Genomic DNA, 102625 nt, shown 5'->3' on the forward strand with positions numbered 1-102625 from the left:
TACTTTGTAAAACCGGCATTTCTGGTCGAGTGTCTGCACCAGCGTCATCGCGCGTTGGGAATCCGGAAAATCAAGAGCGACGATTGGGATCGCGGTCATGACCGGCAAACTACCGTAAGTCTCACGTCGGCCATTGCAGCGCTCCGACAATTTCAGTCAGGCTGGAAACAGAGTTCGAGGCGCACCAGTCTCCGATTTCCCCAGCGATGCGCTCCGGTGCCCGGGGGTCGCGAAGCGCCGCGGTGCCCACCCCCACCAGGCTTGCTCCGGCGAGAATGTACTGAATTGCATCTGTGCCTTTCATCACTCCTCCAATTCCCAACAGCGGCAATCGCACTGCCCGACTGACCTTCCACACTGCCAGGACGCCCACCGGCAACAATCCCGCTCCGCTGACGCCCCCAGTTCCGAATCCCAGCGCGGGGCGACGAGTCGCAACGTCGACCACCAGCCCCGGTATGGTGTTGATGAGCGAAAGGCCGTCGGCGCCCGCATCGGCCGCAACGCGAGCCGCGTCCGCGATGTTCGACAGTGTGGGTGACAGCTTCACAAACAACGGGCGCCTTGTTTCGCGCCGCGCGCGCGCAATCAGCGCCGACAACGTCGCATTGTCGGCGCCAAATTCCAGACCGCCGGCCCTTACGTTCGGACAGCTCACGTTGAGCTCGTATGCGTCGATACGGGCGGCATCCTCGAGGCCAGCAACCACCGTGCTGAAATCCTCGACTGCACTCCCAACGACATTTACTATCACTCGCGCGTTTCGAATGTTTGCGGCGAGCCAGGGCATGTCGTCGCGACGCGCTGCGTCGAGTCCCGGATTTGCCAGACCCACGGCGTTGATCATCCCACCATCAAACTCGGCGACTCGCGGCGACGGCGCGCCATTCCGGGATTCCACGCTCACCGCCTTGGTGACAATTCCGCCAAGTGCGTCGAGATTCATCACTCCGGCGAGTTCACGGCCATACGCCGCCGTGCCCGCCGCAAGCACTACTGGATTCTGAAAGGAAAGTCCAGCCGCAGCTACGCCGAGCGAGTGCGGCCTGGAATTCACCGAGGGCCGCTTCCGACTCGCGCTTCGTAGCGCTCCAGATAGTCGAGAATCGCAAGCGCCACACTCGTCGCGATCTGACGCTGATTCACGCCGTCGCTCAGGTATTCCGCCTCCGCGGAATTGGTGCCAAAACCTATCTCTACCAACACTGCCGGCATGTACGAGCCGCGAAGAACCGCAAAGTTCGCCTGCTGGACGCCCCTGTCGCGGCCGGGATGGAAGCGCCGAAAACCCTCCTGGATTGTCTCGGCGAGATCATTTGATTCGCGAAGGTGCTCGTTCTGCGCCATGTCGTTGATGATGAAACTCAGCGGATCGCCCTTCGGCGCATTGGAGCCAGTCTCGAACTTTACGGCCTCGTTCTCCATCTGCTCGACGCGACGCGCGTCTTCGCTTTTCGCCTCGGCGAGAAAGTAAGTCTCGTAGCCACGCTCCCGCGCCGCGGCCGCCCCACGCCCGCCCGTAGCATTCACGTGAATCGACACAAACAGGTCTGCCTTGTTGCGGTTGGCAATGCGGCCCCGGTCAGACAATGCAATCAGAGTATCAGTGGTGCGCGTCATCAGCACGTCCACACCGGTGTTGCGCAGCTCCTGGGTGACAAGCCTCGAAACGGCAAGCGTGATCTGTTTTTCGACGATCCGCGGTCCGCCACCGATCGGTCCCGTCATCCCATTGTCCGGCCCTCCATGCCCGGCGTCAATAACGACCATCCGCCGCTGTCCGGTTCGGGGGGTGCGGGAACGGGGTGCCTCAACGGAAGAAGGCGGCGCGCTCTCAACCGGAGATGGGGACGGGGGTGTCTCAATTACACGCCGCGCGACACTGGAGAACATCATCAACTCGCGCGTGCTCACGTCGTAATTAAATCCTGTCGCAAAGCGCGGGATCACCGCAACCACCATCTGATACGGTACCAGAAAGGTTTTTCCCGACCGCAACGGTGGCAGCCCGATTGGCACGATCACCGAGTCAGCACGAATGAACGGCACACCCTCGGTAAGCTCGAGGCGGGTATCGCCAAGCCTGATCCGGTAATGAAAGTTGGGTGCGTCTGCGACCGTTCCCCCCAGAGCCACCGCGAGGAGGTCGGCTCGAACGTACGATCCGCTGACGGTGCCGATTACAGGCACGACCTTCACCGTCGCGCCCTGTCTGATTACCAGATTTTGAGGCGGCAGAACCGCTACCTGCAAGAAAAGAATGGTGGCGGCGATCATCGGACTCTCACCGCGCGCTGCATATCCCGCTCGTCATCGCGCTTTTTTTCGTCGGCTCGTTTGTCATAAAGTTTTTTGCCGCGCCCGAGGCCCAGCGCGACCTTTGCTTTGCCATTCCTGAAATAGATCTCCATCGCGACAAGCGTCAGTCCCTGCCTCTCGACGGCGCCGATCATCTTTCGAATCTCGCGCCGGTGCAGCAGGAGCTTCCGCGTCCGCGTGGGCTCGTGATTGAAGTAGCTCGCCTTTTCATACGGCGATATATGGAGGTTCAGCAGATGAACCTCGCCATCCTTCACGATGCCGTACGCATCGGAAATATTCGCTTTGCCTTCACGCAACGACTTCACCTCGCTACCGGTCAGCACAATCCCCGCTTCCCACGTGTCAAGTATCTGATAGTCATGTTTCGCGCGTCGGTTCCGTGCAATCGCCTCTCTCTCTGTCTTCTCTGCCGTATCAGCCATGGTTCATGCGGTCAAGTTAGAAGCAGGAAAGATTTTGAGAAAGGGTGCGCGACACGCGCGCGACGCAGAGTCGCGTTGACTTCACTTTGAGCGAAGTCTAGTTTGGATCATCATCGCCGAAGTGGTGGAATTGGTAGACGCGCTGGCTTCAGGAGCCAGTGGGTGCAAGCCCGTGGGGGTTCGAGTCCCCCCTTCGGCACTTTTTACAGAAACACGACAGTTATCCGCCGATCAGCAACGGAGCCGTGTCCGCCTAGGCGTGCTCCAGTATCGGCAAGCCAACCCGCGCTCTAACCGCGGGTTCGTCCTCCAGCAAGTCCGCCAGGCAAACGCTCTCCAGCACGTCGTCAATTCTCGTCTGAAGCAGCACCCATACCGGCCGTATGCTGCAACTGTGCGACGCGGAGCAGCGGTCGGATTCAACCGGATGGCTCACGCAATGAAGATCGAACGTCTCGAGCTCGGAGGCGTGAATCACTGCGCGAATGGAAATCTCCTGCGGGGGTCTCGCCAAGGCATACCCGCCACGCGCGCCACGGGTGCTGGTGATTACACCGGCGCGCCTCAGCCTCAGCAGAATCTGCTCCACGTAATCGGCGGGCAGGCGCTCCTGCGCCGCGATTTCCCTTCCAGTCACCGGGCCTATTGAAGCACGCCTCGCCAGGTGCAGCGCGCAGATAACGCCATACTCGGCCCACGTGGTTATGCGCATTGATGCACGATACGAGGATCGGCCGCGCTCGACAAGGCCATCTGGCGGTTCGCTCGAGTCAACCTGCTGACCCGCCTCCATGCTTTCCACCCGGAACGCCGATCTCGGTCATCTTTCTCAGGTCGAGCACCTTGTCGATTTCGGCATCAGGCAAGACACGCTCCCGTTTGACGAGTTCGCGGATGAGAACATTTTCTTTCACCGACTGCTTGCTGATCTCGGCAGCCCTTGCATATCCAATCTGCGGCGCGAGGGCAGTCGCCAGCGCTGCCGAACGCTCCAGCCAGTAGCTGCACTGTTCCGCATTTGCCTCGATTCCCTTCACGCAACGGTCAGCGAGGGTCGTAGCTGTCGAAGTCAGGATTTGCATTGACATAAGCACATTGTGCGCGATTACCGGCATCATCACGTTCAGCTCCAGCTGCCCATGCTCCGCCGATGCCGATACGCACGCGTCATTGCCAATCACCTGGAAACAGACCTGGTTCACCATCTCGGGAATCGAAGGATTGACCTTGCCCGGCATGATTGATGAGCCCGGCTGCACAGCGGGCAGCCTGATCTCGTCGAAGCCGGTTCGCGGACCGCTCGCCAGAATTCGCAAATCGCTGGCGATTTTGCTCAGGTCAAGCGCAAGCACCTTGAGCTGAGCGCTGAATGCCGCTGCATCCCCCATGCTTTGCATGAGCTGAATGCGGTCGTCTCCTTCGCGCAGCTCGACACCAGTCATCTCCCTGAGCGCGCTCACCATCAACGCCGGGTATTCGGGCTCCACGGTGACGCCAGTGCCAACTGCGCTGCCGCCGATGCCGAGGTCGCGCAGGTATTCAGCAGCTTCCTCGACTCTCCGGATGCATCGTCGAAGAGATCCCGCGTAGGCGGAGAACTCCTGACCGAGCCGGATAGGCATCGCGTCCTGCAAATGAGTGCGACCCGATTTGAGGACACCGTCGAATTCCCGCCCTTTCTCCTCGAGCGCCACAATCAGCGATTCGTACGCCGCAAGCAGTTTTGGAAGCTCAGTGACGCACGCAACCCGGATAGCAGTGGGAATCACGTCGTTCGTCGACTGGGCCATGTTGACGTGATCGTTTGGGTGCACAGGCTTGTAATTGCCCCGCGCGCCGCCGAGGATCTCGTTGGCGCGGTTCGCCAGAACTTCGTTGGCATTCATGTTGTGCGATGTACCGGCTCCTGCCTGGTACACATCGACAACGAACTGATCCCGGTACTGGCCCGCCAGAATCTCGTCGGCGGCGGCAACGATCGCATCCGCGAGCCGTGCCTCGAGCCGACCCGTCTTTTTGTGGGTGATCGCCGCCGCCCGCTTGATGCGAATAGTCGCATCGACGAAAGGCGTCAGCGCCCTGAGGCCGCTGATGGGAAAGTTGCGAACGGCCCGCAGGGTCTGGATTCCGTAAAGGGCCGCAGCAGGGACTTCCAGTTCGCCGAGCGGATCCTTCTCGGTTCTCGTTGAATCGGTCATGAAGTGTTTGACAGGTTACCGGGCCCGGACGATTCGTGCTGACCCGTTCAGGAAGGGGTTGCTGATGCGCTCGATCCCGATTGTCGTCGCTTCGCCGTGCCCTGGGTGCACTACAGTTTCCTCAGGCAGCGCCGCAATTCGCTGGAGCGAAGTTTCGAGGTGGGATGCGTTGGCAAACGGCAGATCGGTGCGGCCGATCGAGCCGGCGAACAGGCAGTCGCCGACGATTGCGCTACCGTGTCCATGGATCACCACGTGACCGGGTGCGTGCCCCGGAGTGTGCATGACTGACAGTATCATGCCGCCAAGGGTTAGCGCGTCTCCCTCCGCGAACTCGCGGTCGGGAGGGGGCGGCTCTTCGTATGGGACCCCATACACTTCTGCCTGGCGGCCGCCGACCCGGTAAAGCGGTTTGTCGAGCGGATGAAGATAGATGGGCACGTTCCAACGACGCTTGATGGCCGCAACCGCGCCAAGATGGTCGACGTGGGCGTGGGTGATCCAGATTGCCTCCGGCGTCCTTCCCGATCCTTCGACCTCGGCGATTATTCTGTCGCCTTCACTACCGGGATCGACGATTGCCGTCGCCGGGCCGTCCGGATCGGATACGATGTAACAGTTCTCCTGAAACGCCCCAACTGTGATCGGCGTGACCAGCAACATCGGCATCGTCACCGGATAAGACTTTCAGATTGGAAGGCAGGCATTACGTCAGATTTGCCTGGGAACTTCCAATGAGCGACGGCGCCTCGGCCGTTTCGAGCACCGGCGATTGCGCGCCGGGAACGTGATGGTGGGCCAGCCACCGTTCGGCCTCGAGCGCCGCCATGCATCCCGAGCCCGCAGCGGTGATTGCCTGACGATAATAACTATCCATCACGTCGCCCGCGGCGAAGACTCCGGACACGCTCGTGACTGTGCGCCACGCCTCGGGAGTGCTGACGTATCCTGTTGGCTCCATCGCGATATGCCCGCGGAGAAAATCAGTATTCGGAGTGTGACCGATCGCAACGAAGAACCCGCTGCACTCGATAATGTTTTGAGCACCAGACTGCGTGTCCTCGACCAGAAGGCCAGTGATTTCCGTGTCACCAAGCACGTCCACGACCTTTGTATTCCAGGCGACGCGGATCTTCGGGTTCGCCAACACCCGGTCGGACATTACCTTCGACGCACGGAACTTATCGCGACGGTGCACGATGACGACTTCACTGCCGAACTTGGTGAGATAAGTTGCCTCTTCCATTGCGCTATCTCCGCCGCCAGCCACACAGAGCACCTTGTTCCTGTATGCCGGAAGTGCTCCGTCGCAAACAGCGCAAGCCGAGACGCCTCCGTTCGACCGGGCGAGGCGCAACTCGTTCGGGAGGCCGAGCCAGTTCGCGCGCGCCCCGGTGGCCAGGATGACGCTCATCGCCTGAACGCCTTCTCCCGTGTTGGTGGTAAGAAGGTGCGGGTGCCCGGAAAAATCGACAGCGCTGATGTCTTCGCCGACAATTCGCACGCCGTAGCGCAGCGCCTGTTCACGCATCCTCGCCATCAGTTCCTGTCCGTTGACCGGCTCGGGGAAACCAGGAAAATTTTCGATATCCGTGGTCCACATCAGTTGGCCGCCCGGTATCATGTTGGCGGAGGCCTCTCCTTCGTAAACCACGGGATCGAGGTTAGCGCGGGCAGCATAGATGGCCGCGGTCCAGGCCGCGGGACCGCTGCCAATGATGACGACCTTTTCGTGCTGGCGCATGACGCTCATGCTATCGGACACTTCGTGCTCGTGACTGGGTTGATCGGGCTGTTGCTCTGAATCCTAACGACTGACGGAAGCGCTGTCAGCGAATCGCCAGACTGCTGCGCTCATTTCCTGATTCTGCGGCCGCCGTCGACTACCAGCGTCTCGCCGGTGACATAATCCGCCCGGAGCAGATACAACATCGCTTCAACAACGTCAGCAGGGTCACCCAGCCGCGCGAGCGGTGTAGTGGCCGCGAAACGTCCGCCCGCATCGGCGTCCCACTCTTCGGGCAGAAGTACCGCACCTGGCGCAATGCAGTTGACTCTTATATCTGGTGCAAGGGCCCGAGCCAGTGATTCCGTCATTTTGACGACTGCCGCCTTGGAAATCGCGTGCGGTATGTAGGCAGGCCACGTTTCGTAGGCGGCAAGATCGGAGATGTTAATAATCGCGCTTCCCGCCGGCATGGACTGCGCCGCTGCCTGCGAGATAAAAAATGGTGCGCGCAGGTTGAGCGCGAACATGCTGTCCCACTCGTCTGTGGTCACTTCTCCCACAGGCGTTCGTTGCATGACCGCCGCCGAATTGACGACCACGTCGATCCCGCCCAATTCGGAGACCACCGCGCTGACCAGTTGAGCGGGTGCGCCGCTATCGGTGAGATCACTCTGAAACACGGCTCCGGAACCTCCAGCGCTTTCGATCATTGCGACGGTTTGAGCAGCTTCAGCCGGCGACGCGTGATGATGGACAGCGACTCGCATTCCCTCCCCACCGAGCGCAACGGCAAGAGCACGGCCGATTCTGCGCCCGCCACCGGTCACCATTGCGATCTTTCCCGCGAGTATCACAGCACGACGCCCGACTCTCGGATCGATGCCACAGGGGGCAGATCGCGACCGCGCGCGACCCCGGTTTCTGCTCCGCCGCTACGTCGGGCAACAAGCTGATCCTGAATAGAAAGCCATGCTCCGGGAATGTGCATGCAGCCGATGGACCGATAGCCGCCGGTGGCTCCGTGCCAATCCGACCCGCCGCTGGCAACCAGGCCGAGAAAATCTGCAAGTGCGCCGAGTCGCTTTATGTCCTCGACCTTGTGGCTTGGGTGAAGAACCTCCAGCCCATCAAGCCCAAGCGCCGCGAGCGGCTCGACGCGGGACCGCCGTCCCTCGCTTCCGGGATGAGCCCATATTGCCAGTCCTCCCGCGGCATGGGCGAGCTCGATCGCCTCGCGGATCTCGAGACGCTCCTTCTCCACGAATCCGGGCCGGCCAGCGGCGAGATACTGGTCGAATGCTTCCCGCTGATCGCTGACGATGCCGGTTCGCACCATTGCCCGCGCAATGTGCGGCCGTCCCACCGCGCCGCCCGCTGCCTCTTCCATGACCATCTCAAGCGGTATAGGAATCTGCATTTGCCCTAGCCGCTGGACGATGAGGGCGGCGCGTGTTTCTCTCGCCTGACGGAAACCCAACAGCCGCGATTCGATGAGTGCGTGGTTCGATATGTGAAGTGCGAGAATATGGATCTCGCGGTTCCCGTCGTGAGCGCTGAGCTCAACGGCGGGCACGACGCGAACGCCGAGTGCACCACCCTCAGCGGTTGCTTCTTCGAGCCCGGCAAGCGTGTCGTGATCGGTGAGCGCGATGGCAGCGAGACCGGCAGCGTGGGCCGCCCGGACGACCTGCGACGGCGGGAGCGATCCGTCGGAGGCTGTCGAATGCATATGAAGATCGACTTCGCCCGGCGAAACGGTCGCCGAAACGCTACTGCTCACCGCGCGTAGCCGGCCTCCGGCGACGTGAAACTGGGTTGCGATTGTTCAAATAGCGTCACGAGCCGTTCATCGCTGAGCTCGGCGAACGACTGTTCGCGCGACCGGGACCCCTGAGGGGAGTAGCGCGTAACGCGAATCTCGCGATCCTCGCCCCACCCGCGGGCAAAGAACAATCCAAATTCGTCCTGATCGTATTGCGTGATGAATCCTGATGGATACACGCTCCACTCAGCCCCGGCGATCGAGATGCTCCTAGCCGGCATTACTTCCAATCTCCGTTTCGCGGTAAATACGCGCGGGGTCCAGCACGCTGAAGGGTGAATTGGCGTGGGCAACTGTCAAGACGGTCTCGTCATCAGCCTCGGTGAATTCGATGAAAGCGCCCATCAGCGAGCTTTCCTCGAACACCCAGAATCGGCAATTCGCGGCAGTGTAGTGCGCTTTGCAGGCTTTAAGCCGTTCGAAGTATTTTGACCGCTCCGATGCCGGGACAGTGCTGCGCTGGATAGTGAGTGAGCGTGGCATGCTAAACTCCGCTTTCGGGAAATTCCTCTATTGTCGCCTTGACGAACGCAAGGAACTGATCGGCAATTGCGCCGTCGACGATACGATGATCGAAAGAAATTGAAAAATACGCACAGGTGCGAATGGCGATGGTGTCTTCACCATCGGCGCCTGTGATGACCTTTGGCCGCTTCTCGATTGTGCCGACGCCCATAATCGCGACCTGCGGCTGGTTGATTATCGGCGTGCCCATCAGCGATCCGAAGACGCCCGGATTTGTGATAGTGAATGTTCCGTCCTGCACCTCTTCCGGCGACAGTTTTTTGGCGCGCGCTCGACCTGCGAGGTCGTTCAGCGCTCGCGTGATTCCGCCGAGCGAAAGATTTTCGGCGTTCCTGATGACGGGAACGATGAGGCCCCAGTCCAGCGCGACTGCGACACCGATATTGACGGGCTTGCGATAGATAACATTTTTCCCCGCGACCGACGAATTCATTATCGGAAAGGCCTGAATTGCTTTCACGACACTGGAAATGATGAACGGCATGAAGGTGAGCTTTTGACCGTTGGCAGCCTCGAATTCGGCGCGTTTGCGTGCGCGGATGCGGGCGACACGGGTGAAGTCGACCTCCATGAACGATGTCACGTGCGCGGAAGTGCGGCGCGAGGCCACCATATGGTCGCTGATGAGACCGCGCATTTTTGACATGGCTTCGACGCGGTCGCCGGGCCACGGCTGCGGCACAGGACCGTGGGTGTCGGCGCCGCCAGGAGCGTGCATCGATGTTGCCGGTGCGACTTGAGCGGCGCCGGACTCGATGAATCCGAGGATGTCCTTGCGGGTCACCCGCCCGGAGACGCCCGTCCCCTGGAGCGCGGCGACATCGAGGCCGTGCTCGGCGGCAATTCTTCGCACGAGTGGTGACGAGCGAGTGCGAATTCGTTCTTCGAAGGAGTTTCCGTTGCCTGATGGGGCTGTTGGGGCTGCTGGCGGAACGGACGGGCGTGCGTCCGCGGACGGGCCGGCGGTAAACTCCCCCTTGGGGGGGGCGAGCGTCGGAGTTGAGGCGGCACTTGCTACGCTGGCGGATTTCGCAGTCTCACCTGCCACGCCGGCAGCCACTATTGTAGCCCCCTTCTCCGTCTCGACACGCCCAACCACCGTCTGAACGGCAACCGTCTCGCCTTCCTTCACCAGAATCTCGGCAAGCGTTCCCGCCGAAGCCGCCGGTATCTCCGCGTCCACTTTATCCGTGGAGATCTCGAAGATCGGCTCGTCGCGCTTGATCTCGTCACCGACCTTCTTTAGCCACTTCGAAAGAGTCCCCTCAGCAATAGACTCTCCCATCTGCGGCATGATTATGTCTACAAGCGCCAACGCTGTTTCCTCACTCTGTTTTGGGCGACGCGGGGGACCCGCCGCGCCGCAGCCTGCTCAACACCAGGACCGGCAATGTCAGAACACCCAGCAACATACCGACACCCGCATACAGGTGCCAATCACATGCCGGAAGCTCGGGTCCGGGATTGCAGCCCCGAACACTGCCCGCAACCTTGGCAACGAACACACCGATCATCCCGCCGCTGAAAAACCCAGCCACCGCCGTGACGCATCCAACTCCGATGTTCCGGGCTGCATTTGACCGCGGCTCGCCTTCCTGCTGCATCAGTACGCCGCCAGCCGACGCACAGCCTTCACGATGTCGGCCGTCTGAGGCAGAACGTAGTCCTCGAGCGGAGGCGAATACGGCAGAGGAACGTCAGCGGCTGTAACGCGCAGGATCGGCGCATCAAGCCATTCAAAAGCAAGCTCGTTGATGCGGGCAGTGATCTCTCCGGCCACGCCGCCCGTTCGCGTATCCTCGTGTACGATCAGAACGCGGTTTGTTTTCTTCACCGTCGCCACGATGGCGTCATCATCCATTGGCGCCAACGACCGAAGATCCAGCACCTCCACCGACAGGCCGTCTTCACGCTCGAGCTGCTCAGCAGCCTCGAGAGACTTCCATACGGTTGCTGCATAAGTCACGATCGATACGTCGGTCCCATCACGCGCCATTCTCGCCTTGCCTATTGGCACGACGTGATCTCCAGCGGGCATCTCTTCCTTGATCCGCCGGTAGAGATACTTGTGCTCGAAAAACAGGACGCAATCCTCGTCGCGAATCGCCGCCTTCATGAGGCCCTTGGCGTCACTCGCGGTCGCCGGATAGACCATCTTGAGGCCCGGCGTGTGCAGAAATGCGGCTTCAGGATTCTGCGAATGAAACGGCCCGCCGCGCACATATCCGCCGCTTGGTCCGCGAACGACCATCGGGCACGGCAACATTGCACGGTACCGTGCAGTCGCCACGTAATTCGTCAACATGTCATAGCCGCACGAAATGAAGTCGATGAACTGCATCTCGCAGACCGGGCGCATCCCCATATGCGCTGCACCGGCGGCCGCTCCGATAATCGCGATCTCTGATATCGGCGTGTCGATCACCCGCGCTTCTCCGAATTTCGCCTGGAGGCCCTCCGTCACCTTGAACGCTCCCCCGTACGCGCCGATGTCTTCTCCGAGACAGAATACATTCGGATCGCGCTCCATCTCTTCGAACAGCGCCTCCCGAATCGCGTCGAGGTACGTAATCTCAGCCATCGTGAGTACCCCAGCTCGACGGCCGCTCATTCACATCGACAGCAGCGCGAACCCCCTCGCGGTACCACAGCGGCTTCTCCTCGGGAGGATCTGCATAAATCCCGACAAGCGCATCAGTGGGCTCGGGCATCGGTGACGCATCGGCTTCATCGGTTGCCGCGTCGATCTCGGCGGATATCCGAGTGTCTATTTCCTGAAGTTCCGACACTGTCACCCCTTCGGCTCTCAGCACAGCGACGAACCGGTCGATCGGGTCATTCGATGATGCCCACCGGTCAATTTCGCCGGGGGGCACGTACGATTGATTGTCGTGCTCTGCGTGCCCTTTCCGGCGGTATGTGACGAGCTCGACGAGGGTCACACCGCCGCCGCCGCGTGCGCGGTCAACAGCTCGTTTCGTTGCCTCGTAGGTGGCGATTACGTCGTTGCCGTCAGCGTATTCCGCGGCGACCCCATACCCTGCTGCCTTGTCGCGCAACTCCTTCGCCGCTGTCTGCTTCGACAGCGGCGTGGAATAGGCATAGCCGTTGTTTTCCACGACGACTACCAGCGGGCATCGCTGCACCGCCGCGAAGTTGATGCCTTCGTGAAATGCACCGGTCGATGTTGCCCCATCGCCAACGTACACAAGTCCGACCCGGTCCTCGCCCCGCATCTTGAACGACAACGTGACGCCCGCCATGACTGGTACCATGTCGCCAAGCTGCGAGATCTGCCCCACGAAACCCCGGATGAGGTCGCCATAGTGGATGTTGAGCTCGCGCCCGCGAGTGGGAGAATCGCCCTTCGCCATGTACTGCCGTAAGATCTCGAGCGGCAGGGCACCCTGAACGAGCATCGAGCCGAGGTTTCGGATCAGCGGTGACAGGATATCGCCCCTGGTGCGGTCGAGGGCATACGCGCTGCCAACCGCATCAGCCTCCTGGCCGAGCGAGCGAAAAAGCCCACCGACGACTTTGGTCTGCCGGTAGAGATTTACCAGCCGCTCCTCGAGCGCCCTTGTGAGCCGCATGTAGTAATACAGCTCGAGTTTCTGAACGCGGCCGAGCGATACTGCCCCGCCGCCAGCACCGTTGCTGGCTTTCGTTACGGGTTGCGTGAGTTTCGTCTTCATTGCACGCGGGACTAGTACGCCGCTTCGAGCTTATGCGCGGGATCCGCGTTGCGGTGCAGCTCGACGAAAAAACGTTTCGCATTACGATCGAGCCTGCTCTCTCCCATCTGGTCCGTATGCACTTCGACGAATGTGTAGTGACCTCCCTCCTTCTTCACCATGAGCTGTAACGACCCCAGCAGACCGCTGAATGTCCTGGTGCGCGAGGTGTGAGCCGAACGTTCGAGAGGCAAGGAGGGGAAAAAAGCATCGGCGACCTTGAGTACTTCGACCGGCGTGAGCTGGGTCCTGAAAAAATGCTTCATCGTCTCAGCCGGGTCCCGAAGCGTTTTCTACCGACTGTATCCAGTTAACGCGCTCCAGCGGCTGCGTCGAGCTTCGCCTGAACTGAATCGCTATGGCCCAGTCGCCGGAGGTGGGAAAGAAGAGGCGTGCGCCGTAGGTGCCGATCTCCGACGCTTTTGCCAGTCCGTCATCGGTACCCGCCCCGTCCTGGCTGGTGGCGAAAATTCGTCCTTCGCCAGTCTCGATAGGTTCGCCGGTTTTCTTGTCCTGCACCACTATCCTGTAGGCGGCATCCTCGATTGCCCGGGGCGGCGTCGGGTTTACAGTGATGCGGAACGCATAATTGTCCGACCACTGGCGATTTTCCTGTACGCGCGGCTTGCCGCCGCCGCAGGCCGCAATCGCCACCGTAGCCGTGACGAGTGCAGCGGTGCCGCGCAGGGATAGCCACCACATTTGTGCCTTCACGCGTAGTACTCCAGCCCGAGGTGAGTGATCTGATCCTCGCCCATCAGATAGCGCAGCGTGTTCTTCAACTTGGTCTGCTGAATGAAGAGATCGTGCTCCGGCTGCAGTCCAGGCGCGGCCATCGGACTCTTGTAATAGAACGACAGCCATTCCTGGATGCCCTTCATTCCTGCGCGGTGCGCGAAATCGGAGAACAGTGCGAGATCGAGCGCAATCGGCGCGGCAAGGATGGAATCGCGGCAGAGGAAGTTGACCTTGATCTGCATCGGATAGTTCATCCAGCCAACGATGTCGATATTGTCCCACCCTTCCTTGTTGTCACCACGCGGAGGGTAGTAGTTGATGCGCACGACGTGAGAAAAATCCTTGTACAGATCGGGATAGACGTCCGGCTGTAGAATGTTGTGCAAAACCGAAAGTTTTGACTCTTCCTTGGTTTTGAACGATGCAGGATCGTCCAGGACCTCACCGTCGCGGTTGCCAAGAATATTCGTGCTGTACCAGCCGGCAAGTCCGAGCATCCGGGCTTTGAGTCCCGGCGCAATAACAGTCTTGAGCCATGTCTGGCCCGTCTTGAAGTCCTTGCCGGAGATTGGAACACCGCGATCGATTGCCAGCTGCATCAGCGCCTGCGTATCGACACAAAGGTTGGGGGCTCCATTGCAGAATGGCACTCCCTCCATGATCGCGGCGTAGGCATACAGCATCGACGGTGCGATCGCGTCATCGTTGCGCTCCATCGCCTTCTCGAACTGTTCTATCGTCGCATGCGGCGGGCCCGGGCGAATGAACACTTCGGTAGACGCGCACCATACGATGACGACGCGATCGAGCTTGTTCCGGGTCTTGAAGTCACGGATGTCCTGGCGCAGCTGTTCCGCGAGATCCCGTTTCGTTTTTCCTGTTTTGACGTTTGTACCGTTTATCCGCGTGACGTATTTGTTCTCGAACACGGCTGGCATCGGCTTGATCGCCTTGAGGAAATCCGCGACCTGCTCGAGATGTTTGTCTTCGAGCACCCCTGCCTTCTTCGCGGCAGTATATGCATCGTCAGGAATGGGATCCCATGCGCCGAATACGATGTCGTTCAGATCGGCGAGCGGTACAAAATCCTTGATGAGCGGCGAGCGGTTGTCGGTGCGTTTGCCGAGTCTGATCGTCGCCATCTGTGTCAGCGAGCCGATGGGTTTCGAGTAGCCTCGGCGGACGCTTTCGACCCCGGCCATGAATGTCGTCGCCACCGCGCCCAGTCCGGGCGTCAGAATTCCGAGCTTGCCAGTCGCCGGCGCGGGGGTGGCTGGTGTACGTGATTCAGCAGATGGCGGCAAGTTGTGATTCTCCGTAGGATTGGCACGCCGGTGCGCCATTGGCGGCGGCGGCGACACTGTGTCTGGATCCAGCGCAGGCCGGGACCGGCGGACTGGATGTGAGGCAGTAGACTGTCAACCCTGTAAACCGCGGGAAGGGACAGAAAAACGGGTCAAATCCGGATTTGATCAGATTGCTAAAGTTATCCGGCGCAGAGCTTCATTGCCAGAATGCTGACAGTCCGGCGGCTGGCATCAAACTACGAATTGAAGGCTGAACGCCGCTGCGAAACGGGTTCAGGCTATGGTACTCTCCAGTCATAGCTCGATGACAACGAAACATTATCGCGTGTGTATGTTCTCGTGCCGTCGACCGTTCGTGCTTTCAGCGTCACAAGTGAGCCCGCCGTGAGCCCCCTCACAGGTACCAGTTCTACACTGCCAGCGGACACCTGCTTGAGAAACACGTCGGTGCCGCCCGACGTAACGTACAGGTTCACCGCCTGTGTGAGGTTATTGGTGAGCCTGACGGTGACATCTGCAACAGGCTCCGGGCCAGTGGTGACTTCCACCTGCCGGCCGGCACAGGCCAGTGTGGTTGCTGCCAGCACAAACGCGAGCGACGCGATTCTGAGTCTCATGCGATCCTCCGGGAAAATTGGTGCGACTCAATTGTACTGATGTGACTTTGCAAAAGCTGTGCGACTGCGGGCACTCCGCTACCTGTAGAGCAGGTATTGGCGTGTTCGCTCGCGGAACTGGAATGCATCGCGATATTCACGATCGATGACGGCATCCGGGTCTTCGCCGCGCATGAGAGCCTCCCGCACCCGAGGCGAGCCGAAGCGATGATCGAACGCTAGCTCGTCGAGCTTCAAGCCCTCTCGCGACGTCTTGGCAATCGCCCACAACAGCGACGCTCCAACACGGGCCGACTGCAGCGATGTCCGGTTAGTGACCACAATTCTGATTCCGGGAATACGCTGGCCCGCATACTTGCCATCGGTAGGGCTGAGAGGAGTGAACTCCTCTTCTACAAACCGCACACCCCGGATCTCCCGATCACGGAGCAACGCAACTGCCGCGCGCGCTTTGAGCCATGGTGCTCCAACAATCTGGAACGCTGTCGGCGTGCCCCTTCCGACCGACAGATTCGAACCCTCGAATGCGACGATGCCGGGATACAGCATTGCGCTCTGCAGCGACGGCATGTTCGGAGACGGGCGAACCCAGGGCAGGCCGGTCCGGTCGAACCAAAGCTCACGGCGCCAGTTCGCCATTGGCACGACCTTCAGGTTCGCCTTGATACCGAGAACTTCGTTGAAGAAAAGCGCCATTTCACCCATTGTCATCCCATGCCTCAGCGGGGTCGGATAAAGCGCATAGGCCCGCCCCCGCACGGCCGGAGTCGGGTCATTCGGATTGGCGAGTCCGCTGTCGAGCACCGGGCCCTCAACGATGAAACCGGTCAGTGGATTAGGCCGATCCAGAACGACGATCATCTTGCCCGTTCGCGCAGCGGCGCGCATCGAGTAAATCATCGCCCCGACATATGTCCATGTCCGGGTACCGATATCCTGCAGGTCGAATACGAGCGCGTCGAGCTGGCGCATGAGACTATCCGGCGGCGCCGTCGTCTGCCTGCCATACAGCGATATGATCGGGAGCCCGGACTTTGCGTCGATGCCGTTGGCAAGGTCTTCCCTGTCCTCAGTACCGCGTATGCCGTGCTCGGGGGCGAACAGCATGGTAAGGGTTACGTTCGCCTTCCGGGCCCTGGGGCTCCGAAGCAGATCGATATCGGATTCGCCCTTCTCGTTGACTCCCGTCTGGTTGGTAAGCAGTCCTATCTTCTTGCCGCGAATCAGCTCGATGCTGTCGCTGAGCAGGACACTGATGCCTGGCCGAACCTTCGCTCTGGCGAGCTCATCGGGAGGGTCCAGCCTCTTGCTGGTGACGGTGCACCCCGTTGCTAGAAGCAGAAATCCCAACCCTGAGAAAAAGCATCGCGCCATTGCTGTCACCGTCGTAAGTTGACCTTCGTCTTGTCTCATACCTAATCATACATATGCGCGTTCCCCTTTGCTCGCGCGCGCCTTCCATCCAGCCATGACACTCACCGCGATCGACTGGGCGATCATCGCCGCCTACTTTCTCGTCACGACAGTCGTCGGACTCATATTCACCAAACGCGGCGGGGAAAGTCTCGACGAGTATTTCCTCTCGGGACGAAGCGTACCATGGTGGCTCGCCGGCGCTTCGATGGTGGCGACCACGTTTGCCGCTGACACTCCCCTCGTAGTAACGGGCCTCGTGGCGTCGCGAGGTGTGGCGGGCAACTGGCTGTGGTGGAGCATGGTGATGAGCGGCATGCTCACGGTGTTTTTCTTCGCCCGGCTCTGGCGCCGGGCAAACGTCCTCACCGACGTGGAATTCGCGGAAGTCCGGTACGGAGGCGAGGGCGCTTCCTTCCTCAGAGGATTTCGCGCCATCTACCTTGCCATTCCCATCAACCTGATCATCCTTGGCTGGGTGACGCGGGCAATGATCAAGGTCCTGACGATTTCGCTTGGCGTTTCACCATATGTGGCGGTTGGAATCTGCTTCGTGATCACTGTCGTCTACTCTACCGCCGCCGGTCTTCGCGCGGTTCTCTGGACCGACCTGTTGCAGTTCATCATCATGATGTCGGCGGTGATACTGCTTGCTTTCTTCGTGGTGGATGCTGTCGGTGGCATGGGTGCACTCAAGACGGGAGTCATTGCTCACTTCGGAAGCGAGGCGGCGGCGATCGGCGTGATGCCGGTGTCAGTTACTTCCGAAGGGCTGACGGCGTACGCCTGGATGCCGCTGTTGACGCTGGCGGTTTTTCTGTCGGTGCAGTGGTGGGCTGCATGGTATCCGGGGGCGGAGCCTGGAGGCGGCGGTTACATCGCCCAGCGGATTTTCTCGGCGAAGACCGAACGGGACGGCGTTCTCGCCACGCTCTTCTTCCAGGTTGCTCATTACGCGTTGCGCCCGTGGCCATGGATTATCACCGGCCTTGCCACGGTCATCCTTTACCCGAATGCGACCGATAAGGAAGCCACCTATGTCCAGGCATTTGTGGACTATCTACCGAGTCCGTGGCGCGGCCTGCTATTGGCGGGATTCGCGGCTGCTTATATGTCAACGGTCGCGACTCATCTGAACTGGGGTGCATCATACCTGGTCAACGACGTCTACAAGAGATTTTACAAGCCCGGCCAGTCCGAGGCGCATTACGTCAAGGTCGCACGGTTGGCCACGGTGTTCATCTTTGTCGCGTCGATCGCCGTCACCTCACAGCTTTCGTCGGTTGAGCAGGCGTGGAAGTTCCTTCTTGCGATGGGAGCTGGAACTGGCCTCGTGCTGATTCTCCGGTGGTACTGGTGGCGCATCAACTCGTGGTCGGAGATCAGCGCCATGGTTGCGTCGCTGATAACTTCGCTAATCGCGTTTCAGACCATACCTCAGCGATTTGCCGCTGGCGATCCAAACGCCGACGCGACGATAATGCTCGTCACCGTGGCGGTGAGTACGGTCGTGTGGCTGAGTGTTACGTATCTCACGGCTCCGGAGCCCGATTCCGTTCTCGAGGCGTTCTACCGGCGAGTGAGGCCGGGCGGTGCTGGCTGGAGCAGAATCAGCCAGCAGGCCGGCTTTGGGCGGGAAGGCATTGCCGGGGGCGCGCTCGCGTGGACGAACTGGATCGCCGGCGTTGTGGCGGTGTATGCGACGCTGTTCGGCATCGGCAAACTCATCTTCGGCGATTTCGTGCCCGGCATGATAATGCTCGCGATCGCGGCGGCGTCGTTCGCGTGGATCGCAAAATCATTCCGGCAGGATGGGTCCGAAGGATCAGAGGGTGGGGGCCCGGACGCCACGCAGAACGCGCGCGCACTTTCGAGTACGCCCCGAAGGCCCTAATTTTCGGAAGACAAAGGAGATTCGCAAAATGTCCACATCGACTACATCTGATATCGATCTCACCGTCACGCCAAATGCGGCGGTCGAGGTAAAGAAGTTCATGGACGCCGAGGGCGTCACTGGCGTCGAGGGCGGCCTTCGCGTAAGCGTGCAGTCGGGTGGCTGCAGCGGCTTCAAGTACAGTCTCGTCATCGAAGACAAGCACGCCGAAGATGATTTCGTGCTTAATGGCGATGGGTTCCATATTTTTGTCGACCCGTTCTCCGCGCAATACATCTCGGGAGTCACCATTGACTACGTCACCTCCATGCAGGGATCAGGATTCACCTTCAAGAATCCCAACTCAACGGGCGGCTGCGGCTGCGGTAGCTCGTTTACCGCGTAGTCCTGTTCCAAGAAACGCGAACGCATCGAGGGCGGTGAAATGAGAACCAATTTCACCGCCCTCGATTTTTTTGTCATGATCGTTTATCTGGCCGGCACTACCGCCCTCGGAGTGTGGCTGGGCCGCGGCCAGAAGGACGCGAAGGATTACTTTGTCGCCGGCAAGACGATACCGTGGTGGGCCATTCTGTTCTCGGTCGTCGCGACCGAGACGAGCGCCCTCACCTTCATTTCGATCCCAGGGCTGGCATACGTTACCAACCTTGGCTTTCTGCAGATCGCCGCCGGATACCTTCTCGGCAGAATCGTCGTCGCCTACACGCTGCTTCCGCGCTACTACAACGGCGAGCTCGTAACCGCCTACGCTTTGCTCGAGCGCCGGTTCGGATTGGCGACCCGCCGCTTCGCTTCGACCGTTTTCATGTTCACCCGCGCATTCGGAGATTCGGTGCGGGTGTTTGCGACCGCCATACCGATTGCTCTGATCATCGGACCGGCAGTGCCGCAACAGTACGTCACTCCAATTTCGATTCTGATTCTTGGCGTTCTCACCTTGTTCTATACCTGGCACGGTGGAATGCGTGCTGTGGTCTGGACGGATGTCGTCCAGACGGCCGTGTACGTTGGCGGTGGCCTGGCGGCGCTGGTGCTTCTCGGCCGCGGAGTAGACGGGGGCTGGTCTTCGATCCTCTCGACGGTTGGCAGCGTCGGCAAGCTCGACGCAGTGGACACGTATATGGGCTTCGACAGGCCTACAACACTTTTCGCCGGCTTGCTCGGCGGCGCCTTCCTTTCGATGGCCTCACATGGGGCTGATCAGCTCATCGTACAGCGGCTCCTCGCTTCGTCGAGCCTGAAAGACGCGCGCAAGGCGCTCATCGGCAGCGGAATCGCCGTGTTCATCCAGTTCGGATTGTTTCTGATGATCGGACTCGGATTGTTTGCGTACTATCAGGGACGCAAGTTCGCGGTTCCGGATTCCATTTTCCCGACGTTCGTCGTCGAAGTAATGCCCCCCGGCCTCACCGGCCTCGTGGTCGCTGCAATTCTCGCGGCGTCGATGAGCACGCTATCCGGCTCTATCAATTCTCTAGCTGCCGCTACCGTGCACGACATCTGGCTGCCGTTGAGCAAGAGAGCTGTCGACGAGAAGCGAACGCTTCGCCTTGCCCGGGCCTTTTCACTTGTCTGGGGAGTAATTCTTCTCACTGCAGCCCTTCTATACCGCCAACAGGGCACACCGGTAGTGGTAGTGGCGCTCTCGATCGCGTCGTTCACTTACGGAGCTCTACTCGGGGGCTTCTTTCTGGGGATCCTCTGGCGGCGGGCAATGCAGAGAGATGCTATTACGGGTATGGCCACCGCGATCTTCGTGATGACGTTTATCGTGTTTGCCAAGCCGTTACTTCCGCTGCTGCCCTCGCTTTCCGGGATTCTTGTTCCGTTCACGAAGATCGCCTGGCCCTGGTATGTCCTTATCGGTACGTCCATCACCCTGGCGGTCGGAATCCTTTCGTCATACACGCATGGCGATCGTGAGCGGCACGCGGATGATTAGCTGGAACCCTCACGTTGGTGTCTGACAACGACGGGCAGGGATCGGTCGCGTCGGTGGCGAATGATATCGAGCTGGAAGCCTGGCCCTGATGGCTGATATTGTAGCAGGAGTAGATGGCGGCGGGACAAAAACGCATGCGATCGTTGCTGGCTTCGATGGAGAGGCAGTGGGTGAAGCCATCGGGCCGGGCTCTGCCACCGGGCCCGGCCGCGCCGAGCGTTCTGCCCAGAGCATCGGTGAAACCGTACGCAGCGCAATGGCTGCGGCTGGAGAACCCGAGGGAAGAGCTAGAATACTCGTGGCCGGCGTTGCCGGAGCCGGCCGGGCGAATGAGGCTCGGGCGTTGCGCGACGCGCTGGAGGACCTTGACGTTGCGGATGAAATCGCTGTCGTCGGCGATGGCGAGATCGCGCTCACCGATGCTTTCGACGGACGGGCTGGAATCATTCTCATCGCCGGCACTGGCTCGATTGCTTATGGACGGAGTCCGTCCAACACGATCGCCCGTTGCGGAGGCTGGGGTCCGGCGTTTGGCGACGAAGGCAGTGGCGCGTGGATTGGCCGCCGCGCACTCGGTATAGTTGCGGCCGCTGCTGATGGGCGGGAACCATCCACCGAGTTGACGGGAGCGATTCTTACTGCAGCTGAGGCGAATGAACCTTCGGAGCTCATTCCATGGGGCATCGCAGCGACACCGATGGACCTTGCCATGCTTGCTCCCATCGTTTTCAACGCTGCATCGGGCGGCGACATTCGCGCCAACGCACTAGTGTCGCTGGCGGTCGAAGAGCTAGTGCTTCATGTGCGGGCGCTCGCGATTCGACTTTTCGGCGACGATCGCGCAGCGGCGCCGGTTGCGTTCGCCGGCGGGCTGCTGCAGAAGGGAGCGCCCCTCAGAAAGCGTCTCGAGCACCGGCTTAGGTCGGCTGTGCCTGGGGCTCAGCTGAGAGCAGGCGATATCATCGCGGCGCGAGGCGCGGTGAAGGCGGCGATACACATGCTTCAAGGCGCCGATGGCAATGCCTCAGTTTTGCCGGTCGCGCCGACGGTGGGCAAGCCGATCGAGTAGCCGGCCGCGCGCGGAAAGCGCGACGATACGCTCGGCAGAGGGCGCAAGTTGGTTGGAAGCCCGAAGCGGCGTAACGGAACTGCGGAACTGCGTGTTTTCAGGTTGTGCAGATGCCTGGCCCCAGCCGTCAGTAACTGCAAACTGAGAAACGCCGACCCATCAGTTGTCTGTAACAAATGACTCCAGCAGGCGAGGTCGGGGGTCAGGGAGGATTTCTTTCCGTGCGGATTTCTGGAGGCCCGCGGAATGAAAGGGCGGGCGGAAGATACATGGGGCGCGTGAAGTTTCGGGCGTGTCAGATTTTAAAAAGCTTCTCGTTTGGCAAAAGGCCCATTCGTTGGCACTTGAGTGTCATCGCGTTGGGACCGCAATGCGAGGAACCGAACATCCAAGTCTTCGCAGTCAGATGGTCGAGCGGCGATGTCGATCCCGGCGAACATCGTTGAAGGGGTCTCAGGACACCCGGCGCGAATTTGCGCGCTACCTGAAAATTGCGGTCAATTCGGCCGCTGAGCTGGAGTACCACTTGATAACAGGCCGCGATATCGGCGCCATCGGGAAGCCCGATTTCCTGTCTCTCCTCAATCAGCTCGTGGAGGTAAGAAAGATGCTGCACGGCTTGCTCAACTATGCGCGCAAGTCCGAGGCAACCCTCGATGCCACGACACACTGAATCCCCAGCCGCCGCCTGGCCCCTGAACCTCGCGTGCTGGAATCATTGGTTCCCGACGACTGACGGGTCGGCTTTTCTCAGTTTGCGGCTACTGAAACCCGATGCCAGGCTTCTGCACAACCTCAAAACTCAGCTTTTTATCTCACGCCGCCAGTGACTGCTCCACCGCAACATCGGGTACCGGCACGAACTCCCCTTCCCACCGTGCCATCACCACCGTTGCGAGACAGTTGCCCACAAGATTTACGGTCGTTCTCGCCATGTCCATCAGCTCATCGACACCCAGGATGAGTGCCACGGCCTCGAGCGGCAGCCCGAACGACGCCAGCGTTCCCGATAGAATCACGAGCGAAGCACGTGGCACTGCTGCGACGCCCTTACTGGTTACCATCAGCGTCAGCATCATGATGAGCTGCTGGCCGAAGGTCATGTCGACGCCAGCCGCCTGAGCCGCGAACACCGACGCGACCGCCAGGTAAAGCGTAGTACCGTCCAGATTAAACGAGTAGCCGGTCGGCATCACGAACGCGACGATTCGCCGCGGCACGCCGATGCGCTCCATCGCCTGCATCGCGCTTGGCAGGGCGGCTTCTGACGATGTCGTCGAAAACGCGATGAGTGCCGGGGCCTTCACTGCTTTCAGGAACTGTCTTATCGGCACCTTGAACATGATCGCGACAGGGACCAACACGAAGGCGACCAGAACGATCAGAGCCCCGTATAGCGTCAGGATCAGCTTGCCGAGGTTGATGAGAACTCCGACGCCGCTATGACCGACGGTGACAGCCATTGCGGCGCCGATGCCGATTGGCGCGTACCTCATGACGATGCCCGTAAACTTGAACATCACCTCGGCAAGCCCTTCAGCACCCGCAAGTACGAACTCTTTCGGCTTCCCGCGTACCTGCGATAGCGCTATCGCGAACAGGATGGAAAAGAACACGATCTGCAGCACGTCGTTTTTTGCGGCCGCTTCGAAAAAGCTCTGTGGGACAATGTGCTCCAGGAATCCACCAGCTGTCGGGGTATTCGCGGCGAGTTTCTGTCCCTGGTCTGCCGATCCAGCCAAAACCACTCCTTCGCCAGGCCGCACCAGATTCGCGGCCCCAAGCCCGATGAACAGCGCCAGCGTGGTGACAATCTCGAAATAGATGATCGACTTGAAGGCAAGCCGGCCGACGCGCTTCATGTCGTCGCCATGGCCAGCAATTCCCATCACGAGCGTTCCGAATATGATCGGCACGATGATGGACTTGATCATCCGGAGGAAAACTGTGGATAGCGGCTTGAGCGACTGGGCAAAGTCGGGAGCGAGCCATCCAAGTATGGCCCCGACAACCATGCCGATCAGGATCCACTTGGTCAGCGAGACCCGGCGTAGCTGAGTAAAGACGTTCATCAGGCGTTCGGTGGAGGTTCAGTCACGGGCGCGGTGCCGCGGCGAAGCGTTGAATGACGATAGCCATAGGCAAAGTAGATCGCTACACCGATCGCCAGCCAGATGCCGAACCGCTCCCATGCCCGCACCGGGAGGCCGGTCATGATATAAATGCACGAGCCAGCGCCGACCAGCGTCACCGGCCACACAAACGGCACTCTGAAAGGCCGGGGCCGGTCTGGCTGGGTGTATCTCAGGACAAGCACTCCGATACAAACAATCGCGAATGCCGAGAGCGTTCCAATATTGGTGAGATCGTAGATCTCGTTCTCGTCGGCGAACAGGGCACCAACTCCTACCGCAATCCCTGTAATGAGCGTGGTAATGTGTGGTACCCTTGATTTTTTGCTGACCTTCGATGCCCACCCCGGAAGCAAACCGTCGCGGCCCATGGCGAAGAAGATGCGCGGCTGCCCGTACTGAAACACCAGGAGCACAGCAGTGAGCGATATCACCGCGCCCAGCGCAACGATCCAGCTCGCCGTCCCGAGCCCCGCGAGGGTGAGTGCTCTGGACAACGGATCGGCCGCCTTCAGGTCGGTATAAGGCACGATGCCGGTCGCGACTGCGCCGACGATGACGTAGATGACCGTGCAGATTGCGAGACCACCAAGAATTCCTATCGGCATATTGCGTTGAGGATTCTTTGTTTCTTCGGCCGCGGTGGAGATGGCGTCGAAGCCGATGTAGGCGAAGAAGATGATCGCCGCGCCCTGGTGAATTCCGCGCCAGCCATTCGGCGCAAAGGGCACGTAATTCGAGGTGTCGATATGCATCGCGCCAATCACGACGAACAACCCCAGCACCAGCAGCTTTATCACGACCATGACGTTGTTGACGCGTACGCTCTCGCGCACGCCCCGCAGCAACAGCCAGGTAATGGCCATAACGATCGCAAACGCGGGAATATTCAGCAGCACCGGTATTCCGGCGATGCGTGGCGCAGTCTGCATCAAACCCTGCACTGCCGGATCGGAACTGAGCGCCACCGCCCTGTATCCGTGCGTCGCCCACGCAGGAAACGCCAACCCGAATGCTGACAGGAACGAGCTGAAATACCCGCTCCAGGCGACTGCGACGGCGACGTTTCCGACTGCATACTCGAGGATCAGATCCCAGCCGATAATCCACGCCACCAGCTCGCCGAGGGTCGCGTACGAATACGCGTACGCGCTTCCAGCCTGCGGAATCATCGACGCGAGTTCGGCATAGCACAGGGCCGCAAGGCCGCACACAGCTCCGAGCAGGATGAAGGACACCACCAACGCCGGCCCCGCACCATACCGTACAACCACACCGCTCGGCAATATTTCACCCGCCGCGGCCGTGCCGATGGATGAGAAAATCCCGGCACCAATCACCGCCCCGATCGCGAGCATGATCAAATCGCCTGCTCCCAACGCGCGTTTTAACGCGTTGGGATGTCCCTCCTCAGCGAGAAGGTCGGCAATCGGCTTCCGCGCGAAGAGCGAATTCATGCTGCGCTGCTACTTCTCGATTCGCATGCCATAGAAAGAGCGGTGCACGAAGAAGATGGAAATCAGGAAGAAGACGCCCGCCAGTACGTGACTGAGCAATGGCCCGCGTTCAGCAGTAAGCGAAACGGCAAGCTCCACAGCAAGGAGTCCGAACAGCGTCGTGAACTTGATCACAGGATTGAGAGCCACCGAAGATGTGTCCTTGAATGGATCGCCAACCGTATCACCGACAACCGTTGCCGCGTGAAGCTCGGTTCCCTTCTGCTTGAGCTCGACTTCCACGATTTTCTTCGCGTTGTCCCATGCGCCACCGGCGTTTGCCATGAAGATCGCCTGATACAACCCGAACAACGCAATTGAAATCAGATAGCCGATGAAGAAATACGGCTCAACGAACGCGAACGCGAGGGTCGAGAAGAATACCGTGAGGAAAATGTTGAACATTCCCTTCTGCGCATATCTGGTGCAGATCTCGACGACTTTCTTGCTGTCCTCGACCGATGCCTTCGCCGCACTTTCGAGGTTGATGTTCGCCTTGATGAACTCCACCGCCCGGTATGCACCGGTCGTGACAGCCTGAGTCGACGCGCCGACGAACCAATGGATCACGGCGCCACCTGCGATCAGGCCCAGGAGAAATGGCGGATGCAGAATAGAGATGTATTGCAGGAACTCCGGCTGCAACCCCTGAGTGAGTGACACGATGATCGAGAAAATAAGTGTCGTCGCACCAACGACCGCGGTACCGATCAAAACCGGCTTGGCGGTGGCCTTGAACGTATTGCCCGCGCCGTCATTCTCCTCGAGAAGGTGTTTGGCGCGTTCGAAATTGGGCGTAAACCCATAGTCCCGGTTGATCTCTGCATTGATGTTCGGCAGTTGCTCGATGGTGGAAAGCTCGAACACTGATTGAGCATTGTCCGTCACGGGGCCGTACGAATCGACGGCAATCGTCACCGGACCCATCCCCAGAAATCCGAATGCGACGAGACCGAACGCAAACACCGCAGGTCCGATCATGAGTGTCTCGAAGCCGAACGTGCTCACACCGTATGCAATGGACATGAGGATCATGATCGCCATGCCCAGCCAGTAAGCGCTGAAGTTTCCGGCGACGAGCCCGGATAGAATGTTCAGCGACGCACCGCCTTCGCGCGAAGACGTCACCACTTCCTTGACGTGCGTTGATTCGGTCGACGTAAAAATCTTCACGAGCTCTGGAATGATCGCGCCGGCCAGCGTGCCGCAGGTAATGACCGTCGACAGCTTCCACCAGAGGGAACCATCGCCGAGGTCAGGGATAAGCAGCCACGACACGAGGTAGGTCATCACCACTGACACGATCGAGGTGAGCCACACGAGTGACGTAAGCGGCGCCTCGTAGTTCATGTTGTCGGCATTCACGTAGCGCGCCTTGGCGGCTGCTTCATTCATCAGATAGGAGACACCGCTGGCAACGACCATCATGATCCGCATGGCGAAAATCCAGACCAGCAACTGCACCTGGACGACGGGTGACGCCACCGCCAGCAGGATGAATGAAATCAGGGCGACACCCGTGACCCCGTAGGTCTCAAAGCCGTCCGCGCTCGGTCCAACCGAGTCGCCGGCATTATCCCCGGTGCAGTCGGCGATGGTGCCCGGATTGCGGACATCGTCTTCCTTGATATTGAAGACGATCTTCATGAGATCGGCGCCGATGTCGGCGATCTTGGTGAATATTCCGCCGGCGATTCGAAGCGCGGCCGCGCCGAGTGATTCACCGATCGCGAAACCGATGAAGCACGGACCCGCGTAGTCGCCCGGGATGAACAGCAGGATACAAAGCATCAGAAACAGCTCGACGCTGATGAGCAGCATGCCGATGCTCATGCCGGCCTTGAGCGGAATCGAATAGCACGGATACGGCTTGCCCCTGAGACTGGCGAAGGCAGTGCGCGAGTTGGCGAAGGTATTGATACGAATGCCGAACCACGCAACGCCGTAGCTGCCGGCAATGCCGATGAGGCTGAACAGCAGGATTATCGCGACCTTGGTTGCCTCGAAATCGAGCAGAAATCCGAAATACAGCAGAATCACGAACCCGATGAACAGCTCGAGGATCAGAATGAACTTTCCCTGCGTGATCAGATAAGTCTTGCAAGTCTCGTAGATCAGCTCCGAGATCTCGAGCATCGATCCGTGCACCTCCATCTTCTTCAGCTGACCGTATATGACGAGGCCGAAGAGAAGTCCGAGTATGCAGACCAGCAGTCCGCCGGTGAGCAGCGTCGTTCCCGACATTCCAAGAAACTCGACTGCGCCGAGGTCAGGTATGATGAGATTTGCTTCGCCGCCCGGTCGGTGCACTGGAGCCGGCTCGACGGAAGTGCCTGTCGCGGGGCCTGCCTGAGCCAAGCCGGTCGCCGCGGATAACGTGCTGCCAGCGAGGGCAATCAGCGCAACTGACATTACAGTCACAGCCCGACGGAACAGCGGGTGAATCCAAATCGTCATCGAAAATCTCCTGAGGGTAAAAAACTGGCGCCCCGATCCGGCGCCATGGCGGGAAGCAACATCAACGTTCAACAGCTCATTCTTTCAGTTCTCGAGGCACAAGCGGCGTCGCGCTTCCGCTCCGGGGGCGCACATTGTCAAGCTTGCGGAGACATCTTGCGCCAGAGCGAATACACGGGTATGCCGATGGCCACGAGAACGAGGCCGGACAGTGCCTGCGCCCTCGTCTTGTCAGCGATCAGCAGGACAATCGCAACCGTACCCGCCAACAGAATGTAGAGCCCTGGCAGGACGGGATAGCCGATCGCGCGGTACGGGCGTTCAGCGTCGGGTTTCGTGGACCTGAGGATGAACAACCCAACGGTCGTGAGTACGTAAAATATCAACGCTGCGAAAATGACGAAGTCGAGTAGCTGGCCGTAAGTCCCCGTAAGGCACAGCAGGCTTGTCCAGACAGCCTGTACGATCAATGCGGTTGAGGGAACCCGATTGACGTTGAGCTGCGCGGCGCGCTTGAAGAAAAGACCGTCGCGAGCCATCGCGTAGTAGACTCGCGACCCGGCGAGGATCAACCCATTGTTGCAGCCGAACGTCGAGATCAGAATGGCGCTCGCCATTATCGTTCCGCCTATCGCGCCGAATATCACCTCCGCAGCCGCACTTCCGACACGATCCTGCGTCGCGTGCTGAATGCCACGGCCTATAACAGACGCGGCATCCTTGGCGCCGTCAAGCGGCAGCACGTTGAGATAAGCAATGTTGGCCAGAAGGTAGAGCGCGCTGACCAGTCCGGTTCCCATCAGCAGGGCGAGCGGAAGATTTCGCTGCGGATTCTTTACTTCAGCTGCCGCGAACGTGACGTTATTCCACGCGTCGCTCGAGAAAAGCGATCCCACGAGTGACGCACCGAAAGCGATGAGAAACACCGACGAAACATCGACATTGCCGGTAAACCTGCCGGGGCCGAAGTTGGCGGCGACGGCGTCGGCATTTCGACCAACGGTGAGAGCGAGAAGAATGAGCGCGGCAAGCGCCCCCGTCTTCACCACAGTGAGCGTGGTCTGGACAAACTTTCCTTCCTTGACGCCGCGGAGATTGATCCACGTCAAAACCCATACGCTCAGGAGAGCGATGAGCCGCTGGGGCGACAGCCCCATCTCCACGAGTCCGCCAGGGGTATTGAAATCGATCTGCGGAAACCAGGAAAAGCGGTCGGGTGTGATGCCGGGCCATAGGACTCCCAGGAAGCGCCCGAATCCTACAGCCACGGCCGCAATCGTTCCCGTTTGAATGACAATGAACAGCGTCCAGCCGTATAGAAAACCCATGAGGGGCCCCATGGATTCACGCAGGAACACGTACTGGCCTCCCGCACGCGGATACATTGCAGCGAGCTCGCCGTACGCAAGCGCGCCGAGCATGGTGATCACTCCGGCGACGACCCACGCAAGCATCAGCCACAGGGGCGAGCCGACCGTCCGCGAAATATCGGCCGACACAATGAAGATTCCGCTGCCAATCATCGATCCGGCGACGAGCATCGTCGCGTCGGTGAGCGTCAGCGCCTTGACGAAGTCACCCGACGTCGGAGTTCCGTCGGGGGATCTCGGGTCGTCATCGACCTGCTCGGGCGCGTCGTATGTGCCGGGCATATTCGTCATCCAATAACTCCGCGGGTATGGATACCGTCTGTCGCCCGGTGATCAGCGGGCGGAATCTACAGGCGACGCCGGTGTACTGCTAGGAGGCAGGACAGTCTGGATTCAGAAGATGAATTGGATGTCTACGGTGTCTCGTATCGGGGTTCCATCGGCCTTGACCCCCGGACGGAACCGAAGTGCGAGCAGAACCTCACGCAGTCGGCGGTTGTATCCGCCATCGCGGGATGGGTTGAAGCCGAGCAGCGTCGACTTCCCTTTTTCGTCAACATCGAAGTAAGCCGTCAGGTGATACCCTCTGAGCGACGAAGGCGCCGGAAGTGGTGGCAGGAAAAACTGCGTTGGAGTGGGAGGAAAACTGCTTCCGGGACCTCCTCCTGTGCCTGGACCATTTGCCGATCCTGTGCCCGTCCCGACGCCCGATCCAACTCCGCCCCCGCTTCCCGGTCCGGCGCCCGCTGACCCGCTGGTGCCAGCGCCACTTCCGGCAGGCCCGGTTGTAGCCGCACCCGTTGGCGGTAGCACGGACGGCGCCTGGGCGAGAGGCACCGCGGCGGGTGGCACCACCGGCACCGTCTTCGGCAGTTCCATCGGGATTGGCGCAACGAGCGCTGCCGCGTCGGGAGCAGGTGGCTTGATGCGAACGAATTGCAAACGCTGTGCGGCACCGGAACGTCCGCCCCCTGAACCTCCCCCGCCTCCGCCCGCCGGCCCTGCACCGCCGCCGCCAGTGGCAGGTTCAGCCTTGAAACTCTTACGAGCTATTGGAAACAGAACGAGGAAAATGATCAGCGCATGTGCAAAAAGAGAGGCGGCGACACCCTTCCACCGCCCCTCTCTGCTGCTTCGTGGTACGCCGACGGGCGCTCGGTACCGGTTACCTATGGAGCCGCCGGATCCTTATCCTTCGGAGACACACCGATGACCTTGACGCCAGCCCCGCGGGCGACATCCATGGCATAAATCACCTGAGAATACTTGACGGCCTTAGGTGCACCCTTGACGAAAATGATCTTCTCAGGACGCGCCTTGTAAATCTCGGTCAACCGTGCCAGCAACCGCGCCTTTGGAACCTCCTCTTTGTTCACGAGATACTTTTCGCCAGCAAGTACTTCGAGCACGATCTGCGGAGGCGGATTGGTGCTCTCAGTGGTTTCGATGGGATCAGGTAGCTGAAGATCGATCGCCTTCCTCGACATCGGCACCACGAGCATGAAGATGATCAGCAGTACCAGCAGCACGTCGATCATCGGAGTGACGTTGATCTCGTTGGTTAGAGCCCCGCCTTCCCCTCCAGTAGACATTGACATCAGTCTTTACCGCCTGCGGGTTTGCCACCACCCAGAAGGTTATCGGTGGCAATCAGGGAAACAGTCCCTGGCTGCTGATCCGTGATCATTCCCGTAACGCGAACTTCGTTCTTCGAGGCGATGTCGAGAGCGTCGAGAACCTTCCCGTACTCGAGATCCTTGTGCGCCTTTACATACAACAGTTTGTCATCCTCACGATTCTCGTAGATCGTCTTGAGACGCTGAGCGAGCTCCGCGTTTGGAATCGGCGCCTTGTTCAGGAAGTATTGCCCGTTGGCGTCGATGCCGAGAACCTGGTCGCGATCCTCCTCCGGATGTGGCTTGAGGTTCACGCCCTGCGGAGGAATCGCCTGAAAGCCGGCGCTGATCGCGGGAATGACGAGCATGAAGATGATGAGGAGAACCAGCATGACGTCGATCATCGGCGTCACGTTGGGTTCTGCCTTGATATTACTGCGCGTTGCGCCTGATGACATGGACATGGGCCGGAACTCCTTGCGCTAATTCGAGATAGGCGCGGATCCGGCCGTAGCCGTGGTGTTGAATTCGCGGGTGAAGCGCGACCGGCCGAACTCGCCGCTCACGTTCTTGATCATGTAGTCGATCATCTCCTTCGAGGTATACGTCATCTCGGCGGTGAGATTATCGATCTTGACCTGGAAGAAGTTGTACGACCACACCGCCGGAATTGCGACGATGAGTCCGAACGCCGTGGTAATGAGTGCCTCGGCCACACCGGCGGAGATCGCGGAAAGTCCGCCGGAGCCGGACGATGCCATACCGACGAACGCGTTGACGATACCCATCGTTGTTCCGAGCAACCCGACGAATGGAGCGGTCGCGCCGACCGTGGCGAGAATGCCGAGGCCGCGCTTCAGATCGGTGATCGTCATCAGCATCTCGCGCTCGATCGCGCGCTCAGCCGAGTTGATATCACCGACGTTGACTGTGCCATCCTGAATCAGCGGCTTGATTTCCGTAAGCGCGCCGCCAAGGACGCGGGCAACATGCGACTTCTTGTACTTCTCGGAAAGCGTGACCGCTTCAGTGAGATTGTCTTCTTCGAGAAACTGCGAAAATTCAGGAGCGAACTTACGGGTTTCCTTCTGGGCTTGCTTCAGATCCCACCACTTTTTGATCGTGACCGTGAGCGACCAGATGGACATGAAGAGAAGCGTGAAGACGATGCCTTTGGCGAACCAGCCCATTTCATGCCAGAGGTCGATAAGAGAAAGTCCCATGGTATTTGATTCCCGGTTGGTTGTTGTTGTGGTTGGTTATCTGTCGAGCTTGAACTGGAAACTCTGCTGCACGAGCTGCTTTACCTTCTTTCCGCCGACTTCGGCCGCGTAGAAACGCATCTGCGGCAGCGCGGTGCGGACCGCGTTTGCAAACATGTCGTTGGTAGCCTTGAGGACCTTGAATGAGCTCGTCTCGGCTTTGCCGTCCTCGTTGACGACGAACTGCGCCTGTACTTCACCCTCGACTCCCGAGGATCGGAGTGCATCGGGATAGCGCGGGCTGCCCGTACCCGGAATCTGGGCGACAGGCTTCTCGACCTGAAAATCGAAATACGGCTCGTTGCTGATTTTCTGCGGCGTACCGCCAGCGACACCGGCAGCAACTCCGCCCTTTACGCCCTTGCCACTGAAGTCGGCTTCATTCGTGACTTTCTTGCTGAGATCAATATCCGGAATCTTGATCGGAATATCGACCGGTGCCTGAAGCACCTGGAAGCCTTTCGGCGGCGGCGCCTTCATGACGACATCCTTCGGCGGCGGCGGCGGCGGCTCCTTGGGCTTGGGCGGCGGAGGCGGTTCCTTCTTCATTTCGACGAACTGGATCTTTTCGTTCTTCGTCTTGTCGTCGGCGATCCCGGCACGCGCAGTCGCAATGACGGCGAGCGCGATCAGACCTCCATGGAACACCATGCTGAACATGGTTCCGCCTGCAAGCTTCTGCTTCTTGGGCTGCGACTCGATCAGTAGATTGAACATTGATTCACCGAGTTGAGTATGGGTGAGTTGTAGCTTATTCGCACCCGGGTCCCGAAGTAATAGCAGGAAGATTAAGAATCCATGAAATCGGTCTTAATCGGCGATTCATGCTTTCACCTGCGTCGGCAAGGGCAGCGTTACAGTAAAGAGACTGCCTTTCCCCAATCGCGACGATGCAGTCAGCGTGCCACCATGTGCCTGAGCGATCCACTGGCTGATGGCGAGACCAAGGCCGAACCCGCCGCGCTCCGACATGCGCGAACGTGCGCGGTCGGCCCGCCAGAACCGTTCGAAGATGTACGGCACGTCCGCAGCAGCAATTCCAATTCCCGTATCCCGAACCGCAAATGTCACGTTGTCGGGATGAACTCCAAGTCCGATATCTACTTTCCCGCCAGGCGGAGTGTACTTGATTGCGTTAGTCACGAGATTGAGAAACAACTGGCGCAACCTCGTCGGATCACCCATCACTGTAATCGTTGCCGTGAAGGGAAGATTCACAGCGACTCCCGCGCCTTCCCCAAGTATCTGCGCGGTCTCGTAAACATCCTTCACCAGTGGCTCGAGCTCGACCGGCTCGCGGTGGATGTCAAACCGTCCTTCGTCGGCGCGCGCAAGAGTGAGCAGGCTTTCGACGAGATCGGCCATCCGCGTCGTCTCATGCAGCGCCTCCTCCAGCGCCACCATTCTTTCGTCTCGCGACGGCTCGCTCATCGCCCGCTCGACGTCAGCCCGCATCACCGTCAACGGAGTCTTGAGTTCGTGACTCGCATCGGCAGTAAACCGTCGAAGCCCCATGAACGAGCTTTCGAGGCGCTCGATCATTGCATTGAGCGTCGACACCAGACTCGCAAACTCACGCCCCGAGTTATCCATGCTCAGCCGGCGGTGAAGGCTGCGACCGTCGCTGATCGCCGCGACATCGTGCGTCAGCTTGGCGATTCGCTGCGAGGTGAGTCCGAATGCCGCGTAGGCCCCCCAGCCCGCCAGTGCAATCAGAACTGGAGCAATGATAAAGAACGTCACTATAAACTCGCGCGGTAATGCGGTGCGCGAGCGCGTAGGCACTCCCACAACGACCCTGCCGAGGCTCGCCGTCGGGCTGGAGAGCGCATTCGCGATGAGCAACAGCCGCTCGTTCGCTGTTGGCAGCGACAGCAAGCCGGCCGGGCCTCCAACGCGCAGATTGACGAGCTGCCCCGCTAGCAGCGAAGAATCGGAAGCACCCAACCGCTGTGCCGCGGGAGACTGGTAAATGGGAATACCCCGGGTATCGGTTATTACCAGGTAGTCCGGAAACGCGCCGAGCATCGACCGCAGCAGCGGAGTGACGAACAGCGCCTGACCGGCGGTATCGCGTCCGACGACGGTTTGCACGCCTTCGCGCGTCTCACGAATCACCGTCGCCGCTAATTCCGCCTGCGTTGCGGCATGTCGCGCGATATCGCTGTATACGGATGCATTCCGCACCTGCCAGACGGTCAGGCCCAGCGCCGCAGTGACGGCGACGAGCCCAGCTACGAACGAGGCAGTAAGGTTCGTCCGGGTGGATGCCACAATGCTTCAGCGGCTCACGGTTTGCGGCTCGTCGCGAATCACGTAGCCGACCCCGCGGATCGTGTGGATCAGTTTCGTGGCATGCGCGGCGTCGATTTTTTTCCGCAGATGATTGATGACAACGTCGACGATGTTTGTGCCGGGATCGAAATGATATCCCCACGCATACTCGGTGATGAGCGTGCGGCTCATCACCCGGTCGGAATGCCTCATCAGATACTCGAGAACTGTGTATTCCTTTGGGGTCAGCTCGATCGATTCGCCAGCGCGGGAAACCTCCCGCGTGTCAAGGTGCAGCGAGAGATCGGCAACCTTGAGCGCCGGTGACGCCAGCGCGCGCGGGCGTCGTGAAAGTGCTTCCACCCGCGCAAGCAGCTCCTCGAAGGCGAAAGGCTTGGTCACGTAGTCATCGGCACCTGCCCGCAGAGTTTCAACTTTGGCGTCGATGGCATCCTGGGCAGTGAGGACCAGCACCGGACGCTCGAAGCCACGCCTCCGCAGGTCGTTGAGCACCTGAAGGCCCGGCTTGCCCGGCAGCCGCATGTCGAGAATGACGAGATCGTAGTTGCCCGAAAATGCCATCTGCTCGCCGTCGTCGCCGTTTGCAACGAGATCCACACCCCAGCGCTGCTCTTCGAGGCCTCGCTTCACGAACTGGCCTACTGTGGGGTCATCCTCGATGACGAGAATCTTCATCGGTGGAATCTACTGCGGGCCCGGCAACTGCAGAAAGAAACGGCCGGCGGGATTCCCCGCCGGCCGCTGTCTCAGACCCGCCCGTGATCTAGTACTCGACCCAGTTATCCACCCATGTGTTATTGAGGGGAACGAGAGCGCCAAGTCCGCAGCGCGCCTTGGCGACTTCATAGGAATTGTACTGGTATGTCTTAGTGCCGTTGGCGCCGTTGATCGGCACGAACTTGTTGAGCTTCGCATCAGGCTGCCGATGATCGCGCCCTGAATGTCGCTGCTGCCGTAGCCGGTTTTGACCCAGCCGACAAGTACGATGCCCTCCCAATTAAAGTTGTTGCCCAGGGTCGAGTTGTTTCCCGCCACGATCAGAAGCATGCTGAAGCCTGCGTTGCGACGAGGAACGCCAACGTCTGTTCTGAATGCGTAAGAACACGCAAGCCGCATAAACTCCTTCGTCACATGCCGGTTGACTGCGGATGAAACCGATGTTGAGCCGTGCTTGACTGCTGTTCAGCGCATCGGTGCACCACAATGACGAGCACCTGCTCCACGGGTCACAGCAGGGGTGGGCCTGATGGGCCATGATTCACACCGCTGCATGTTCAGCCGGTCATCGCAGTCTTTGTTGTATTTCTGGATAACCGCCCGTGAGAGTGGGCTGCGTCGTTTATTGCAGTTGTGGACTGACTTATCGACTCAATTACCTGGAGCGTATGACTCATGGATACCGATACCGCGAAGCAGACTTCGGCGAACAGCATCACGCTTCGATGCCAGTTCTGCGACCGCTGGAACCGGGTCGACGCCGCGCGTGCGGCGGATCGGCCGGTGTGCGGCAAGTGCTCGAAGCCAATGCTTCTCGACAGACCGATTCAGCTCAACGACGAGACGTTTGGGCGCACAATTGCCGAGAGCGATGTGCCGGTGTTCGTGGATTTTTACGCCGATTGGTGCGGGCCGTGCAAGATGATGGCGCCGGCGGTCGATCAGCTTGCGGCGAACTTCGTCGGGCGTGCGGTCGTCGCAAAGCTGGACACCGATGCCTCGCAGAAAACCGCGGGCTCGTTCCAGATTCGAGGCATTCCGACGACGATCGTTTTCAGCCGCGGGCAGGAAGCGGCGCGACAGTCAGGTGCAGTGCCGTATGCAACACTCGCCGCGATGATCGATGACATCGCGCAGGCGAGCTAGAGGCGCACTTTCACATCTCTGAGGTGCTCTGCAACCGATGCGATGTCCGAGCGGCTCGACATGTCGAGCACCGGCGCATCCATGCGAACCGCCTCAAACCGCATGTCCATTGCATCGATTCCCAGCTGCACCGCCTGTGGCAGTTCGAACTCACCGCGCGCTGAGAGCGGCACTTCCCGGCAGGCGCGGAAAATCTCGCTGGTGAACAGCCAGCAGTTGAGGCTGGAGTAAATGTCGTCATTGCTGCGGCCACCTGCCTCGCCGATGACACGGCGAAGGTATCCCGAGTCATCGATGTCCAGCGCTCCGAATCGTGCCAGCTTGCTCTGTGGAACGTTCCCCAGTCGAACCAGTGCGCTGCGCTGAAACGCGATGAGCGCCGGCCCTCGCCTGCGGTGCAGCTCGGCAAGCGCTGCTACCGGGTAGTAGTTGTCTGAATTCATGATCACGAACGGCTCTGCCCCGCAGAACGATTGTGCCGCTAACACCGCATCTGCCGTTCCGAGTGGTTCCCGCTGCACCGCGAACGTCATCCGCACGCGAGTCATGGTGAGAGTTTTCTCATAGTAGTCCCGGACACTCATATGCTCGGGTCCGATGACCAGACACACTTCCTCGAATCCGGCGTCGGCGAGAGCGCTGATCAGATAGTCCATGAATGGCCGGCCGATGGGGATCATGCCTTTTATCCCGGCGTCTGCGGCCGCATCCTGCGATGCGTCAAGCTTCGCGGCGTTGTCTTCCTTGCGCATCCGCGTACCGAGTCCGCGGGCGAGGATCACTGCTTTCATTGTGACGGCTTCTGGTTCCATGGTAATGTGAATTTCGCCCAACTTGCGCGGCTGTGCACTCCGCCATACTCTGACCGGTGCCAATGATCGCCCCAGCCGCGACTGTTTCACCCCCTCAATTGTGGTCGCGAGCCAGATCCCGGGGCGTCATAATTTTTCTCACGTTTACGGTGTTTTTCAACGCTGCGCTCATGTTCAGCGTCGAGCCGATGTTCTCCAAGCTGGTGCTGCCATTTCTGGGCGGCACACCCAGTGTCTGGAATACCTGCCTCGTGTTTTTTCAGGCGGCACTTCTGGTCGGCTATGGGTACGCGCACGTCGCCACCCGGTTTCTCGATTCGCAGAGGCAGGCAATCCTGCATGTCACCGTCCTTGCTCTGTCGTGCCTTGCGCTGCCCCTGCAGGTTCGTGCCGATGGAATACCGCCGGCCGGTGCAGGCGGCATCGCATGGCTGCTTGTCCTTCTGGTAGTGTCGCTTGGCGTTCCTTTTGTAATGCTTGCCAGCGGGGCGCCAATAGCGCAACGCTGGGTTGCGGACAGCGGCCATCCTCGCGCGGCTAACCCCTATTTTCTCTACGCCGCCAGTAACTTCGGAAGTCTCATCGCATTGTTGAGCTATCCGTTGCTGATCGAGCCGTGGCTAAGCCTCTCCACACAGCGCGGTGTGTGGTCGCTCGGCTACGTGATGCTCGTGCTGCTCGTGTCTGCCTGCGCGGCGCTTCTGGTGCTTAACAGGAAGGGCCCGGATTGGGCCACCTTGCCGGCGGCGACCCGAGCGGTTGCAGCGACGCCCGCCGTCACCACTGGCGACCGCGCCCGATGGCTCGTTTACTCTGCCGTGCCGTCGAGTCTGCTGGTAGGCGTCACCACGTACATATCAACGGATGTAGCGGCTGTTCCGCTGTTATGGGTAGTGCCGCTCGCGATATACCTTCTGACGTTCGTCATCGCGTTTGCAACCCGTCCGTGGCTGCCGCATCCGTGGATGGTCCGCATCGAGCCACACGTTCTGCTCGCTGTTGCGATTCCGATCTTCTGGAATTTCAGGTTGCCGGCGCTGAGTGGAATTGGCCTGCATTTGACAGTCCTCTTCGTCGTCGCCATGGTCTGTCATGGCGAGCTGGCTCGCAATAAGCCACCGGCCGCACAACTCACCGCGTTTTTCGTCTGGCTGTCTGTTGGCGGCCTTGTGGGCGGCGTGTTCAACGCGCTCGTTGCTCCCGCCGTGTTCGATGGTATACGCGAGTACCCGATCGCCCTGGTTCTGGCGGCAATGCTGATGCCCGGTTCGCGAGCCGGCCGGCGCCTGGAGCTGGCCGATATCGTGTTCCCGGTCGTCGTAGGCGCTGGCCTCGTTCTGGTGACCGCAGATATAGGCGCACCGCCGGACGCGTTTCCGGTGCTGGTGACAGCGTGCTTCGCGATCGCCGTGTTCAGCTGCCGTAATCGTCCAGTTCGGTTTGGGCTTGCCCTCGCGGCGGTTGTTTTCGCCGGGCAGGCGCGCGCGACCGTTGCCGTGGGACGAACGACCGTACTTCACGCTGAGCGCAGTTTTTTCGGTGTATCGCGCGTTGTGCGGCCAGCGACAGCGCGCGTGCAGACTCTTCAGCACGGAACGACTGTGCATGGTGCACAGTCGCTGATTGCGGGGCGCCGGCTGGAACCCATCACCTACTATCACCGTGAAGGACCGATCGGCGACTTTTTCAGAAGCACGACAGCAAGTGCGATCCCTCGCCGTCGCGTTGCTGTCGTCGGGCTCGGCACGGGAACGCTGGCCTGCTATGGACGCGCCGGAGAAGAATGGACTTATCACGAGATCGATCCGGTGGTCGCGAAAATTGCGAGGGATCCGCGGTTCTTTACACTCCTGCGCGATTGCCCGCCGGCAGTCAAGATCGTTCTCGGCGATGCCCGTCTGACATTGGGCACGGCTGGAGGCGCCGCACGATACGATATTCTGATTCTCGATGCGTTCAGCTCTGATGCGATTCCCGTGCATCTTCTCACGCGGGAGGCAGTAGCTCTTTATTTCCGGGCGCTTGCGCCAGGCGGTGCCATCGCCATGCACATCAGCAACCGGCACCTTGACCTGGAGCCTGTCGTCGCCGCCATCGCGCGCGATCTCGGAGTCGCAGCGCTTGTTCGGCGCGATCTTCCGGTCCCTCCGCAGGCCCAGCTGTCCACCGGCCGTGCCCAGTCGGTCTGGGTAGCGCTGGCGCGCTCGAGAAACGACCTTGGCGGGCTCACGGCCGACAAGCGGTGGGAGCAGCTCCGCAGGCGTAACGACATCAAATCGTGGACAGACGATTACTCGAACGTCGCGCGTATTTTTGCGTGGCGATGAGGTGCTGCAACCCGCCGCTCTTATCATCGCAATGAATGCGGCAGTCTTCTAACCCGGGCTGCAGTGCGAGCCAGAGGACCATCGATCCATACCGGGATGTTCCCTTCATTTGGCCGCCTCAGCACGACAATGAGCGCTGGCAAGTACAGCCCTGGCAGGACATAGGGAGCGGCCACTCAGGAAACAGTACCAGCGAAAACAGCGTGATGGCTGCGGCACTGAAGGCGCCCCGCCATGTCGTGCGTACGTAACTTGACGTATGGGCAGCAGACGGCCACCGGCCATACCTTGGCGAACTCAATGCGAGAATTCCTGTGCCTTCAGGAGGCTGCATGCCCACGAGTCAAAATTTCTCTGGTCAAGCGATATCTGTTGTCGACCCGGTTACAGCGAGGGCCGGCTGGCCCCGTCTCGCCCCGATTTATCCAGCGCTTCGATTGGATTTGACCACTGCACATGTGGTCGCTGCCGCGGCTCGCCTTGTTGCTTATAAAACGACTCTTTGCCGAGAGGACGTCGAAAAAAGTTGGGAAGGAGGCGAGGCCGTTGCCTTTCTCTCGGTACGATCCGCCTTTACGGCGCTACTGGAGGCACTTGACTGGCCCGCAGGAAGCGAGATTCTGATCACCGGCATTAACATCGTCGACATGGCGCGCATCATCCAGTCTTTCGGGCATATCGCCGTGCCCATCGATCTAATGTCTTCGACTCTAGCGCCCGACCCCGCCGAAATCCAGACAAGGATCGGGCCTGCCACTCGCGGTTTAGTCGTAGCGCATCTCTTTGGGGGCCACATCGACATGGCTCCGATCCTGGACGTTGCACGCAGACACCACCTCCTCGTAGTAGAGGATTCTGCCCAGGCGTACACAACGCAACGGGCTTCGGAAGCACGCCAAGGCGATGTACGGTTCTTCAGCTTTGGGTTGCTCAAGACAGGCACTGCCTTGGGCGGAGCCATCGCAGAAGTCGGCGACCCTGGACTTCGGCAGTTGATGCGAAACGTCCAAAGCCGCTGGCCGATGCAATCCAGATCCTGCTACGCGGCCAAGGTAGCGAAAGCGTTCATGTTTCTGGTGTTGCAAAGGCCACGGGAGTATGCTGTCTTCTTCTCGGTTTGCGCTGCTGCAGGTTCGTCGGCCACCGCTGTTCTGCGAAGATTGACACGCGGATTTGGCAATCACGACGTGTTTGCGCTTCTCAGGGCGTTGAGGCAACAGCCGTGCGCACCACTGCTGGCAATGCTGGCGTGGCGGTTATCCAACGAGGACGGCCAACGCGTGGCTCGCCGCAAGGCGACTGGTGAGAGAATCATGGCAAGCATGGCCGGTCTCAGCGAGGCCGGGCTTACCCTGCTGGGAAACAGCCAGGCTCGGCATAGCCACTGGCTTCTACCCGTTTGTGTGTCGGACCCCGTCGCGCTTCGGAACGACCTGATGCTTGCCGGATTCGACGCGCATGGCGCATCGAATGTGGATGCTATTGGCGGATCGCGGGTAACAGCGATGATACGCGGGCTCGTGTTCCTGCCGTGTTATCCCGAGATGAACGAGGCCGCTAGCGACCAGCTGTGCGGGGTAGTACGGGCTCACTGTCTCTCACGCAGCCAGATTGGATAGCGGCGTCGCGGAGGTCGCCGGCTTTCATTCCGGCACACCAAATTCATCCGCTTTGCTCGGCGAAAACTAGATCGATACTATAGCTGAGGTGCAGCAAACTACGTCAGCAAAGGCGATCCCAATCCAGGATCTCGCAAACGAACTCGACTCTAAGCGCCTGTGACGGGTGTCGAGAGGGCGGGGCTCGGCTCTTCCGAAGGAATTGGACGGGCCGGTTTATGCCAGACCGGCCTCTGATGCACCGGGCGCGCCTTGATGGCCAGCACTTCAGCGTAGTAGGCGACAACCCGCTCCTGAACTGACTTCCTGGTATCGCTGGGCTGCGCCTCGAAAGGAGCGTAGCGCGTACTCCCCTCGTCGTTGACACGGAACCACCACCACGGCGGCGCTCCGGCGTGCCGGGGGGTCTCTACCGAACAGAAGAACGTGCGTCCCGCATCCACGAACTCGAATTCCTTGATCACTTTTCCCCTTGATCGTATGGTGCAATCTACAGCATTATCCGCGAACGATGAACTTTTTGTTTGCGTACTCCTGCAGGGCGATTCTGCCTCTCCGGTTCTGCTTCTGACCGGTTTCAGGCAATTGCAGTCGGCCGGGTTGACATTAGGTGTTATAACACCTAATATTTATGTCCATGGCGCATAGTCTCCGGCATGAAATAAAACAGAACAAGCAGTTCAGAAGCCGGTACGAGGAAGCTGTCCTCAACATTGCGCGAACCAGTAACATTCTGAGCAATTCGATGGAGAAGGTGTTCAGGCCACACGGCATCACCGCCACGCAGTACAACGTGTTGCGGATCCTGCGAGGGTCGGAACCGGATGGCCTATGCCGAAATGAGATCCGGGACAGGATGCTGAATCGGATGCCGGATGTAACCAGGCTTCTCGACCGCATGGAGGAGGCGGGACTCATCAACCGCGTGCGCGATTCCGACGATCGACGGCTCGTCACGACGCGAGTGACGAAGACGGGTCGGAAGCTGGTAGATGGCCTCGACGAGGAAGTCGAGAATGAAAACCGCCGGCGGCTTGGGCATCTGACGGAGCACCAGTTGAAAACACTAATTGGGCTCCTCACCGAAGTCCGGTTTCCGGAATGATTTTTTTAGCCGGAATAGGTGTTATCACACCAAGTAGTATCACCCTTAGTTTCATTAAAAGGAGACGTAGAAAATGCTGATCTCAGGACCAATACCGAACGCCATATCGATAGCGCACTGGCTATTGTCCGAATCGTCACAGGCTCGATCTTCATCGCTCACGGTGCGCAGAAGCTGTTTGTCTTCGGCATACCTGGAGTTACCGGTGCATTCACGCAGATGGGCGTTCCAATGCCAGGAATCGTCGGGCCCGCAATTGCCAGGAGTTAACAACCGGCAAAAGGACGGGCGGAGACCACGTACTCCATTCAACGGCTGGCGGCTGAGTCGGAGGTTCACCGCATCCGGTAAGAATCTGGATGCCAGCAAGACAGAATGTGAGCCGGCAAAAGCATACTGACATTTTCATGAGTTCTCCATTGTGACAGGTTGATCGTTCGACACGAATCTGGCGACCACTGCTCATCTCGAACTCAGTAGAGTCTCATGCTTCAGTCAATTAGCTATCATCTTTCACTCAATTGGCTAATTGAGGCCTCAATTTCTCAGCGCTGACGAATTTCTTGTTGCGTTTTGCCGAAGGTCTGGGGTTCACTCTTTTGACTGGATCTCCGAATGCGGCTTCGCCTGAGGGCATAGGCGCAGTCAACGACTGCAGATAAAAAGGCTCCCGCCTTCGGGAGCCTTTTTGCGATTTCACGGCCTTAGTCGATGGAGCGTACAGGGATCGAACCTGCGACCTCCTGGTTGCAAACCAGGCGCTCTCCCAACTGAGCTAACGCCCCGCAATCCAAATATAGCGGGAGACTTCATACTTCCAATTACTCCTCGCCGTCATGGACAATGCTGCCATCTGTCCGCCGTCGGTGATTTACTCGTGCGCGGGCAGCGGCTCCATCGTCTTTGCATTCACAGGGACCTGCACTTCATCACGAAATGGCGACGTCATTAACGTCACGCGCATCCGCGGGAATGCATCCATGAACGCCATATAACACAAACCCCAGATCCCGAGATACCCAAGGCCGACCCCGAACTCCCAGAATCCAAAGGGCAGCTCTTTAGCCGTGGAATACAGCGAGGGATACACTTCCAGATATCGATGGAACCACAAGCCCACCAGAGTGCACGACGCGAAAAGCGCAAGCGTAGGCAGATACACCTTGGCCGCGCGGGATAACAAACCAAAGAAGGGCATCGCAAACATAAGCACAACCGTGGCGATGGTGAGACCCACCCACGGATGGATGAGGCGCAGCCGCGCCCAGTGCGTCTCCTCTCCCAGATTGCCATACCAGATGACGAGATACTGGCCGAACGTCAGATAGCCCCAGAAGGCAGTGAATGCAAAGCAGAGCTTGCCGAGGTCGTGGAAGTGGTTCTCGGTGATGAGGTCGTAACGGCCGAGGTATTTCCGCCACGTCATGGTGAGAATCGAGAAACTCGCAAGGGCCGCCACCCACCCGCCCATGAATACCCACCACCCATACATCGTGCTCTGGAAGTGGAGGTCCAGCGACATCGACAGATCCCAGGCCAGCACAATCCAGAAGAAGGCAAACACGAGACCGAGAACGACCGCGAGCTTGCCCTGCAGTGAGTGCGTGGAATGAATTTCCCGACGCTCGTCCCGGAAACCGCGACGCATCCGTTCCCTCAGGCCGCGTGCCCACTTCGCGCCAGCTTCGGGAGAACCGCCGACGTCGAGCCTCACCGATGTGTAGATGTACCAGACACTGAGCGTCGCGATGACACCAAAGCAGAAGATCGAGCGAGGGATCAGGAATGCCGGATTTAGATAAATCTCCTTCTCGTGCACGTGCAGCGCTTCATGCGCCCAGGGGAAGATGTGCCCTGTTCCCAGGAAAATCACCAGCAGCAGAACGAACGCTACCGGAAGGAACGCAACATAACCTTCAAGAATTCTGATGATCGACCTCGACCATCGAGCTGTAGTGATTCGCTGAACAGCGACAAACATCACGCCTGCTGAAGAAATGGTGCTGAAGAACAACCAGTTGAACAGCAGCGAGCGCCACGCACGGTCCGACCCGGTAAACGCCCCGAACAGGAACACCAGTGTGCCGACAACGGCCAGCACCACGCAAATCAGTTTGAGCTTGCGCGGAATCGGCTTCGCAGTGCCTTCCAGAATCTCCTGGCGTGTTGGGACGTGCACATCGTGAGTACTCACCGTCGTGCCCTCGACGTGTCGGTCGTCGCTGCAGCATTTGGCGGCAGTGGGTTTGCTCCCGGAGACGCCACCGTGTCTCTGACCAGAGTCGAATCTCGAACAGGCGCCCCGATGCGGTCCCCAGCCACCGACCCGCGCGTTCCAGCCACCCGATTCCGCGAATCCATAAACGGCGCAGGCCTCGTCGGCGCAGTGCGGGTGAAGCCAGGAAGCTTGTCTCCTGTCACGCCCGGTGCTGCCAGTGGCCCGGTCGGCACAGTGCGACCGGCAAGTCCCTGCAGAGCGCGCAGATAATTAACTACGTCCCAGCGGTCCATATCCTCGATTCTGTTATATGAAGGCATGAGCCCGCGCCCGTTGCGAATCATGCCGAATATGTAGCCGTCGGTTCTACCCTTCGTGATATCGGTGGCGATGCTGATGGCGGGCATCCCGAATTTCGTTGCCGGCCCATCGCCCAGCGCGGCGTCGCCATGACAAACCGCACAGTTGATCTGATAATACCTGCGACCGTTCGCGAGCGACGAATCGCTGACGGGAGTCGGATTGGGGACTCCAGCGAGTGAATCAACGGTAGCGGGAAGCGGAGCGTACGAGACGACGAACCCAGCCACCGCGATTCCTGTAACCGGCACCGAGTTCTGCGGGTTGCCCCGTGACGGGGTGAGACTGTCCTTCACCGGCTCCCACGTCCAGAGCGACGGCTGCCTCTTGAAATCGGTAAACCACTCACATCCCGTCAGCGCAAGCAGCGACGGCAGCAGCACGAGTACCAGGCGGGGTCTAACGCGCACCGCGCACCTCCACCGCCCCGTGCTGCTTGAGCAGCGACTCGGCCGCAGCCGCCCGATCGGGTGCACACTCAACCCAGATCCCATAATCACCATGGCTGAAGCGACCATCGTAACCAACGGTCATCGTCAGACGCGGAATTCGTGAATTGATGAACAACCCGATCACCGTCGACAACCCTCCGAAAAGCACCATCACCTCGAAACCGAAAATGGTGTACGGAACCCACGATGCGATTGCTTTCCCGCCTACTACCAGCGGCCAGTAATCCGATACCCAGATTGCAATCCAGAACCCGAACGTCATCCCAAGCAGTCCCCCGATCAGCGTAAACCGCCGCACCACGCTCGGGCCGCGATCGATTGCGTGCTCGAGTTCATGACGAGGTGTCGGGGAGTACACCGTTATCTCACCCAGCTGCTCTTTTTTCAAGGCGGCGATTGCATCGACCGTCGCATCGAGCTCACGAAACGCTCCGAGTACTCCAGGCATCAGGCGCGCTCCCCCGGAGTGGCGGGGTCGAAGGGCGCGTGGCGCCCCGCGGGCTCGATTCCGTGGTCATGACGTTGCCGCATCTTCGGCGGAATGATTTCCTTGACTTCCGATATCGCGATCACGGGAAGCTGCTTGATGAACAGCAGGAACCACATCGAGAACCAGCCAAAGCTTCCGGCAAGAATTGCAAAATCGACCCAGGTCGGAGCGTAGCCTGACCACTGCCACGGCTCATACTCGTGAGACAGGGACGGCACGACGATGACAAACCGCTCAAACCACATGCCGATGTTGATGAAGAACGAAAGAATGAACAGCCATGTCGGGTTTCGGCGCCACTTCTGAACGAACAGCGACAGCGGCAGGATCATGTTGCAGGTGTAGAGAATCGCTGACGACCACCACCACTGGCCCCAGATCCGGTTCGCAAAAAACTCCTGCTCTACCTCATTGCCACTGTACCATGCAACGAACCACTCCGTTGAGTATGCACATCCCACCACGAGCGATGTAAACAGGCAGAGCTTCGCTGCGGCGTCCAGATGATTGATGGTGACATAGTGCTTGAGACCGAACCACTTCCTGAGCGGGATGATAATTGTGAACACCATCCCGATGCCCGAGAAAATTGCGCCGGCGACAAAGTACGGAGGGAAAATCGTCGTGTGCCAACCTGGTGTAAGCGCCATCGCGAAGTCGAACGAAACGACCGAGTGAACCGACAACACCAGCGGCGTCGACAACGCGGCCAGGAACAGATAAGCGCGCGCGAAATGTCGCCACTCCCGATCCGAATTCCGCCAGCCGAGCGAGAGGATGCTGAAGATCCGCTTCCTGACGGGATTCTTTTCACGGTCGCGCAGAACCGCGATGTCAGGTATCAGCCCGACATACAGAAACGTTGACGAAATGGTCAGATACGTAAGAATGGCGAATACGTCCCATACCAGCGGGCTTTTGAAATTCGGCCATATGTAGCGCCAGTTCGGATACGGAATGAGCCAGAAAAATTTCCACGGACGCCCCAGGTGCAGAATCGGGAACAGCCCTGCGGTCATGACGGCGAACACCGTCATCGCTTCTGCGCACCGGTAGATCGTGGTTCTGAATCCGGCTCGGAACAGATAGAGAATCGCCGAGATGAGCGTGCCGGCGTGGCCGATACCTACCCAGAAAACAAAGGTGATGATGTACACACCCCACATCACCGGCGGGTTGTAACCCGCAACACCGAGTCCTGAATAAATCTGATAGATCCACGCGGATGCGCCGATTATCAGGAAAAGGACCGCGATACCGAGCCCGATGAACCACGCAGTGGTTGGATGCAGCGTGGCGGTAATCTCGCGATCGACCTGCTCGTAATCGCGTACTGCCGGAAGCTGCACATCAGCAGTGGCGATGTTGGGTCGCATTGGCGTCTGTCGATCTTCCCTCGTCGGCCGGGACATCGTCGCCATCAGTGCGCACCCGCCGCAGGCGCCGACCGCACTGGCGCGCCCGGCGTCGGGTGATTCACCTTCTTCAGGTAGACCACCGCAGTGAACGTGTTCAGCTCCTCGAACACATGATACGCGCGCTGATCGTTGACGAGCTTCGCCACAGTCCAGTTTTCATCGGCGGCGTCGCCAAACGTGATTGCGCGCGATGGACATGCCTCTGCGCACGCAGTGGTGAATTCATCACCGGCAAGACCCCGGTGCTCGAGTGTTGCACGATTCTCGGCATCGCGAATGCGCTGAACACAGAACGTGCACTTTTCCATGACGCCCTTCCCTCTCACCGTGACATCAGGGTTGAGCTGCCAGTTGAGAGGCTCCGGAAACGCATACTGCGAGCGGCCCGGTTCTCCATACCCGAACCAGTTGAAATACCGAACCTTGTAAGGGCAGTTGTTGGAGCAGTAACGGGTTCCTACACAGCGGTTGTAGACCTGAACGTTCAGGCCGTCAGGCGAATGGTACGTGGCGTAGACCGGGCAGACGGGTTCACACGGCGCGTTTCCGCAGTGCTGGCAGAGCATCGGTACGAAACGGGTATCGAAATCGGCTCCACCGTCCTCGCCGCCCTCGAAATAGCGCTCAAGCCGAAGCCAGGCCATCTCGCGGCTGCGGGTTATGTTCGCGCCAAACCCCGTGCGATCGGGCAGCACCTTCGGACCCTGCCACTCCGCGCCCACCGTTGGGATATTGTTCTCGGCATAACACGCTGTCACGCATGCCGAGCATCCGGTGCAGCGAGCGAGGTCGATCGTCATCGCCCATCGGTGCTTCGCCAGACCGCTCCAGTGCTTCGGATCGTACATGCCTTTGAAGTTGGAGTCCTGCGTTCCAAGAACTCCCTGTGCGTCATTTGCGACAGGCGCTCGCAACCCGGGCAGGAATTCATGGCTTGCGTCGCCCGGAAACTCCGTAGCCGCCGCTGCCGATTCACCGTGCGAACCAGCGGCGGCCGTCGCGCCAGCCGCGCGCGCGGCGTTCGCGGGCGTCGTACTGCCCCCCGGGGCTACCTCGGCCGCATGCTCAGCTCCGCTGGCAGTGGCTCCGCCTGCCCCGGCGGCCAGATCGCCGACGAGAACTGCCTGACCGATACCACGGCCATACTGACGCGCCGATCCTTCGGTAGTCGCGAGCCGGGAAGAACCGCCCTCCTTCGTGACACGAGCGCGGCCCGACGTGTAAACTCGCGCACCTGAGCTGTCTTCAGCATACGGCAACAGATCGAATGCGTTGGAGCCGGCTCTTGCGTAGCGGCCGGCGGTGTCTGCGTGGCCTCGGCCAGCGGCGATTGCCACGGTATCCTGACGAATTCCCGGATACAGATAAACCGGCAGTGACATGCGGCCCGCCGGAGTCTGGACATTCACGTGATCGCCGTTCTCAAGCCCAAGCCGCTTCCCGGTCGCGGGATGCATCTCTGCAACTGTCTGCCACGCGATCTTCGTCACCGGGTCCGGAAGCTCCTGGAGCCAGGGCTTGTTGGCTCCATCACCATTGCCCAATAGCGGATGCGAATAAATGACAAGCGAAAAGTCGCCCTGCGCAGCCGGCGCAGGCTGCGACACGAGAGGCGGCGGTGCCGCGCGGGTTGGCGTTGAAGGCAGCGTTCCTGCTGTCAGACCCCGTGGAAGTGACGCGGCCAGAGTCGATGCGCCGCCCGGAAAACGGGCCACCAGCCAGCTTCGATAATCAGGCAGCGGATATCGTGTAGCCGTCGCGGGATTCGCCCTCACCGCCGCGATGAGCACATCCGGCGTGGGGCGCGTATCGAACACCACATCCATCGCGGGCTGCTGCAGCGAGATCGTCCCGCGAATTGGCTCTGCATCTCCCCATGATTCGAGCGAGTGATTGTCGGGAAGAACAAGGTCGCACATTGCCGACGTTTCATCGGGAATGGATGAGAAGCTGACCTTGAACGGCACCTTCGCCATTGCCGCGCCGAAGCCGAGCGACTTTCCCAGCGAGTAAACCGGGTCGGCGCCGCGCACCATCAACATCGGCACGGTTCCGGCCTGCATCCGGGCGGCGAGAAACCGCAAGTGAGACGGAGGTTCCATTCCCTCGAATGCCGTCAGCGGTTCGGACGGCCGGATCGTGACACCGACATTTCCCTGCGACTGGTTGAGTGCGTTGACCGCAGCGCAGAGTTGCGTGCCCTGTGCCGACCCGCCGCCGGCGAGAACCATGTTGGGCCTGGCCGACGCAAACTCGCGCTGCAGCGCGCTGAGCACGGTAGCGTTTATGCCACTCATCTGCGCTGCCTGCTCCGGCGTGCCCGTCCCGCCGAGCATCTGTACTATCGCGAGCTCGGACCCTGCACGGGCGTCAATCCATTGATCCGCATTCAGACCCGTGAGCGAGCGCCGCGGGCCGATGTACACCATACGCGGCGCATTGACGAATTTAGCGCGCGCATCGGCCCACCCGAGCTGCTGCGGAACCGACGCACCCCAGCCATCGAGAAAATCTGCGCCGAACGAGACGATCAGCCGGGCCGCCGAAAAGTTAAGACTCGGCCACGCCACACCATAAGACTGGCGGTTGGCGGCAATAGCCGCGTGATCAGCATCCGAGTCATAGCTGATCGCCGCAGGCATTCCCATACCGGCCAGCCAGTCGTTGAGAAAGAGCGGAAAGCTTCCTGACTCGTGCCGGTTCACGAAAGCGGCATTGGCCGCCACACCGCGCACTTCGGCAAGCTTCTGCGCGAACAGACGCAGCGCTTCGTCCCACGTGGCGCGCGCGAGCCGGCCATTCTTCCGGATCATGGGCCCGCGATACCTATCCGGGTTGTACAGACCCTGCAATGCCGCCTGCCCTCGTGCGCACAATGCGCCCTTGTTAAGGGGGTGTGCAGGATTGCCTTCAAGCTTTATCGTGCGTCCATCACGAGTTTCCGCGATCACTCCGCAGGCAGCCGAGCATTCGCGGCAGGTCGTGGCGTAGTATGTCGATACGCCGGGAACCGTCTCGTCCGGGGAAACCAGATAAGGAATCAGCTTCTCGACTTTCTCGGACGAGCAGCCAATCGCAGTGGTCGTAGCTCCTGCTGCTCCGACCACCTTGAGAAAATCACGGCGTTTTACGCCAGCCTTTGTTTCCGTGCTCATTGGACTGTCTCGGTCATGCGGCTGCCGCCTCGTGCATCGACGCCATCAGTAGTGACAGGTCGCGCAATCGTAGCGCGCCTTCAGCGGAGGATTTGAGCGCCCAATGTGACAATTGATGCACCACCCCATGTTGAGCGATTTAGCCTGCGACACCTGCTTCATGTTCTGGACATCGCCGTGACAGGTCTGGCACGACACTCCCCCGTTCACGTGGCGCATGTGAGGGAAGTGGACATACTCGGGCAGCTTGTGGATTCTGACCCACGGTACGGGCTGTTTCGCATTCCAGAACGCGGCAAGCTTCTGAACTTCCGGCTTGGTCGTCGCAATAACTGTATGGCATCCCATACAAGTTCCCACTGCCGGCATTCCAGGATCGGGAGATTTGTTAGCAGAGAAGTGGCAGTAAACGCAGTTCATCTTCAGCGCGCCTGCGGCGTGAGCCGGATGCGGAAATGCGACGGGTTGTACAGGGCTGTTGCGCTCGGACGAGGATGCACCTGCATATGCGGAGAGCATCGCTGCCGCCGCCGCCAGCGAGAGAAGACCCGGAACAGCAAACCATTTTTTTTGTGGTATCACCGAAGAGCTAATCCTGGAGGTCGGACCATTCGACTGGCTTTGTGAAGATTTTCACAAGGTTTGGACACGGCGGAAAAATGGCTTCGCCCGTTATGCGCCGCAAGACGCACATTTCACCAGATTACCGACGCCTGGATTCGGCAACCCGTTCGATCGTACGCACCACCTCGATTGCCATCGCCCGCAACAGGTCGAGCTCGCGGCTGTCCGGCGCCGCGCGAAAAACCAGGGATCTGAGAGAGCGCATCACATGCTCGGGATTTCGAGTCTTGAAAAACGCTATCTCGCTGAGTGCGCGGTGGGAATCGGCGAACAGAAAGTCAAGCTGCGCGCTGGTCGGGGGGTCGGCAGCCTTGCGAGCCGGCGCCATCGTTCTGGTCGCGTCCGCCGCGGCAGTGTGCAGCTCATACAGTGCGATCAATACCGCCTGCGCCAGATTTAACGATGCGTGACTGGTGGTAGGGATAGTTACAACCAGATGAGCGAGGTCGAGCGCTTCATTGGGCAGGCCCTTGTCTTCTCTGCCAAAGACGATCGCCACCGGACCGGAACGGGCAAACTCCAGAAGTTCGTTTGCTGCGGTGCCCGGAGAAACAACTTCCCGCTTCGCCGCCCGCCGCCGGGCAGTGAATCCGGCGACGCGCACACAGTCGGCGATCGCGGCCGGCAGCTCATCGAAATGTCCGATGTCGCGGATGATCTCCGCCGTGTCGTGGGCGACACCCGACAACCGTACCGGATCGTACGCCACCGGTTTTACAAGACGTAGCCGCGACGCACCCATGTTCTTCATCGCGCGGATCGTGGCGGCAATGTTGACCGGGTCCTGCGGCTCGCAGAGAACGACGCGAACCGCGGACATGCGCGACGGTGCAGCCACCGGCGTCTGCTCTTCCCGCGGCAACACCAATTGCGGCAGGAGCAGGCGCGGGCGCGGGCCCTAGACTACCGGCCTGCCGGTAATGAGCCGGTACACCACTACGATGATTGCAATTACAAGGAGAAGATGAATCAACCCCCCGCCGATCGGCATGATGAACGCGCCGAGCACCCAGAGAATGAGCAGAATTACAGCGATGGTCCAGAGCATTGTGAAATTCTCCTGAAGGGGTAGATGTCGCGGTATGGACTGTGTATCGGCAACAGTCGTACCGAAACCGGAATCGGTGGAAAAATGTTCAGCTCAGCGCGGCGCCCGCTCTATGAATTTTCCGGACTCGCGCTTCGGCTGATGATCGTCGTGAAGTGCCTGCCGGCCAAGCAGAATCCGCGTTGCCCGCACGTCGTGTCCGATATCAATCAGGAGCAGCGCCAGATCGCCACTTCCCCAGAGCAGGCCCGCGAGGACTATCAGTCTGCTGATCTCGCCGAGAAGCGTAGGGATCGCGGCGGTGCCTTGGGCAACGAGTCCGGTAATGACTTCCGAGACAAGAAGCAGAAGCAGCACGACCGCCATGAATCTGAAGAGCTTCGACAGATAACCGAGGCCCACGTACGGCTCCAGATCGGCCGAGCGGACAGGCATGGCCGGGTCAGTCCGATTCGGCCGTGGGGCACCCTCCGGGGCTGCATTGACAGGGGTTGAGCTGACGGGAGCGCCATGCTCATCGACGACTGTACGCGACGCTTCATCCATTGATTGTCTCCGTTTCCATTACCAGCGCGCGGGATTTCCGCGTGTGTCAATATGAGTAAAAGGGCCATGGGCGGAAGTGCCCGAGTAAACTCCGCACCCTCCAATCAGCGAAGGATGTGCCGCTTCGACACGGTTGACTGCCGCCAGCAACACGCGCGCGTCGCCGATATTCACCCTGCCATCCCGATTCAGGTCGTCCATGCTGCCGTTACCGTCATTGTCGATGAAGATATCGGCTGCGTCCCCGTACATGTGTCGGCTCAGTCCCGCGCGCCCCTTCGTGTCGCCCACACCCGAGTTGTACTGGGGAGTTCTAAAAGCGCTCAGCACCCTGACACCTTTGGAAGAAATTCCGCGCGACTCGAGATCGGCCAGCACCAGCTCGAGCTTGTCCACCAGTTTCATGTCGACGACGATGTATTTGGGCCACACCGACGCCTGATCGTGGGGAAAAAAATCACGCAGGCGGAAGTGCTCCGACAACGCGGTGTGTTGCGAGCTTTTCGTCACCTCGATGAAACCGCTGGGCGCGTCGTACTTTGGAGATGCGATCCGGCCACGGGCGCTGGGCCAGTTGCCGATGTAGTACAAACCGATGCGGCCTTTTTCTTTCGCCGACGCGGGCTTGAGGGTGATCACTGAAAAATTGGCGATCGGCTTGATGGCTGCGCCGACAGCAATGGCGACGGACCAGATGCCCGTCCGCGCGGGCGCATTCAACGCCGCAGTGCGTTCAGGCCCGGCGTCGCCAGAAAATGTGGCTACCGCGCCTGTGGGCAATGTGTCCGACGCCACCGGTTGCCCCGGCGCCTGAATGCGAGCCCGCAGTTTCCCACTTGCCCCCCGAAGTGGCGTCACAAGGTCGAGCGCGGCATCGGTGAGGTAGGATGTCGAAGTAGCCCCGGTGGTTGTCAGTGCGTTGGAGATAGCGCTCGTTGCGGGCGTAATGGCGCCATCCCCCCCGGACCTGGCGGTGGCGATCGACCACGACCATCCCAGCGCAAAGAGGCCCAGCACCACCGTCGAGGCGACGTTGAATACCCGCTCTGTGCGTGTTGACATTCCTTTCCGCTGCCAGCGACTCCTGGCTGGCTCGGGAAAGGTCAGGGCGAGCTCGGTCACGGTTGACCAAAGCCCTTCAATTGCTGAAGTTGACGTTCTTCTATCCATCTCCCCTCCCCACTGCTTCATGGATCAGCTGCGCGAACTCTTTGCCAACCTTTCCGACCTGCCAGCTCTGATAAAGTGGGCCGGGTACATCGGCCTCACCGCGATAGTTTTTGCCGAGACCGGTCTTCTGGTCGGCTTTTTTCTTCCCGGAGATTCGCTGCTCGTGACCGCCGGTCTGGTGTCGGCCAAGGGACTGCTGAATGTCTACAAGCTCGGACTGCTGCTGAACATTGCCGCCGCGGTGGGTAATTCGGTTGGTTACTGGTTTGGCCGCGCCACCGGGCCGCGCATCTTTACTCGCGAAGATTCCCTTTTGTTCAACAAGAAGCATGTCTTCCGCGCTCAGCAGTTTTATTCCCGCCACGGGCGGAAGGCAATCGTCTTTGCGCAATTCATGCCAATCATCCGGACATTCTCGCCTGTGGTTGCCGGTGTCGGCAAGATGCCATATCGCCAGTTCCTCGCTATCAGCGTGGCCGGGACCGTCGTCTGGGTATGGAGCATGCTGTTCACAGGGTATTTCCTGGGCACATATATTCCCGGAATCGATGAGCACGTCGAGATTCTCGTCCTCGTCGTGATTTTCGTATCGATACTGCCGGGCCTGATCAGCTGGTGGCGCCAGCGCGGCAAACCCGCCGCGGCGACGCATTAAATCAAGGAGCATCCGATGGCGTTTCAACTTCCCTCCCTGCCGTACGACTTCGCTGCACTCGAACCGCACATCGACGCGAAAACGATGGAAATCCATCACGGCAAGCATCACCAGACCTATGTCACCAAGCTCAACGAGGCAATCGACAAAACACCCGAGCTGGCGAATAAGTCACTCGACGACCTTATGCGCGATATCGACTCCGTTCCCGAAAGTGTGCGTGCCGCGGTGCGGAACAACGGTGGCGGTCACTGGAACCACTCGATGTTCTGGGACGTCATGACACCGGGCGAATCGGGCGCCCCGCGCGGACCTCTGGCCAAGGCGATCGATCAGAGCTTCGGTGGTTTCGACACTCTGAAGGAACAGTGGGCGGCGGCCGGCGTGGCCAGGTTCGGTTCGGGCTGGGTATGGCTGCTAAACGACAGCGGCAAGCTGTCGATTACGAGCACACCGAATCAGGATAACCCGCTGATGGAAGGGAAGACTGCGATCCTGGGACTCGATGTATGGGAGCACGCGTATTACCTGAAATATCAGAACAAGCGCCCCGACTACATCACTGCATGGTGGAACGTCGTCAACTGGCAGAAAGTCGGAGAGACGCTCAGCTAGCGCGCCGCTTCTCCCTCGAGGTAGGTGTAGCCCTCGAGACCCGCCACATACTCCGCGATGAAGGTGTTCGCCTCCTGGCGGGTGATGCCCTGGGCGGCGTTCACCTTGCGACGAAACGTCGCAAGCAGATCTGCCGCACGAAACTGCACGTAGGCCAGCACTTCCGTCACCGTATCTCCGTGCACCAGCTCGGCGACTTCGTAACCGTTAGGGGATAGCCGGATATGCACCGCATTGGTGTCCCCGAACAGATTATGCAGATCGCCCAGGATTTCCTGATAGGCGCCCGTCAGAAATATTCCCAGTATGTACTGTTCGTCGTCGGCGAACGGATGGAGCGCCAGATTGGGCTTCGGAGTGCGTCCCCCTATGAAACTTTCGATCTTTCCATCGGAGTCGCACGTTACGTCCTGAATGGTCCCGCGGCGGTTTGGCTCTTCGCCCAGCCGGTGGATCGGCATTATCGGAAATAGCTGATCGATTGCCCAGCTGTCCGGTAACGACTGGAAAAGTGAGAAGTTGCAGAAGTATCTGTCGGTCAGAATCGCATCCAGTTCCTCGATGATGTCCTCGTACTCCTCCCGGTCCTGCTGCGCGAGGCGGGCCACGGCAGTGATCGTCGCAACGTAGATCTGTTCGGCAAGCGCCCGGTCGCGCAGCGTCAGAACACCGCTGTTGAACAGCTCCTGCGATCTGTCCTTCGCAAACGTCGCATCGTGGTACACTTCGCGAACCCGTCGCGTGGACACCGCATCGTAGTCGGCCGCCATCTCGTGTAGAAATGAATGGTCGTCGTCGCTGATGTCGGGCATCACGTTGTCGGCCTGCGACTCCACATCGATGACGCTCAGGAGCAGCAGAGCGTGATGCGCCGTCAGCGCGCGACCCGATTCGCTGATGATGTGCGGCATCGGCAGATCGTGTTCGCGGCACGCCTCGGCGAGCGTGTACACGACGTCGTTCGCATATTCCTGCAGCGAATAATTCACGCTTGCCTGCGATGTCGAGCACGAGCCGTCGTAGTCAACGCCAAGGCCGCCGCCAACGTCGACGTGGGTTATGTCGACTCCCATGGCGCGCAGCTCTGCATAATACCGCGAGACTTCCTGAAGCCCCGCCTTGATGTACCGGATGTCCGTGATCTGCGAGCCAAGGTGGAAATGGATCAGCTTGAGCACGTCCAGCCGACCTGCAGCGCGGAGCTTGTCGACGAGTTTGACGAGCTGCGCGGTGCTCAATCCGAACTTCGATTTCTCTCCACCGCTTTTTGCCCACCGTCCGGAGCCTTCCGAATGGAGCTTGATCCGCACGCCAGCTGTTGGGTTTACGCCAAGGTCGTCTGCCGCCTGCAGCAGAACGTCGACTTCGCTGAGCTGTTCGAGAACGATGAAGACTTTGTGCCCGAGCTTCTGACCCATCAGCGCAAGGCGCATGAATTCTTCATCCTTGTAGCCATTGCACACGATCAGATGATCAGTATGCTCGGCAATGGCGAGCACTGCCTGAAGCTCCGGCTTGCTGCCGCATTCGAGCCCGACGCCAGACTCCGTTCCGAACTCGACGATCTCCTCGAGAACGTGGCGCTGCTGGTTGACCTTGATCGGATAGACGGTCGTGTACTGGCCGGTGTACTCGTACTCGGCAATCGCCCGGGCAAACCGCGCATTTAGCGATTCAATGCGCGACCGCAGAATGTCGGAGAATCGCAGCAGCAGCGGCAGGCCAACTCCCTGCGCCTCCAGATCGCTCGCAAGCTCGAATAGATCGAGCTCGTTCGATGGATTGTCAGCATCCGGCCGCACCACAACGTGGCCGGCTTCATTGATATCGAAGTAGCCGATTCCCCATCCTTCGACGTTGTACAGTGTGCGCGCCGAGTCGATCGTCCACGGCTCCTGGACTTCGCGTTGAGTCACCGGGGAAATACGAGTCATTGTCATGCGCACAGTCTAGGGCATGAAGCGGGGAATGTGTACCTGTTAAGGGTACAGTGTGACCATCGTCCAGCCGTCGCCGGCGCGGGAGTACAGATGACGTTCGTGCAGGCGGCCGGGACGGTTCCTCCAGAATTCGATCCTGTCGGGACGGAGGCGGAAACCTGACCAGAATGGCGGGCGTGGAACGAGCTCACCCATGAACTGCGCCTCGAATTCCTTCACACGATCGACAAGGTCATTGGCCTGCTCGATGGGCTGGCTCTGAATCGACGCCCACGCGCCGATCTGGCTTTCGCGCGGACGAGTCGCAAAATATTCATCGGCCTCGGCATTGCTCACCTGCGTGACGGGCCCTTCGGCTCGCACCTGCACTTCCAGCGATGGCCAGTGAAAACATATTGCGGCCATGGGCCGGGTTCTCAGGTCCCTTCCCTTTCGCCCCTCGAGGTTTGTGTAGAAGAGAAAACCACTCTCGTCCACGTCCTTCATCAGCACGATGCGAACGGACGGGTTGCCCCCCATCCCGACGGTCGCGAGAGACATCGCGTTGGGATCGGGAAGGATAGCCCTGTCGACCTTCTGAGCCTGTACGTACATGCGGCGGAAACGGCTAAGCGGATTTTGAACTGGGTAGGCAGTCGTCATGGCCGCTTGTGAGGGTTACGCCAGTATGGCTCTCCGGTCATTCGAAGCGGCTCAACGTGCAGTCCCGACACCCGGGACGCAAGCGTACCCGGCCGACAGAGGAACAGGCCTGGCTGGGAGCGGAGTTCTCCCCACTTGCGCCCACCATGCGCCAGTAACCCACAAGGCGGCAGACCCCGGTTCCCTGTGGACTACCGCAACGCGCTGCCAGCCTGGGGCCTTGTCAAGGACCGATCCGATCGCGCCGCCAACGGGCATGATCGCAAGATTCGCCGATCGCCATGGGCCTTCGCGCAATGGCTCTCTGATCGGGTCGTAAAACGCTTCTGCTTTTGCCACCGAATCCGGGAAAATCGTCCGCCCGTCGATCGACATGGAATAGTTGCGAAGACGCCATGTCAGCGGGCTGCCGTAATCGAATTGAGTAAAAACCCGCCCGCCAGCGCCCTCGAGCGTATTGCATTCCAGCCATGTGGCGAGCTGCTCGAGTCCGTTTTCGTAGATCGGCGAGAGGCGTCGTGCTCCAGCCGGATCTTCGCGTGCCCATGCCATAGCTTCGAACCGCCCCGACGAAACGATGAGTGCAGCACAGATTGACCAGACTCCAAGTATGCGCAACAGTCTGATCTGCTGGCTTTCACTGGCAAGCAACGACTGGCTGATCGAGTAGATGGCGAAAGCGGCGAGTGGAAGCACAAGCATCCACCAGACGAGCAGCAACCTGAACGCGCTTGCGAAGGCAAAGAGCCCGGCCAGCCAGGCGCCGCCGAAGGCGAGTCTCAGCGCGAGCGGATCCCTGGCCCGTTGGGTCCACCATGGCAGTGTTGCGAGGAACAAGCCGGTGAAGAAAGCGATTCCGTTCAGGCGCATCGCAAGAAATCCGGGCACCGTCTCACTGATCGGCGAGGGGAATACCAGGAGCGGGTTCGTCAAAACGTTCGAGCGGAAGACAGATGGCCATGACAAAGCGTACGGCGTAATTAGCCATCCGATGACGGTCGCGCCGGCTATTGCCCAGAGTCTTCGCCGATTCGCCGACGCCTTTGCGGCCCAGAGCAGCCATGGCGCAGCGGTGAGAGGAAAAAAAATGTGCACATTGGCTGCAGCGGCGGAGATGACAGCGAGTCCGATTAACGCGAGCCGCGGGTGCGCCGCGGAAAGCGCCGTGTAGTTGAACGCCCAGGCGAGCGGAACGAGGCTGAACAACAGCGCCTGCGGTCTGACGGGGGCGACCAGGGCACTGAGGATCACGACATTCAAGGCCGCCATCAGAAGTGAAGTTCGTGGATCCCATCTTGCGGCGCGGCCGAGCAGGATCATCGAGGCACCGGCACCGCCCACCATCAACCCGTGCAACAGCCGGAGCCAAAGCTTTCCGCCCCCTTCCGCAGCAGCAAAAAAAAGGACTTGTGCCGCCCAGGAATACGAGTAATACGGGGCTCCGGGGCGCGTCCAGGCGAACGGTTCGACGACGGGCACGCTGCTGTTGCGAACGATCCACTCGCCAAGTGCGAGGTGCATCGGGAGATCAGCATCTCCGAGTGTTTCGAGCGCCCCGCGAATGACCAGAAGTACGAACAATACGGCCAGCAAGGCCTGCCAGTGCCGTCCATAGGCTATACGCCAATCTTCTGACCAGGAGTCGCGACGGGACTCCATTGCCGCCGCCTCTGCCGGAGATTCGGAAGGCACGGAGTCAGCTATCATCGGGGCAATCAAACGTACAAATCGTGTGCCTTCCGTGGGATTGACTCATTGCTGGCGCGAAATCGATTGCTACCTGGCCGTTGCGTGGGACCGCTTAACTGCACGGCTGAGGTCTCGCAATATATCGGCGCAGGAGGGCTGAAGCTCGACAGCACGGCCGAAGAAACGCGGGCTGGTTATGTAAACATATGACGTTCGATTTCCAGTGAAAAGTCGCAAATGAGATGTGAGCGGCAATCGCGTGCGCCCGGGTTTCGGTTCCACTAGCGTGGACCCAAATAGGAAAGGGATCGCCGCAGGCAGGGCTGAAGTGGTTTCGGACGGCAATCGTCGACGTCTTTGAAACGGTGCCAGCGGGGCGGATTCGGATCCCGCAGTATGGCTGGTGTGCGCGTGCACAATCGCTGCGCAGGTCGCTTCAAGCAGAGTCTGTGCGGAGCACGTTTACGCTCAAGATAGGCTCGCCGCCTAACTCCGGTATTTCGGATCGTTCAGAATTCCTGATCCAGACGACCCGAACGCGAACGGTGGAAAGCTTTACAAGAGCAACATCATCAACTGCAACGGTACCCGGCTTGGACCGGGCGGCGAGCTCAACACCCAAAAGGAAAGGGCGGACTAACGCCGCTGAACACCACCATCAAGAGACCAATTCTGGTGAATTAGATGCCTCGCGGACATGAAAAAAAAGGTGCACCTGCAAGGGTGCGCCTTTTTTTCTTAGTTCCTGTATTTTGATTGGACACATTCCCTTCCCTCATCAGCGTGACAACGGCCCCGAGGTCCCAATGATCCTTAAACGCCTTTTCAGCGATCAGCTCGCGCAGGCGAGTTACCTCGTCGCGTGCGATCATGCGCGTGTCGCGCTGGTGGTCGATCCGAACCGCAACGCCGATGCCTATATCGACGCAGCCGCTGCCGAAGGTGTCCCGATCACGCACGTCACAGAAACCCACATTCACGCCGACTTGGTCTCGGGTGCGCGTGAGCTTGCCACTCGCACCGGCGCACAACTCTACCTCTCGGGCGCAGGCGGTGCAGAGTGGCAGTACCGCTACGCGGCCGAGGCAAATGCCGAGCTGCTCACCGATGGCTCGCACTTCTTGGTCGGCGATGTACGCATCGACGCTGTCCACACTCCCGGGCACACCCCCGAGCATCTGAGCTTCCTCGTCACCGACACGGCTGTCGGCGCAGAACCTGTGGGAGCCCTTACAGGTGACTTCATCTTCGTGGGCGATGTTGGTCGGCCCGATCTGCTCGAGCGCGCCGCGGGGCACAGCGGGACTATGCATGCGGCTGCGCGAACGCTTTTCACGTCGCTGACAGAGTTCAAGAGACTGCCCGACTACCTCCAGATCTGGCCCGGACACGGAGCCGGGTCGGCTTGCGGCAAGGCGCTCGGTGCCATGCCGCAATCGACACTGGGGTACGAAAAGCTGTGCAACTGGGCAATGGCCGAATCCGATATGAACCGCTTCGTGGAGGCAGCTTTGAGCGGGCAGCCCGAACCACCTGCCTACTTCGCGCGAATGAAGCAGATCAACCGTGACGGCCCCTCACTCTCGGGAATGATGGAGCCGCCACCGGCCATCACTGCCAAGGATCTGGCGGCCCGAATCGGCGAATGTCAGACAGTCGTCGACACTCGATCGGCTTCCGAATACGCGGCAAGACACATTGCCGGCACCATCAACGTCCCTCGTAACAAGTCGTTTCTCACATGGGCCGGTGCGTTGCTCCCCTACGATCGCGATCTATATCTGATCGTTGATGGCGCTGACGCCCAGCGAATGGCAGTTGCAAGAGAGTTGTCCCTTGTTGGCCTGGAGCGAATCAGCGGCGTATTGCCGTCGTCGAGCCTCGGCCTTCTTGCGGATAGCGGGGCAGAATTGCGGGCGACACCGCAGATGACCGTCGGGGAACTCGCCGCAGCCAGAGGTGCAGTGATCCTCGATGTACGCGCACGAACCGAGTGGGAGGCCGGGCACCTGCCGGGCGCCATCCACATTCCCCTTGGTGCATTGCAGGCGCGAATCAGCGAGCTGCCCCCTGGTGACGTGGTCGTGCAATGTCAGGGCGGGGGCAGATCTGCCATCGCCGCCAGCATTCTCGAGTTGAACGGGCGGACCAATGTCTCCAACCTGACGGGCGGCTTTGCGGAATGGTCGCGTGCCGGTAATCCCGTTGCACGCGAGGCCTTCTCTGGACGAAGCTGACGCTTGACCAGTCCACTCACGCCCATGGTGTCACGCGGACGGCGGATGAACGAGAAGCCGCCCAGCTGGAGGGAGCGAGTGGCGGCATTGCGATACGTCGTTCCGATGATGCGACTCATCTGGCGTACGCATCGTGGCTACACGGCGTCGATGCTCGCACTGCGGCTGGTGCGCGCCTTCGTACCGGTGGCGACCTTCTGGGTGGGCAAGCTCATTCTCGACACCGTGATCGGCATTCGCGCCGGCCAGGCCACTTACGACGACCTCTGGCGGTATGTGGCGATGGAGATCGCCATCGTCGTGACGGGCGAAATCCTCGCCCGCGCGTCGTCACTCATCGAGAGCCTGCTCAGCGACCTCTTCTCGAATGACATGAGCATCCGGCTCATGGAGCACGCGGCGACGCTCGACCTGGCGCAGTTTGAAGACCCGACCTTCTACGACCACATGGAGAGGGCACGCCGGCAGACTGTGGGCCGTATCGCGTTGCTCACTCAGGTGGTGTCCATGACCCAGGACGGCATCACTCTCCTCACACTGGGCGGAGTGCTGATTGCATACAGCCCGTGGATGCTGTTACTGCTGCTGCTTGCGGTGTTGCCGAGCTTTCTCGGCGAGACACACTTCGCAGCCCTCGGATACTCCCTGCTCTTCCGTTGGACGCCGGAACGCCGTCAGCTCGACTATCTGCGCTTTGTCGGCGCGAGTGACAAGACCGCGAAAGAAGTTCAGATGTTCGGCCTTGCCCCCTGGTTGACTGACCGATACCGGACGCTATCGCTCAAGTTCTACGAGGAGAACAAGCGGCTGTCGCTTCGCCGCGGCGCGATGGGAGCAGTGCTGTCGATATTCGGCACTCTGGGCTATTATACGGCCTATGTAGTGATTCTGCTGCGGGCGGTTCGCGGGGAGATCACACCCGGCACGCTCATCTTTCTTTCGGCATCATTTGCCCGCGGTCGCGATACCATACAGGGTATCCTGCTCTCCGCATCAAGCGTTTATGAACAGGCGCTTTATCTGCGCGACCTGTTTGTGTTTCTGGAAATGCAGCCCACTATCAAGTCGGGCCCGGATGCGCAAAAGGTACCGGTGAAAATTCAGAGCGGTTTCGAGTTCGAGAATGTCGGATTCAGGTATCCAGGCAGCGAGCGGTGGGCCATTCGCGGACTGAATCTCAAGCTCAATCCGCGCGAGCGTGTTGCACTGGTCGGCGAGAATGGAGCGGGCAAGACGACCATCACCAAGCTCATGGCGAGGCTTTACGAGCCAACCGAAGGCCGTGTGACGCTCGATGGTGTCGACCTGCGCGAATACGATCTGGCGTCATTGCGACACGCAATCGGAGTGATATTCCAGGACTTCGTGCGTTACGACATGCGCTTCGACGAGAACATCGGCGTCGGGGAAATCGAATCTGTTCGCGCTCAGCTCGGCAACGGGAATGCAGTGCCGCCAAGTATCGAAGCTGCAGCAACCAATTCGCTGGCTGCATCGCTGCTACCGCGTTTCCCGCTGGGTTTTCAGCAGATGCTGGGACGCCGGTTCGAGCAGGGTGTGGACCTTTCAGGCGGCGAATGGCAGAAGATTGCCCTGGCCCGGGCGTATATGCGGGACGCTCAGGTTCTCATACTGGACGAGCCCACGGCGGCACTCGACGCGCGTGCCGAGTACGAAGTATTCGTCCGCTTCTCTGAACTGGTTGCCGGCCGAATGGCGATTCTGATTTCACACCGCTTCTCGACGGTGCGCATGGCTGACAGAATCATCGTGCTGCACAACGGAGCAGTCGCCGAGCAGGGGTCGCACGACGAGCTGGTTGCGTTGGGGGGGCTCTACGACGAGCTGTTCAGGATGCAGGCCGCCGGGTATCGCTGATAAAGGAGAGGTAGACGCGAGGCTGCGGGCTTTGAGGTACCTGACCCTGAAGCCAAGCGATACACGTCACGAGACTCAGGGCGCCGCCGGCTGTGCGGCGGCCCATCGCGAAGGATCGAAAAGCCGCGACGGGATGGGCTCGTTCACGCGAACGTTCTCATACTTTTCCTTGAAGAACGGCTTGCCGTCACGATATGACAGAAACTCGAACGCCACCGGGAACCCAGCGACGTCCCGGTAGTCGCTCACTCTCGTGTCGGTAATCGTCGTTCGATCCCCCCGTCGGTCCCGCTGAATGAACCGCATGAGCAGCAATCGATCTGCATCCACCCAGATCTGAGTGGACTCCAGATCGCCCGACTCGGCGCCGATAACATAAGTACGCTCCTTCTGCCACCGCGTCTCGTGGAACTTCGAGAGATCGATGCCAAGCGAGTCGATCCGGCGAATGGTAACTGACGCCGGAATGGCGTACACATCAGCCGTGAGAGTAAGGAGGGGTTGAATGGAGCGACGGGTCTGGACGCGGCGGCCGTTATCGAACGTCGTCACGCGATTATTGAGAATTAGCATCCCGCTCCGGGCGGACAACGGCAGAAAGTCGATGCGAAGCCTTCCCGGTACCGAAAGGTTCTCGACCCACTGGGACTTCTCTTCCTTACCCGACTGGGTATAGAACGTGTTGGTCTGCTCGAAACGCAGTGTCCTGTACCACTTGCCGGCATAACGATCGTGCATCTCGCGAATGAGCACGCGGGAGCCGTCGATGCCACCTCGGCGCGGCGACTCCTCGGGCGCTGGCTGCTCTCCCGGTGACTGCATCGCGGGAGTACAGGCGACAGCGCCGAAGACGAGAATAAAGGCGAAGGCTTTCATGGGTGCGGCTCCCGGTCGACTGTGGCAGGACGCTTCAAGGCCAGCGCTGATTCGCGCTAACGGCGGCCGCCCTGCCCGTAATAAATGCCATTGAATAAAAACCTGAAGGTGCCGTGGGTCTGTCCGCGAAAACTCACTTCCGGTCCGTATAGAACTACACTTCCCGCTCCGACCGGTGCCACAACTATCTCCGAAGCACCGTCAAGCACGCTCTGGCCCCACGCCCAACCGCTTCTCAGCGGCGTGCCGCTGTCGAACCGCGCAACGGTTTTCAACCCTCTTTTCGGTGCGCTGGATGCAAGCCGAAACGCTGGGCTGTTGTCGAAGTAGACATCGGTGCGCGATGGCATACCCCAGGCGATTGCATTAGTGGTGTCGACGGCAACCTGCAGCACAGATCCCGGCACGTAATAGCGGGCACGTCCCAGTGCCTTGCCGGCGCTATCGATAACGGCACTCGAAACCGGGAGCTCCAGCGAATACGCGATGTTGGCCGCATCACCGAGTGCGAGGACAGTGCCACCCTTCTCGAGAAAGGAGCGAATCTGTGGCAACGTTTTCGCGGCCGAGATCCGCCCCATGCGCGAGCGCCACTCAACTGGCACGTCGGCGGGTTGGACCCGTGATTCAAACCCGCGCGCCGAATCGCCGGCTGAGAGCGTTGCTCCATCGGGTAGAATGAGAACGTCATACTTCGTATTGAGGTTGCCCGCGTCCAGATCACCCGCGTACGCAACCTGATATGGAAACTCAAACTGCTCGAGCACAAACCGCGTCCAGCCCGAAGGCATCGACCCGCCGTAGACATCCCACAGTGCGATCCGCGGCACTCGAAGCTTCGTCATTCCGTCTATGTTGCTGACGCCATTTACGGCCTGAAAAGACACCCCGCGGTCGATGGCAAGCTTGCGAAGAATCGGCATCGTTGCGGGCCGGGCGCGAACCACGAACGTACCCGCAGCTAGCATTCTGTCACCCACCCGTGTATCAGCGCTGACAGTGAACACATCTTCTCCAGCAGCCAGCAGACGGTTCACAGCGGCAAAGGCGTCGTTCGTTCCCCTGTCCAGGGTATAGAGCGCTCCAACCCCGTTGGTGCCCGTCCCGATTGACCCGGGTGCGCCCGCGTCAGCCTGAGCGACGGATCCGCGCGGCACTGGCGCAAACCCTTTCAGCTTCTCGAACGGCCCCGTGAACGGGTCGAGTACCCGGTCGAACTTCACACCCATCAGGTAAGCCAGGGTCCACCCGGCATTGTCATAGGGAGGAGTGGGAGGTCCGCCCGGATACGGGATGTCATCAGGATGATTCTGCGGCTCGAACATATCCATCACGTGAGGACGGAATGCCTGCGCTGTCATCACCACGTACGAGCCCGACGGATAATTCCGGCCCGACACGTTGAACGCGCGCGTAGCGCGATGGATCGTGATGCCGTTCTTGACCAGCGCATTCACAAACCGTGAGGCGGTACTGAAATCGGCCTGGTCGGCGGGAATGATGTAACCCCGCGGGTCGCGCGCCGCCGGGTCCCGGAGAACATTGAGATACTGAGCCGGCGTCGCCTGAACCTTGGCGGTTCGATTTTTTTCCACTGCCTGCTTCACAGCGCTGACGCGGTTTGGCGTAAGCGTCCATGTGTCGGTGTTGCCCCGGTCGATCGAGTTTCGCCCCATCCGGTAGATGTTGTAGAGAAAATCCTCACGATACTTGGATGCAACATCCATCACCGCCCGATTGGCGGAAAGCTCGTAAGCGAGTGACTGGGCGAAATGCCATTTCTGAGGCATGATAGGGAATGGCGTAGCGCCACTCGGCAGCAGCCTGTCGGGCACGAATGCCACTTCCATCGGCGTCGGATGGCCGATTGTTTCCGTCAGCAGCCCAATCATGTTGTGATAGTAGACGGTCGTACGAAGCCCACCGTTCCACCAAGTCGAATAATTGGCTCCACCACGCATCGTCGTACCAGGTTTCCCTTCAGCCACGAATCGCCCATGCATTGCTGCGCCTACAAGGTCGATGCCGACCGGTATCAGCGGGTCGAGATTGTAGTTGAAGGGATCGCGAAAAGGTGGCGCAAACATCACCGTTCCGGCCGGGCCGGTCTGATGATGGTTGTACATGATCTGCGGATACCAGGCTCGGAACAGAATGCTGTCCATTGCCTGTGTCTCTGGTTGCGACGCCATGTACGAATCGCGGTTGTTGTCGTGGCCCGCATATTTCTGGTACAATCGCGGAACGCCGGCCGTAGATCTCTTGCCAGGCACCGGGTTGCGCATGTACCAATTCGACACGAGGTCCATGCCGTCAGGGTTTGCGGGAACGGCGAGAAGAATCACGTCCCGAAGAAAGCGTTGCGTTTCGGGATCGTTGCGGCTGACCATTTCGTAGACCCACTGCACCAGCTGCTGCGCGCCGAGAACCTCGGTGGCGTGCAGCCCGCCGTCAATCCAGACGACCGCCTTCCCTTCCTTCGCCAGGGCGCGTGCCTGAGCGTCGGTCAGCCCCTCAGCCCGTGCGAGGCGCGCTGAGATCTCCTGATAACGCGCAAGGCGCTTGAAGTTCTCCGGCGCTGTGATGATCGACATCCACATTGGCCGGCCTTCGGCGGTCGTGCCCATCTGGACGACTCTCATCCGATCTGATTCACGGTCGAGGCGCTTCCAGTATTCGGCGACCTGAGCGTAGTTCACGAGAAAATAGTCGTCGCCAATGGCGTTGCCGAACTGCTGTTTCGGAGTGGTGATGCGCGCCTGGGCGTCGACTGCCGGAGCCGTGAAAATAGTGACCGCGGCGATGAGTATCAGCGAAGAACGAATTTGCATCTTTAGGGGGTCCGGGAACGATAAGCTGTGAGTCTGATATGGAATTTACCTTTCCCGCATCCGCTCTGCTTTGCGCGGAACGGAGGTGCCGATTGCGACCAGGACAACTCCGGCGAGAATCACTGCACCGCCCGCAAGCGTCACTCCCGACGGGACCTGCGCGATCCCCGGAAGCAGTGCTGCAATGAGCGTTGCTCCGATCGGCTCGCCAAGCACGACAAGGTTCACCACGTATGCGGGTAGATACTTGAGCGCCCAGTTCATTCCGGTATGGCCCAGCAGCATGGGGCCAACCGCAAGAGCGGCGAAGATTGAGAGCTCACGTGGGGGCTGGGGAGCCAGCTCCACCCCGTTTGCGATTGCCAGGATGACGAGAACGACCGCGCAGGCGGAGTAAGCAAGCCCAACGTAAGCCCATAGACCATAGCGTAAGCGAAGGTGCCGCCCAACGCTGTAATAGATGCCGGCAGTAATCGCTGCCGACAGCGCCAGCAGATTTCCAAACATCGCCCGATCGCCGCTGACGCTTCCGGCAGAATCGAAATCAGGTGCGGCGACGATCAATGCGCCGGAGATTGCTACCGCGATTCCCAGAATCTGCCGCCGCGTTGGCGCATCGCGGAGAAAGACCGCGGAGATTGCCACGATGACCGCGGGTTGCAGACTCACCAGCGTGACGGAAGCAGCAATCGTGGTAAGATGGATCGAAGCGTTCCATGCCCAGAAATGGAACGCCAGCGCGACGCCTGAAAGAATCGCAAAGGCAGAATCTCTCAGCGAAAGACTCTGCCACTGTCTCCACTCCCCGCTCCACGCGAGTGCAATCGCCACGATCACGAGCGAAAAACACAGGCGCCAGACTGCGATTGCAAGCGGGTTTGCGGCGGACAGATGGACGAGCGGACCCGCGAAGGAAATACCGAGCAGCGAAACGGCCAGTATCCAGCCGGGAGAGATGCCCACTTTCGATCTGCCGGCAGCCCTACCCAGCGAAGCGTCGCCGGCCTGCAGAACCTTCTAGCCTTCGGGTGGCGTGTCGATGGCCATCATCTGAAGAGCAGTCCGCGTGGTCGCCTTCATGACCTTTCCTGAATAGGCCGCGCAGCCCGGAGTGTTTCTCCCGCGCACACAACCGTTGTACCGTTGAAGCGCAGTGCGCAGATTGGGCGCTCGTTTGATGTTATCCGCTAGAACACTCACGCCATGGCATATGTTGGCCTCGATATCATACAGATCGGAGGAGCCACAACGCCATTTCCCGGCGTGGAAGGGCATTACCTGCATGAGCCCCGCAGCACCGACGAAGCTGCGGGCGCGGGGGTTCAGGTTATCGGACTCCACGAGCATGACGCCTACGAGCAACGCCGGGTCGATCTTCTTCCTGCGGCCCTCGGACACCACCGCCTCCGCGATTCTGTCAGCGACTTCGCCGTTGCGGGTGTAGCGGCGCAGTACCTGCCCGATCCGGAACGCGTCAGCGCTGGGCAGCGGCGCTCTGATCACAGCGCCCGGGAGCCTCAGCAGCTCGGCAGGCCGCTTGAAGGCAGGATGGGACTGGTTGATCGTCCAGACGGTGCCGGCGGCAAGGAGCACGCTGAGGCCTGTTCCGTGAACGGCCGCAGCGAGGTACCGGCGCCAGCGCGGGCGATATAGCTGCTCGACCTGAGCGCGGTCATTCACCGACCGCAGGCTGGTTCTGACTGGCTTGATGCGCGACAAACCGTAATTACGCCGCTGAATCAATGATGCCTCCGGTTGTCGTCAGAAGGTGGCCTAAAGACGCCGTGGATGGCCCCATCTGGTGCGGAGGGCCGGGCGAACCAACTCTGGAGAGTAACGCCTCCGGGCGAGGGGAGCAAGGTGACTGCCCGCTTCGTCTGCCCCTCAGCCTGAGCCTCTTATTCGACTGGTGCGTTAAACGTGGCGCTCAGCATCTGCGACGCAGCCTTGTCAGCGTACCTCAGCACCTTCCCCGAATATGTATGACAGTTCTTCGTATTCGTCCCCCGCACGCAGCCGTTGTAGCGCAACAACGCCTTCTCGAGGTTCGGCGCCTTTTTTATATACTGCGCGAGAATACTCGTGCCGTAGCAGATGTTCGAATCGACATCCACCAGATCGGTGGAAGGACAATCCTTCCACTTTCCAGCGTGAAACGGCATGATTTGCATGATTCCACGGGCACTCACGTTGCTTCGCGCCGTAGGATCGAGCTTGGCATTTTCGGCGATAAGCAGGCCCACGAGCAGCGCCGGATCCAGGTCGCGTTTCCCGCCCTCGCGGACCAGGGCGGCGGCGATCCGGTCGGCGCGAGTGGTATCCTTCGTGTATCTGCGTAAAACGCTGCTGACGCGAAAAACCTGTTCGCCGACGGGTACAGCCTGAACGATGCTGGCAGGCAACTGGAGGAGCTCGCCGGGCCTGGCGTACTTCGTCTTCTGATTATTGAGAGTCCAGATCGTTCCTCCTGCAAGCAGGAGACTGGCGCCGACGGCGTGGAACACAGTTTTCGCGGCGCGCTGCCACCTAGACAGCGGAGGCCGTTCGACGCTTCGGCGGCGGACATTGGTGAACTCATTGCCCCCAACATTGCGTCGGTCTTCCGGGACCTGACTGCCGGCGTCGTACTGGGTCATCGAGCTCCTGGAAGATTTGCCTGACCGCTACTCTGCACCGTGGATGCCAGAGCCCGGTATGGAGATTGCGCGTATTGCAACGAATATGCTACCCCATAAATGACTGTCGTTTCCCTTGACTATATCTCAAAGAGCATATTTGTGATAGCCCCTGAAATCATGTGGACTGAAGCGAAATGAAGGAGTCCGAAGGGCTGTACCGACTGTTCCGATTCCTGAAACGCTCGGCGATAGGGGCAGTCGTTATTGCGGCGGTGCTGGCTGTCTTCGGTTACGCCATTTACACTCGCAGCGTCGATCCACGCGGAGCGTGGACCATCGCATCCCGTGAGCTGAACGGAGGAATGCTGCATTTCGGTGAACGCGTCGAAAGGTATGCCAAAGCGTACCACCGGCGGCCGGCGGACTACTATCGGGCCAGCAATGGCCTGCTCGTGGCCACGAACGACCGGGTGATATTCATCGGCGTATCTCCTACCGACAAACTCGCCAGCGATGATGCACCGGCGACAATCCTGCAGTTCGAGTATGCGAACGACACGCTGCTGTCGATGGACAGGCAACGGCTGTACGGCCTCACGGCGAAGGGCGTTGTGATCGCGCATGGTAACAGCAAGGCAGGCAACTTTGCTGCCGCCAAGGGAGCCGAGGGGGCACTGGACAGTCTGATCGATCACGTGAACACGCGTATCGTTGCCCAGAAAACCGAAGCCGCTCGCGAGCGGCAGCTGCGCGCAGCCGTCGCAGTGGTCATCGACGAGCCAATCTACTATGTCGTCAAACGCGGCGATGCCATCTCGACGATCGCAACCCGGTTCGACACCACGCCTGAGCAGATCAGGGCATGGAATAACCTCGTTGGAGATCGGGTCAGGATTGGACAACAGCTTACGGTGAAGCCGAAGGGGCCGCGGCAGAAGCCACCCCCCGCCCCTGCCGCAACCCCAGGCGCCGCTCGCGCATCAAGGGATCGGGGATAGAGTCAGCTACGCCTCCAGGCGGTAGCCTGCCTTCCAGACCGTCAAAATATGGCGCGGCGATGATGGGTCGTCTTCGAGCTTTCGGCGAAGCTCGGCAATGTGGATATCCACCGTGCGGGTCATCACTTCAGCCTGGTGACCCCAGACTTCCTTCAGCAGATGAAGGCGGCTTACAACGGCGCCGCGCCGTCTGACCAGTGACAACAGGAGGTCGAACTCCTTGGGCGTAAGAGCAATCTCGAGGTCAGATTTTCTGACAGTCCGCGAGAGAGTGTTGATGGAGACCGTGCCGAACTCCTCGATGGCGGGGTCGCCGTCCCGCTGATCAACGACCCTGGCGCGCCGGAGTATTGCCTCTACGCGCGCCATCAACTCGGACAGACTGAACGGTTTCGTCACATAATCATCTGCGCCCAGACGGAACCCGAATACCTTGTCGGCTTCTTCCCCACGAGCGGTCAGGATGAGCACCGGAACGTCCTTCCCGTGATTTCTCAACTGTTTGAGAATGGTGTACCCGTCCATGGTCGGCAGCATCACGTCGAGCACGACCAGGTCAGCGTCCCCGGATATCGCCATCTCGAACCCGCGTAACCCATCCGTGGCGCTCTCCACCTCGTAACCTTCGGCCTCCAGACTCCGCGTGAAGCCAAAGGCAAGGTTTTCGTTGTCTTCTATCAGGAGGACCTTGCTCACCAATTCGCTCCTGCGACCGTACGATCGCCCACCGATTGCCTGCCGACAGCGGCGTCGCCGGCCTCTCGCGGAAATTCAACCATAAACCTTGCTCCTCCTCCGGGAGCGTCCTCCACCCATGCATTTCCCGAGTGCAGCTGCACGAGCTCGCTCACGATAGACAATCCGATTCCGCTGCCCCCGGCCGCGGACTCAGCTTCCCGCCCAAGCCGAAAGTAGGGATCCCAGATCTTCTCCCTTGCGTCACGTGGAACTCCCGGGCCTTCGTCCGATACGGCGATGGTCACCCGCTGGTCAGTGCCCGATAGCTCGACAGAAACCGTCTGGCCGACAGGACCATATTTCACCGCGTTGTCGAGCAGGTTGAGCACTATCTGGCGCAGCGCCCGCGGGTCAACACGCGCCAGGTACCCCGTTGCGATCCTCGACTCCAGCTTCGCGCGGCGCGCGCGGGCAAGCGGTACGAATGCATCGATGGCAGCCTCCACCTCGCGATTCATTGCAACCGGTTCCGCAACTACACGGCTTCCGCCATGCTCGGCACGGGCAAAGGAGAGCACATTCTCGACGAGGTAAGTAAGACGCTGCGCCTCTTCGTCGATAATCCCGATCGACCGGTCGCGTTCCTCTTTCGAACGAAGTTTTCCATCGCGGATGAGCTCGGCAAAGAGCCGGATCTGCCCCAGGGGCGTCCGGAGTTCATGAGATACTCCCGAGACAAAGTCGACCCGAAGCTGGGCAAGTTGCTGCTGGCGCCGCAACTGCAGCACCGCTGCCACGATCAACCCGACCGTCAATGCAAACAAAATACCGAGGGTTGGAAGGCGCGACCTGGGAAGTCCCCCCAACACCAGCTGAGGAGCAATGTCGGAGCGCAGCGGCACGGCAAAGCCGCATCCGGCCGAAACGCTCATCCAGGGAATCGACGGCAGTGGAAGATGACGGGAATACATCGGTCGCCGACTGGAATACGTTGCCACCCACTGGCGCCATAGCGCTGACCGTCAGGACTGAATCGCGCGCGATACCACGCAGCAGCGAAGGTGGCAGCAGCGTGCTCCGGTCGAGAACCTGGCGGAACAACGGCTGCACGAAAGAGCGGGCGTCGGTCTCGAAGCCGTAAGTAAGGAGGGGACTACCGTCGTAATCCCGCGAGACAACGTAGCATACGATGCGCAGGCGGCCCTCGATACTGTCGATGCTCGCTACGTAGGAATCGTTCGTGATGATGATGCCGAGCAGTGTCGCCGGACTGCGGTCTGCGGATCCGAATGCCTGCGTCCTGATGGGCGGTGTTTCGAACCGCCGCGGCTAACTCGCGAAGGTGTCGCGCACCCAGCGCAGAACCCGCGCCGATGGCTGTTGGCCCGCGATGGTCATGGCACTGTCCCGCCAGTCGAATCGGAAATAGAACCGGACACCGTCGAGATATTTCGCGGGCACCTGAGGCTGACGCGACGCCGCCATGAAGTCGCCGGGGGTCGGCCACCCGGCGTGATTGGCGGGGTCTACACGCGTGAGCGGAACGATGAAAGTCGATATCATCGCGCTGAGGAATTCGTGTGACGACTGCTGGTTCATCTGCCACGACGCAAACGCCGCATAGTCATTCAACGCTCGCTCAGCAGCCCGACGATTGGTCCGTGCAGCGGCCTGCGCCTGGTATGCCAGAATTCCACTCATCGCCAGCGCCAGCACGAGAAGAACGACCAGCAGTGCCGGGCGCGAGCGATTGGCCGGCGGCCGGCTTCTCATACCGCGTTCAACTTGAACCCTGATTCTGCGATCACTGACTCGACTCTCCGGGCTGCCGGGCTGTTATCTGCGCCGCATACCAATGCGGCGGCGCGATTGACGCGCCGCCGCAAAAATCCTGATCCAGTGAATATAGAATCCGCCCCCGGGTCGGAGCATCAGCAATGGGTCAGTGGCTGGTAAGAAAGCTGTAAAGTCCGCGGTTAGTATTCGCCTTCTTCCTCGAGCTCGAAGAATGGATCGGGAGGAAGCTGGCCGGTGCGCTCGACGTGAATCACACGCCGCATCGTCTGGCCTCCAGCGGTTATGGTGACCAGGTAGTCGCCTTCACCAACCGGCGCGCCGGTACGCTGACCGCCAAACCCGCCACCCCCGCCCCCTGCTCCGCCTCCACCGCCTGCGGCACCACCCTGCGGAGCACCAACGCCGGCGCGAAGAGGCGCCTCGGCAGGCCGAAGATTCAGGCTCTCATCGGGCGAAAGCGAGAGCGAAGCACGCTGCCGTCCTGCACGCCCGGCCGTGGTGTCACGCCGGCCGGAGGCGCTGTCGCCTCCTGCACGCCGCACGGAGTCCTCACGTTGCCGGCGCACGCCTGCGGCGCGAATGCTGTCCCGCAACGCGGCCGGCCCGAGAGCGCGCGGGAGACCGCGGTAGTCCCAGTAGACGCGATGCACGCCCGGCCCTCCCGGCCCGTTCAAGCGGCGCACGACGTCGCCGCGCACGTTCGTGATTACGATGCGCGCCGTATCTCGGCGCGAATCGCCGGCAGTGAGCCGATACGCGAGCGGTGTCCCGAATGGAGGATTCTCCGCGGAGAATATCTTGTTGCCATTCCACTGCTGAGTTGTAGTCTGGGCGTACTGGTAGCTCGGGCCCGGTTGAAAGAACCATGCGCTTCGCGAAACAATGCTGTCGGCCATCTGCTCCAGCGGCGCGACATCAACCATCCATATCGAGCGGCCATGAGTACCGGCGATCAGTTCACGATCTCGCGGATGAATCTGCAGGTCGTGAACGGGAACGGAGGGAAGTCCGTTCATGAAACGTTGCCAGCTTGCGCCGCGGTTCGTGGATACGTAGACGCCAAGGTCCGTGCCCACGAAAAGCAGATCGCGATTGTGCGGGTCCTCGCGAACGACATGAATGAAATCCGCGCTTCCCGACGGCAGGTTGTTCGCGATCGACCGGAAGGTCCGGCCAAAATCGTTCGACACGTAGAGGTACGGTCTGAAATCATTGTCCCTGTGCCTGTCAAACGACACGTAGACCGTTGCCGTGTCAAAATGCGATGGTTCCACCCTGCTCACCCACGTGCGTGCCGGGAGTCCCGGAAAACGTGTTGTCAGATTTGTCCACGCGCCTCCGTCGTTCGTGGATCCCCATGTGTTGCCATCGTCCGTGCCTGCCCAGAGAATGCCAGGCCTTACTGGCGATTCCGCCAGCGTCGTAATGGTGCCATGTGTCTCAGCGCCGGTCGCGTCGCGCGTTATTCCGCCCGTGGTTCTGGTGCTGATTCGGAGGCGGGTCGAGTCGGCCCTGGAAAGATCGGGAGAAATCGGGAAGAAATTATCGCCGCGGTTGGACGATTTCAGCACCCGGTTGCCGCCCATGTATACCGTCGTGGCGGAATGCGGCGACAGGAAGAACGGAGCTGCCCAGTTGAACCGATAGCGCCGCGCCGAATCTGCAGAGGCCCGATTTCGGAGTGACGTGAGGGCAGCGCTCACCTGCGGCGTTTCAGGCCGGGTAGTGTCTCCCCGCGCAATGATCAGCGAATCCTCGAACTGAGTTTGCCCGCGCGTGCCGCCGCGCATTATCGTGTAGCGCGCGCCGTTCGCCAGATCCAGCCGGGAAGCATTGCCGCCCTGCGATTCGCTGTAGATGATGTTGGGGTCGTTGGGATCGCTGGCAGTGTAAAATCCGTCGCCGCCGCCGACGTTGAACCAGTCGGCATTCGTCGAGCCAAGCCGGCCCCGCGTGCGGCTCGGCCCGCACCACGATCCATTGTCCTGAAGCCCGCCACACACCCGGTACGGCTTGGCCATATCGAAGCTGATTGCATAAAACTGTCCGATTGGAAACGTGTTCGGAAAGTCGTACGTACCACCGCGGTCCCAGGTGATGCCAATGCCGCCATCGTTGCCGATTATGAAGTGTTCGGGATCACGCGGATTGATCCACATCGCATGCCAGTCGGTATGAATGGAGAGTGCGCCGCGGCGCTCGGTTTTCCCCCCGTCATCCGAAAAGCGAAACACCGATGACATCCAGTAAACGCGGTCGGGATTCTTTGGGTCGACGCGAACCTGCGAGTAGTAAAATGGACGCGCGTCGCCTGCGTTCCGCTGCATCAACGCCCATGTGGAGCCGCCATCCGCCGAACGGTAGAGGCCGCTGTTGAGCCTTTGCGCGCGCGCCGTATCCGCACGCTGCCCGCGCACGGCTGGTTTCGGCAACGTATCGGCCTCGACAAGCGCGTAGATCACCTGCGGATTGGAAGGCGCCACTGCGATGCCGATCCTGCCTTTCGGTGTAGCGGGAAAGCCGCCTCCCCTTATTTCAGTCCACGTTGCTCCCGCATCGGTGGACTTCCAGAGGCCGCTTCCCTTTCCCCCGCTGTTGAGGAAATACGGTCCGCGCACGCGTTCCCAGCTTGCAGCGTAAAGCGTGTTCCGGTCAGTCGGATGCATCTCCAGATCGATGAAGCCGGCCTTGTCGCTTATGAACTTGACCAGCTTCCACGACGCGCCACCATCAATTGTCTTGTAGAGGCCCCGCTCCGGATTCGCCCCCCAGGTGTGACCGACCGCAGCCACGTACACGATGTTCGGATCCTGGGGATCGACAACAACGCGTCCGATATGTTGTGTTTTCTCGAGCCCCGCCAATTTCCACGACTTACCTGCATCCGTGGATTTGTAAATGCCGCCTCCGGGAGAGATTGAATTGCGGGCGTCTTCCTCACCCGTGCCGGCATAGAGTATGTCCGGGTTGGAAGGGGCAATTGCAAGGTCCCCCATTGAGATCACGCGCTCCCTGTCGAACAGCGGAAAAAACATCGTTGCGGCGTTGACGGTCTTCCAGATGCCACCCGTGGCGGTGGCAACGTAAAAGACCTTATGGTTTCGCGGATCGACTTCGATATCCGTGACTCTACCGCCCATGTTCGCCGGCCCGATCGCACGCCAGCGAAATGCATCCAGCGCCGCCGAATCGAGAGGCGTTGAGAGTTGTGCGGCGAGTGAGCTGGAGAATGCAGCGCTGATGGCCGCTGCAATTACAAGAGCGGGACGAAACAGGAGTGTGCGCATGAAGGAAGGAAGTGGGTTGTCCGGCGTTTGTGGAACTCAGGCGGCGGTAGCGGAAGCAATATCGATGTCTGACCAGGGCCGCTCTGAACGCGGCCACCCGACGAGCTCGGGATGAAATATGTGAGCGAGCAGCTCGACAGCTTCTGACATTCGCGGACCCGGCCTCGCGAAATATGCGTTGGCATCGACGGCTACCACACGTGCATCCGTCACCCGCGCTAAAGTCTTTGCCAACTCAACAGACTGTTCGAGACCGTATCCGCACGGTGACACGATGATGATCTCCGGTGCTGCATCGATCAGATCGCGCTGGTCGACGCGAACCGAATCCTCCCCCGGCCTGCCGAGTGGATCGGAACCGCCGGCGAGCCCGATCATTTCCGGGACCCAGTGTCCGGCACAAAAGAGCGGATTTGTCCACTCGAGGAAAACAACGCGACGGATTCTCGCACTGCCGACCGCCGCGCGTACGGCGTCGATCCGCTGCCGGGTAGTTTCAACAAGTGCGTTTGCTTCCACTGAACGTCCAATAGACTCACCGACCGCAAGGATGTTTTCCTCGATCTGGGCGATCGTCTGCGGAGTGAGGAAAAGAATTTCCGGTCGCGGCCCGAACGATTCCACGGCGCGACTCAGCTCATTCCCCGATGGCGCGCAGACACGACAAAGATCCTGAGTGAGAATGACGTCCGGCGCCAGATCGCGCAGCAGTACTTCATCGATTTCGTACATCGAAGCGCCGCTCGTCATCCGCTCCCCAATCGCCTGGTCAATCTGCTCCGGCGTCAAACCATCCAGCTTCAAAGCTGGACGGCTTACTACCGGCAGTGTGCGCACCGACGGCGGAAAGTCGCATTCATGCGAGCGGCCAACGAGCTCGGCACCTGCGCCAAGCGCGTGTACAATCTCCGTTGCCGCCGGAAGGAAGGAAACTATTCGCGACACTTGGGAACTCCGGGTCTCGATTCCAGCATACGTTGCTTGCCCATTTGCACGGAAACTACACCTCGTCCCAGATCTTGCGGTGGCTCGTTTCCTCCAACGTCAGAGAGCCGACGATGAACGTAAGCGCCGCAATGGCGGTGGGGTAGAACAGGCCGGCGTAGATGTTTCCGGTGCGCGCCACCAGGGCGGTGGCGATAAGCGGCAGAAATCCTCCGAACCACCCGTTGCCGAAATGATAGGGAAGTGACATCGACGTATATCTCACGCGCGCTGGAAAAGACTCGACGAGAAATGCGGCGACGGGCCCGGTGATCATTGCGGCAAACACAATCTGCACGACAATCAGAGCGACAATCACGGGTGCATTCAGGGGCGCGGAGAACGACGTCATTGCACGGTACAGGACGAAGTATGAAAGCGCCGCGAAAAGATTCCCGGCCATCATCAGTCTCTTCCTGCCGAATCTGTCCGACAGATGCCCGAACAGAATGAAAAATGGAGTGCCTGCGACGAGCGCCGCGGCGACGATTGCATACGAAGTCGCGAGAGGGATTTTGAGCACGGTCTGGAGAAAGAAGAGGGCGTAGAACTGTCCGGTATACCAGACCACCGCCTGCCCGGCGGTCACTCCGAACAGCACCCGCAGCACAACTTTCCATTTCGGCCAGCTGTCGAAACTTTCTCTTATGGGCGACACCGCCGAGCCGCCCTGCGCCTTGAGTTTGGCGAACAGTGGCGACTCTCCGAGTTGCAGCCGGATGTAAAACGACAGCGCCACGAGAGCGATCGACAGGAGAAATGGTATGCGCCAGCCCCACCGCGCGAACTCCGCCTCGCCCAGCGCATTGCGCGTTAACAGAATTACCATCAATGAGACGAACAGCCCGACGGTGGCCGTGGTCTGAATGAAACTCGTGTAGAAACCACGTCGCGCATCCGGTACGTGCTCGGCCACGTACACGGCGGCGCCTCCGTACTCGCCTCCCAGAGCAAGGCCTTGCAGCAGGCGCAATATCACAAGGATAATCGGAGCGGCGATACCGATTGAGTCGTAGCCGGGGAGTATACCGATTGCAGCAGTCGATCCTCCCATGATCAGCAATGTTGCGAGAAACGCGTACTTGCGGCCGACGAGATCGCCTACCCTTCCGAAAAACAGAGCGCCAAGCGGACGCACCGCAAAGCCTACGGCAAAGGTGGCGAGCGTTTTCAGAAAGCTTGCTGTCGGACTGCCTGACGGATAGAACTGCGTCGAGATGATCGTTGCGAGACTTCCAAAAATGAAGAAGTCATACCACTCGATCATCGTGCCGGCGGTGGAAGCGGCGATCACCCGCCAGATACCACGCGGCTGCGCGTCGGGTTTCAGCTCGGTCTGCATTGCGCATATCTTGGTTTGTGCTGCGACATCCGACAACCACCGAGTGCTACATTGGCACGACATGGACCTGAATGCGGATATCGGAGAGCACGATGGCGAAGGCTTTGCCCGCGATGCTGAATTACTGGCGATAGTGACGTCGGCGAGCATTGCGTGCGGTGCCCACGCGGGATCGGAATCCGTCATGCGGCAGACCATTCGTGAAGCCGCCCAGCGCGGAGTGGCGATCGGCGCACATCCGGGATATCCCGATCGCGCCGGATTTGGCAGAAAGAGCATATCGATGCCCGCTGCCGATCTCGCAGCGGTGATCGTCGCTCAGGTAACTGCGCTGTTGCTGTGCTGTGACGAAGGCGGTGCGCAGCTGAAGTACGTCAAGCCTCACGGGGCGCTTTACAATCAGGCAATGCGTGACCCCACGATCGCGAGAACGATTGCCCGCGCGACCAGCTTGATAGATCCACAGTTGTTTGTTCTCGCTCCGGCGGGCAGCGCGCTTGCCGCCGAGGCGGCTGCGGCCGGGCTTCGCGTTGCGAGGGAGGCGTTCATCGATCGGGCATATCTGGATGATGGGACGTTGATGCCGCGAGACCGCGACGGCGCTTTGCTACGCAATCCCTCCGTAGCAGCGGAGCGCGCGCTGGTGATGGCGAGAGATCAAACCGTCACCTCAGCCAGCGGCGAAGTCATTGCGATGTGTGCTGATTCATTGTGCATCCATGGCGACAGCGTCGGCGCGCTTGCAATGGTTCGCGCGGCAAGACGCCGCCTGGAGCAAGCTGGAATGGTCATCGCTCCATTCGCTCCGTGATACTCAGACCGCCCGCGTTCGCGCCACTCGGCGACAGCGCAATAGCGATCAGGTTCGGTGAGGGAGCGAGCGACGAATTGAGTCGTGCCGTGTTTCGCTCCGCACAGGCGCTGGCTCGCGCGCGGATCGACGGCGCTGACGACATCGTTCCGGCGTATGCTGTGCTCACCGTCTTTTACGATCCGGTCGCGGTGAGCTACGATGACATGCTCGTGCGTATTCAGGCGGCGCTCCCGGATGAGGCAGATGCTGCAGACGATTTTCACACTCCGCCGGCGACGTTAGTGAGAATTCCGGTGCGGTACGATGGAGAAGATCTCGACAACGTCGGCCGCACTACTGGTTTGAGTACCAAAGATCTCATCGAGCTCCATTCGGGGGGCGACTACCGCGCACAGGTAATCGGATTCGTCCCCGGCTTCGCCTATCTCGGCACGCTCGACCCTCGTCTTTCATGTCCACGCCTCGCATCGCCCCGGAAACACGTACGGCCCGGCTCGGTCGCGATCGCCGACTTGCAGACCGCCGTTTATCCCTCGACGACGCCGGGAGGATGGAACATCATCGGACATACCGAGACCGTAATGTTCGATGCGATGCGCGATACCCCGGCGCTGTTGCGCGTGGGCGACCGGGTGAAGTTCGATCCGGTCGACTTGTGATTGCCGTGGCGCGGGCACCGGCGTACCTGACCATCCAGGATATGGGAAGGCACGGGTATCGCAGCGCTGGCGTTCCGCGGGGTGGTGCAATGGACGAATGGTCACTTGCAGCAGTGAATCAGATAGTCGGCAATGCGCGTGGCGCGGCGGGACTGGAATGGGCACTGAGCGGCGGTGCATTGCAATTCCGCGACAACACCACATTTGCAATCGGCGGAGCAGATGCGGTGTGCGCCCTCAGCGGAATTTCTGTCGACCCTTACCGTGCTATCAGCGCGAAGGCGGGCGACACCCTCGTCGTCGACAGAATCATCGGCGGAAGATTTCTCTACGTTGCAGTTTCAAGAGGGATCGCATGCGAACCGGTGCTGGGGAGTCGAAGCACATACCTCGCCGGTGGATTCGGCGGGCACGACGGACGGCGTCTGCGGTCAGGCGACCTGATCGCAACCGGCGCAGTCAGGCGGTCGATGCGGCGTCATCAGGTGAGTGATCCCCTGCCCGCCCATCTGCAGCCCTCATTGCGCACCGACGCAATGAGAATTGTGCTCAAGTTGTTCGCCGGCGGGGATCCTGTACACGATTTCATGTTCGCCAGGTACCACGTATCGCTGGCGTCGGACCGAACCGGATACAGACTCGACGGAATCATGCAGACCGGCGGCGAATCTGTTACGTCGGAGCCCGTGTGTCCGGGTGCGATCCAGCTTCCGCCCGACGGCGGGCCGATCGTACTCATGGCTGATGCTCCCACTATCGGAGGTTACCGGGTCGCCGGTTGCGTAATATCGGCGGATCTGGGATCACTCGCGCAGAAAGTGCCCGGTGATGAAGTGACGTTTGAGGCGGTCAGCGTGCGCGTCGCGCAGGCCCATCTGCAAAAGCGTGAGGAGCTGATGAACGCTATCGCGGAGTGGGCACTGTAGCTGGCCTGACCGGCATGTTGCACGCATCCCGCATTTAAGCAGAAGCAGGAGGCGGACCGTCTACTGACTCCGCGCCGCTGAACTGTTCAGGGCGTGCCCTGGAACATGATCGACACAATCTGATCGGCGATCGCGTCCCGAACCGACTCTGCGTAGTGCAGCTCGTCGTTCGTCACGTGCAGCGTCGGACTCTTCCACGTTAAACCGTTGTCGTTCGACGTCAGCGTTGCAATATCGATGAGTCTCACTCCTTTCGCCTGCGCAAGCGTGCGGATGAGATTGTTGAGCTGAGGGATTTGTTCGCTGGCGCCCGCATTGCGAGGTGGCAGCGTCGCAACCATCAGCCGGTTCGCCGGGAGTCCGCTGGCGGTCCACTTGTCAATCATGATCTCGATGTTGTTGCGAATTTCGGTCGCTGACGGCCCACCCGGCCGGGCGTCGTTGGTACCCATCGATATGTACGCGTAATCGGACGTGCGCGGCATGAACGCCTGAACCCTCCGCACCGGGCCGTCGGGGAAGAAATCGTTGGAGGGCTCGTTCCCGCTCCACGGGAAAGCGGCGCCGAGTACTTCGCCGTCGAAACGCGTTACACCGTTGACTACCGTGAGAGCATTCGGGCTTCCAAGGAAACTGCGGCCGGTCGACGTTCCCGTGTTCGAGATTCCATGATTCACGACCTTGATCGTTTTCGACCGGCTCGCGCGCCAGCGGGATTCAACTTTGCCGGCGAGCTGCAGCGGACTGTTAGGTGCGCCGGGCCCGAGTCGGATGGCGGGGTTGGCATTTGATACGTACGATGCGACTCTTGGTGCTGCCTCGGCGCCTTGGTAGCCCAGGTCGGTATTGGAATCACCAAACGTTACCAGCTGCACCTCTGCCTGCCCGATAGCAACAAAAATCACCGGGTTGCCGGTAAGGCCTTGGACGGTAGCGAACAACGAATTGCCGCCGATGCCGAGCGTCCAGCTCCCGACCGTTGCGATTCCCGAAGCATTGGTGACTGCATTGGCGCCGGTGATAGTGCCCGTTCCGCTGCGGATGCTGAACACGACACTCACGCCCGAAACTCCAACGCCCTCGGAGTCGGTGACCTTGACCGACGGCGCGATCGGAACAGCCGCGTTTGCGAGGGCCTTCTGATTGTCACCAGCGTTGATGGCAATTGCGGTTGGCGGCAGAGCGATCGCCGTTGCCACGAACGTGAACGGACTGCCGGCGAGCGTCCCGGCGGTAGCGGTAAGCCGGTTGTCCCCGATGGTCGGGCCGAGGGTCCAGCTGCCGACCGTCGCGATACCGTCCGCATTGGTCGTCGCTTCTGCCCCGGTGATGCTGCCACCGCCGACGACAACCGCGAAGGCCACGACGTATCCCGGCACGGGTATACCGGCCGCATCAGTGATTCTGACGGATGGAAGCGTTGCAATCCGTCGGCCCGGTATCGCAGTCTGATTGTTCCCGGCGAACGGGGTCATCGTGGCGGGGACGGGGGCCACGGCTGTCGCGCTGAAAGTAATTGGGCTCCCATTCAATCCGCTCGCGCTGGCAATGAGAGTTTGCGAGCCAGGAGTGGTACCGAGCCGCCATCCGCCAACGGTGGCAATGCCCAGATTGTTCGATAACGCAACTCCACCCGTAACACTGCCACTCCCCGGACCGGGTGTAAACGTCACTGCAACGTTTGCAACCGGATTGTTGTTTGCGTCGGTAACCTTGACTGACGGCGGCGTCGCGACAAGTCCGCCCGCGGTCGCAGATTGATTGTTTCCGGCATTTGCCACGATGATCGCTGCTGGCCCAGCTCCTCCCGCGGCGGTAAATGTCACGACAACGCCCGGAACCGCGGCTGACGATGCAGTGAGCAAGTTGGGACCTGCTATGGTCCCCAGCACCCAGCTTCCCACAGTGGCGACGCCGCTGGCATTGGTCGTTGCCGATGCTCCGGTGATTGTTCCGCCGCCACTGGCCACTGCAAAGGTCACCGCGACGCCGGCCACCGGATTGCCCGCGGCATCGGTCACCTTCACCGAGGGTGGTGCCGGCACTGCAGCGCCAGCTGTCGCACCCTGTCCGTCTCCCGTGTTAGCGATAAGCCTCGCCGGCGGACCCGGCACGACGGTGATGCTCGCTGTCACGGATTTCCCTTCGGATGTTGCGGTAACTATCACTGTGCCCGGCACGCCCGGCGTTGCCAGCCCGGAGGATGCATTGACGGTGAGGATTGCAGAGTTATTGGTGGCCCAGGTCACCGGGCGGCTCAACACGTCACCTTGGTCATCCCTGAGAATCACAGCAAGCTGACGGGTGGTTCCGACAACGACGTTACTCACGTCCCCGGTGAAAGCGATCGATTCGACCCTCGGCTGCATCATCACTGCAAAGGTTCCAAAGCGCGTAACGTCTCCGCTCACGGTCTTGCTGGCCAGGTTGACCGTGCTGCCCGCTACGACTCTCCATACCCCCCCAATCACCTCGTAAAGCTGCAAGCCTGCTTCTGGGCTACCGGCGGCAATTTTCGAGGGATCGTATTTTATCGTGATCGTCACCGGTGAGGCGAATGTCGCGGCTACCGGACCGAAATCGAAGGCAGTTCCGGGCAAAAGGCGCGCATTGGCCGGAGGCGCGGCGGCAGGAACGACGGTCAGATTCCGGGTCGACGCGAGCGCGCCAGCCGGGAAGGTCAGAACGACTGCGCCGCCATTGAGCGTAAACGCTCCCCCCGAGCTCGAGACCACGGCGCCTTCTTTCACTACCACGTCGACACTGGCGGTGCGACCTTCGACGCTGGCTGTGATAACCGCGGTGCCAACAGCCACGCCCGTGATCAATCCGCCCGCAACTGTAACTTTTGAGGAGTCGGAGCTCGACCAAGTGACGATTCGGGCGGTGAGCACGCTGCCGGACGCATCCTTGGGGATGACCTGTACCATTTCCGCGCCGCCGGGCACCAGCTCCACTGTGCCCACAGGCGTTATCGCGACCGTCGCGACTGCCGGAGGAGGACGCGTGGGCCCGTCGCCACAGCCCCACCCGAAGCCCAGCAGCGCGGTCAACACCGCGAACGGCCGAAACGCCGTCAGGCGGCGTAAAGACCGGGCCGAAGCGTTCAGGCGCATCATCCGCGGCAGACGCCAGTCAGGCGACGAGCCGCGCCAGGATGCGCACAGTGCGAGGGCAGAACGAGTGAGAAAATTGGCTATCTCCGAAAAAAGACGAAAACCCGAACCGTCGCACGAAAAACGGCTTGAACGCGGAACAGGTGGTATTGTCGCGTTTTCAGGCCGAAAGGTTCCGTTGCATTTTAATGCCTGGCGGAGGGGCAAACAACTGGTTACCCACGGCGCACGCCCAAACCGGTTTCTCCAGCCAGGCATCGAACCCGTTCAGCGGCCGCCCGCCAGCCGGGAGAGCGCCTATATTTTGCGACCACACCATTCACGGGATCAGGCAATGCTGCGCGAATTCAAGGCGTTCATTCTGAAGGAGAACATTCTCGCACTCGCCCTGGCAGTAGTGATGGGCGCCGCATTCGGCAAAGTAGTGCAGGCTCTTGTGGACGACTTCATTATGCCGATAGTGGCGGTATCGACGGCGGGGGGCGCATGGCAGAAGGCAACCCTCAACGTCGGCCCCTTCAAATTCGGGATCGGGGATTTCGCCAGCGTCCTTCTGAATTTTCTGATCGTCGGGTTCGTGGTGTGGCGGATCACCAAAGCATTCATTCCCGAAGCACCGCTCGTGAAGCCCCCTGCTACGGCTCCATGCCCATTCTGCCGGATGGCCATAGACGCGACCGCCAGCCGCTGTCCGCACTGTACAAGTCAGCTGGCAACAGCCTGACCTCACCGGAGCTGCGGATGCCTGCGACGACCGTGCCCCTTCGTACCGCTGTCTGACCGAGATTCGGAAACACGTCTGTCGGCCTGTCGATGGTTCCTATCACTCCGACGAAGGTGAAGTTGCCATCGTCGTTCCCGAGCAGGTTCACGGGGATTCTCATGGTCACCGAGTTCCCCACGTAAGTGGTGGCGATTCTCATCTGAGAAGCTCCGTCGGTGATGATGGCCGACGACAGATCCGGGCCTCCCAGAATCAGTATTCTCTCGACGCCAATGGTGGCCGTCGCTCCGAATTCATTGCTGAAGGGCGCAGGGCCTGTGGCAGCATTGTCATCGAGGTCGATTTCGATCAGACCAGTTACGGAATTGGGCGCATTCGCGGCGCCGGACGCCACCGGAGCCGCAAAGGTCAGCGTGATCAGAAGCGTGTCACGCTTGAAATCCCCTCTTATTCTGACGACGTCGATTCCTTTTGGATCCCCCGTCTTCGCCTCCGCAAGCGTGTCTCCCACAGGCTCGGCCAGATCGAACGCGACGACACCAGCATCCGGAGCGATGGCCGTCAGCCTGAACGTGATCGGCGGCAGAGCTTCCACCGTGGCGACCACGGTAGTAGTTCCGAACGTGTTGGGCACCGTCAGCGCTGACAGGGTGGCAGTTCCGTCAGCCAGTGCCATCTGCGACGTGATGACTGGTGCTCCCATTGCGCCAGCGACAGAAAACATGACAGCCACGCCTGCAACCGGACGCCCGGCCGCATCGAAAACCGCAACCCGTGGCGGAGTGGCCAGCGGCTGACCGAACGCGCCAAGGAATTCGAGTGGCGACTGAGCAAGCAGTGACGCGGGAGGTCCTGTCCTAGGTCCGCTTGCGTCCTTGCAACCCGGCAGCAGCAGTGCAATCGTTGCGAAAGCCAAGGTGTACCTTATCGAGCTCATCGAGAGTTCCGGCAAAAGTGAATACCACTCTGCAACCACTTCACATCCAACAGCGTCCGGTCACTACAAAATCGGCCCAGTCGACACGGCGTTCACGTCAAATCAAGGCCCGTGCAATCAATTTGCCGCAGGATCGGCTCCAGCGCACAGAAACTCAACGAATCCCGAGGAGATACTTTCAGAAGGTGAAAGTGAACAATAGACGTCGCCTGATCGCTGCGGCGTTCATTCTGATTCCTGTCGCGTGCCGCGAGTCCGACAACGGTTCGCTAACCTCCGGGGCGGAAGTCGCTTCTGCCGACCGCGGCGCCACCTCCAGATCGAGTTACCGCCAGCTACCTGCATACAATGCGGCACCGCGGGAGGCAATAGCGAATGTGCAGCCTGGGGTGGTTGCGGCGAGCGTGGAGCGCCCGAACCAGGCGGCATTGCGGCCGGCGATCGACTGCACGGTCACGCGAGTTGCCGATGGGGACAGTATGACCTGTGGTTCCGCGGGCCGCGTCAGGATTCTGATGATCGATGCCCCGGAGCTCTCACAGGGCCGTGAAGGCCGCGAAGCGCGTGACGCATTGCTGCGCATCATGCCTGTCGGAACACGCGTCCGGATCGAGACCGACGTTCGCGAAAGCGATCAATACGGTCGAATACTTGGGTACGTGTACCTGTCCGATGGCCGGATGGTCAACCAGGCGATGGCACGAAGCGGCTACGTAACCGCGCTGGTATATCCGCCCAACGTGCGCCACGCCGCCTTGATTCGGGCGGCGGTGGCAGAAGCGAGGGGTGCAAAACGCGGATTCTGGGCGTCCGGATTTGTTGATTGCTCGCCGCGGGACCATCGCGCAAGGCGGTGCTGAATCCGTCGACGGGTAACGGGTAACGGGTCACCAAATCAGCAGGCGGCGAACAGCTTGGCCATACCTGCCCACTCGACGTTTCCGCCGCTGAGCACCGCCACCGTGTTTCCGGTGGGTTTAACCACGCCTGTCATTATCGCCGCGACCGTTATCGCCCCACTCGGCTCAACGACAATTTTCATCCGGTCGAGCAGGTGGCGCATGGCCGAGGGAAGCGGTCCGTCGTCTACCAGCACAACGTCGTCGATATACGCCTGATGGTGCGAAAATGGCCGTCCGCCGATCTCGCTTGCCTGTAGGCCATCGGCGAGCCCGCCGGTGGTGGTCAGCCGCACCGGTGCCCCCTGCTCTCTTGCCCTGTAAAGCTTGGGCGCGCTCACAGGTTCGACACCGACGACTCTGGCGCGCGGCGCGAGCAGCTTGATCGCCGTCGCTACACCGGCACTCAATCCGCCCCCGCCGACAGGCACCAGCACCGTCTCGACGTCCGGCATGTCCTCCACTATCTCGAGTCCAACCGTTCCCTGGCCCGCGATGATCGTCGGGTCATCATAAGGGTGCACCAGAGTCATGCCCTCGGCGTCGCAGATTTCCCTTGCCTTGTCAGCGCGCTCCTGGGTAGTGGTACCCTCGAGAACAATGCGCGCACCCAGACGCTCGGCACCCAGCCGCTTGGCGAGAGTTACGTTCGTGGGCATCACTACTGTGGCCGGAACTCCAAATATCTTTGCGGCCATGGCCACGCCCTGACCGTGATTTCCCGACGACGGCGCAACAACTCCGCGTGCACGAACGCTCTGCGGCAGGGAGTTGAGAAAGCAGTACGCCCCGCGAAACTTGAAAGCCCCTCCACGCTGAAGGCCTTCCGGCTTGTACCAGACAGGCGCGCAAACCTGTTCGCCGAGTACGTCGTCTCGGAGCAGTGGAGTGCGGATAGCGACACCTGCCAGCACGCGTGCGGCTGCGCGCAGATCGGCAAGTGAAACGAGAATCGGGTCGGCGGAGGGGGTGACATTCATGCCGCCAAAACTGCGCTCTCCCGCACTGTCGTGCCACTCTCACCGCGGAGAACGCGAGTGCCCGGCCGCTCGAGTGTGATGTCTGCATGCCAATCCGCCGCGCGTCATCAAGGTTCAGCCGCTTGACACTGTTCCGCGAATCCCGTTAGCATCCGCCGCATGAACACTTCAGGCGGGAATTCACGGGAAATAGCAGGCGCTGATTCCGGGGCAGGTTCAGCCGCCGATGCGGGGAAAGCGGCAGGCGCCATTTCAGGGAATCCAACGCTGCCTCGCGGCGGGCCGGTATCGCAGTTCCTGCGTCATCAGTACCGGCACTTCAACGCAGCCACTGTCATCGACGCCGCCGACGCATACACAGCGCATCTCGACGGTGGCGGCAAGATGTTCGTGACTCTTGCCGGCGCGATGAGTACCGCCGAGCTCGGGATCTCGCTGGCCGAGATGATCCGGCAGGACCGCATTCAGGCGATTACGTGCACGGGCGCGAATCTCGAGGAGGACATTTTCAACCTCGTCGCGCACGATCATTATGTGCGGGTTCCGAATTACAGGGACCTCACTCCTGCCGACGAAGCAGAGCTCCTGGAGCGGCACATGAACCGCGTGACAGATACCTGCATTCCGGAAATGGAGGCGATGCGTCGCATTGAAAAGGCAGTGCTGGACGAATGGGTTGCGGCAGATGGGCGCGGCGACCGGTACTTCCCGCACGAGTTCATGTACCGGATTCTGCGCAACGGGTCGCTCGAAGGAAGCTATCAGATCGACGCGAAGGACTCATGGATGGTAGCTGCCGCCGAGAAAAACCTGCCGATGTTCGTTCCCGGCTGGGAGGATTCGACATTAGGCAACATGTATGCAGGCCATTGTATTTCGGGCGATGTGAAAAATATGCATACGGTTCGGACGGGCATCGAGTACATGATGGTGCTGGCAGACTGGTACACGGATAATTCCGCGGACGGAACCATCGGGTTTTTTCAGATTGGTGGTGGCATCGCCGGAGACTTTCCGATTTGCGTCGTGCCGATGCTGCATCAGGATCTGCAGCGCACGAACGTTCCCGTCTGGGGTTACTTCTGCCAGATATCGGATTCGACCACCAGCTACGGCTCGTATTCGGGAGCGGTGCCCAACGAGAAGATCACCTGGGGGAAGCTGGCCGTGGACACGCCGAAATTTGTGATAGAGAGCGACGCCAGTATCGTTGCGCCGCTGATTTTCGCGCTCGTGCTGGGGGCGTAGCCAGCCGCCTCGGCGCGGATTGCGGTTCGCGCCTGCGAACGTTCTAGAAAACCCGCCGGGCGAAAAAGAACACATCTGCGTCGACGCGAATTCGGCGGCCACCGTTGGCGACACTGTCGACGACCACAGTTCCCCGCCCTCCATCGAAAGTAGCGAGTCTCTCGGCTTCGATGCTCGAAGATCTGAAGGCAACGTTGGCGCGAAGCAGCGGGCTGCCGCCGAGAATCTCGGTTACGACCTGATACGTGCCGACAGCGAGCGGCTGTCCGAACCGGTTTCCGGAAAAGACAATCGTCAGATCGCCTTCGCCTGCCGGATTATCGACAATGCAACCAAGCCCGTGATATTCCCGGTCAGACAGGGTTCCGGTAAACCTCGGCGGGAGGTCCCCACGGATTTTTCCGTTCGACTCGTAGTTTCTGCCCATGACGCTCGCCGTGCAGCGACCGGTCTCGGAGACCGACGCTGTGAGGGGAAAGGTGCTATTCTCGGGAGGCGTGGTTGGATCCGTCGCGCAGGCCGCAAGCAGAATGACGGCAGCGATGCTGAGAAATGAGTGATGTCTCATGGCAGTGTTGGAGCGGCAGGATTGGTAAACTCTACGCGAACGCTTCGGCAAGCTACCGGTCGCGTGGCAGCGCGAACGTCAGGCGTCGCGTTTGGCGCGTCTGTCGAAGCGATCGGGAAATTTCATATTGCGGCCTGTTCGACGCAGGATAACCGCCGGTATTGCAAATAAGCTGAAGCCCAGCATCGCCAGGAGCGGCGCGCCCCTTGAGCGACTGTTGCTCCCGGAGGCTGCAGGCGCGGATAGGGCCGATGCAGCCGTAGGAGTATTGGGTGCTGTAACTGCCGGTACAGCCGCGTTCTTTGCGATCGCCGCAGCGCCCTGCTCAGCGCTTGTTGCGGCAGTAACATAGGCTTTGTATTCGGCGGGAAAGACAGCCACGTGATAATGCGCCGGGCGCCGTTCGAGCGTCACGTCGAGAACGCGTGAATTTTCCAGGCCGAGCAACGCCTGCTCCAGCCACGCCCGATCGGCGGAGACTTTTGGGACGCGAAAGTCAACCGCCATGCCTGCTGGGTGAACCGACAGCTTGTGTGCGTTGCGCGGCTGCTCAGACGATGGCCGGGTCAGGCTGGTGACGACGAGCAAATTACCGGTTGCGGCACGGTACTGAGACGAGAGGCGCTCTACAAAAAGGCGAACCTCGGCGTGCGCATACGGATACGAAACGCGCGCCAGCCGATAGTTGGCATTCCCCGTTAATTCATCCAGGTTGCCGGCGGCTACGAGAGCTCGCAGCTCGCGGGAATTGCGCAGGAAATCATAGTCGTTTTCGACTGCCACGTTGTGCTGCAGCCGCATCGACTCCGGGGAACCGCCGAGCCCGGCCGCTCCAGCCGTAGCGACGGAGGCAGCTGAAAAGGTCAATACAGTGATGGCTGCGCGTGCTGCTTTTGCGATCAATCGATGGTTCCTGATGACGTTGCCCTGCGGCCCGTTCGACACTCGAAGCGGACCTGATAGATACTATTGTCTGGCATGAATCGTTCCCCGTGCCCGGTTGCGGGTCGGCTCAATAGACAGACTGTCTTCAGAGCCGGGCGGTAACGGCAGGATTGTAAGGTTGACTGCGTCAGAATCAGGCATCCATTTCGTTGGTGCTATGCTTCACGCTCGCTGGTTGTCTTCCGGCTTCGAGGTCCGCGATCAAATCCAATAGACCCGCCACTTCCCAAGCCCGATTCCGAGGTGCTGAAGTGAGCGGCAGAAGTACACCCACATTCTCCAATAACTTGAAAGCCTCGTAAACGGCAGCTTTTGCTCGACCTGTCACGGCGGTTGCCACGGGCGCCGTTATGACGGGGTGCGCCGGTAGAATTTCGAGGATTGCCCAAACCGCCGCGTTGGCTCGAGGCGAATGGGCAGAAGCCTTCACGCGGTTTCGCCATTCGTCAGTCAACGAAGCAACGGCGCTTAAACAGGCTTTAGCGAGATAGGCAGCCTTCGTTGTCGCGGCAGCAAAATGCTCGATCCATTTCTCGAGGCCCGAGCCGCGAAAGCTGGTCAAGCCAGCGATGTACCTGTCCTTCGAGGCTGCGAGGGCCACACTGACTGGTGGAACGTAGTTTGGCGTCATCCCCCTCCTCTTGAAAACTACATGGATCAACGCTCGACCCGTGCGGCCGTTGCCGTCACCGAACGGGTGGATCGTCTCGAACTGCGCGTGCACCAGGGCAGACTGAACGAGCGGTGGCAACAAATCATCATTTATTGCCGAGCACAAATCCTCCAGCAGCGGCATCACGTCCCCGGGTGGTGGCGGGACGAAGGCGGCGCCACACGGGTTATAGTCATTCCCACCAATCCAGTTTTGCTCGGTGCGAATTTTTCCAGCCAGGTGGCTGTGCTCCGATTGCTCCATCAAGCGACGGTGAATCGCAGTTATCTCTTGCACTCCGAACTTCGGCACGTCTGCCGCTTCCTCTACAGCGAGGATCATCGCGTCGATGTTGGCCAGGATTTCCTGCGCGGTCTGGCTCGACTTGATTCCCATATCCGCCTTTGCCTCAGCGCGCGCGAGTTCTCTAACCCCCAGCTGCATCCCTTCGATTTTGGACGAGGCGATTGATTCAGTCCTCAGGAGCAGCCGCGCCAGTGGTCTAAGGACCGGTACGGCGTTGAGGTTAAGCGATCGAATTGCTTCCTCGGCCTCGGACCCAACGCCCGCAACTGACGCTTCGAGACTGAACTTGAGCGAGCCTAGCGGTTCTGGAATGAACGCTTCATAGTGGCAAGCCCTCCGATATTTGGGAGGAGCGTCCAGATGTGGGTTGTACTCCCAATTTCTTGCTACCAAGCGACCAGGTATCTTCGCCTCCCGGAAGTCAATGGCGATGAACGGAACTTAAGGGGAAGTTCAGCTTTCTGTCTAAACTGAACTAACGCAGCGCTCTAGTTCAGTTTATCGAGAAGACTGAACTACCGCAAGCTTCCAGGTTAGCGCGAAAACGCCGGGACACGAGGTGACGACGGGGCAATAGGTATCGTCATCAAGAACGTTGTTCCCCTTACGGGGGCGGGCGATGCGGTGAGCTCGCCTCCCATCAAGCGCGCGAGCTTGCGACCGATGGCCAAGCCAAGGCCGACACCTTGCGGGTTCGTCTTTTTCTGACCGGGAACCTGTACGAATGGCTCGAACACTGACTCGATCCGGTCGGAGGGAATGCCAATTCCGGAGTCAGTCACGGTGATGCTGACGAATTCATCGCCTGGCACCCAACCCAGGGTGATCGTTCCGCCTGGCTCCGTGAACTTCATCGCGTTGGTAAGGAGATTGGTCAGAATCCGAACAACCTTCTCGCTGTCGGCAAGCATTCTCGTGCTGCGGCCGCCGCCCGCGAAAACGTAGATTAGCTGTTTCTCGTCGAGCTGGGGACGGATCAGTTCCTCCAGTCCCTTCAGCACACTCTCAACGGATACTTCGCTGAGATCGAGGGAGACGGAGCCGGACTCGAGACGAGCGAAATCCATAACCTCGTCGATGAGGTAGGAAAGGTGGTCCTGCGCGCGCTTGATGCGTGATAGCGCCTGAAGCTGGCCCTCGGTGACCGGCCCGTGAATGCCAAGCTCTATCAGTTGCCGATAGCCGCCGATCGCATTCAAGGGAGTCCTCAGGTCGTGGCTCAACATGGCGACAAAGTCGGTCTTTGCCCGATTTGCCCGCTCTGCTTCCCCACGCGCGATATCCGCCGCCGACACCGCCAGGCCAAGATCGGTGATGGTCGTGCGCAACTCGATTTCCGTCATTACCATCGCACCCAGATCGCGAAGCACGCCGACCTGATCGTCGGTCCAGTCGCGGGGCCTCACATCCATCACGCAGAGGGTTCCAATCGCCGACTCGTCCAGGATCAATGGCACGCCCGCGTAGGCGAGAATTCCATGCTCAGTCACGGATGGCATCATGTTGACGCGCTCGTCGGCCCGCGTGTCTGCGATCACCAGCGCTGTGCCGAGTGCAACGGTGTGTCTGCAGAACGAGAGCTCGAGTGGGGTTTGGCGGGCCGACTTCACTGGCTCTGGGAGGCCGAGTGCGGACTTGTAAAACTGCCGATCGCGATCGACCAGCGTCACCGTGGCGATTGGCGCCTCCAGCAACTTCGACGCAAGCCTTGCAATGCGATCGAACGGCTCTTCCTCTGCGCTGTCGAGAAGTTGCGTCCGCCGTAACGCGTTCAGGCGGCGTGGATCGCCTACCGTCGCATCTACCAGCCTCTGATGGTTGGAATCACCTGACTGAATGGCAATCTCAGAAGTTTGAGGCGGAATCTCGGTCGTTCCTGTTGGACGTGGGGAACAGTTGGAGGCAGACAGAATGCAAGCTAATTGAAGGTCGTCAAACGCGAGGTCATGCCGGACTAGTTCCAGCTTTTTGCAAGTTCAAGTTCGTCGTGTTCAAATGCTGTCGCCATCCGCCTGATTTCGTCAACTGCCACACCGACCCGGGAAGCGACTTCCCTCCACGTCTTCGTCACGGCTGCAACCTCCACGGCGATTTCTCTCGCTTCCCGCGGCGTGAGGAGAAATTCGGACGAGGCCGCGACTGCAAGTTCGAGCGAGGCCGTCGCGTCGCCATCGACATTGATTGCCGTGGTCAGCTCCCGGGCCCTGACATGGCCCGGAACGGGGTTGAGATCGTACGCAGGCGAAAGCCGCCAGCCGGAGCCGTCGTATAAGACCGCATGATTCCGAAGATGATCATCGAGATTGGATGCGAGGATGTTGAATGCCATCCGACGCCACAATTCTCGCCCATCCTCATTGACTCGACTCGCGACCTGTCGCAGACCATCAAAGATTTCGACATAGCTTCTGTGCTCGCCATCGCTGGCATCCAGGAGACTCATTGCCGAGAGGAACGGAACGCGTTCAGTACCGCGACGATCGAAACGTGTCAACAGTAGAACAGGTGCTCCTCCGGCGTCTTCGAGCCGCGATCGGCAGACATCAATACCGGCTCGTTCAGCAAGCAGGAGCATGACCCATTCCCATCGAATAACGTCTACGCTGTCTGATCTCTCCGGGAATTTCGCAATCGCAAGGGACCCGTCCCGATCGCGAACTGAGGCTTTCGGCCGCGCACCACCGAGTGACGATCCGGGCGCTAACAGCAAGAGGAGCGCATTGTCTGCCTCCAGCGAATCGGGATCCCCAGCAAGCACATTTGCGGCTGAGAGTAATGCGGGCAGCTCAACCAGCGGGGGGACGTGAAGACCATCGTCGGCAGCAACATAGGGGCCGTCAGCGCTTGCGCGGAACCTCAACGCTCCCTGCCGGACGATATCGGTTACGCCGAGCAGAAAATCAATTTCTCGTGGCGCGCGCGGGGTCGTTTGGGCGATTCGAGCGCGGCGCGCCTCATTTCGCGTAATCAAGCGTCGCCCCCATCGATCAGGCGCAGAGTCTCCCAGCGCGCCGAAGAGCGCGCGTCCGGCAGCGGTGTGAAACGAACCTGATGTCGCCGGTAGCGCGGGTCCGAGCGCATGATGGATGGGATCGACAAGCCAGGTTTGATCGAACTCGAAGGATGCTCGTTCCCCATTGCGGTCCCGATGGGACCACAGCCGACCTACCGATCGGATTCCCCCTGGGAGGTCAATGTCGACGTAGGCTGCCGGCTGGCTCAACGCGTTTCTTCTCGGCCGGCGTCTTTATGTTGCCCCTTTTCGGCTGGATCGATTGCCTTGGTCTTTCGCTTTGTTGCCCGCGGCCCGGCTGAGATTCTCAGAGGAAGCTGCTCGTCTGCGAGGCTCAGCCCAACCACATCCGTCTCAGGGGCGGCGAGTTGTCCGATCCTGTCGCCCAGCCCCAGTATCCAGAGGATTGTGGCGTATGTTCCGAGGGCGACCGATGCATCGCCTCGCTCCGCGCGCCACAGCGTCGGCCTGGTAATCTGGGCGCGCTCGGCGACCATGGAAGTTGTCAGTCTGCGCCGGCGCCTCGCGTGTTGGAGATCGTGCCCGAGTTGCTTGAGGGCGCGGCGTACCGATATTGGGAGTGGAGCGGGAGAGCGGGGCATGAGACAATGCTAACTATCTTTATCACTGTAGGCCATGGTGATAAATATCTTTTACGTTATGCCACACAATGTTGGTGCCTAAAAGTGGCCCCCCAAACGGCATCCCGCGCAGCAAAATGAAACCGCCCAGTCGCGTAAGTCACGACTGGGCCAAAGCTTATCGAACGAGAACCCCGCCATTTTCGAATGGCGGGGGGCGAATCGGGACGGCGGGATTTGAACCCGCGACCCCCTGAACCCCATTCAGGTGCGCTACCGGGCTGCGCCACGTCCCGCTAAGCGGTCTCCCGCGAAGCAATGCTCAATCTACCACTCTGGCCGGAACGAGAACAGCCAGAGCCGATCGTCCCCTACATGTCGCGCCATCAGTGCGGAGATTGCGCAAGCAGCATTGCATCATCGCGCAGAGAGAACCTTCGAACAGCGCCCCGTCCTATTCGATCGAAGCGATCTTCCCCACATAAAAATCCCCGAAGTCTGCATACTTCGCGCTCACCTCATCGAACCGCATATCCGTCACGAGCTTCTTGAAATCCAGCGGATCCTTTGCAAAAAGCGTCACTCCCCACTCCCACGAATCGAACCCGATCGCGCCAGTAATTACCTGCTGAATTCGCCCCGCGTATCTGCGTCCCGTCATTCCATGGGACTGCATGAGTCTGCTCCGTTCATTCAGCGACAGTGAATACCAGTTCTGCCCACGCTGCCGACGCTTCGACATGGGATAGAAGCAGACGTATTGCATGTCCGCCGGAGGTGGCGGATACAACCGGCGCTGCACATGCTCGCTTTCCAGCTCCGCTCGCGTCCGCTCGCCAAGTTGCGACCTGTAAGTCTCGTCGCCAACGGTGCCGCCACGTTGCTGAGCGTCAGCCGCAAGCTGCGCAGTGATGTGATAGAACCCGGCCTCAGTCACACTCAGGAACGAATACACCAGCTCAGCATCCACTTCGGCAAAACCGCGCATGCAACGCGCCCCGCACTCGCCTATCTCATCCAGCGTCGGCCGGAAGTGGAAAGCCATCACGTCGGCCGTCGACCCGATGAGCTGCACAACAGCGCTCCACCCGTTGCTGTATTCGCCACTGATGTTCGGTGCCAAACCCGGGGCTTGATCATCCGCCTGTCTCGAACCCGCACGGCGTCGAAAGACCTGATGCAACGCATACCAGCCTTCAGCGGTCTCCGGCGGGTGGGCGACGGAGTCCGCAGCGGCGATACGCTGCGGCGCAACGCCCTCCACACCAGTCATACCATGTTGCGCAACGCCCTCGCCACCAGTGACACCACGCTGCGCAACGCCCTCGTCACCCGTCATACTCCGTTGCGAAACGTCATACGCTACGGAGCCGTCGTAAAGCTGAAAGCAAACGTCCCCGCCAGTCTGTTCCCCGCCGTATCCCTCGCATCGGTAGTAACGGTCGCAGTGTAGCTGGTGCTCGGCGCCAGCAACACTCCACTGGGAAGGGTGAAAGTCGCTACCCGCGTCGAAACGTTGTACGAGACCGTTCCGGTCACCGCAACGCCCCCGACGGTCGTCCTCAGAGTAAATGTGGTCCCGTTGATCGTCGCCGGGTCCATGTTCTCGCTGAACGTCACCGTCACCGCAACCGACCGCGAAACATTCGTGGAGTTGCTGGCCGGCGAGGTCGCGATTACGGTCGGAGCGATCGTATCCAGTGCTGTCGTGAAGCTCGATGTGAAATTGGTGGCGAGCGTATTGCCGGCCACGTCCTTCACTCCAGTGGTGACGGTCAGCGTGTAAGTGGTGAAATTCGCCAGCGGCGACGACGGTGTGAACGTCGCGGTGTTGGTGCCGGCGTTGTACGACACTGTTCCTGCCACCGGTGCGCCGCCGCCCTGCGGCGTGAGGAACACGGTGCTGGAGTTGATGCTCGTCGGATCAATCGGCTCGCTGAACGTCGCCGTGACAACTGTGTTCCTCGCGACTCCCGTCGCCCCATTGGGAGGCGTCGTCGCAACCACGGTCGGACGCGTCACATCCGCAGGCTGCGCAGTCGAGAATGTGGATGTGAACTGAGTCGCCAGCGGATTTCCGCCGATATCCATTACGCCCGTCGTAACGGTGACGGTGTAGTGCGTCCCATTTGCCAACGGCGCACTCGGCGTGAACGTCGCGCTGTTCGCACCCGCGTTATAAGTGACGGTTCCGGCCACGAGAGCACCCGTGCCGGTATTTCGCAGGTTGAACGTCGTCGTATTGATAGTCGATGCATTCATCGGCTCACTGAACGTGACGGTCACGGCACTGGTTATCGCGACGCCCGACGCATTATCCGGCGGCGAAACTGTGAGCACCGTGGGACCTGTGTTGTCCGCGGTGATGAATGTCCAGCTCCTGCTCGCCGCGAGCGGATTCCCCGCTACGTCCCTCGCGCCAATGGTGATGGTGGCGGTGTAGGTCGTGGCCGCCACCAGCGGACTCGACGGCGTGAAGGTCGCGGTGAATGTGGCCGGATTGTACGCTACCGTGCCAGGCACCGCCCCCCCGCTCAGGGTCGACCGCAACAGGAACGTCGTCGCGTTGATCGTCGCCGGGTCCATTGCCTCACTGAACGTCGCCGACAGCACTACGTTCGTCGGCACATTCGTCGCCAGATCAGCGGGCGTCGTCGACACGACTGTCGCAGCCACATTGTCACCAGTCGTAAATGACGAGACGAAGTTTGCGCCCATCTCATTGCCGGCCACATCCCTCACAGTGCCCACGATCGTCACGGTGTAAGCCGTATTCGACGCCAGCGGTGCACTCGGGGTAAACGTGGCCACTCTCGTTGCCGCGTTGTAGGTCACCGTACCGGGCACAGCCGCACCTGACGATGTCCTCACGGTAAAATTGGTGGCGTTGATCGTTGCCGGATCGATCGCCTCGCTGAACGTCACGTTGATTGTCGTTGACGTCGATACGCCAACAGCGCCATTGGCGGGTGTAATCGATGTGACGGTCGGACCGGTCGCATCGCGTGTCGTGAAGGTCCACGAAACATCCGCGGCGAGTCGGTTGCCCGAAATGTCCTTCACCCCCGTCGTGACGGTGGCAGTGAAATTCACAGGATTGGGCAGACCACTCGTAGGCTTGAACTCCGCGGTCCGCGTCGCCGCGTTGTACGTAACCGTCCCCGGTATAACCGCACCCGTTGCGGTCACCTTGAGGTTGAAGGTCGTTGCATTGAGCGTCGTCGGATCGATTGGCTCGCTGAATGTCGCCGTGACAGTCGCCGCTGGCGACACCCCAGTCGCATTCGCGGGCGGCTGCATTGCCGTGACCCTCGGCGGAGTGACATCGACGGTCGTAACGGCCGCAGCCGGAGTTTCGAGCGACAGGCCCGACAGTACCCCGGCGGTGCAATTGGCCGAGACCGTGTACATGTACGTCTGCTGCGGAGCCAGACCGGTATCGGTGTAGCTGGTGGTCTTCGACTCGCCCACTCTCACGCCGTTCCGGAAAACGTTGTAACTGATCACCCCGTCGCTCTGGGGACTCGGCGTCCACGTCACCGTCGCCGACGTCGGCGAAACAAGCGTAGCCCTTACATCCACCGGGGTACTCGGCGAAACAGGGCCGGTGAGCTCACCACACGCGATTCCTGCAATTGAGGCAAGAAGGATCCCGGCCGCAGTAAGTGATCTGCTGCGAGAGAACCGCAATCTGTTCGAAACTTTCATGATTGAAGGCATGTGTTATCGATCCCGGCGGATTACGATGCGGCGGTTCTTCTGTCTTCCGATTGCGGTCGTATTCGGCGCGATGGGTTTTTCCTCTCCAACGCCAGTGATGCGAATGCGGTCGACCGAGACGCCCTGGCTCACGAGGTAGTCACGCACGGTGCGGGCGCGGTCGAGTGCCAGAATGTTGTTCGCGGCATTGGATCCGGCGTTGTCGGTGTGTGCTTCGATGCTGAGCTTCATTCTCTGGCCTGCATCAGACGTAAGGTCAACCACGAGGCCGTCGAGAATCGGCTCAGTTTCGTCGCGCCACGCGGGTTTGGAGAAATCGACCTGCGTGCCGTCAATCGTCAGCAACAAACCACTGGCGTCGCCGATCAATACTGCTGGCGGCGTATTCTGCGGTGCGCGCGGAACGGCATCCCGTGGAGGTGTTGCAGGCTGAGCGACCGGGCGGGGCGTCTCCTGCACCGGCGCGGGCAGAGGCTGACGCCTCGGGATCGACGGCGGCTCGACGCGGACCCGGTCCGGCGGACGCGGTGTCGCCCTCCTCCGCGGTACGTTCGGGCCGCCGAGGAACATCGACATTCCGGCAAAACCGGTGAACGCCGGACCACCCTTCCCTACCTGACTGCTGAGCTCGGCACGGAATGCCCGGCGGTCACCAATCATTGTTCGAAAGCCCGCGCCGAGATTTGCAATGCCAAGGCTCTTGCTCTGATCGCAGTCGCAACGGGCTCTGGTGTAACGAATAAACTCGTACCCGGCTCCCACCAGCGCATACGGCTGAAAATCCTGAGCCGTCGGTTGTTGAACGATCAGCGACACCGTCGGCGTGAACGCGAACAGCGGCGGACGATAGTAGCTGTACTCCTGTCTTCCGTAGGCAACCCCAAGTCCGCCTTGCACAGCGACGAAACTGCGGAGCTGGGTTCCGAGTGTTACCATTCCGCCGAAACCGAGCCGGCTGTTGTCGACGCTGTAGGCCTTGGACAACATTCGACCCATCGGGAACAGTCCGACTTCGCGGGTGCGTGTGCGCGTGCCGTCAGGGATGCTCTGACCCGACTGAGCGGTGAGTACAGACGAGCAGATCGCTGAACCCACGAGCGACGAAAGTATCAAGCGACGCATGAGGCTTCCTGAGGAGCGGTACGGGAATGGACTTGCATCCTGACGAACCAGTCGGCTGGTCGCGTCAATACGGTCGGCTGCATAAAACCGTCGCCGTAGACACCGCAAATGCTTCTACAAGGAAATACCGGGACACTGGGTGCGCAAGCGAAATCAAGGAGAGGTGCCGAACAACGCAAGCGCAGCGACCGCCGCGGCCAGCATGACGGCCAGGGCGATCGCCATTTTCTGACCTGAGCCCGCTGGCGCGGCGGGTGGGGGCGCCAGCATTTCACGGGTCAGAATGTCGCAGATCTCTCCCGCTGCCTGCGGTCGTTTGGCGGGGTCCTTCGAAAGGCACTTCATCACCAGGCGGGTAACGGTAGCGGGTACGTCGAAACGGCCCGCGAGTAACTGGGGCGGATCTTCGGCGGCGTGGGCCGCGACTATCTCGCGGGGCGTATTTCGTCCAGTGAATGGATGTCGCCCCGACAGCAGCTCGTACGCGATCACTCCCCATGCATAGACGTCGGAACGGGCATCTGCCGGCGCGCCGGAGACTTGCTCCGGGGACAGGTAGCGAAACGATTCGCCCCCTCCGGGCGCCGTAAAATCGCCCGCGTCACGTGGCCGGTTGAGCGATGAAAAAACCTGGGATAACCCGAGGTTCGACACCAGCGCCGAGCCGCCGCTGATGAGAACGCTGTCGGGAGAGAGCCCTCCGTGAACGACTCCATGCACATGAGCGTGCGCAAGCGCAGCCGACATGTCGCGCAGCAGGATAAGCGAGTCCTTCAGGTCAACGCGGCCACCTCGCGCCAGCCGCGATCGTAGTGTGCGGGCCTCGATCTCGGACGTCACCCAGTAAAAGGTGTTCTCATACGTCCCGCAATCGATGATAGGAAGAATGTTCGCGTGGCGGAGCCGGGAATTGCCCAGCGTGGGAGCACCCGGCGCGATAGTTCCGGACAACAAGTTCAAAGGAACGGCCGATATTTCCACGCGACTTCCATCGCGCACCGATCGGGCCGAGTAAGCGGTGATGCTGGTGAGCTGGGGAAGCTCGCGGACTATTTCATAGTCGTTTCCGAGGGCAGTCCCGAGGTCCTGGCGCAGAGTTGTGTCGGTCATTTCCGGAAAGGTACGGCACGCAGGGGGAAACGTCGGCGACGTTTCGCTCGATCAAGATGCTGGCATCGATCGAGCGCGTATTCATCTGGATGCTGCGCGGCCGAGTGCCGCGCACGTCCGTCAACCGTACTCGGCCCTGGCTTCGTTGCCAGATCTGCCAGCTTCCTACTTAGCGAGCAACTCTAAATCATTTCCCGCACTTGAGCATTACGCGGTCAGCTTCGGCCGGCATGTAGACCGCGAGTGCCGATACCTTCGCGTCGGCCGAGTTCGATCCGAGTGCCGCACCGAGAACCTTTATGGTCGCGCCCGATTCCTTGAAGTCATTCACGATTATCGCGTTCGCTCCTACCTGGGCCGCCTTTTTCCTGATCTGATCGGTGATCTTTCCGTCGCTGGTATAGACGGAATTGCCCTCGCCGGTGATCCACGCGAGCTCATGATAATCCTTTGGCACCATGCTTCGACTCGTGTACGTGTCGACTGCCGCCTCGCACGTCGCTGCGCGGGCAAGGTTGGGGCTGACATCCGTGGTCTTGGTGCGTACGCCGCACGCGGATGCCGCGAGTGTGGTCAGGATGAGAGGAGTCACCCATCGCCGGTTTGAATTGGTCATTTGCTCTCCTTGCTGAGTGAATTGTCCCCTGAAGGGGGAGAATTTCAACGCAAGCACGCAAGATCAGAGCCGCAATCTTCCGTTGGGCAGGCACCCGGAGTATGAAGAGACCTTGAGTCGATTACTTGAGGCCTCTCGGCAACAGAGCGGGCGACCGGACTCGAACCGGCGACGTCCAGCTTGGGAAGCTGGCATTCTACCAACTGAATTACACCCGCGAACATTGATGCTGCATCAGCAATGTAGCGCGGACAATTGAGCGATCAAGTACGGTTTGCGGGCGCACACCCGCGAGGTTTGTCATAGTCACGCCATACATGCAGAGCCACCGGTCGGGATTGAACCGACGACCGCTCGATTACGAATCGAGTGCTCTACCGCTGAGCTACGGTGGCGAACTACAGATTCAACCAGATCCCATCATGCCCTGGAGCGGACTCGAACCGCTAAGCCTTTCGGCACCACCCCCTCAAGATGGCGTGTCTACCAATTTCACCACCAGGGCAACGCAATGCGCACCTGCAACACACGTTAAAAAAAAACGGGGCCGACGGGGCTCGAACCCGCGACCTCTCGAGTGACAGTCGAGTGCTCTAACCAAACTGAGCTACGGCCCCATTACTCACATCCCTTGAACACCTTCTCAGACATTCCCTTCAACGCCTTCCCGGGCATTTCGCACCAACGCCCTTTCCCGACAATAGCCCCAAGGGGAATCGAACCCCTCTCTGCACCGTGAAAGGGTGCCGTCCTAACCGATAGACGATGAGGCCGAGGCCCGCCAACCACTGACGAACTGCTGCAACATAGCGCTAACGGGATTCGAACCCGTGTTTGGGCCTTGAGAGGGCCCCGTCCTAGTCCCCTAGACGATAGCGCCACGATCGACAGGCCCGGCAGGAATCGAACCTGCAACCGCCGGTTTTGGAGACCGGTGCTCTACCAATTGAGCTACGGACCTAAAACCCGTATTCCTGTGAGTTCAAAGCTTGAAGCGGGAGGGTGGCTGACGGGGATTGAACCCGCAACCCCCGGTGCCACAGACCGGTGCTCTA

General features: G+C 60.2%; 92 protein-coding genes and 10 tRNA genes. 21 read left to right on the forward strand and 81 right to left on the reverse strand.

All coding sequences use genetic code 11. The features are described from left to right. Positions 1-121 precede the first annotated feature (121 nt). From WKF55_08905 to smpB, 3 genes are read right to left on the reverse strand one after another with little or no spacing between them, the layout of a single operon-like run. Positions 122-1057: a dihydroorotate dehydrogenase gene (locus tag WKF55_08905; GenBank protein ID MEJ7759700.1), complete on the reverse strand. Its 936-nt coding sequence runs from the start codon at positions 1055-1057 to the stop codon at positions 122-124. Then, positions 1054-2277: an N-acetylmuramoyl-L-alanine amidase gene (locus WKF55_08910; GenBank protein ID MEJ7759701.1), complete on the reverse strand. Its 1224-nt coding sequence runs from the start codon at positions 2275-2277 to the stop codon at positions 1054-1056. The genes WKF55_08905 and WKF55_08910 overlap by 4 nt, the downstream gene beginning before the upstream one ends. Then, positions 2274-2744: an SsrA-binding protein SmpB gene (gene smpB / locus WKF55_08915; GenBank protein ID MEJ7759702.1), complete on the reverse strand. Its 471-nt coding sequence runs from the start codon at positions 2742-2744 to the stop codon at positions 2274-2276. Before smpB ends, WKF55_08910 begins: the two co-directional genes overlap by 4 nt. Positions 2745-2859: 115 nt before the next feature. On the opposite strand from smpB, the gene WKF55_08920 reads away from it, so the two are divergent. Then, positions 2860-2943 (forward strand) — tRNA-Leu (locus WKF55_08920). A gap of 54 nt (positions 2944-2997) precedes the next feature. Here WKF55_08920 and WKF55_08925 read toward each other — a convergent pair. The 17 genes from WKF55_08925 to WKF55_09005 form a co-directional block, all read right to left on the reverse strand. After that, complete coding sequence (locus WKF55_08925; GenBank protein MEJ7759703.1) at positions 2998-3456, reverse strand: Rrf2 family transcriptional regulator; 459 nt, start codon at positions 3454-3456, stop codon at positions 2998-3000. Between the two features lie 58 nt (positions 3457-3514). Next, entirely contained in the window at positions 3515-4942 is a 1428-nt protein-coding gene (locus WKF55_08930) for an aspartate ammonia-lyase (GenBank protein MEJ7759704.1), read from the reverse strand. A 15-nt stretch (positions 4943-4957) separates the two neighbouring features. Continuing rightward, positions 4958-5611, reverse strand: coding sequence for an MBL fold metallo-hydrolase (locus WKF55_08935; protein ID MEJ7759705.1), 654 nt, complete (start codon positions 5609-5611; stop codon positions 4958-4960). A gap of 37 nt (positions 5612-5648) precedes the next feature. After that, positions 5649-6707, reverse strand: coding sequence for a thioredoxin-disulfide reductase (trxB, locus tag WKF55_08940; GenBank protein MEJ7759706.1), 1059 nt, complete (start codon positions 6705-6707; stop codon positions 5649-5651). Between the two features lie 89 nt (positions 6708-6796). Next, entirely contained in the window at positions 6797-7525 is a 729-nt protein-coding gene (locus WKF55_08945) for an SDR family oxidoreductase (GenBank protein MEJ7759707.1), read from the reverse strand. Next, a complete protein-coding gene (locus tag WKF55_08950; GenBank protein ID MEJ7759708.1) occupies positions 7522-8451 on the reverse strand; it encodes a PHP domain-containing protein in 930 nt (309 codons plus the stop codon). Before WKF55_08950 ends, WKF55_08945 begins: the two co-directional genes overlap by 4 nt. Beyond that, positions 8448-8714: a hypothetical protein gene (locus WKF55_08955; protein ID MEJ7759709.1), complete on the reverse strand. Its 267-nt coding sequence runs from the start codon at positions 8712-8714 to the stop codon at positions 8448-8450. Before WKF55_08955 ends, WKF55_08950 begins: the two co-directional genes overlap by 4 nt. Beyond that, positions 8704-8976 (reverse strand): hypothetical protein, encoded by a 273-nt coding sequence (locus WKF55_08960; GenBank protein ID MEJ7759710.1) that lies wholly within the window; start codon positions 8974-8976, stop codon positions 8704-8706. Before WKF55_08960 ends, WKF55_08955 begins: the two co-directional genes overlap by 11 nt. Before the next feature lies 1 nt (position 8977). After that, positions 8978-10333 carry a dihydrolipoamide acetyltransferase family protein gene (locus WKF55_08965; protein ID MEJ7759711.1) on the reverse strand — a complete coding sequence of 452 codons (1356 nt, stop codon included), beginning with the start codon at positions 10331-10333 and terminating at the stop codon, positions 8978-8980. A 10-nt stretch (positions 10334-10343) separates the two neighbouring features. Next, positions 10344-10622 (reverse strand): hypothetical protein, encoded by a 279-nt coding sequence (locus WKF55_08970; protein ID MEJ7759712.1) that lies wholly within the window; start codon positions 10620-10622, stop codon positions 10344-10346. Then, a complete protein-coding gene (locus WKF55_08975) occupies positions 10622-11599 on the reverse strand; it encodes an alpha-ketoacid dehydrogenase subunit beta (GenBank protein MEJ7759713.1) in 978 nt (325 codons plus the stop codon). The genes WKF55_08970 and WKF55_08975 overlap by 1 nt, the downstream gene beginning before the upstream one ends. Next, a complete protein-coding gene (locus WKF55_08980) occupies positions 11592-12713 on the reverse strand; it encodes a thiamine pyrophosphate-dependent dehydrogenase E1 component subunit alpha (protein MEJ7759714.1) in 1122 nt (373 codons plus the stop codon). Before WKF55_08980 ends, WKF55_08975 begins: the two co-directional genes overlap by 8 nt. Before the next feature lie 11 nt (positions 12714-12724). Further along, a complete protein-coding gene (locus tag WKF55_08985) occupies positions 12725-13018 on the reverse strand; it encodes a hypothetical protein (GenBank protein ID MEJ7759715.1) in 294 nt (97 codons plus the stop codon). A 4-nt stretch (positions 13019-13022) separates the two neighbouring features. Continuing rightward, positions 13023-13466, reverse strand: a complete 444-nt coding sequence (locus tag WKF55_08990) for a FixH family protein (protein ID MEJ7759716.1) — start codon at positions 13464-13466, stop codon at positions 13023-13025. Further along, a complete protein-coding gene (locus WKF55_08995) occupies positions 13463-14794 on the reverse strand; it encodes an inositol-3-phosphate synthase (protein ID MEJ7759717.1) in 1332 nt (443 codons plus the stop codon). The genes WKF55_08990 and WKF55_08995 overlap by 4 nt, the downstream gene beginning before the upstream one ends. Before the next feature lie 281 nt (positions 14795-15075). After that, entirely contained in the window at positions 15076-15414 is a 339-nt protein-coding gene (locus tag WKF55_09000; GenBank protein ID MEJ7759718.1) for a hypothetical protein, read from the reverse strand. Between the two features lie 78 nt (positions 15415-15492). After that, on the reverse strand, positions 15493-16788 hold the full coding sequence (locus tag WKF55_09005) for a DUF1343 domain-containing protein (GenBank protein MEJ7759719.1): 1296 nt from the start codon (positions 16786-16788) through the stop codon (positions 15493-15495). A gap of 94 nt (positions 16789-16882) precedes the next feature. Here WKF55_09005 and WKF55_09010 point away from each other — a divergent pair, with 94 nt between their 5' ends. From WKF55_09010 to WKF55_09030, 5 genes are all read left to right on the forward strand, one after another. After that, complete coding sequence (locus WKF55_09010) at positions 16883-18721, forward strand: sodium:solute symporter family protein (GenBank protein ID MEJ7759720.1); 1839 nt, start codon at positions 16883-16885, stop codon at positions 18719-18721. A gap of 28 nt (positions 18722-18749) precedes the next feature. Continuing rightward, positions 18750-19106, forward strand: a complete 357-nt coding sequence (locus WKF55_09015) for an iron-sulfur cluster assembly accessory protein (GenBank protein MEJ7759721.1) — start codon at positions 18750-18752, stop codon at positions 19104-19106. Between the two features lie 39 nt (positions 19107-19145). After that, on the forward strand, positions 19146-20663 hold the full coding sequence (locus WKF55_09020; protein MEJ7759722.1) for a sodium:solute symporter: 1518 nt from the start codon (positions 19146-19148) through the stop codon (positions 20661-20663). A gap of 88 nt (positions 20664-20751) precedes the next feature. After that, on the forward strand, positions 20752-21732 hold the full coding sequence (locus WKF55_09025) for a BadF/BadG/BcrA/BcrD ATPase family protein (protein ID MEJ7759723.1): 981 nt from the start codon (positions 20752-20754) through the stop codon (positions 21730-21732). 292 nt (positions 21733-22024) lie between these two features. Continuing rightward, on the forward strand, positions 22025-22405 hold the full coding sequence (locus tag WKF55_09030) for a four helix bundle protein (protein ID MEJ7759724.1): 381 nt from the start codon (positions 22025-22027) through the stop codon (positions 22403-22405). 142 nt (positions 22406-22547) lie between these two features. Here WKF55_09030 and WKF55_09035 read toward each other — a convergent pair whose 3' ends face one another. From WKF55_09035 to WKF55_09090, 12 genes are all read right to left on the reverse strand, one after another. Next, positions 22548-23804, reverse strand: coding sequence for a cation:dicarboxylase symporter family transporter (locus WKF55_09035; GenBank protein MEJ7759725.1), 1257 nt, complete (start codon positions 23802-23804; stop codon positions 22548-22550). Next, positions 23804-25321 carry an amino acid permease gene (locus WKF55_09040; GenBank protein ID MEJ7759726.1) on the reverse strand — a complete coding sequence of 506 codons (1518 nt, stop codon included), beginning with the start codon at positions 25319-25321 and terminating at the stop codon, positions 23804-23806. Before WKF55_09040 ends, WKF55_09035 begins: the two co-directional genes overlap by 1 nt. A gap of 9 nt (positions 25322-25330) precedes the next feature. After that, positions 25331-27817: a sodium-translocating pyrophosphatase gene (locus WKF55_09045; protein MEJ7759727.1), complete on the reverse strand. Its 2487-nt coding sequence runs from the start codon at positions 27815-27817 to the stop codon at positions 25331-25333. 137 nt (positions 27818-27954) lie between these two features. Further along, positions 27955-29478 carry an amino acid permease gene (locus WKF55_09050; protein MEJ7759728.1) on the reverse strand — a complete coding sequence of 508 codons (1524 nt, stop codon included), beginning with the start codon at positions 29476-29478 and terminating at the stop codon, positions 27955-27957. 102 nt (positions 29479-29580) lie between these two features. Further along, positions 29581-30129: a hypothetical protein gene (locus tag WKF55_09055; protein MEJ7759729.1), complete on the reverse strand. Its 549-nt coding sequence runs from the start codon at positions 30127-30129 to the stop codon at positions 29581-29583. A 227-nt stretch (positions 30130-30356) separates the two neighbouring features. Next, the gene (locus WKF55_09060) at positions 30357-30785 is read right to left on the reverse strand and encodes a biopolymer transporter ExbD (protein MEJ7759730.1); all 429 of its coding nucleotides are present in this window, start codon (positions 30783-30785) and stop codon (positions 30357-30359) included. After that, entirely contained in the window at positions 30785-31267 is a 483-nt protein-coding gene (locus WKF55_09065; protein MEJ7759731.1) for a biopolymer transporter ExbD, read from the reverse strand. The genes WKF55_09060 and WKF55_09065 overlap by 1 nt, the downstream gene beginning before the upstream one ends. Positions 31268-31285: 18 nt before the next feature. Beyond that, positions 31286-32026, reverse strand: coding sequence for a MotA/TolQ/ExbB proton channel family protein (locus WKF55_09070; GenBank protein MEJ7759732.1), 741 nt, complete (start codon positions 32024-32026; stop codon positions 31286-31288). Positions 32027-32062: 36 nt separating this feature from the next. Then, a complete protein-coding gene (locus WKF55_09075) occupies positions 32063-32782 on the reverse strand; it encodes a TonB family protein (GenBank protein ID MEJ7759733.1) in 720 nt (239 codons plus the stop codon). 105 nt (positions 32783-32887) lie between these two features. Beyond that, on the reverse strand, positions 32888-34339 hold the full coding sequence (locus tag WKF55_09080; protein ID MEJ7759734.1) for a HAMP domain-containing sensor histidine kinase: 1452 nt from the start codon (positions 34337-34339) through the stop codon (positions 32888-32890). Between the two features lie 6 nt (positions 34340-34345). After that, positions 34346-35035 (reverse strand): response regulator transcription factor, encoded by a 690-nt coding sequence (locus WKF55_09085; protein MEJ7759735.1) that lies wholly within the window; start codon positions 35033-35035, stop codon positions 34346-34348. Positions 35036-35123: 88 nt separating this feature from the next. Continuing rightward, complete coding sequence (locus WKF55_09090) at positions 35124-35255, reverse strand: hypothetical protein (GenBank protein MEJ7759736.1); 132 nt, start codon at positions 35253-35255, stop codon at positions 35124-35126. A gap of 497 nt (positions 35256-35752) precedes the next feature. Between WKF55_09090 and trxA the strand changes: the two genes are divergently transcribed. Continuing rightward, the gene (trxA, locus tag WKF55_09095; GenBank protein MEJ7759737.1) at positions 35753-36223 is read left to right on the forward strand and encodes a thioredoxin; all 471 of its coding nucleotides are present in this window, start codon (positions 35753-35755) and stop codon (positions 36221-36223) included. Here the strand turns inward: trxA and WKF55_09100 are convergent. After that, the gene (locus WKF55_09100; GenBank protein MEJ7759738.1) at positions 36220-37014 is read right to left on the reverse strand and encodes a nucleotidyltransferase family protein; all 795 of its coding nucleotides are present in this window, start codon (positions 37012-37014) and stop codon (positions 36220-36222) included. The two genes, trxA and WKF55_09100, sit on opposite strands and share 4 nt — an antisense overlap. Before the next feature lie 83 nt (positions 37015-37097). Here WKF55_09100 and WKF55_09105 point away from each other — a divergent pair, with 83 nt between their 5' ends. After that, positions 37098-39362, forward strand: coding sequence for a fused MFS/spermidine synthase (locus WKF55_09105; GenBank protein MEJ7759739.1), 2265 nt, complete (start codon positions 37098-37100; stop codon positions 39360-39362). 437 nt (positions 39363-39799) lie between these two features. After that, positions 39800-40981, forward strand: coding sequence for a DegT/DnrJ/EryC1/StrS family aminotransferase (locus tag WKF55_09110; GenBank protein MEJ7759740.1), 1182 nt, complete (start codon positions 39800-39802; stop codon positions 40979-40981). Between the two features lie 149 nt (positions 40982-41130). Here WKF55_09110 and WKF55_09115 read toward each other — a convergent pair whose 3' ends face one another. Next, on the reverse strand, positions 41131-41445 hold the full coding sequence (locus tag WKF55_09115) for a hypothetical protein (GenBank protein ID MEJ7759741.1): 315 nt from the start codon (positions 41443-41445) through the stop codon (positions 41131-41133). Positions 41446-41618: 173 nt separating this feature from the next. Between WKF55_09115 and WKF55_09120 the strand changes: the two genes are divergently transcribed. Continuing rightward, complete coding sequence (locus WKF55_09120; GenBank protein MEJ7759742.1) at positions 41619-42086, forward strand: MarR family transcriptional regulator; 468 nt, start codon at positions 41619-41621, stop codon at positions 42084-42086. Between the two features lie 712 nt (positions 42087-42798). Here the strand turns inward: WKF55_09120 and WKF55_09125 are convergent. The 11 genes from WKF55_09125 to WKF55_09175 form a co-directional block, all read right to left on the reverse strand. Then, positions 42799-42871: transfer RNA gene (locus WKF55_09125), tRNA-Ala, on the reverse strand. An 86-nt stretch (positions 42872-42957) separates the two neighbouring features. Next, positions 42958-44280, reverse strand: a complete 1323-nt coding sequence (locus WKF55_09130; GenBank protein ID MEJ7759743.1) for a hypothetical protein — start codon at positions 44278-44280, stop codon at positions 42958-42960. Continuing rightward, positions 44277-45074 carry a cytochrome c gene (locus WKF55_09135; GenBank protein ID MEJ7759744.1) on the reverse strand — a complete coding sequence of 266 codons (798 nt, stop codon included), beginning with the start codon at positions 45072-45074 and terminating at the stop codon, positions 44277-44279. The genes WKF55_09130 and WKF55_09135 overlap by 4 nt, the downstream gene beginning before the upstream one ends. After that, on the reverse strand, positions 45064-45564 hold the full coding sequence (locus WKF55_09140) for a DUF3341 domain-containing protein (protein MEJ7759745.1): 501 nt from the start codon (positions 45562-45564) through the stop codon (positions 45064-45066). Before WKF55_09140 ends, WKF55_09135 begins: the two co-directional genes overlap by 11 nt. Next, on the reverse strand, positions 45564-47027 hold the full coding sequence (nrfD, locus tag WKF55_09145; protein ID MEJ7759746.1) for an NrfD/PsrC family molybdoenzyme membrane anchor subunit: 1464 nt from the start codon (positions 47025-47027) through the stop codon (positions 45564-45566). The genes WKF55_09140 and nrfD overlap by 1 nt, the downstream gene beginning before the upstream one ends. Then, positions 47027-50179, reverse strand: a complete 3153-nt coding sequence (locus tag WKF55_09150) for a molybdopterin-dependent oxidoreductase (protein MEJ7759747.1) — start codon at positions 50177-50179, stop codon at positions 47027-47029. The genes nrfD and WKF55_09150 overlap by 1 nt, the downstream gene beginning before the upstream one ends. A 45-nt stretch (positions 50180-50224) precedes the next feature. Further along, positions 50225-50761, reverse strand: a complete 537-nt coding sequence (locus tag WKF55_09155) for a cytochrome c3 family protein (protein MEJ7759748.1) — start codon at positions 50759-50761, stop codon at positions 50225-50227. 121 nt (positions 50762-50882) lie between these two features. Beyond that, the gene (locus WKF55_09160; protein MEJ7759749.1) at positions 50883-51641 is read right to left on the reverse strand and encodes a TrmH family RNA methyltransferase; all 759 of its coding nucleotides are present in this window, start codon (positions 51639-51641) and stop codon (positions 50883-50885) included. A gap of 60 nt (positions 51642-51701) precedes the next feature. Next, positions 51702-51851, reverse strand: a complete 150-nt coding sequence (locus WKF55_09165; GenBank protein MEJ7759750.1) for a lmo0937 family membrane protein — start codon at positions 51849-51851, stop codon at positions 51702-51704. Between the two features lie 93 nt (positions 51852-51944). Beyond that, entirely contained in the window at positions 51945-52286 is a 342-nt protein-coding gene (locus WKF55_09170) for a hypothetical protein (GenBank protein ID MEJ7759751.1), read from the reverse strand. Positions 52287-52415: 129 nt separating this feature from the next. Continuing rightward, positions 52416-53459, reverse strand: coding sequence for a hypothetical protein (locus tag WKF55_09175; GenBank protein MEJ7759752.1), 1044 nt, complete (start codon positions 53457-53459; stop codon positions 52416-52418). Between the two features lie 127 nt (positions 53460-53586). Between WKF55_09175 and WKF55_09180 the strand changes: the two genes are divergently transcribed. After that, entirely contained in the window at positions 53587-54222 is a 636-nt protein-coding gene (locus tag WKF55_09180; protein MEJ7759753.1) for a VTT domain-containing protein, read from the forward strand. Between the two features lie 15 nt (positions 54223-54237). Continuing rightward, a complete protein-coding gene (locus WKF55_09185) occupies positions 54238-54837 on the forward strand; it encodes a superoxide dismutase (GenBank protein MEJ7759754.1) in 600 nt (199 codons plus the stop codon). On the opposite strand, the gene speA is transcribed toward WKF55_09185, so the two are convergent. The 3 genes from speA to WKF55_09200 are packed head-to-tail and all read right to left on the reverse strand — an operon-like array spanning position 54834 to position 59126. Next, positions 54834-56777 carry a biosynthetic arginine decarboxylase gene (gene speA, locus WKF55_09190; GenBank protein ID MEJ7759755.1) on the reverse strand — a complete coding sequence of 648 codons (1944 nt, stop codon included), beginning with the start codon at positions 56775-56777 and terminating at the stop codon, positions 54834-54836. The two genes, WKF55_09185 and speA, sit on opposite strands and share 4 nt — an antisense overlap. A 39-nt stretch (positions 56778-56816) precedes the next feature. Further along, on the reverse strand, positions 56817-57419 hold the full coding sequence (gene pdxH / locus WKF55_09195) for a pyridoxamine 5'-phosphate oxidase (GenBank protein MEJ7759756.1): 603 nt from the start codon (positions 57417-57419) through the stop codon (positions 56817-56819). Between the two features lie 51 nt (positions 57420-57470). Next, on the reverse strand, positions 57471-59126 hold the full coding sequence (locus WKF55_09200) for a hypothetical protein (GenBank protein ID MEJ7759757.1): 1656 nt from the start codon (positions 59124-59126) through the stop codon (positions 57471-57473). A gap of 788 nt (positions 59127-59914) precedes the next feature. Between WKF55_09200 and WKF55_09205 the strand changes: the two genes are divergently transcribed. Together WKF55_09205 and WKF55_09210 are read left to right on the forward strand one after the other, a co-directional pair. Continuing rightward, positions 59915-61345 carry a rhodanese-like domain-containing protein gene (locus tag WKF55_09205; protein MEJ7759758.1) on the forward strand — a complete coding sequence of 477 codons (1431 nt, stop codon included), beginning with the start codon at positions 59915-59917 and terminating at the stop codon, positions 61343-61345. Between the two features lie 3 nt (positions 61346-61348). After that, a complete protein-coding gene (locus tag WKF55_09210; protein MEJ7759759.1) occupies positions 61349-63223 on the forward strand; it encodes an ABC transporter ATP-binding protein in 1875 nt (624 codons plus the stop codon). Positions 63224-63298: 75 nt separating this feature from the next. Here the strand turns inward: WKF55_09210 and WKF55_09215 are convergent, their stop codons facing one another. The 5 genes from WKF55_09215 to WKF55_09235 all read right to left on the reverse strand — a co-directional run bounded on the left by WKF55_09215 (position 63299) and on the right by WKF55_09235 (position 69566). Further along, positions 63299-64099: a hypothetical protein gene (locus tag WKF55_09215; GenBank protein MEJ7759760.1), complete on the reverse strand. Its 801-nt coding sequence runs from the start codon at positions 64097-64099 to the stop codon at positions 63299-63301. Between the two features lie 56 nt (positions 64100-64155). Further along, positions 64156-66930: a M14 metallopeptidase family protein gene (locus WKF55_09220; GenBank protein ID MEJ7759761.1), complete on the reverse strand. Its 2775-nt coding sequence runs from the start codon at positions 66928-66930 to the stop codon at positions 64156-64158. A gap of 45 nt (positions 66931-66975) precedes the next feature. Beyond that, positions 66976-67893, reverse strand: coding sequence for a DMT family transporter (locus tag WKF55_09225; GenBank protein ID MEJ7759762.1), 918 nt, complete (start codon positions 67891-67893; stop codon positions 66976-66978). Positions 67894-67947: 54 nt separating this feature from the next. Then, on the reverse strand, positions 67948-68673 hold the full coding sequence (locus tag WKF55_09230) for a transglycosylase SLT domain-containing protein (protein MEJ7759763.1): 726 nt from the start codon (positions 68671-68673) through the stop codon (positions 67948-67950). A gap of 155 nt (positions 68674-68828) precedes the next feature. Then, positions 68829-69566 carry a lytic transglycosylase domain-containing protein gene (locus WKF55_09235; GenBank protein ID MEJ7759764.1) on the reverse strand — a complete coding sequence of 246 codons (738 nt, stop codon included), beginning with the start codon at positions 69564-69566 and terminating at the stop codon, positions 68829-68831. A 176-nt stretch (positions 69567-69742) separates the two neighbouring features. On the opposite strand from WKF55_09235, the gene WKF55_09240 reads away from it, so the two are divergent. Further along, entirely contained in the window at positions 69743-70546 is an 804-nt protein-coding gene (locus WKF55_09240) for a LysM peptidoglycan-binding domain-containing protein (GenBank protein MEJ7759765.1), read from the forward strand. A gap of 6 nt (positions 70547-70552) precedes the next feature. Here the strand turns inward: WKF55_09240 and WKF55_09245 are convergent, their stop codons facing one another. The 6 genes from WKF55_09245 to WKF55_09270 form a co-directional block, all read right to left on the reverse strand. Beyond that, entirely contained in the window at positions 70553-71242 is a 690-nt protein-coding gene (locus tag WKF55_09245) for a response regulator transcription factor (protein ID MEJ7759766.1), read from the reverse strand. Next, positions 71239-72156 carry a HAMP domain-containing sensor histidine kinase gene (locus tag WKF55_09250; GenBank protein MEJ7759767.1) on the reverse strand — a complete coding sequence of 306 codons (918 nt, stop codon included), beginning with the start codon at positions 72154-72156 and terminating at the stop codon, positions 71239-71241. Before WKF55_09250 ends, WKF55_09245 begins: the two co-directional genes overlap by 4 nt. 397 nt (positions 72157-72553) lie before the next feature. Next, on the reverse strand, positions 72554-72997 hold the full coding sequence (locus WKF55_09255; protein ID MEJ7759768.1) for a hypothetical protein: 444 nt from the start codon (positions 72995-72997) through the stop codon (positions 72554-72556). A 203-nt stretch (positions 72998-73200) separates the two neighbouring features. Further along, positions 73201-76308: a hypothetical protein gene (locus tag WKF55_09260; protein ID MEJ7759769.1), complete on the reverse strand. Its 3108-nt coding sequence runs from the start codon at positions 76306-76308 to the stop codon at positions 73201-73203. A gap of 36 nt (positions 76309-76344) precedes the next feature. Further along, entirely contained in the window at positions 76345-77253 is a 909-nt protein-coding gene (locus WKF55_09265) for an ABC transporter substrate-binding protein (protein MEJ7759770.1), read from the reverse strand. A 55-nt stretch (positions 77254-77308) separates the two neighbouring features. Then, positions 77309-78634: an MFS transporter gene (locus WKF55_09270; protein ID MEJ7759771.1), complete on the reverse strand. Its 1326-nt coding sequence runs from the start codon at positions 78632-78634 to the stop codon at positions 77309-77311. 43 nt (positions 78635-78677) lie between these two features. Here WKF55_09270 and WKF55_09275 point away from each other — a divergent pair, with 43 nt between their 5' ends. The 3 genes from WKF55_09275 to WKF55_09285 are packed head-to-tail and all read left to right on the forward strand — an operon-like array spanning position 78678 to position 81033. Then, positions 78678-79445 (forward strand): 5-oxoprolinase subunit PxpA, encoded by a 768-nt coding sequence (locus WKF55_09275; protein ID MEJ7759772.1) that lies wholly within the window; start codon positions 78678-78680, stop codon positions 79443-79445. After that, positions 79442-80107, forward strand: a complete 666-nt coding sequence (gene pxpB, locus WKF55_09280; protein ID MEJ7759773.1) for a 5-oxoprolinase subunit PxpB — start codon at positions 79442-79444, stop codon at positions 80105-80107. The genes WKF55_09275 and pxpB overlap by 4 nt, the downstream gene beginning before the upstream one ends. Next, the gene (locus tag WKF55_09285; protein MEJ7759774.1) at positions 80104-81033 is read left to right on the forward strand and encodes a biotin-dependent carboxyltransferase family protein; all 930 of its coding nucleotides are present in this window, start codon (positions 80104-80106) and stop codon (positions 81031-81033) included. Before pxpB ends, WKF55_09285 begins: the two co-directional genes overlap by 4 nt. Before the next feature lie 86 nt (positions 81034-81119). Here the strand turns inward: WKF55_09285 and WKF55_09290 are convergent, their stop codons facing one another. Continuing rightward, complete coding sequence (locus tag WKF55_09290; protein ID MEJ7759775.1) at positions 81120-84152, reverse strand: SGNH/GDSL hydrolase family protein; 3033 nt, start codon at positions 84150-84152, stop codon at positions 81120-81122. Between the two features lie 331 nt (positions 84153-84483). Between WKF55_09290 and WKF55_09295 the strand changes: the two genes are divergently transcribed. After that, positions 84484-84873: an MscL family protein gene (locus WKF55_09295; protein MEJ7759776.1), complete on the forward strand. Its 390-nt coding sequence runs from the start codon at positions 84484-84486 to the stop codon at positions 84871-84873. Here the strand turns inward: WKF55_09295 and WKF55_09300 are convergent. After that, the gene (locus WKF55_09300) at positions 84785-85810 is read right to left on the reverse strand and encodes a hypothetical protein (protein ID MEJ7759777.1); all 1026 of its coding nucleotides are present in this window, start codon (positions 85808-85810) and stop codon (positions 84785-84787) included. The two genes, WKF55_09295 and WKF55_09300, sit on opposite strands and share 89 nt — an antisense overlap. Before the next feature lie 191 nt (positions 85811-86001). Here WKF55_09300 and WKF55_09305 point away from each other — a divergent pair, with 191 nt between their 5' ends. After that, positions 86002-86670, forward strand: coding sequence for a thermonuclease family protein (locus tag WKF55_09305; GenBank protein ID MEJ7759778.1), 669 nt, complete (start codon positions 86002-86004; stop codon positions 86668-86670). A gap of 35 nt (positions 86671-86705) precedes the next feature. On the opposite strand, the gene WKF55_09310 is transcribed toward WKF55_09305, so the two are convergent. Then, positions 86706-87689 carry a threonine/serine dehydratase gene (locus WKF55_09310; GenBank protein ID MEJ7759779.1) on the reverse strand — a complete coding sequence of 328 codons (984 nt, stop codon included), beginning with the start codon at positions 87687-87689 and terminating at the stop codon, positions 86706-86708. A 159-nt stretch (positions 87690-87848) separates the two neighbouring features. Here WKF55_09310 and WKF55_09315 point away from each other — a divergent pair, with 159 nt between their 5' ends. Then, the gene (locus tag WKF55_09315) at positions 87849-88937 is read left to right on the forward strand and encodes a deoxyhypusine synthase family protein (GenBank protein ID MEJ7759780.1); all 1089 of its coding nucleotides are present in this window, start codon (positions 87849-87851) and stop codon (positions 88935-88937) included. 43 nt (positions 88938-88980) lie between these two features. Here the strand turns inward: WKF55_09315 and WKF55_09320 are convergent, their stop codons facing one another. The 19 genes from WKF55_09320 to WKF55_09410 form a co-directional block, all read right to left on the reverse strand. Next, positions 88981-89505: a hypothetical protein gene (locus WKF55_09320; protein MEJ7759781.1), complete on the reverse strand. Its 525-nt coding sequence runs from the start codon at positions 89503-89505 to the stop codon at positions 88981-88983. Positions 89506-89583: 78 nt separating this feature from the next. Continuing rightward, entirely contained in the window at positions 89584-90408 is an 825-nt protein-coding gene (locus WKF55_09325; protein ID MEJ7759782.1) for a DUF5715 family protein, read from the reverse strand. 175 nt (positions 90409-90583) lie between these two features. Continuing rightward, positions 90584-91801 (reverse strand): Fic family protein, encoded by a 1218-nt coding sequence (locus tag WKF55_09330; protein MEJ7759783.1) that lies wholly within the window; start codon positions 91799-91801, stop codon positions 90584-90586. Positions 91802-91941: 140 nt separating this feature from the next. Beyond that, on the reverse strand, positions 91942-93372 hold the full coding sequence (locus WKF55_09335) for a GAF domain-containing sensor histidine kinase (protein MEJ7759784.1): 1431 nt from the start codon (positions 93370-93372) through the stop codon (positions 91942-91944). Next, entirely contained in the window at positions 93363-94631 is a 1269-nt protein-coding gene (locus WKF55_09340) for a type II toxin-antitoxin system HipA family toxin (protein ID MEJ7759785.1), read from the reverse strand. Before WKF55_09340 ends, WKF55_09335 begins: the two co-directional genes overlap by 10 nt. After that, on the reverse strand, positions 94628-95023 hold the full coding sequence (locus WKF55_09345; protein ID MEJ7759786.1) for a helix-turn-helix transcriptional regulator: 396 nt from the start codon (positions 95021-95023) through the stop codon (positions 94628-94630). The genes WKF55_09340 and WKF55_09345 overlap by 4 nt, the downstream gene beginning before the upstream one ends. A 201-nt stretch (positions 95024-95224) precedes the next feature. Next, positions 95225-95298: transfer RNA gene (locus tag WKF55_09350), tRNA-Pro, on the reverse strand. A 158-nt stretch (positions 95299-95456) separates the two neighbouring features. Further along, the gene (locus WKF55_09355; protein ID MEJ7759787.1) at positions 95457-96341 is read right to left on the reverse strand and encodes a chlorite dismutase family protein; all 885 of its coding nucleotides are present in this window, start codon (positions 96339-96341) and stop codon (positions 95457-95459) included. Positions 96342-96364: 23 nt separating this feature from the next. Beyond that, positions 96365-98710, reverse strand: a complete 2346-nt coding sequence (locus WKF55_09360) for an Ig-like domain-containing protein (protein MEJ7759788.1) — start codon at positions 98708-98710, stop codon at positions 96365-96367. Positions 98711-98725: 15 nt separating this feature from the next. Further along, positions 98726-99844, reverse strand: coding sequence for an OmpA family protein (locus tag WKF55_09365; GenBank protein MEJ7759789.1), 1119 nt, complete (start codon positions 99842-99844; stop codon positions 98726-98728). Between the two features lie 153 nt (positions 99845-99997). After that, positions 99998-100954, reverse strand: coding sequence for a serine/threonine-protein kinase (locus tag WKF55_09370; GenBank protein MEJ7759790.1), 957 nt, complete (start codon positions 100952-100954; stop codon positions 99998-100000). Between the two features lie 187 nt (positions 100955-101141). Further along, positions 101142-101570, reverse strand: a complete 429-nt coding sequence (locus WKF55_09375) for a hypothetical protein (GenBank protein ID MEJ7759791.1) — start codon at positions 101568-101570, stop codon at positions 101142-101144. Between the two features lie 145 nt (positions 101571-101715). Continuing rightward, a tRNA-Gly gene (locus WKF55_09380) sits at positions 101716-101788 on the reverse strand. A gap of 105 nt (positions 101789-101893) precedes the next feature. Beyond that, positions 101894-101965: transfer RNA gene (locus WKF55_09385), tRNA-Thr, on the reverse strand. A 28-nt stretch (positions 101966-101993) separates the two neighbouring features. Then, a tRNA-Leu gene (locus WKF55_09390) sits at positions 101994-102075 on the reverse strand. 37 nt (positions 102076-102112) lie between these two features. Continuing rightward, positions 102113-102187, reverse strand: a tRNA-Asp gene (locus WKF55_09395). A gap of 84 nt (positions 102188-102271) precedes the next feature. Beyond that, positions 102272-102343 (reverse strand) — tRNA-Glu (locus WKF55_09400). A 34-nt stretch (positions 102344-102377) separates the two neighbouring features. Next, positions 102378-102450, reverse strand: a tRNA-Glu gene (locus tag WKF55_09405). Positions 102451-102458: 8 nt separating this feature from the next. Next, a tRNA-Trp gene (locus WKF55_09410) sits at positions 102459-102531 on the reverse strand. Between the last annotated feature and the right edge of the window lie 94 nt (positions 102532-102625).

It is taken from the genome of Gemmatimonadaceae bacterium, assembly GCA_037721215.1.
GTDB lineage: Bacteria > Gemmatimonadota > Gemmatimonadetes > Gemmatimonadales > Gemmatimonadaceae > UBA4720.

Bases quoted from the DNA above. Each gene is read 5' to 3' on its own strand.
- WKF55_09165 (MEJ7759750.1), bottom strand. From the start codon at position 51,851: ATGCTCTGGACCATCGCTGTAATTCTGCTCATTCTCTGGGTGCTCGGC.
- WKF55_09035 (MEJ7759725.1), bottom strand. From the start codon at position 23,804: ATGAACGTCTTTACTCAGCTACGCCGGGTCTCGCTGACCAAGTGGATC.
- WKF55_09250 (MEJ7759767.1), bottom strand. From the start codon at position 72,156: ATGAGCGTTTCGGCCGGATGCGGCTTTGCCGTGCCGCTGCGCTCCGAC.
- WKF55_08930 (MEJ7759704.1), bottom strand. From the start codon at position 4,942: ATGACCGATTCAACGAGAACCGAGAAGGATCCGCTCGGCGAACTGGAA.
- WKF55_09000 (MEJ7759718.1), bottom strand. From the start codon at position 15,414: ATGAGACTCAGAATCGCGTCGCTCGCGTTTGTGCTGGCAGCAACCACA.
- WKF55_09100 (MEJ7759738.1), bottom strand. From the start codon at position 37,014: ATGAAAGCAGTGATCCTCGCCCGCGGACTCGGTACGCGGATGCGCAAG.
- WKF55_09320 (MEJ7759781.1), bottom strand. From the start codon at position 89,505: ATGAGACATCACTCATTTCTCAGCATCGCTGCCGTCATTCTGCTTGCG.
- WKF55_08910 (MEJ7759701.1), bottom strand. From the start codon at position 2,277: ATGATCGCCGCCACCATTCTTTTCTTGCAGGTAGCGGTTCTGCCGCCT.
- WKF55_09200 (MEJ7759757.1), bottom strand. From the start codon at position 59,126: ATGATAGCTGACTCCGTGCCTTCCGAATCTCCGGCAGAGGCGGCGGCA.
- WKF55_09235 (MEJ7759764.1), bottom strand. From the start codon at position 69,566: ATGACCCAGTACGACGCCGGCAGTCAGGTCCCGGAAGACCGACGCAAT.
- WKF55_09205 (MEJ7759758.1), top strand. From the start codon at position 59,915: ATGATCCTTAAACGCCTTTTCAGCGATCAGCTCGCGCAGGCGAGTTAC.
- WKF55_09020 (MEJ7759722.1), top strand. From the start codon at position 19,146: ATGAGAACCAATTTCACCGCCCTCGATTTTTTTGTCATGATCGTTTAT.
- WKF55_08935 (MEJ7759705.1), bottom strand. From the start codon at position 5,611: ATGCCGATGTTGCTGGTCACGCCGATCACAGTTGGGGCGTTTCAGGAG.
- WKF55_09070 (MEJ7759732.1), bottom strand. From the start codon at position 32,026: ATGGGACTTTCTCTTATCGACCTCTGGCATGAAATGGGCTGGTTCGCC.
- WKF55_09150 (MEJ7759747.1), bottom strand. From the start codon at position 50,179: ATGAGCACGGAAACAAAGGCTGGCGTAAAACGCCGTGATTTTCTCAAG.
- WKF55_09060 (MEJ7759730.1), bottom strand. From the start codon at position 30,785: ATGTCAATGTCTACTGGAGGGGAAGGCGGGGCTCTAACCAACGAGATC.
- WKF55_09015 (MEJ7759721.1), top strand. From the start codon at position 18,750: ATGTCCACATCGACTACATCTGATATCGATCTCACCGTCACGCCAAAT.
- speA (MEJ7759755.1), bottom strand. From the start codon at position 56,777: ATGACAATGACTCGTATTTCCCCGGTGACTCAACGCGAAGTCCAGGAG.
- WKF55_09355 (MEJ7759787.1), bottom strand. From the start codon at position 96,341: ATGACGGGTGACGAGGGCGTTGCGCAGCGTGGTGTCACTGGTGGCGAG.
- WKF55_09105 (MEJ7759739.1), top strand. From the start codon at position 37,098: ATGATCGCCCCAGCCGCGACTGTTTCACCCCCTCAATTGTGGTCGCGA.
- WKF55_09295 (MEJ7759776.1), top strand. From the start codon at position 84,484: ATGCTGCGCGAATTCAAGGCGTTCATTCTGAAGGAGAACATTCTCGCA.
- WKF55_08960 (MEJ7759710.1), bottom strand. From the start codon at position 8,976: ATGCCACGCTCACTCACTATCCAGCGCAGCACTGTCCCGGCATCGGAG.
- WKF55_09065 (MEJ7759731.1), bottom strand. From the start codon at position 31,267: ATGTCCATGTCATCAGGCGCAACGCGCAGTAATATCAAGGCAGAACCC.
- WKF55_09170 (MEJ7759751.1), bottom strand. From the start codon at position 52,286: ATGCCTGTCCGCTCGGCCGATCTGGAGCCGTACGTGGGCCTCGGTTAT.
- WKF55_09010 (MEJ7759720.1), top strand. From the start codon at position 16,883: ATGACACTCACCGCGATCGACTGGGCGATCATCGCCGCCTACTTTCTC.
- WKF55_09075 (MEJ7759733.1), bottom strand. From the start codon at position 32,782: ATGTTCAATCTACTGATCGAGTCGCAGCCCAAGAAGCAGAAGCTTGCA.
- WKF55_09050 (MEJ7759728.1), bottom strand. From the start codon at position 29,478: ATGACGAATATGCCCGGCACATACGACGCGCCCGAGCAGGTCGATGAC.
- WKF55_09290 (MEJ7759775.1), bottom strand. From the start codon at position 84,152: ATGATGCGCCTGAACGCTTCGGCCCGGTCTTTACGCCGCCTGACGGCG.
- WKF55_09360 (MEJ7759788.1), bottom strand. From the start codon at position 98,710: ATGAAAGTTTCGAACAGATTGCGGTTCTCTCGCAGCAGATCACTTACT.
- WKF55_09040 (MEJ7759726.1), bottom strand. From the start codon at position 25,321: ATGAATTCGCTCTTCGCGCGGAAGCCGATTGCCGACCTTCTCGCTGAG.
- WKF55_09270 (MEJ7759771.1), bottom strand. From the start codon at position 78,634: ATGCAGACCGAGCTGAAACCCGACGCGCAGCCGCGTGGTATCTGGCGG.
- WKF55_09365 (MEJ7759789.1), bottom strand. From the start codon at position 99,844: ATGCGTCGCTTGATACTTTCGTCGCTCGTGGGTTCAGCGATCTGCTCG.
- WKF55_09370 (MEJ7759790.1), bottom strand. From the start codon at position 100,954: ATGACCGACACAACTCTGCGCCAGGACCTCGGGACTGCCCTCGGAAAC.
- WKF55_08925 (MEJ7759703.1), bottom strand. From the start codon at position 3,456: ATGCGCATAACCACGTGGGCCGAGTATGGCGTTATCTGCGCGCTGCAC.
- WKF55_09260 (MEJ7759769.1), bottom strand. From the start codon at position 76,308: ATGCGCACACTCCTGTTTCGTCCCGCTCTTGTAATTGCAGCGGCCATC.
- WKF55_09220 (MEJ7759761.1), bottom strand. From the start codon at position 66,930: ATGCAAATTCGTTCTTCGCTGATACTCATCGCCGCGGTCACTATTTTC.
- WKF55_09120 (MEJ7759742.1), top strand. From the start codon at position 41,619: ATGGCGCATAGTCTCCGGCATGAAATAAAACAGAACAAGCAGTTCAGA.
- WKF55_08980 (MEJ7759714.1), bottom strand. From the start codon at position 12,713: ATGAAGACGAAACTCACGCAACCCGTAACGAAAGCCAGCAACGGTGCT.
- WKF55_09140 (MEJ7759745.1), bottom strand. From the start codon at position 45,564: ATGCCTGGAGTACTCGGAGCGTTTCGTGAGCTCGATGCGACGGTCGAT.
- WKF55_09345 (MEJ7759786.1), bottom strand. From the start codon at position 95,023: ATGCCCCGCTCTCCCGCTCCACTCCCAATATCGGTACGCCGCGCCCTC.
- WKF55_09255 (MEJ7759768.1), bottom strand. From the start codon at position 72,997: ATGAGAAGCCGGCCGCCGGCCAATCGCTCGCGCCCGGCACTGCTGGTC.
- WKF55_09315 (MEJ7759780.1), top strand. From the start codon at position 87,849: ATGAACACTTCAGGCGGGAATTCACGGGAAATAGCAGGCGCTGATTCC.
- WKF55_09310 (MEJ7759779.1), bottom strand. From the start codon at position 87,689: ATGAATGTCACCCCCTCCGCCGACCCGATTCTCGTTTCACTTGCCGAT.
- WKF55_09085 (MEJ7759735.1), bottom strand. From the start codon at position 35,035: ATGAAGATTCTCGTCATCGAGGATGACCCCACAGTAGGCCAGTTCGTG.
- nrfD (MEJ7759746.1), bottom strand. From the start codon at position 47,027: ATGGCGACGATGTCCCGGCCGACGAGGGAAGATCGACAGACGCCAATG.
- WKF55_09215 (MEJ7759760.1), bottom strand. From the start codon at position 64,099: ATGAAAGCCTTCGCCTTTATTCTCGTCTTCGGCGCTGTCGCCTGTACT.
- smpB (MEJ7759702.1), bottom strand. From the start codon at position 2,744: ATGGCTGATACGGCAGAGAAGACAGAGAGAGAGGCGATTGCACGGAAC.
- WKF55_08970 (MEJ7759712.1), bottom strand. From the start codon at position 10,622: ATGCAGCAGGAAGGCGAGCCGCGGTCAAATGCAGCCCGGAACATCGGA.
- WKF55_08955 (MEJ7759709.1), bottom strand. From the start codon at position 8,714: ATGCCGGCTAGGAGCATCTCGATCGCCGGGGCTGAGTGGAGCGTGTAT.
- WKF55_09300 (MEJ7759777.1), bottom strand. From the start codon at position 85,810: ATGAGCTCGATAAGGTACACCTTGGCTTTCGCAACGATTGCACTGCTG.
- WKF55_09240 (MEJ7759765.1), top strand. From the start codon at position 69,743: ATGAAGGAGTCCGAAGGGCTGTACCGACTGTTCCGATTCCTGAAACGC.
- WKF55_09005 (MEJ7759719.1), bottom strand. From the start codon at position 16,788: ATGGCGCGATGCTTTTTCTCAGGGTTGGGATTTCTGCTTCTAGCAACG.
- pdxH (MEJ7759756.1), bottom strand. From the start codon at position 57,419: ATGACGACTGCCTACCCAGTTCAAAATCCGCTTAGCCGTTTCCGCCGC.
- WKF55_09025 (MEJ7759723.1), top strand. From the start codon at position 20,752: ATGGCTGATATTGTAGCAGGAGTAGATGGCGGCGGGACAAAAACGCAT.
- WKF55_09185 (MEJ7759754.1), top strand. From the start codon at position 54,238: ATGGCGTTTCAACTTCCCTCCCTGCCGTACGACTTCGCTGCACTCGAA.
- WKF55_09045 (MEJ7759727.1), bottom strand. From the start codon at position 27,817: ATGACGATTTGGATTCACCCGCTGTTCCGTCGGGCTGTGACTGTAATG.
- WKF55_09375 (MEJ7759791.1), bottom strand. From the start codon at position 101,570: ATGACCAATTCAAACCGGCGATGGGTGACTCCTCTCATCCTGACCACA.
- trxA (MEJ7759737.1), top strand. From the start codon at position 35,753: ATGGATACCGATACCGCGAAGCAGACTTCGGCGAACAGCATCACGCTT.
- WKF55_09175 (MEJ7759752.1), bottom strand. From the start codon at position 53,459: ATGTCAACACGCACAGAGCGGGTATTCAACGTCGCCTCGACGGTGGTG.
- WKF55_08975 (MEJ7759713.1), bottom strand. From the start codon at position 11,599: ATGGCTGAGATTACGTACCTCGACGCGATTCGGGAGGCGCTGTTCGAA.
- WKF55_08985 (MEJ7759715.1), bottom strand. From the start codon at position 13,018: ATGAAGCATTTTTTCAGGACCCAGCTCACGCCGGTCGAAGTACTCAAG.
- WKF55_09180 (MEJ7759753.1), top strand. From the start codon at position 53,587: ATGGATCAGCTGCGCGAACTCTTTGCCAACCTTTCCGACCTGCCAGCT.